Consider the following 110682-nt stretch of genomic DNA (forward strand, 5'->3'; position numbering starts at 1 on the left):
CAACGTCGGTTCGAGATGGCGCTCGATGACGCCAACTACCTCTGATAGTTGAGTCGATACTTCGGCGATCACCACTTCCCTCATGATGTTTAACATTTTATTAGTAAGCATGCTCGTTTTGTCACCCGCTGATGCTTACCGTTAATTAATATAATCACTTGTATTAAATAGACTTTCTTTAAAAATATAAGACACTCTGTTATTACAAATCGTGCATGCCGTCTATCCTGCTTGCACGATGCACATTATCTCACCCAAAGAACTCATAACATTTTAATTTATTTAGCATTAAATTAAAACTCTACCGGTAAACAAGCATCTCTAGGCGTAAAAAACAGGCACTTTTTTAAATCCCAGCTAGAATAGGCTGTATAGGCAGACAGTTGCAAGACAAGGAGCGTTTTATGTCTAACAGTCCATTTTTAAATTCTATACGCACGGATATGCGACAAAAAGGTTATGCGCTGAAAACTGAAAAAACTTACCTGCACTGGATTAAGCGTTTTATTCTGTTTCACAAAAAACGTCATCCTCAGACCATGGGCAGTGAAGAGGTCAGGCTGTTTTTATCCAGCTTAGCAAACAGCAGACATGTAGCCATAAACACGCAGAAAATCGCTTTAAATGCCCTAGCTTTTTTGTACAACAGGTTTTTACAACAGCCGTTGGGCGATATTGATTATATCCCTGCAAGCAAGCCTAGACGGCTACCCTCTGTTATCTCTGCAAATGAAGTGCAACGCATTTTGCAGGTTATGGATACTCGCAACCAAGTTATTTTTACGCTGCTGTATGGTGCAGGTTTGCGCATTAATGAATGCTTGCGTTTGCGGGTTAAAGATTTTGATTTTGATAATGGCTGCATCACTGTGCATGACGGTAAGGGTGGGAAAAGCAGAAACAGCCTACTGCCCACGCGCCTAATCCCAGCAATAAAATAACTCATTGAGCAAGCGCGGCTTATTCAGCAAGACGACAACTTACAAGGCGTAGGGCCATCGCTGCCTTTTGCTTTAGATCACAAATACCCTTCTGCTTATCGACAAGCGGCGTGGATGTTTGTCTTTCCCTCCAGCACGCTCTGCAACCACCCGTATAACGGCAAATTATGCCGCCATCATCTGCATGACTCCGTTGCGCGAAAGGCATTGAAGGCAGCCGTACAAAAAGCAGGCATCGTTAGCAAGCGTGTCACTTGTCATACATTTCGTCACTCGTTTGCTACGCATCTATTACAAGCGGGGCGTGATATTCGCACTGTGCAAGAACTCTTAGGGCATACCGATGTTAAGACCACGCAAATCTATACGCATGTGTTGGGTCAGCATTTTGCCGGCACCACCAGTCCTGCGGATGGACTGATGCTACTTATCAATCAGTAAAAGTAGATAAATATCTTTATGTAGCCTGAGTAGCCCCTGATACTTTTTATGGTGAAAAAGATAAACAATCATAGAGGGGATAAATATGAGCCAGTTCTACCATTGTTCAGATAAGTTTAAGCAAGATACTGTTAATCACAGTGACCATTCATGGTCATTACACTTCCTCCAGCTGCCAGACAATGCCTAACATAAAAACGCAAAAGCCCAAAAGTCAGAGCTTAGGTGTTCTAGGCGTTTTCTAAGCGCTGAAGAAATACGTCTTACCGTAGATTGCGTGCGTTTCTGAAGCACATTTTCCTCATACATGGCTTTATCCTAGGCAGCTTCATCAAGCTCTTGGAGTAACAAGCCAGTAATAATGCGACACTTTCGGGTTTGTAGCGAGCCGCTGGTGAGATCGGAGTTATAGCGGAAAGGGGTCATTTGTAATTATTTGTGGGTGGAGGATAGTTAACTTATTATTGTAGTTGGAAGAGGCTGCTTTCCAAACATTAGCACATCGTAATGCTTGTTACTGTATATTAATTTATGCTCTTAGCGCATGTTAATGGGCTATTACAATGCATAATGTCTACATCAAGATAACTGTGGCTTAACACCTGTACAAGCGAAAAAAATCAATCACCTGTCCGGAAATACGGGATCACTGTAAAGTGTTGGTGAGGCAGTCTAGGAGGGGAATTTAATTTGGGATACTGATGAAAGGATTATGATCAGTTGGATATAGGATCGTACTAAGCTGAGCGGCAGGTCAGCTAGAGTAGTTAACCAGATAAGTGAAATCTAGTTCCAAACTACTTTGTCATTTTTAATTTTCGCATTAGCTTACGACGCTACATCCAGTTCCCATCTATTTTGTCACTTTCCCCTAAATAATCCTTAAAAACCCCATTTCCACCCCTCCCAGTTCCCAACTATTTTGTCCGTTCACAACTTGGCTAATGCTAGGCACGGCAGCTCTTTGAGGTTCCACATACAAACTTCAGATTGCTTCAAAAATCGCCATGATTTAATCGTCGGAGTAAAGGGTGCATTGATTTTCTTTTTCAGGAAACTCCGCTTTAAAGTACTGCGGTTTGCTTGGTGGTTTATTTGTCCACTTCCCCCGGCTTTAGCCTATCCTGCATTTAGTCTCTATCGCTCATTTTTTATTGAAGTATCGAACTTATGCGTAAACCCTTAAATCCTCTCGAACAGATAGCGAATCTATACGAATTTCATCGGATTCTTTAGAATAAATATAGATTATCAAGAATGAGGTGCAGATGACTAAGGTAACGCTTGAACAGTTTAGGCAGCAGGTGAAACCCGCAGGGCGCTCTAAATTGGATCCCTTTTGTGATGAGATTGTAGCTCTCCATCGAGATGGCTACTCTTTGGATCAGATCTTGGAGTTTTTGGTTTTAAATGAGGTGCAGGTTGCTAAGTCAACACTGCATGGTTTCATCAAAAGAAGGGTGGGAGAACAGTCTTTGTTGTCGCGGAAAAAGGTATTTTCTGGCTCTATAACTAAGTCGCAGGGAGGGTTTGTTGGTTTTAACCCTCCAGTATGGGCTGATCCTAAAACCAATGTGGATGATTTGATTTAGGGGGGATTTAAGCTTCTAGGAAATGTCGCTCGAATTGTTGCTGATGATTCGATCCCATGGCGATCACAGCTTTGGCAGCAGTTTCGTTTCCAATGAGTACTACATCTTCTTCATGAAAACCATTGATGCTGTTTTCGCATTCAGCAATGCCTATGAGCCATTTTGGTGCTGAGATTTGGTCGCGCTGTTTATAACTGCGGTATCGGTTTTCAAATTCTTTGGCAACAAATGGCCATTCACTTTCTGTCTTATTCCCCAAGGCTATCCAGCCGCCCATGTTTTGCAGTACAAGATGAATAATAGGGTCATCAAAAGCAACGCTACGGTATGTGCCGACGTGTCGTAAGGCTTTATCGACTTTGGACCAAGCAAGTAGAGCACTATCACGGCTAGAGCCTTCGAGCAGTTTTACAATATCAGCAGGCATAGGGCAGAACTGCCCGTTGTCAGGGTTAACGCAGTGCCTGTTGATAGCGTGTTTGACAGCTTCAAAATCGTAAGGGCGCATGGCATTCCACCAGATTTGAATGGCGTATTCACTGATGTCTCGGCGATAAAAAGCATAGACGGCAGTAATCAGTTCGGAGAAAGCACGCATTTGATTTGAGTTCATTGTAGATCCTCCTGCATTTTCTTAATCCATTCCATGGCGACTTGATAGTTCTGCTCCTCAAGGGCTTCTTGGCGATTTAATGGCACTACAGAAACTATAGGGGGATGTTTATCGCTAATTGGACTTCTAGGTGCAAAGAGTCCGGTCCAGCCTCGCTCAATGCTTTGCTTGATGCAAGCAGTTGGGTCGTGGCCGCTTTCAACTAGCTGTTGCAAGCTTTCGATTGATAGTTGTTTGGCATCAGTTGTCCATGCTTTTCCACTAACTCGCTTTCTAAAGCGATCCCAAAGTTGCCATGATTCTTTTGGTAACCAATTGGGGATAACCAGTTTTGCGCTTATTGGTGATTCCTTTATGGTTCTATGATGGTTATTGATGGTTCTGGGTGCACCAAATGCCTCCCCCTCGGTATTTGCTGCCGGGGTGGGGTGCACCAGATGCCGGGGTGGGTGTTCTGAAGTGCAGGGGTGCACCTGCTGCCGGGGTGCATAAGATGCCGGGGTGATGGTATAGATATTTGATCGACCATTGCGCTCTGTTTTTTGTAAAAGTTGGTTTTCTTCTAGCCATTTAATGGCATTACGCACAGCGCGTACAGATAGGCAGGTGCGTTGAGCGATTTTTTCTATAGAGGGCCAGCAAACGCCATTATCATTGGCATTATCGGCTAAAGAAATAAGGACGGCCTTTTGCGTTACAGTCATTCCTTGCAATGGCCAGCAAGAATTCATAATAATAGTGCTCATAGCGTGTTTACTTTACTGACCTCACGGCAGACTTCGTGAGCCGGATAGGTGTGGAAAATGTGGGGGTACTGTAAGTAGACATGCGCAGGTATACCGCGTTTTTTCCAGTTTGAAACGCGTGCTACACCTGTTGGGTAAATACCTAATCGCTTGGCGACTTGTGCAGGGCCGCCTAGTTCATTGATAAGAGCTTCTGCTTTTTTCATGATCGTAAAGAAGTGATTAGTTATGCGATTATTAAACACCGTGTTTATGTTTTTGTCAACATTTTGTTTAACACCTTGTTGTGTTTTGATGGAAGAATAGAGCATGAAAAAAATGGATGAAAGAATGCAGCGTCTTTATAGGGCTGCGTATAGTCTTGGTAAGCTTAGCTCTGATCACGATCAAGTTGGATTGGCGCGTCTTCTCAACTTGTCTCAGCAAATTGTCCATAATTGGGAAAATCGTGGGCCTTCCAAAGACGGGTTGCTCAAGGCGCAAATGGAGCTAGGAATTAACGCAACTTGGGTTATGGAGAGCCAAGGACCTATGTTTATTTCTGAACATGCTTCTTTAATAGATCAAGCAAAATTTGATGTGTTGGATGCTGCCGCTGAGTGTGGCAAGGGTTGTGTAAATCAAGAACATCCAGAAGTTGTATCGAGCTTAACAATGCCTCTAGAGGTGGCTAATCGTATGATTGGCTCATCCAATCGAGGGGATAACATTAAAATTATTGTGGCAGTTAATGATTCGATGATGCCCACCATTAATCCTGGTGATTTACTGTTCGTGGATGTAACGGTAAGGGAGTATGGAGGAGAATCCATTTATTTATTGTTACATGGTGGTGAAGTGCTGTGCAAGCGTTTGTCGTTGGCTGGTGCTGAGCTGATGGTGAGCTCTGATAATAGAGCATACCCGTCTTGGCAGTGGTCAGATAGGCTTGAGAGCACTCGTATTTTGGGCAAGGTGATTCGAGCTTTACCTATGGACTTTAAACGCTTTAACGCTATTTAATTTTTTACGTTTCATCCGTTTTTTTCAGCCACCTGATCGGTGGCTTTTTTATTGTGGGTACACATCGCGAGAAAAATTTTAATATATTGTTGTTTATTTTTGCCTAAAAATATACATATTGTTGATTTTTTATTAAACTTAATGTTTAATTGGCGTATGGCGCTTGATCAGGTTTGGATCGAGTGTTTAGCTCTTTAAACAATGTGTAGATATAACTAGTAGACGTGCTGGTGAAGCAGACCCTCTACAGTGAAAGTGTAGAGCGATATGCAATGGCATCCATCGGGCAGCCATAACCAAATAGCCGAAGACGTGAAGTCTTGCTCCGAATTCTTTCCGAGTCGATACCTAACTATGACGATAGTTAGCCTTTGATCACTGTAGCCGTGAGGAATAACGGTGGCTGAAATAGGCGAAAAATAAGACAGACGTCGAAACAGCGTAAGCAGTGTGCCAGCAGGAATGAGACTGCGATAAGCTCCTTGGTCTTAGGGCCAAGGCCGCTTTGGTTAGAGAGTTCAGGTCTTGGGAGCTTCATAACCAAAACGTGTGTATCTAAATCCAAGTTGCATTGTTTAACCAGAGGAGAGACGAAATGAGTCCACATGAGTTAATTGTGCTTGCTTCGAGTTTTAGAGAGGCTGTGGAGAGCCAACGTGCTTTTACTTTGCCGATGATGAGTATGTGTGAGCTTGAGCTTTTTATGAGTTTTTTATAGTTGTTTAGGAAGACTTATGAGATCTGTTCATTTTGTATTGCAAGGCAAGGGTGGGGTAGGTAAATCATTTATTGCCGCCTTATTAGCCCAGTATTTGCAAAGTTTTGACCTCAGAGTGTTGTGCTTTGATACTGACCCAGTGAATCAAACTTTCAGTCGTTATCAGTTGTTAGACGTTAATCCCATCAATATCTTGACGGAGCATAAAACGATTGATGCTAGTTGTTTTGATGCTCTGATAGAAACTGTTATCACGCATGAGGGGTTGGGGGTGATAGATAATGGAGCTAGCACTTTTGTACCATTGATGTCATATATGCGTGAAAATGAGGTTGTACCTCTCTTGCAAGAGGCGGGAGTTCAGGTGGTGATTCATGTGCCACTCCAAGCCGGTCAAGGATTACCTGATACGTTAACTGGGTTAAATACGGTTTTAACTGATTTTCCATGCGAGGTCGTGGTATGGCTAAATCATTATTGGGGTCGAGTCGAAACCCAAGGTAAGACCTTTGATCAGTGGAATATTGCTAAAAATAATGCAGAGCAAATTGCAGGTGTGATTGAGTTGCCTAATTACAATCCAGATACCTATGGCCGCGATATTTTAAAGATGACATCCAACCATTTAACCTTTCAGGAGGTATTGCAGAGTACCGAATTTACTTTAATGCCCAAGCAACGTTTGAAAAAAGTACAACGCGATGTGTTTGAGCAATTAGCGGTACAGCGGGTTTTTGCTGCATTTGAGGAAAGGAATCATGCCTAACAAAAAATATAGTAAGTGGCTGCTGCTGCCGTTGGCAGCTTTTTTTATGCTCAACTCTTCTCAAGCGGAGTTATTAACGGGTGAAACACGTTTGGCTTGTGAGGCGATTTTATGTTTGTCCTCTTCGGTACGTCCTAATGAGTGTAACCCTGCCTTGAAGCATTATTTTGGGATAAAGCGCTACAGTAAAGGGGTTTTAGACTGGGGTAAAACAATTAGTGCCCGTAAGTCTTTTCTTGGTTTATGTCCAGCATCGAGTAGCGTGGATACGGGAAATATGCCAGCGTTAATTAATGATATTGCACAAGGTGCTGGACGCTGTGACGCTGACTATTTAAATAAACGCTTACGTATACGTAAAACCCGACGTGAGTGCACTTTGGGTGATGGCTCAGACAGGGATAGCTGTTATCAAGTCAGTTATTACGTTATTAGTGATAAAAAGCCTGCGTATTGCCAAGCCTATGAGGATAACGGTTTAATCGCTTTAGATAAGACTCAGTATGTAGGTAGCCCAGAGGCAGGTGGTAAGTGGGTAACGGTGAGTCGTTATGAGTAAAAGTGCCGAGGAAATTATTAACGCGGTATTTAGCCAGAGTGGGTTAAAACTGGAGCCTGATGACCCTTTAGTGGCATTATTGCTTTTTATTGATCGGCAGTATGAGCAACAGCGTACTTTATTAGAGGATCATGAAAATGCTTTTTTACTTAACTTAGATCAACGATTGCAACAAGTTCATGAGGTCTATGAGGCGCTAGAGCAGCAGAAGCAGCATATCCGGTTAGATCTGATTACACATACTCAGCGCTTGGTGCGCAAGGAGGTTGCAGAGCAAGGGCGTGAGCTCTATAAGCATAGCCTGCGTTGGGTTGCGTTCGGTTTTGTGCTGATGTTCTTGCTGCAAGTGTTTATTTTAGCGAGGACATTATGAGAAGACGAGCTGTTGCGTTGATACTGAGCTTATGTTTTTGTACTGGAGCACAAGCTAGTGAAGGCGTGGAGGTATTAACGCCTTTACAGTTTGATCGATTAGCGCAGCAATGTGCTCCACAAGTGCATCGGGAAACATTACAGGCTCTCGCTAGAGTGGAAAGTGGTTTTAATCCGTATGCGATTGGAGTGGTAGGTGATGTGGTAGCACAGCCGAAAAATTTAATAGAAGCTATTGCAACGGCTAAACAGCTAGAGGTAGAAGGGAAAAATTTTAGTTTAGGACTAGTCCAGATTAATAAGAATAACTTAGCTCGTTTGGGACTCAGCTATGACACGGTTTTTGAGCCATGTGCGAATTTAAAAGCAGGTGCTGAAATATTAACAGAGTGCTACTCACGAGCGGGTGGATCAGCTCAAGAGGCTTTGCAAAAAGCATTGAGTTGTTATTATTCGGGTAATTTTAAAACGGGTTTTACCGAAGATATTCCGGGATTGCCTCCGTATGTAGAACGTGTCAAAGCTGCTGCAATAAAAAATAAGAAGGAGCGAAACAATGCGATGAGTGTGCCAGCTATTGAAGTGGATTCAACATTGGTTGCCAAAGCGGTAGCAGTAAGTAATACAGACTCCTCAAGACAGCGGTTTAACTGGGATGTCTTTGGGGAGTGGTAAGCCTTTTTATTATTTAGAGCCACTTATTCAAGTGGCTTTTTATTTTTTAAAGGAAGAACGATGAAGTTAGTAAGCAAACTAAAAATGGCATGGATGGTTTTCATGGGGCAGTTGTTTATGGCTCAGGTAGCGTTAGCTCAGGTAGGAGGCTTTGCGAATCAAGCCAAAAATATGATGGAAAATATCCGTGATGGCATTGTGATTATTGTGGGTGTGGTGGCAACTATCGCATTGCTTTGGCAGCTGGCAGAAGGTTTCATGGGGCGTAAAACGTGGGGGGATGTGCTTAATGCAGGGTTATGGATTTTTGGTGCGGGAGCTGCTGTAGCTGCTGCCACATGGGTATTTACAGCAGGTCAAGGGATTAGCTTCTGATGAAGGGGAAAGAGCAACAGCCGGAGTTTCCCACGTATAACGCTTTGGGGCGCACAGCCTTGGTGTTTGGTGTGCCTCTAATGCCGTTTGCTGTATTGGTGGGGGGCTTTTTAGCACTAACCATGTTTCTATTTACGTTCATGGGAGACCAAGCGTTGTTTTTAATGTTGCTGCCTGTGCCACTAGTCTTATTAATGAAAACTATTTCTAAAACGGATGATCAGGCTTTATTTATTTTAGGTTATGAGTTGTATTGCTTTTTCTACAGGCGGAATGCACGGTTTTTTAACCGAACGAACACCATTTTAGCTATTCATTATGGGAAGAAGCTCAATGATTATCAGCGATTTTTTGAGCAAAGCACTCAGACGACAAGCTGCTCAGTCAGATTTTCTACCAAAAATCTCCCAACACGTCACACCTAATATTTTTCATTATCGGGATGGTTATTTGGGTTTTGTGATTCGGTGTGAGGGGATTCCTTTTGAGTCAGAGAGTGAGTCGCAGATTTATGCACGATTTCATCAGTTAGCTTTGCTTCTAGCTGGCCTTGGTAAGACGCTAGGCAACCGTTTAGGTTTATGGACGACTTTGCAGCGTAAGAAAAGGCGCTTCGATCGCCACTACCAGTTTGAGAATCTGTTTTGCCAACAGTTTGCGCAAAAGTATTTGCAGCGCTTTGAGAGTGGACAGTTCTTTGACACGTTTTTTTATCTTAGTTGTGTCTTGAAGTACGAGGAGTTTGAGGACGGTATTAAAGAGGCTGAGGAGCTGATTGATACGCTACGGTCAGGCTTACAAGCCTATGATCCTTATGTGTTGAGCGCGTATCAGAATGAGGTAGGAGTGGTGTTCTCGGAAGCGTTTGAGTTCATAGGTAGTTTAGTGAATTATGAGTACAGCCCAGTACCGTTAAGCGCTATCGACATAGCGGAAACCTTAGGCCAAGCGGATTTGCACTTTGGGTCTGACATGCTTGAAATCCGAGCGCCGAACGTGACTAAATATGCGACTGCTTTTGATTTAAAAGATTTTGGAATATCCAGACCTAAGGTGCTAGTTGGCATTTTAGAGTTGCCATTTGAGTTCACGTTGACACAAAGTTTTGTCTATATACAAAACTATGAAATTCAGCAGTTAATTAATAAGCAACTCAATAACTTGCAGTCGGTCGGGGATCAGGCGCATCAACAGCATAGTGAGCTAATGGAGGGTAAAGGGGCTATTACAGCAGGAGAGCTTATGTTTGGAGACTATCATGCTGCATTGGTGGTGTATGGCGATACACCTAAAGAAGCATCTAATTACGGTGCAATGGCGTATACCCGATTTTTAGATACGGGTGGTTTTGGTTTTAAGAAAGCTGGTTTTTCTGCGCCTATTACGTACTTTAGCCAAGTTCCTGGAGCGAAAAAGAAGCCTAGAAATGTACCTAAAACCACAGTGAATTTGGCTACAACCTTTGGGATGCATACCTATAGTCATGGCAAAACACAGGGTAATCCTATAGGGGATGGTAGCGCAGTCATCCCATTACAAACGGTCTCTAATGGAATTTATGATTTTAATTTTCACTTTAGTAACCCAAAAGAGGATAACTTAGGGGAGAGCTTAGCGGGGCATACGTTGATTTTGGGTGCTACCGGAACAGGTAAAACAACACTAGAGACAACGCTATTAAGCTTTGCGCAGCGCTTTGATCCGTATTTGTTTGCGATGGATTTAGATGCAGGTCTGCAAATTTTTATTCAAGCCATTGGGGGTAGTTATTTTGCTTTACAAGCAGGTACACCTACTGGGCTAAACCCTTTTCAGCTTCCCGATACGGTTGAAACACGAGAATTGCTGTATCAGTTAGTCGGTGTTTGTGGTCAAAATGAGTACGGTCGTTTAACGGATGAGGAAGAAAAGCAGATCAAGGTAGCGGTAGACACTTTATTGACAAGTATCGATTTTGAACACCGCAACTTTAGTACCTTACTGGAGAGTATCCCGTTTTCTGTGGGAGATAACTCCTTGCGCATTCGCTTGGCTAAATGGTGTCGTAGTGAAAACGGACGGTACGCTTGGTGTTTGGATAATCCGGTAAATCAATTTAACCCCACAGAGTTTTACAAAATTGGTTTTGACCTAACGGATATTCTAAAAGAAGGGTATGCGCCTACCGAGCCAATTTTGCTGTATTTATTCTATTTGCGTAGTTTAATGCTAAAAAATGTGGCTAAATCGGGTGGCATTATGGTGACGGTGGTAGAAGAGTTCTGGTGGCCAATTCGTTTTAATGCGACTAAAGAGTTGATCTTAAAAATACTTAAAACAGATCGTAAGCTAGGTGGGTGGATTATCTTGACTAGTCAAAGTCCAGAGGATGCGATCGCAAGCGATATTTTTTCTGCTATTGTGCAGCAAACTCCTACCAAAATCTTTTTACCTAACCCCGATGCTAAGTACGAGGAAGGCTATGAGTTGTGTGGCTTAACGCAGAAAGAGTATGAGGAGCTGGTGAAGCTTTCTTTGGATAGTCGTCAGTTTTTAATTAAGCAGTCAAAGCAATCTGCTTTTGCCAAACTGGATTTGCGTGGTTTTACTGAGGAAATGGCAGTATTGTCAGGTGACTCTGCTAATAGTGCATTGTTAGAGGAGCTACTAGCGCAAAATCCGAGTGCTACGCCCAATGAGTGGTACCCCTTGTTTAGAGAGCAGATCCGAGCAAAACAGCAGTCTAAGTTATTACACTAATCTTTTTTTTGGTACTATTTTATGGTACTGTTTATGAAAAGAAAACATAGAGCTACGTTAGAACTTATTTTTTCTAGACCAGTAAACGGATCAATTAAATGGTCTGACATAGAAGCCTTATTTCTTAGTTTAGGTGCTGAAGTTACTGAGCGAGAAGGCTCCAGAGTAGGTGTGGTTTTGTTTGGTGAGGTACGTGTTTTTCATCGGCCCCATCCAACGCCAGATACGGATAAAGGAGCAGTAGCTAGCATTAAGAAATGGCTGTTATCACATGGAGTTAAGCCATGAACAATGTATTAGTGATCGATGATGAAAAGGCGGTAGTGTCCTATGACTCTGAATTGGGCATGTTTCGAGGTGAATTTCTCGGTTTAAATGGTGGAGCCGATTTCTATTCGGACAGTGTGGACGGCTTAATCGAGGAAGGGCGCAAGTCGCTGGCTGTTTTCATGCAGCTGTGTAAAGAAAAAGGCATTGAGCCACGTAAAAACTTTTCTGGTCGTTTCAATGTTCGTTTGAGTCCCAAAGTTCATGAAGCTGCTGTACTAGCAGCAGCGGCGGCCAATAAAAGTTTAAATGAATGGGTTGCAGAGACGATTAATCAGGCGGTGCATTCCTAGTTGTATTCTTTGTTTTGACAATACAAGCCATCCGTTTTGGATGGCTTTTTTTGTGGAGAAAGAGAATGCTAAGGGCGGTTAACTGGGCTTTAGTGGGGCTATTGATGGTTAGCGGTAGTTTATGGGCGCAAGGGATTCCGACTATAGATAAAGCAGCGATAACTCAATTTGTACAGCAAGTGGCGCATATGAAAGAGCAAATAGATAACCAAATCGCACAAATTAATGAGCTTAAAGCACAGGTTGAAGCTGTGACGGGTCAGAGAGCTAAAGGTAGTTTGTATCGCACTAACGTACCGGATCGTATTCCATCTGAGTGGAGCGAGATTTATCAATTAGCTGGAGTGAGCATTGATCATTTAAAGGATCCAAAGGCTGCTGTAGATGAGGCTGAATTAAAAGGTTTAGCCGTGATTTATGAGCAAAGTGAGGTAGCATTAACAGATACACAATTGCGTTTAGACAACATTAATGCCTTGATGGATCAAATCAATGTAACAACTGATATAAAGGATTCAGCTGATTTACAGAGCCGTATTGCGGCAGAGCAGGCAATTATCGCTAATAATCAAATTAAACTAGACCAAATGGCTCGTATGTATGAGTTACAAAAAGATGTGATTTACCAGCAAACTACCGCTAGAGATGCTTGTATCCTAGAGCATTGGTCCAGTGATAATACGGACGTTTGCTATTAAAACGTGTTTATTTGTCTTTGGAGATTTCTGTGAAAAAAACTCTTGTGAGCATATTAAGCGTTTTATTTGTATTGGCTGGATGTAGTGAAAAGGAGGAGACTGCTGCAGTTGATCCTATGATTGCTATGTCAGAGAAAATTGATATGCAAGATGGCATTATGACTTGCAAGGTGGATGCGGTCACTTTTGGTGTAGAGCATGAAAGCTCAGCTAGGGCATGTGTTAAGAATACGTCAGTAGAAATATGTAAAAAATACTTTGCAGAGGCTGTATGTCTACCTGAGTAGGAGGGGCCATGCAGGAAATTCTGATAGATATATCAGAATATATGACCCAAAACCTTGGTGCAGACTTACTAGTTAAAAGCGGTGCTTTGATTGAAAAAATCGCACCGCTTTTTTCTATGGGGTTTGGGATTTATGTTCTGTTATTGGTGTTTTATTACTATGGGCGTGGTTTAGATGAATCAGTGCTGGATTTAAGCAAGCGTTTATTGGGCTGGTTTGTTGTGATCGCTTGTGCTTTTAATGCCAGCATGTACACCAATTTAGCAGTGGTTCTATATGGTTTGCCAGAGGAGTTGATTGGCTGGTTTAACGAAACGGAACTTAATGTGGATTTACTAAGCAGTGGCGTTAAATCCATTCAAGACATGGTTGCAGCTTTAGATGATTTAGTAGGGGGTAGGGCTTGGTATTACGTGCAGTTACAGGGCACGGTTTTCGCTGCTAAGGTAGTAGTTAGCTTGTGCGGCTTAATTTTGGTGGTATTTGCCTATTTCTTTTACCTTATCGCTAAGTTGTCTTTGGCTTTGACGTTGATGGTTGGGCCGTTGTTCTTAGGGGCTTTATTATTTCCTAGTACACGTCAATATGGAATGAACTGGATCGGCCAAGTGTTGAACTACTCGTTAGCTTGCTTGCTTTATGCGGTGATTAGTGTGCTGCAATTGAATTTTGTCCAAAGCAAAATGGCAGGGTGGGCCAATAAAAACTATATCGACAGCGTAGCCAAAGCGTGGGAGGTTTCTTATGTGATGGTGATCATGACGATTTTATTTTTAATTGTGGTACTGAGCATACCCAACATTGCTTCTGCACTGACAGGTGGTGCGGCCATAGATGGGCAGGGTAGAACTATGGGACGTTTAGGTTCCTTAGCAACGCGTACTTTGTCCAAAGTGCCAGTGATCGGAGCGGCAAATAAAATTATTGGGAAGTAAGTAGGAGCGTTAAGCATGGCAGCCGTCTGATGAGACGGCTTTTTTTATGTCTGGAGATAGGACTGTGAGAGCTTTGTTAATTGTAGTGTTTAGCAGTGTCTTGGCTGCTTGTGCAGCTCCCAAAGCGCCAGAGCCCGAAGGCGATCCCTTTCCGATTAATCCAGTTTATGAGGTAGAGCATGTTCAAATCTCATAAGAAAAATGATGCGAGACAAATGGCGATTGAGTTTGTGCAGCAGGCCAATCAGTTTGAGAAGTCGCAAATTGAAGCAATTAAAAGGAATAATCGGTTAGCGTGGCGTATTGCGGCTGTTAGCTTGTTGTTAGCATTTTTGGCAATAGGGGCAGTCATACTTTTAACCCCGTTGAAAACGGTGACACCTTATGTGATACGAGTGGATAACAACACTGGGGCAACGGATATTGTGACGGTGATGAAGCAGCGTGAAACCTCTTATGGTGAGGTCACGGATCGTTATTGGTTGAGTCAATACATAAAGATGCGTGAAAGCTATGATTGGTGGACGGTTCAGTCCACTTATGATGCCAGTATGCTGCTGAGTAGCCCGACCATACAAAATGAGATCGCTGCTTTTTTTGCGAGTGAGGCTGCACCGCATAAGGTTTTTAAAGATAAATACCGAGTTGATATAAAAGTTTTATCTATATCTTGGATAGGTAATACAGCTCAAGTTCGTTTTGAAAAGCAGGTAAAGCCATTGTTTCAGGGGCAGCAAACACCTGCAGCGCAACGTTATATTGCGACGGTTGCTTACCGCTATGTCAACACAGCTCAAGCAGAGAAAGATCGTCTTATTAATCCTTTGGGACTACAAGTGCTGAGTTACCGGGTTGATCCAGAGGGCTAAATGATGGGAAAAACATATAAAAAGCTGCTTTTAGCAGCTCTTTTTTTGGGTGCAGGTCAAGCGCAAGCGTTGGTGGTGCCAGAGCGCTCACCGCTTGATGGACGTATTCAAACTGTAACTTATAGTACAGACAATGTGGTCAAAGTTACCGCTAAAGTCGGACATGCAGTCTTGATTCAGTTAGAGGAGGATGAGCGTTTAGAGGGAGATAGTGCTGCGTTAGGGATGGGGGATGCAGAAGGCTGGAGTTTAGCGGTAAAAGGTAACAACATTATTTTTAAACCTATAGTTGAACGCTCGGACACAAACTTAATTATTACAACGAATAAGCGTACTTATGTGTTCCAGCTTTCAGTGAATGACAAGGCCAAATATCCCACGTATGTATTGCGTTTTCATTATCCCGATACAGTGCTAAAGCAGAAAAACAAGATAAAAAAAGAACGGGAACAAGCTATGAATTTGGTTTTAGGTCGTACCGAGTCTGTGGTGCATAAAGCCAATCAAAACTATTGGGGTTATGGGGATCGAGCCTTAGCGCCTACTGCTTTATTTGATGACGGGCGTTTTACCTACTTTGATTTTAATAATGGTAGAGAGCTACCTGCTATTTACAAGAAAATGCCGGATGGCACAGAAAGCTTAGTCAATAGTCATGTAGAAGGGAGCAAAGTGGTGGTGCATGAAACAGCACGGCATTTTGTATTGCGTTTAGGGCAATCAGTATTAGGCATAGAGAATCGTGGTTTTGACGAGCAAGGTAGTTTTAACCGTTTGGGGACGAGTACACCGGGGACAGTACGCATCGTGAAATAAGGATACAGCATGAGTATTTTTAAACGAAATACGGATGAAGACGCTTTACCTAATGAAATTGCACCAACGTTGTCTGAATCATTGCAAGCCCCAGAGCTAGAGCGAGGTTTGCCTCAGAGTCTACATAACCATAAGCAAAGCAATGTTAAAAAGGCAGCATTAGCAGGCGTAGGGGTACTTGGTTTGGGGTTATTGCTTTCTGGCTTAGTCTTAAATAGGGAAACACCCCAACTGGAGCAGGAGGAGGTCTTTAGTGAGTCAGTAGCTAATCAGCGACCCCGTGATTTCTCAGCAGAACAGCAAAAGATATTAGAGCAATTACAGGAGATTGAATCGCAGCGTAGAGCGCTTGAGGAGTCCCAATCAGAGATCAAATCAGAGCCACAGATAGCATCAGCTTCAACGGTGGTAGTTACTGAGCCTGACGCACCACGTCGAGAGCTACAGGGAAGTGTATTAGTTGCTTTTTCTGAGGAGGCCTCAGTTCCTCGCAGTATGGAGGCAACCTATGCAGCACCGGCTCGAGAGACGGCTTTTAGTGAACAGTTAAGACCAAGTCTGATGTTACCAGGCAGAGCCATTAAACGAGCGGATTTGACGTATTTGCTCGGTAAAGGAACCACAATTTCGTGTACTTTAAATACTAAGATTGTGACGACACAACCCGGTATTACACGTTGTATTGTGAATCAGGATGTGTACTCAAAAAATGGCAAGGTGTTATTGATTGAGCGCGGTTCAGAAGTAATAGGGGAGCAAATGAGTGCTTTACTTCATGGGCAGGCAAGGGTATTTGTTTTGTGGAACACCATCGAAACTCCATCTGGTGTTTCTGTGGAAATTAATTCACCGACTGCTGATAGCTTGGGAGCTGCTGGACAAGAGGCTTATGTGGAAACGCATTTCTGGCAGCGCTTTAGTGGAGCGATTATGTTATCCATGATTGATGATGTAATTTCAATTGCGGCTAACTCTAACCGAAGTCGTGATCGCCATTATCAGTTTGATCATACTCGTGACTCCACCCGAGATATGGCTGCTATTGCATTAGAGAATACGATTAATATTCCGCCTACAGGCTACGTAAATCAAGGCACTTTAGTGAATATTATGGTTGCTAGAGACGTAGATTTTTCTGATATTTACCAGTTGGTCAATATTGAGACGAGCGGTTTGGTTAGGGGTGAAATGTGACAGATTTTGCAAGAGATACCAGCGCCAGAAATGTCTTACAACGCTTAGGTATTACGGATTATTTGAATCGCTCTGGGGTGACAGAGGTTATGATCAACAGGCCTAAAGAGGTATTTTTAGAAGGTGATTTTGGTGTACAGCGCATCGAGGATGAGCGCTTAACCTTGAGTCATTTATCTCAGTTGGCCAATGTGTTGAGTATTCTAAATAATAAGCATTTGACCATTAAAGAACCAATGCACTCGGTGACGTTACCTGATGGTGAGCGTGGTCATATGATTATGCCTCCTGCATGTGAGGATGACACGTTGGTGTTTGCTTTTAGAAAACCCTCTACGCATCGTTTTTCCTTAGAGGATTACTTAGTCACTCAGCGTTTACCAGCTACAACCCTACCCGTGAAAGTGGATTCTTCTCAGTTAGCTCCTTACGAGAAGGAAATGTTGGCGCATAAAGAAACTCATAATTGGCTTGAGTTTTTTCAGTTGGCTGTACAGCATCGCTTGAACATTTGTATGGTTGGTGGGACTGGGTCGGGTAAGACGACTTTTACTAAAGCAATAGCGGATCTCATTCCAGCTAGCACTCGCATTATTACTATTGAGGATACGCATGAGTTGGATTTGCCTCATCATGCAAATCGGGTTCATCTTTTTTATAAGGAGCACATTACGGCAAAAGCAGTGATTGCTTCGTGCTTACGCTTAAAACCAGATCGCATTTTTCTGACTGAGCTACGTGGTGATGAGGCATGGGATTATTTATCCGCTCTGAATACGGGTCATCCCGGTGGTTTAACGTCGGTGCATGCTAATGATGCGGAGTCGGCTTTTTACCGTATTGCGCAGTTAGCTAAAGAGTCAGAAACGGGGCAAACCATGGAGTATGAGTATTTGTTAAATATGGTTCGAGCGACTATTGATATTGTGTGTTTCTTTGAAAAAACGCATATGACAGAACTGTATTTTGATCCAGTGGCAAAACGAAAGGCCATGAGAGGGAGAGCTTAACGGGTACTTGTGGAGATGGTGTAAATGGGAAAGAAAACACTGATAGCACTAGGAGTAGCGATTATGCTGCTCCTTTTTTTTGGTCTGATGGGGCAGTGGGTCGGAGCTTATGTCTTTGTTAGCTATGGCCCAGTCGCCAATGAAAGTGTGGGGGTAGATACGCTTTATAACTATTACAACTTGAGTGATGGCTCAATATGGGGTTATAGCCTAGCGTATAAGGTAGCAGTAGGTGTCAGTGTGTTAATTGCCTTAGCTCCTATTTTTGTAGTGTTAACAGCTGTTTTTGTGAAACCTAAGCGTGAGTTGCATGGTTCGGCACGCTTTGCGACCAAAGCGGAAATTGTTAGAGCGGGATTGCTAAAGAAAAAGTATGAGGAGCCGGATATATTAATTGGGCAGTACAGGGGAAGTTACTTACGTTGGTCTGGAAAGCAGTTTGCTTTTTTAGCAGCACCGACTCGTAGTGGTAAAGGAGTAGGCATCGTTATTCCTAACTGTTTGCATTATCGGGATAGTTTGGTAGTGTTCGATCCAAAGCTAGAAAATTTTAATATTACTGCTGGGTTTAGAGCGGCTCATGGTCAGGAGGTGTTTTTATTCAATCCATCCACTAAGGATTTTAAAAGCCATTGTTGGAACCCTATTTCTTATGTTTCACGAGATCCGTTGTTCTCTACGGGTGGGGCATTTAATATAGCCAACATTTTATATTCTACGAGTCCGAACGATAGCGGCAATAGCCGCTTTTTTAATGAAATGGCACAAAAGCTGTTCGTAGGTTTATGTCTTTACCTAATTGAAACGGAGCATATCACTGGGGTGACACCGTCGCTAGCCGCTATGATAGCGCTTTCTACCCCTGAGAGTGGGGAGTCATTAGCTGATTGGATTAAAGAGCAAGCCCTACGTGATGATCTAAGTAATGAGTGCAAAAAGAATCTTTTGAGCTATGCAGGGAACTCTAGTAACACGGCTTCAGGTATTTTATCGAGTTTTCTGGCTCCGCTTTCAGTGTTTTCTGATCCCTTAGTTGCCGCGATAACGAGTAAAGATGACTTTGATCTGCGTGATGTTCGCAAGAAGAAAATGTCGATTTACATAGGTATTCTGCCTAATGATATTGCGAAGTTTTCCCGTTTAATCAATTTGTTTTTTAGTCAATTGATTTCAGAGAATACAGCTGAGCTGCCTGAGGACAATCCTGCTTTGAAGTACCAGTGCTTACTGTTAATCGACGAGTTTGCTGCGTTAGGCAAGGTCGATATTATTGAAAGTGGAGTGGCTTACATTGCTGGCTATAACATCCGTATTTTGAGCATTTTTCAAAATATGAGTCAGCTAAATCGGTTGTATACAGTAGATGGTGCTAGAAGCTTATCGACTAATTTTGAATGCCAGATTATTTTTCCGCCACGCGATAACAAGGATGCACAGGAGTACTCGGAAATTATTGGCTATGAAACGTATAAGAGTACATCCTTTAATCGAACTAAGGGTTCTATAGGGGATAAGAGCATTTCTATTAGTGATCAAAAACGGCCAGTGATGTTACCGCAGGAGGTGAAGACAATGCCGACTACCGATTGCATTATTAGTTTGACAGGAATTCAGCCTATTTATGCTCAAAAAATTCGGTATTACGAGGATCCCGTTTTTCAGGAAAGGCTAGGTTATCCAGCCCCTTTAGTTCCTACGTTAGAGCTAGCTAATAAGAGTAAGGTTGCCTCTCGGAAAGAGAGAGGGGCTGCGGCTGCACATAAGTTAGAGAATCACGATGAAGTCGTACAAGCGCTAGTACAAAGCATGTGCGATGCTCACTCAACGCCGGCTTATATTCGAGATGTAAAGCAGGCGGTTGAAAGAGCAGTGGAGGAGTACGGCTTAGAGTATTTTCAGCATGCTGTGACCAAGTAGGAAAATATAATGATGGAAACCAATGAAATTGAGCGAGCCCTCTCTTTTGTTGATAGCCATGATCGCGATACGTGGGTTCGGATGGGTGCAGCGATAAAAACGGAGCTGGGCGAGGCGGGGTATGACATTTGGGATCGGTGGTCACAAAGTGCGGAAAACTATAACTCGCAGGCAAGTAAGTCTGTTTGGCGAAGCCTTCGACCGAGTTTTATTAGCATAGGGACGTTGTTTTATGAGGCAAAGCAAGGTGGTTATAAGGCAGAAGCTCCTTTTGTACCTATTGATCCAGAGACCCTGAAAGTACGTGAGGTTCAACGTAAAGCCTTAGAGGAAGAAGCGCAGGCTGAACGGATACGTGCAGCACAAAGAGCCAGAGATAGGGCAAAACGGTTATGGGATAGATCAGGCCCAGCTAATCCAAGTCATCCTTATTTAGTCAGTAAGGGGATTACAGATCCAGCGGTGATTCGTTTACTGCGCCAAGACCGTTATCAAAATATATTGGTGCCAGTTAAGCAAGACAAAGAGCTAGTCGCTGTACAGCGCATTAGTGCTAAGGGCGCTAAGTTTTTTGGTAAGGGCTCAGTGATTAGTGGTAGTGCTTTTTTAATTGGTGATACAAGCCAAGTCAAAGAAACAGGTTTGGTTTTAACGGAAGGGTTTGCGACAGGCGCTTCGATTTACCAAGCGACCAAACAGCCTGTATTAGTGGTGTTTTCAGCGAATAATTTAGTGAAAGTAGCAGAAAAGCTGAAGGCGTTGGATACATCTATTACTTTGGCTGCAGATAATGATATGAATGAAACAGGGTTCAGGTTTGCAGAAAAAGCCCGTGCTGTGCTTGGTGATAAAGCTCGTGTCGTAATGCCAAAGTTTGATGAGAAAAGCATTAAAGACTATCAAAAGCGGCACGGCAAGAGTCGCTATCCATCGGATTTTAATGATTTACACGAGTTACAGGGCCTCAATACATTGAGGCCTTTTTTTCAGCCTGAAATAGTAAAAGAGAATTCTCAGGAGAAAAAGCGAATGGATAAACCCATTGTGAATAGTATTGAAGTGGATTTGGAGCGCCAGCGGTCAGCAGAGTCACTTAGTAACGTGAGCAGAAAAGACCAGCAGGAGCAGGCACAATCTATTGGCTCAGTTTCATTGCAACAGAGCTCTGAGCATAAGGAGCTAAAACAAACTGAGGTTACGGGGCCAGTGTCAGAGCAAGAGGCAATAACTGATTTACGTTATAAGGCTCCGCCTAAATCGTTGGAATCTAAATATGTGTATGCAGAGGGAAAGTATTATGATCGAACGGGCTCTACAGTACTGTTTGATGATAAAGGTAAAGCCTTAGTGACTTCTCGTTTAGATCGTCAAACTGTATACGATATGATCGAGGTGGCTAAGGAAAAGCAGTGGAATGCAGTTGTTTTAAAAGGGAGTCCCGACTTTAGACGTTTTGCCTACTTGGAGGCAGAGAGCCAAGGCATCCAAACTCGAGGTTATTCTCCGACACCTGCTGATTTAAAGTTAGTAGAGCAGTTACGAGAAGAGCGATCATTAAACAAAATTGAAAAAGATTCTGAGCGTGAGCCTATCAAGAAAGAAAGTGCTGCTGCGGTAGCAGTGGCTGAAAAAGTGCAAAGCCAAAATCAAATGCCGACCTCAGCTCAAATTGAAACATCAGAAAAGGCGGATATTGATAATGATGTGCCGTTGAAGGAAATTACTGCCAGTGCTTCTATCCCAAGCGAGGTAAAAATAGCGGCGGATAAGCTGAAACAAGCAGAAACAACGTGGAACCCTACTCAGTTTTCAGTTATGCAATACTATAAAGGCTTGGCTAAGCAGGCTGTACATTACATGAGAGCGGAACATCGATCGCAAGCACAGCGTAATTTTGATACGAATATGGATAGGGCATTGAATGGCACTGAATTCACTTTACCTTTGCCTATACAAGTAGGCCACACACCATCACAGGAAACCCCAGTACGTACCCCAAATTATGAATTGGAGATAGAGCGATGAGTCAAGACAAGGATGATGAGAAGTACATGACGGAAGAAGAGGCTCGGGCAATCGGTGCTTTAGAGCCCGTTGAGGAAGAAATTACAGATCCCGAGTTAATTAAATTTTATCAGGAGAATGCTGAGTTTTTTCAGAATGACGGCGATTTAGACGATCATTTTTGATTGATTATTGAGACAGTAACGATAGAGATAGCACCCTGCTTGGGGTGCTTTTTTTATGGGTTTCAGTATGAATAAAGCAAAACGTAAGCCATTTCATGAAGAGATTGCTGAGCAATTGATAGCACAACTGAAAGAAGGTGCTGCTCCGTGGCAAGTTCCTTGGGAGACTGGGTATGTCAAAGAGCGCCCGTATAACGTGGTAACAGGTAAACCCTATCAAGGGCGTAACTCCATTGCGCTTATGCTTACTGGGTACGCAGATCCTCGTTGGATGACTTTTAATCAAGCTAAAGAGGCTGGGTACTCGATTAAAAAAGGGTCGAAAGGAACACGGCTCCAGATGACGATTTGGCAAGAAGAGCGCCTTAAACGTGATGAGACTGGTCAAGTTATAGAAAATAGCGAAGGGGAGCAGGAGAAGGAGATTGTTGAGCGTGAAAAACCTATTGTTAAGTCATTTACCGTTTTTAATGCGGAGCAGATTAATGGTATTCCGCCTTTAGAGCGTCCTGTTGTACACGCATGGCAGGCTATAGAACGAGCAGAAAATATCTTAGAGGCTTCAGGTGCAGTGATTGAGCACAAACGAGGTAATAAGGCTTATTACAGTCCGGTACACGACAAAATTGTTTTGCCATTGAAAGACCAGTTTCCTTCACCGGATCGGTATTACGCTACTGCGCTTCATGAGTTAGGGCATTGGACGGGCCATGAAAGTCGATTACATCGTTTTGAGGCAGGTGTAAGAGAATCCAAAGAGGAGTACGCTAAAGAGGAGTTAAGAGCCGAGATTGCTTCCATGATGATTGGTCAAACCCTTGGTATAGGACATGACCCCGGACAGCATGCTGCCTATGTGGAGTCTTGGATCAAAGTCTTACAGGACGACCCGATGGAAATCATTCATGCGGCTAAAGACGCAGAGAAAATCCATAGTTTTGTCTTAGAGTTTGAAAGACAACGAGAGCAAGACTCTACCCGTGACTTGAGTGTGGATGAGCTCAAGCAGGCTTTTGAAAAAGCGCTTGATAATGCAGAGCCAGAGTTGGTAAAGCAGTTACGTTTTTTGGAAACGAGTATGAGCATGATTGTTCAGAACATGCCGGAAGCAGCGAGGTCTCAGGCTCAGCAAAATTTTTATAGTGCGCAGTTGGAAAAATTGTCGGAGCGTGAGAGTGAGGTGGAAATAGCGTTGTGAGTGGCTAGGTAACTGTAAACTATTTGAGTTAAATGAATTTAATGCTAAGTGAGAGATGAGTACCCCGATAATACCCCCTTTTTTAGCAGTACTTCTTAGTAGAATGAGTGAGTAGATGCTGATGTTATTTTTGTTTAGGGGTGATCCCACCCAATGCCATCTTGGTTAGTTATTGATCCGACAATGCGAGAGAAAGCACCCTAATCTAGGGTGCTTTTTTTATGGCTTTTTGATCTAGAGGAATTTGTATTGGAGTTTGATGTGTAAAGAGGGTGTGAACAGTTCAGTAGAAATAGATTTTGATTCTAAAGGTGATGCAATGATAGGAAAAGAAAAAGCATTGACACTGAAAGAGGCCGCTGAAATCTTAGATGTATCCTACTTCACGCTTTTTAGAAGGCGGCATCAAATTGCTTTTCAGGTTCCTGGTACAAACCGTTGGCGCATTTGGCCATCAGAGCTTGCTGCAGCAACGAGAGCAGGCAATAATTTGAAGCGATTATCGTTGCGAGTCGATCAGGAGAAGTCATGGCGATCCGCAAAAATAAAGAGTCAGGGATATGGTGGGTTGATATCACCCCACCCGGTGGCCAAAGAGTTAGACGCTCTACTGGCACAAAAAACAAAAAAGAAGCGCAAGAGTACCACGATCAATTAAAAGCCGAGTTGTGGCGCATTGAAAAGTTAGGTGCAAAGCCTAAGCGCTCATTTGAAGAAGGATGTGTTCGTTTTTTGCAAGTCAGTGCTGGGCAAGCGGACTATCAAACTAAAGTGCGTCATGTAAGGTATTGGCTTGAGGTTTTTGCAGGGCGATCTCTTTGTTCTATTACGGCTGATGATATTTATGCAGGGTTACCTGTCTATCGAGAGTTTGACGATGGTCGTGAGCCAAGAAAAATATCTGAAGCCACAAAAAACCGGTATTTAGCGAGTATCCGTCGTATTTTTTCATTGGCGCATAAAGCTGACTGGATAGATAAAGTACCTAACTTAACTAACTATCGCGAGCCTGATGTAAGGGTTCGATGGATTACTAAGGAATTAGCGAAGCGATTGATAGACAACATTCATTTACCTTGGATGCGCGATGTGTGTGAGTTTGCTTTGCATACAGGTGCACGTGCTAATGAAATACTTACCTTAGAGTGGGAAAACGTAGACTTGGATGCAGGCGTTGCTTGGGTTATTAGCAGTAAAGCCAAGTCAGGTCGAGCTAGGTCCTTACCTTTAAATGCAGAAGCATTAGGTTTATTGCGTAGGCGTAAACAAAAGGGAGGGCGGTGGGTGTTTACTCGCTCAACAGGTAAACCTATTTCAGAGATAGATAGGCGTGTGTTTAATAAGGCATGTAAAAAAGTAGGAATTGTAGACTTCCGTTTTCATGACTTACGACACACATGGGCAAGTTGGCATGTACAAGCAGGTACTCCTTTATTTATCTTGAAAGAGTTAGGAGGATGGGAAACATTAGAAATGGTGCGTAAGTATGCTCACTTAGATGCGAGCCATCTGGCTGAGTATGCAGATCACGTCACGTTTAGGTCATAGTAACGCTAGAAAACAAAAAAGCCACCTAGATGGTGGCTTTTAAGTCCTTGATTTGCAAGGAGAATTCTGGCTCCCCGAACAGGGCTCGAACCTGTGACCTGCGGATTAACAGTCCGTCGCTCTACCGACTGAGCTATCGGGGAATTGCTTAAAAATTTAGTATAGCATGGTTTGAAATAAATTTGCAACTATTTTTTTCAAAACCGTTTCAAGTAACTAAATTTTTACTTGTCTTTGGGGTGGCTTCGTAGCCGTGTCCGCCAAAGAAATATAACTATAACAAGACTTTTTTAAAAGTGCAAGCCCCTAGAGCAAAAGTTAAAAGCGGTTTAAAGGGATTTTTAAGTAGCGGTGGCCATCGTCTTCGGGTTGGGGCAGTTTGCCTGCCTGAATATTGACTTGGAGCGAAGGCAAGATCAAGCGTGGCATGCCTAATGTTGCGTCTCGCTCGGTGCGCATTTTGACGAATTCGGCTTTGCTAATGCCATCGCGCAAGTGAATGTTATGCTGTTTTTGCTCAGCTACCGTACAAGCATGTTGAGGCTCGCGGTTAGCAGGAGGGTAGTCGTGGCACATAAACAGCACCGTATCGTCGGGAAAGCTCAACAATTTTTGTACAGAGTCATACAGCTGTTCCGCATCGCCCCCTGGGAAATCGCAACGAGCTGAGCCAACATCAGGTAAAAATAGGGTGTCACCGACAAAAATACCCAAATCATGAACGTGATAGGCCATATCTGCAGGGGTGTGGCCAGGGACATGTAAGACGTCCACGGTCATATCACCGATTTTGAACTGATCGCCTGCTTTAAACAGCACGTCGAATGGCTCGCCATTGGTTTTGACGTGATCCCCCAGATGATAAATGGTTTTAAAGGTGTTTTGTACCGTAGTAATGGGGCTACCAATAGCGATTTGACCGCCAAGCTGAGATTGCAACCAGGCACCAGCAGAAAGATGGTCAGCGTGTGCATGGGTTTCGATGATCCATTGCAACTCAAGCTGGTTTGCCTTAATGTAGTCCACAAGTTTTTGTGCGGATTCGGTGCTGGTTTTAGCGGCATGCGGTTCGTAATCAAGAACGGGGTCAATGATGGCGCATTGCGCATTACCAGGAGCATGTACCACATAAGAGAATGTGGAGGTTTGCGGATCAAAAAAAGCTTCTGCGTGCGGAGTCTTCATATTTAGGTCTTCTAATATATAAAATAATAATATATAATTAAGTATAATGTCTGTAGAAACTTTTGCAACTATGTCTGTTAATACTGATCAAATCGCGCAACTCAACGAGGTCGCGACCGAGGCGGCGACACTACTTAGTCGTCTTGCTAATCCTGATCGCCTGCTTATTCTTTGCTTATTAGTAGAGGGGGAAAAAAATGTCTCTCAGATCGGCGAGGAAAGCGGCATTCAGCAGCCCACCTTATCACAACAACTTACTGTGTTGCGTAAAGATGGGTTGGTACAAACGCGCCGTAGTGGCAAATATGTGTATTACCGCCTCGAAAATTCGGATGTGTTAACGATTATGCAAACCCTTTATCAGGTGTTTTGTGCACCTCAGGAGTCAAACAAATGACCATTGATTGGGCGAATTTCACCCCATGGCAGTCGCTATTAGGCGGGGCCTTAATCGGGTTAGCCGCTGTTGTTCTTTTAGTGATAAATGGCCGCGTTTTTGGTGTTAGTGGCATTTTAAGTACGTCCGTTTTTGGGGGCGGTCAGCGCGGTTGGCGTATTGCAGCGCTTATTGGTGTGTTTGCCGCACCGTGGTTATATCTTGCGCTGGGGGGGCAGCTGCCGCAGGCAAACCCCCGCTCGATCCCTGTTTTGATTATTGCAGGGCTTATTGTTGGCTTTGGTAGTAGCCTTGGCTCGGGCTGTACTAGTGGGCATGGCGTATGCGGGATCTCACGCTTATCTGTGCGTTCCATAGTCGCAACATTAAGCTTTATGGCTACAGGGTTTTTAACGGTGTATATCTTTCGCCATCTACTCGGCTTAGTTTAAGGAATACGTTCATGATGATGATTGTAGGTGGTGCGCTAGCCGGATTACTGTTTGGCTTAGGCTTGCTGATTTCTGGCTTAGCCCATCCAGATAAAGTTCAAAGCTTTTTGGATTTGGCTGGAAACTGGGATCCTTCTTTGGCTTTTGTGATGGGGGGCGCGATTGCGGTCGCTATTGTTCCCTTTACATTAGCAAAAAAAGACAAAATTCAACCCATAAGTGGTGTGCAACTGGCGCTTCCTAAGCGCACGGATATTGATAAAAAGCTGCTGATTGGCAGTGCTTTATTTGGCGTGGGTTGGGGGTTGGCAGGATATTGCCCTGGCCCTGTGTTGGTGTCTTTTGGCGCAGGCATTGGTATGGCGTGGTGGTTTTTGCCCGCCATGGTGGTCGGGATTTGGATTCAGCGCCAGTTTTTTAATAAATAAGTATTTTTTGGTTTATCTGTGTGTAGTACCTTTGGCACCTTTCGGGGTGCCTTTTTTTATCCTAAATGTGTCTCATTTTCAGGTAGGGGGGCCATATTGCTAATTTGCTCCAAAATACCACAGTCATCGGTGGTGCCTTCGTGGGCGCAGGCGTGTTGGAGCTGCTGTAACTGTTGTCGTAACTGTTGTAATTCTTGGATGCGTATATCCACATGACGCAAGTGTTCGGTGATGATTTCGGTAACGGGGTGGCAGGCGGCTTGCGGAGCATCCATAAAGGCTAGTAAGTCCCGAATTTCATCATGTGTCATGTCTAAGCTACGACAATTACGTATAAAACGTAGACGTTCTAGGTGTTGAGTGTGATATTGGCGGTAATTGCTGTGGTCACGGCGTGGTGGTGGCAGTAAGCCGATTTTTTCATAGTAGCGAATGGTTTCGGTACCACAGTTGGCGAGTTGAGCGAGTTCTCCGATTTTCATGGCTTGACCTTGTAGTGACTTTAAGGTGTTTACTTAAAGCATACAGGAAAATGAAGAGGTGTTTTATGAGTGCTTGGCCTAAATCATCATGTTGTTCCCACGACGAGGCGCATCAGCCCGAAAGGGAGTCACCTGCTGCGGCAAGCTGTTGTGCGGCTCCAACGTATACGCCATCCTCCGTTGCCCCGTTAGCGGTGCAAGCGGGACAGGAGCTGACACGGCTGCGTATTGAGCAAATGGATTGCCCAGTAGAGGAGCAACTCATCCGTAAAAAACTTGAGGGTGATGCTCAGGTAATTGCGTTGCAGTTTCATTTGATGCAGCGTCAATTAGATGTATTACATACGGCTGGTTATGGTTCCCAAGTGGTATCTGCTATCCAACGTTTAGGCATGGATCCTGTGTTGATCCAAGCTGGGGATCAGCCTAAAACGCTTAAGCCGTCTCATGGGAAAAAAACACTTGTGATGGTGATAAGTGCCGTGTTTTTGGCATTGTTGGCAGAGCTGGGCGCCTGGCTCGTATGGCCTTCTTGGATGGTGATTGTCCTGTCGGTGATAGCCATCGCATTAACGGGGGGCACGGTTTATAAAAAGGGTCTTATTGCCTTAACTAATCGTAATTTAAATATCAATGCGTTGATGAGCATCGCGGTGACTGGGGCGGTATTACTGGGAGAGTGGCCTGAAGCAGCGATGGTGATGTCACTTTTTGCGCTGGCAGAATATATCGAAGCTCGCTCTTTAGATCGAGCGCGCCGCGCTGTCGATGGCCTATTGGCTTTGGCACCTGACGAGGTTGAGGTTTTTGATGAGCAGGGGCATTGGCATTTACAACCAGCCCAAACGGTAACCGCTGGCAGCCTGGTAAAGGTTAAGCCAGGCGCTCGTATTGGTTTAGATGGAGTGGTGCAAGCGGGTTCGTCAACAGTAAACCAAGCACCGATCACTGGCGAAAGTTTACCTGTACTTAAGCAGAGCGGAGATAGGCTGTATGCGGGTTCGATTAACGGCATGGGCGAGCTGCAATACCGCACACAAGGTACTTATGATGAGAGTTTGCTAGCTCGTATTGCCATTTCAGTGCAGCAAGCACAACAAAGCAAAGCGCCTGTACAGCGTTTTGTGGATCGTTTTTCTCAGGTGTATACGCCTATCGTGACGTTTGGAGCTTTAGCGCTTGCCCTATTAGGTCCATGGTTATTTGGTGGTACGTGGTTGGATTGGGTTTATAAAGCACTGGTTTTGTTAGTGATTGCTTGCCCATGCGCATTAGTGATTTCCACACCGGTAGCAGTAGTAAGCGCTTTAGCTACTGCCGCCAAGGCAGGTCTATTGGTAAAAGGGGGATTACATTTAGAGCGCGCTCGACGATTGGACTATTTAGCGGTAGATAAAACGGGCACGATTACAGCAGGGATGCCGGTTTTACAGGACCAATGGGTGGCGCCAGCGTACCCATTAGAAACGGTGGAGCAGATGGCTTATGCTTTGGCGAGCCGTTCTGATCATCCGGCTTCGCAAGCGCTAGCACGCTCACTGGAGGGGGCTGTGTCCGCATTGCCGGTAAAGGATTTTCAAGCGGTTGCGGGAGCGGGTGTGATGGCCACACAAAACGGTGTGAGCTGGCAGCTTGGGCGTTTAAGCTGGCTGAGCCATGCACCGCTTAGTGCAGACTTAATATCTTGGCAGAAAACATGGCAACAAGCGGGAGCCAGTTTTGTTTACTTAGCCAAAGCACAGCAGGTGGTTGCCGCGTTTGCGATTGCAGATCAAATAAAATCCGGGGTCCAGGCCGTAATGGCTGATTTATCTCGGCTAGGAGTAAAGGTGGAAGTGTTATCGGGAGATAACAGCGCGGCTGTGCAGCATGTAGCAAACCAGGCAGGGATTCCTCTAGCCCAAGGGGATTTACTACCAGAAGATAAGTTACGCATTATCACAGAGCGTACACAAACTGAAGGGTTTAGTGCCATGGTAGGAGATGGAATTAATGATGCTCCCGCTTTGGCAAAAGCAGACCTAAGTTTTGCTATGGGGGCGTTAGGGTCGGACATGGCCATTGAAACGGCAGATATTGCGATTATGAATGACGACCTTGCTAACATCCCGTATACGATTCGTTTGTCTCAGCGGTTACATCGTGTTTTGGTGCAGAATATTAGTGCCGCAATTGGAATTAAATTGGTGTTTTTAGCGCTTGCTATAGCTGGGGTAGCAACGATGTGGATGGCCGTTTTTGCCGACGTAGGAGCAAGCCTATTAGTGGTTTTGAATAGCTTGCGGTTGCTAAAATCGACGCCAAGCGCTTAAATAAATAGATACAGTTAATCAATTATTTATTTAGGATAGTCTTCAATGATCGCTTTACTCGAGGCCAAGCGCGCCGGCTTGTTGGCGCGTAAACATTGGGTTTCAAATTGTATCGCGGGCATTATCGTCGGGGTTGTGGCGCTGCCCTTGGCCATGGCCTTTGCTATTGCGTCGGGCGTTAAACCAGAACAGGGGATTTACACCGCGATTGTAGCCGGCCTGGCCGTCTCGATTTTAGGTGGTAGCCGCGTTCAGATTGCAGGGCCTACCGGGGCGTTTATCGTGATTCTGTCTGCCATCGTGGCGCAACATGGCGTGGATGGCTTACAGATAGCTACGTTGATGGCGGGGGTTATTCTTTTGCTGCTGGGCGCTGCGCGCTTGGGAGCAATTATTAAGTTTATCCCCGCTCCTGTTATTGTGGGGTTTACGGCGGGGATTGGTGTCATTATCTGGGTAGGGCAGTGGAAAGATTTTTTTGGCTTGCCCGCCGTAACAGGGCAGCATTTTCATGAAAAGTTCTGGCAGCTGATCACCTCTTTCCCTCAAATGGATTTGATGACGACTTTTGTTGCTGTTTTGTCGTTATTGATTGTGATTTATACGCCGCGTATCCCTCGTATGCAGCGTATTCCTGGTCCTTTGGTCGCGCTGGTGGTGTTGACCTTGGTGCAGTCGATTTTTCAGTTCTCTAGTGTGGCAACCATTGGGAGTGCTTTTGGGGAAATCCCTCGGGGGCTGCCCAGTTTTCAGCTACCTGAAATCAGTCTTAACCGCTTGGTTGAGCTCATTGGTCCGGCTTTTGCTATTGCCATGCTGGGGGCAATTGAGTCGTTATTATCAGCGGTGGTGGCAGACAGCATGAGCAATACGCGCCACAACTCGAATCAGGAGCTCATCGGGCAGGGGGTAGCTAATATTCTAGCACCGCTTTTTGGGGGGATTGCGGCCACAGGCGCGATTGCGCGTACAGCTACCAACGTTCGTAATGGGGGAAATAGTCCCATTGCTGGTATTGTGCATGCCATTGTACTGATGCTGGTGCTAATTGTTTTAGCTCCATTAGCCGTACACATTCCTTTGGCTACCTTAGCGGCGATTTTATTTATGGTTGCATGGAATATGAGCCAGCCTCGGCTTGTGTGGCATACAATTCGAAGCGCGCCTAAAGCGGATGTGCTGATTTTGCTCGTCACCCTGGGGTTGACGGTTTTTGCTGATTTGGTTGTCGCCGTCAATATCGGGGTTGTGCTAGCCATGCTGCATTTTTTAAAGCGTATGGCCGATAGTGTACGTGTTGAACCCCAGTCAGCGCGTGCTTTAAAGCGAGAATTTGCTGCGGATGCCATCCAAGTGCCGGCTCATGTGGCGGTCTTTAGCGTAGAGGGGCCTTTTTTCTTTGCTGCGGTGGACCCTTTTGAGCGCGCATTGGAGCAGGTGGATAGCAATGTGCATACTGTGGTGTTACGTTTGCATCATGTGCCGTTTGCCGATGGTACAGCTTTATCGGCTCTAGACAAGGCCGTGGATAGCTGCAAGCGTAAACAGATCCGTTTATTATTATCCGAGGCCAACCCAGCGATTCGTCGTAAACTCAATCGTATGGGGATTACGAAAAAATTGGGAGCGAGTGCTATTCATGATTCGATTCCGAGTGTGATGACAATGCTTGGTCATGAGGCACAGCTTGCTGACGCAAATGGTATTGCAACCGAGACAGCCACTGCTCAGAGCTAATGTTTAGGGTATTAAGGCTAACAATACGTTGGGCCTGGTAGCGTTGTGTGCGCTCTAGTGTTTGTTCAACAAGATTAGCGTAGTGAGTGACAAGCTCGTGATCGACGTGGATGAGCACCAGTGCATGGCACAGTACAACATGCCAATCAGACGGGTCGCCTGCTTGGCGAGTGGGTGAGGGAACAGTCAGAGGGGGCGCGCAGCGGCGCCACACCTGTGCCGTACCCACGATTTTTTTGGCTTGGTGCTGGTGCCAAATGGCAAGATTATAACGGCCATCACAAAATGACCCCTCCACCGCTTGGGTATTGGCTTTTATTCCTACATCGGCGAATGCTTTTTGCAGTGGCCGGCATAATAATGCATAAGCCGGGCCGGCTAAATCCAAAGGGCGTCCGTATTGTCGCCACGCTAAGCTAATGTTCCAGATGCCGTGCCCTTGGGGGACCACACCACCCCCTGATTGACGTACTGTCAGGGGCCAGCCCAGGGCTTGTAGTTGTTGCAGACTGTATTTAAAGCGAGGGTGCTGAGCATAAGTACGAGGCACCACTAGCCCCTGTTGCCCTTGCCAAATAATCGCTTGCGGGCCATGGTGTAGTGTGGACTGAAGCAAGTGCTCATCAAAATCGTTAGGGCTGGCCTGTTGTAGATAAGTACGTACGTGAAAAAAATCCATGTTTATAACCGGAGTGCAAAGTCTTCATCGCTCATTAATACATAGCGTAGCGCGTCAATCCAGCTAATCAGTACAATAAGTGGGGCAAAGAGATAAAAGATAACGATGTAAACTAGCCCCCAACCGATTTGCCCTAAATAAAAGCGATGTATGCCAAGCCAACCTAAAAACACGGCAAGAAAAATGGCTATTTTACGTTTTTTGTGAATACGGTCACTGGGGTCGCCTTGTTGACTTTGTCGGCTAATCCATAGGCTAATGGGGACAGTTAACGCGAGTGCGATCAGCACTTTACCCCAGTTAGCTTGAACATAGCGCTGCATGACTAAAGTAAGATCCTGAAGCTGATGCATAGCAATCCCTGTGATATGAGACAGCCAGATAAAAAGCTCGCTAGTGATTTTCTCCCCAAAGCTTAGTGCCACCAACACTACAATAAAAACGCCAATGGCTAAGGCTAAGTTACGCATAGAAGATCCTTAAATAGAGGGAAAGCCGTTTAGGCGCAGGTTTGTCGAATAGCGTGATTCCACTTATGCATGAGTTCTTGGGCTTGCTCGCGCGAAATCGAGGGCTCAAAGACGCGATCAATTTGCCATAAGTGTTGTAGTTCATCAACATGAGCATAAACACCAGCACTAAGTCCCGCTAAATAGGCTGCGCCAAGTGCCGTCGTTTCGATAAGCGTGGGGCGCACGACTGGGATACCTAATAAGTCAGCCTGAAACTGCATCAATAAATTGTTTTGACTTGCCCCCCCCATCTACACGCAGCTCGGTGAGCGGGGCAGAGCCGGTTTGACAGGCATCGCGACTCATGGCTTCAAGTAAGGCGGTGCTTTGATAAGCGATGCTTTCTAAAGCGGCACGGGCAATATGGGCCATAGTACTACCACGGCTGAGTCCGGTAATCGTGCCGCGTGCTTCAGCCTGCCAATAAGGCGCTCCGAGCCCAGTAAAGGCAGGAACAAACATCACACCACCCGAATCCGGCACACTGAGTGCTAAGGCTTCGATTTGATGACTGTGATCAAAGGCGGCCAGACCATCACGTAACCATTGCACCACCGCCCCCCCGACAAACACGCTTCCCTCTAAGGCATAAGCCGCGTTACTATCATGTTGCGCCGCACAGGTGCTGATGAGTCCATTTTGTGAGGGTTGCGCTTGGTGCCCCGTATGCATGAGCATGAAGCATCCTGTACCATAAGTGTTTTTAGCCATGCCCGCCTGAAAGCAGGCTTGACCAAACAGCGCACTTTGTTGGTCACCCGCTACACCATGAATAGGGATGGAGTGGCCAAAATGACGGGCATCGGTAGTAGCAAAGTAGCTGCTAGACGCTTGTACAGAGGGCAATATCGATTCAGGTATGCCAAATAATTGTAGCAGCTCAGCATCCCACTGTTGGGTGTGGATATTAAAAAGTAGGGTACGTGACGCATTGGTGGTGTCGGTGACATGGGTGCTGGCACCTGATAATTGCCAAATTAACCAGCTATCCACCGTCCCAAAAGCCAGATGCCCTTGTTCTGCCAAATCTCGTGCGTTAGGATGCTGTTCCAGCAGCCACGCGATTTTGGTTGCGGAAAAATACGCATCCAAGCGTAGGCCGGTTTTTTCAAAAATGCGATTTTCGTGACCTTGTTCGCGAAGTTTTGCACACAGGGGTTCAGAGCGCCGGTCTTGCCACACAATAGCGGGGGCAAGCGGTTTTCCAGTGCGTTTATCCCAGAGCAGGGTAGTTTCTCGTTGGTTCGTAATGCCAATGGCTTGTATGTCTTTAGCCTTTAGGTTGGCTTGTTTTAGGACCTGCTGTGCCGTGTGGAGCTGACTATGCCAGATCTCCATGGGATCATGCTCTACCCAACCCGATTGAGGGTAGTGTTGGTTAAACTCTTGTTGTGCCACACTGATGCTATTACCGTAGCGATCAAATACAATGGCACGCGAACTGGATGTGCCTTGGTCTAGCGCAAGTAAATATGTCATATCACCATCATTTCCATGTAATCCTTAAAGTTTACCCCTAGCTTGAATTAAACTATAGGCTGCGTTTGTTTTTTTGGTTTATCCTTCATGACTTCAAGAATCTCTCCCTTACCAGCAGATCGATCTCAAATCATGGCCGCTTTAGCGCGCATCAACGAGGTTGATCTTATCGTAATCGGTGGTGGAGCAACAGGTTTAGGTATAGCGGTCGATGCCTCGGCGCGTGGTTTATCTGTTGTATTGTTAGAATCACATGACTTTGCTAAAGGCACTTCATCTCGGGCGACGAAACTCGTCCATGGTGGGGTGCGTTATTTGGCACAGGGCAATATTGCGCTTGTGCGCGAAGCCTTACACGAGCGCACAACGTTGCTGCGTAATGCCCCCCATTTGGCCTCGCCCTTGGGCTTTGTGATGCCTTCTTATAAATGCTGGGAAACCCCTTTTTATGGCATCGGGCTTAAAGCGTATGACGCGCTCGCAGGTCAAGATGGTTTAGGAAGCACACGTTTTTTAGGGCGGCGTCAAGCTTTGGCCGCATTGCCTGGTGTAAAAGAGAACGGGCTAAAAGGCGGGGTCATGTATTGGGATGGACAGTTTGATGATGCACGGTTGGCGCTGGCTTTGGCACGTACGGCGGCGGCTAACTCAGCGTTGGTGGTGAACTATTGCCCAGTAGTGGACTTGCTGTATGACAATCAACAAGTTGCTGGGGTGATCTGTGAGGACGCAGAAACCGAAGAGCGCTATACCATTCATTCACGCTGTGTCATTAATGCGACGGGCGTATGGGTGGATGATTTACGGCGTACGGATGCTCAGCATACGCAGCAACCTGTACAGAGCTTGGTGAGCCCAAGTCAAGGAGTACATTTGGTGGTGGATCGGGAGTTTTTGCCCAGTGAGCATGCCTTGCTGGTACCGAAAACCGCAGATGGACGCGTGCTTTTTGCAGTGCCTTGGCTAGGAAAAGTGATTTTAGGAACCACGGACACCCCACGTCATGATTTGGCACGTGAGCCAGCAGCGTTCGAGGAGGAAATCACATTTATTTTATCCGAGGCCGCTAATTACTTAGCCAAAGCTCCCACCCGTGCCGATGTACGCAGCGTATGGGTGGGGCTGCGTCCTTTAGTGAAAGCAGATTCGGTTGGTAGCACAAAACAATTAAGTCGTGAACATACTATCTTAAGTAGCTCCTCGGGTTTGGTTACGGTGACAGGGGGGAAATGGACGACTTACCGTGCCATGGCCGAAGATGTCTTAAAACACTGTACGCAGCAGGGGGTGTTAGGGCATTTGGCCCCATCGACGACAAAATCTTTGGTCTTGGTAGGAGCTCCGGTAGATAGGCAAAATCGTAGTTTACAAAGCCAGCCAGATGCGCGTGTTTATGGTAGCGAAGCTGCCTGGGTACAGAGCCTAGACGGAGCGGATCAGGAAATCCTACCCGGGTTGAGCCAAGCAATGGTACGCTTTGCCGTGCGTTATGAGTACGCGCGTACGGTTGAGGATGTTTTGGCACGTCGCAGCCGTTGGTTATTTTTAGATGCAAGGCAATCTGCTCAGGCCGCGCCCCATGTGGCTGAAATTCTTGAGCAGGAAGGGATAGAGACGCCACGGCTGGCCGAGTTTCTTGCTTTATGTAATCAGTATCAGTTACATGAGTAATTTGAGCACTGAGCTTAACCCTGAGTTTTGTGTGGTAGAGCAAAATTTAGGGTGGTTTGGCTAGCTCTTTATGCTGCTCGTAAAGAGCCAGTATCAATTTGATAAATTTTATACGTATGCAAACATTAAAATCCGTTTTTGCTCGTAATAACTTGTCCAAGCAATGTATTGATATAAGTACATTACGCCAAACAGTAAGCTTGGTTGATGAGATGGCATTTGGTTCGGCCGCTTTTGACCTGTGGTCCGAAGCAAAGAACAAGCGTTTAACCATGGCTTTATCCGAGCAGGCGGTGCAGTATCAGCAAGAGGCTGTGCAGAAAGCGGCTTTATTAGCTTCAGATCAGCCGATTTTAATTCACCATGTTAAACAGCGGTTAAGGGCTATTCAGTCCCAAATGTATGCGAGTGTGATTGGGGCAGGGAGCGGAGAGCTATTGGCTGCCCCTTTGCTGCAATTGAGCGACACAGAAAGATGGGATAACGGTGTGACTCTACAACGAAGCCCAAAAAATAAATCAGCTCGTTTTGAGCTGGAATTTGCGATGGACTGGAATGAAAAATGTAGTTTAGATGTGCCTGTAGTTCATTGGGTCGAAGAGCACACGAATCAACTATGGCAGACGTGGCAAAAAAGTGGGCGTAATGTGTTTGCTGTGGTTTCTCCTTCTACGAAATGCTGGAGTAGTGCTAATGAATATACAACACCATCAGCGGTCGCAGAAAAATTAGAGTTTTATGCGGTTAACTATGCCAAGATGCCGTTGCCCTATCAGCAGATTTTTGGGGAGCAGCTAAGCGGAAATAGTTTTTGGTATGCTGAGGCTCCAGTCGTATTACGCAGTCGCGGGGGTAAAGAGATTAAGCTTTTGCTCTACGTTTTTAAAATTGTAGATACCAGAACAATGCAAGAGCTCAGAACACTTTATGTGTTTTGTTCAACTAATCCTGGTTTGGTGTTGACCCCAGAAAAAGTAGCGGTGTGGTTGTTGCAGCATACTGAGAGTAAAAGTTTTTTACGCTATACAGGGCGAGCTTATCACCATCGACCCTTAAGAAATTTTGTAAAACGATTGGGGTTGGATCAAAGATACTTATTAGAGCTAGCTGTAAGGTTTGGAGGGACGGTTTGGGAGTTAAACCAATATCGTCGTTTGCGACCAGTTAATCAACTGTTGTTGGTTACTTTAGGAGAAAAGTCTCTAGATGATACACAGTTTAGCTCATCTTTATTGAAATTATTTAGGCTTAAAGCGCAATTGGGCGAGCAAAAAACACCGTGTTAAAGGTGTTGGGTTCGCTTTTTGTAGTAGTAGGATTTTTAAAGGTTGGGGATGGAGATGGATGCCTCTTTGTCAGCTGAGCTGGTCGCCGTTTTAGTCGCGGTTACGCAAGGTCAGCCGCGTGTACTGACCACGCAGTGTGCACGGGCTTTGCCGGCAGGGCCGTTACAACATTCCCACCGCTCTTTGCAAAATGGGTTGCGACAGTGGGTAGAGGAGCAAACGCAGCACGAGCTGGGTTATGTGGAGCAGCTATATACTTTTGCAGACAAAGGGCGTTTTTATGCTTCGGGCGAGCGCGTGATTTCCGTGAGTTATTTGGCCTTAACCGTAGAAAGCGCGAATGCGGATGTTGCCGAGGTAGGCTGGCAGGACTGGTATCGCTATTTTCCGTGGGAAGACTGGCGTGCTGGCATGCCCGACTTGTTAAGTCAGCATTTGATTCCGGCATTAACACGGTGGGCGCAGATGGATCGTACTCAAGCCCCTTTGCGTTGGCCACGTGTGGCCTATGCATTTGGTTTGGATGGCTCTCCTTGGAACGAGGACATGGTGCTGCAGCGCTACGAGTTATTATTTGAAGCGGGGTTAGTGGCAGAAGCTACACGTGATAGTAACGAGCTTGGAGAAGAGGGGGCGCTAGGATTGCCGATGCGTTATGATCATCGGCGCATTTTGGCCACAGGTATGGCGCGCTTGCGTGCAAAAATTAAATATCGTCCGGTGATGTTCGAGCTCATGCCCGAAGCATTTACTTTATTGCAATTACAGCAAACCGTAGAAGCGATTGCGGGGCGGGTGTTGCATAAACAAAACTTCCGACGTTTGGTTGAGCAGCAAAATTTAGTAGAAGAAACGGGCGCGATGACAGCGGGCACGGCTGGCCGTCCAGCTAAGCTGTTTCGGTTTAAGGGGGATGTGATTCAGGAGCGAGCGATTGCGGGAACAAAATTACCACTAGCTAAACAAGCGCGTTAGCCTAAAGCGGGCAGAGTGATTTGCCCGTTTTGAAAAATAAGGCATAAAAAAACCCCGCTAAAATTTAGCGGGGTTTTTGGAATTTTGGTGGCTCATCCCTGATTCGAACAGGGGACCTGCGGATTATGATTCCGTCGCTCTAACCTGCTGAGCTAATGAGCCAAGACCTGTAATATAGCATGGTTTTTTAATTTTGTGCAAGTGTTTTTTGCAGAAAAATTAAAAAGGATGAATTTAGTTGATTTGTAAGCCAGCACGTTGTGTAAGTGCGGCAAAGCGATCAATATCCGCATGAATAATGCGTGTAAATTCATCTGCTGTACTACGAGTCGTAGTATAACCTAAATTTTGCAGTTCGTGTTGAATTTTTTCTTGCTGCATAATTTGGCTTAGCTCTTGATTAAGTTGCGTGATGATCGCGGATGGGGTGCCGGCTGGTGCGAGCAGCCCATGCCATTGATTTAGCTCATAGTCTTTTATACCAAGCTCAGCCATGGTGGGGACATCAGGCATAACAGGGCTGCGCGTGGGAGAGGTAACAGCCAAAGGCTTGAGTTTGCCGTGCTGTACAAAGCCCATCGCGCTGGCAATGGTCACGAAGCCCATGGGAACTTGGCCAGCCATAATATCAGAAACAGCAGGGCCACAGCCCCGATAGGGGATATGAAGTAGTGGTTGTTGGGTGCGTTCGGCTAACATTTCTCCGGCTAGGTGTTGAGGGGTGCCATTGCCACATGAGGCATAGGCGACCGAGCCGGCTTGTGTTTGTGCGAGGGCTTGCTCTAAGGTATTAACCGAGCTGCGTTCGCCGACAATCAATACCGAAGGGATCCATGCCACATTAATGATTGGGGCAAAATCCTTTTTTGGATTAAAGCCAAGTTGTCGGTAAACCCCGGGGTTGATGGCAAACGAACTATTAACCATAAGTAGGGTGTGGCCATCGGCGTGGCTGTCGGCCACATAGCGCGCTCCGATATTGCCACTGGCACCTGGGCGGTTTTCTACGATCACGGGCTGGCGCCAGCGCTGCTCCAAGGCCTCGCCCAGCTTACGCGCTAGCAGGTCGGTACCCCCGCCGGGGGGGAAAGTAACCACAATGGTGACAGGCTTGCTGGGGTAGATGTCTTGGGTTGTGGCGGCGGCCTCGACCTGTGGGCGCCAGGTTAGTGCAGCCACGGCGCTAAGAGCTATGGCGGCCAGGCCAGCCCATAGAGCTTTTACTTTCATAATGTTTACCTATGCGGGGTTGAGCGCATCTAAACCGATATCTAAAATGGGGGCGCTGTGGGTGATCCAGCCGATGGCAAGGCGGTTAACACCTGTGGCAGCAATGGCTGCCGCCGTATCTGGAGTGATTCCTCCGCTCGCTTCACTGATAGCTCGTCCATTAATACGACGTACGGCCTCTTTGAGGGTGGGGATATCCATGTTATCCAATAGAATCACGTCAACACCGAGTGCGAGCGCTTGATCCAACTGTTCTAGAGTATCGACTTCGACTTCGATTTTGACCAGATGACCGATTGCAGCACGCGCGCGTTCTACGGCGGTTTGGATGCTGCCGGCAATAGCAATATGGTTGTCTTTGATGAGGATGGCATCGTCTAAACCAAAGCGATGATTGCTGCCGCCCCCTACACGCACGGCGTATTTTTCGAGATGACGTAACATGGGCGTTGTTTTGCGCGTGCAGGTGACCTTGCAGCCCAAAGGGGCAATGCGATCTGCAATTGTAGCTGTGATGCTGGCAATCCCGCTAAGATGGCACAGAAAATTAAGAGCAGTACGCTCCGCGGTGAGCAAAGCTCGTGCTGGCCCAGCGATACGCGCAATGCGGCTACCTGGTTCTAGGCGTGCTCCATCTTGGAGTAAGCTTTCAAAATCGATGCTGGGATCTACCAGCATAAAAGCAAGCCGCGCTAGGTCTAGACCAGCGAGTACACCGGCTTGGCGCGCGACCAAATACAATTCTGACTGAGTGGTAGCGGGGATAATGGCATCGCTAGTGATATCGCCTGCGCGCCCTAAGTCTTCGGCTAGGGTCGCTCGTACTACAGGCTCGATCAGCACCGTAGCTAAAGGCGGTACCGTAGATTGCACGTGATTCATATTATGCTCAAATCGAGTATTAAAAGGTTAAAAAAACACAGCGCGTTATTTTCAACGTGGCAGACTTATACTTTATTTGAGTATAAGTAAAAGGTCAAGGGTCTTATATAAGACTAATTAAGACTGCTCGACGTTTAACTTGTAGAGAAATTAAGCAAAAATTGAATGAATTGTTGGGCAGCTAAGGACGGACTTTGGTTTTCGCGTTGTAAAACAACAAGTTGTCGTTTTAAAGAGGGAGCGGCGATGGGTGTGGAGCGTAGGTGCGTCATGCAGACAGCTTGACTGGCAGAGGTGGGCAAGATCGCAAGCCCTAAGCCGGATTGCACTAGAGCCGCAGCGGTAGAAAGGTAATGGGCTTCTACTGCGATTTCCATTTTGAGTGATAAGGCATGCAAAGCCGCATCGACGATTTGGCGCACGCTGGTATTGAGGGTAGTCACGACTTGTGGGTATTGAATAATATCTGTCAGGCAGGGAGCGCTGATTTGCTCTATAGGATGGCCAATAGGATAAAAAACACTCATTGTGTCCTCTTTCCATGGGGTGTAGCGGATATTTTTTTCTGTGCTTAAATGCGCACCTAATGCAAATTCGATTTCATGGCTTTTAAGCATTTTTATTAGGTTTAGATCTACGGCATCGTGAATTTCGATATGGATGTGGGGATAGGTTTTTTTAAATGGGGGCAGTACCTGTGGCAAAACGGCTGCAGCGATAGATGGCAGAACACCGAGGCGTAGGTGTACAGGCGTTGGCAAATGATTGCTGTTGGCCTGAAATAACCGTTGAGTCGCTTCGTAGAGTTTTTCAATCTCAGGAAAAAGGCGCTGACCATCAGGACTTAAGCGAACGTGTCGTCGATCTCGTTCAAAAAGCTGGACGTTCAAATGTTGTTCCAATTGCTGGATTTGTACGCTGAGCGTGGGTTGCGATACATGTAAGTCTCTGGCCGCTAGTGTAAAGCTTTTGAGTTTGGCTACCGCTAAAAAAGCGCGAAGATGTTTGGCACCATGAATCATAGGAAAACCTAATAACTATTATAAGATTATTTCAATTTACTAATAAATCAAGCTATTTACAATACGTTAAATAATCCATAAAAGTAAAGGAGACATAGACATGTTGGCACTCTTAGGGTTGTTGACGATTGTTATTTTGCTTGCGAGTATCATGACAAATCGTCTCTCAGCGCTGGTGGCACTGATTATTGTGCCTATTGTGGCTGCCTTGCTTGGTGGCTTTGGTACAGAAACGGGCGCATTTATCGTTAGTGGTATCAAGTCCATTGCGCCGATGGCGAGCATGTTCATTTTTGCCATTTTATTTTTTGGCATATTGAATGACGCGGGCACACTGGAGCCGATTATTCGGCGTATTTTGCGGCTAGTGGGCAATCATCCCGCTCGTATTACTTTAGGCACGGCAGTGTTAGCAACATTGGCACATTTAGATGGATCTGGGGCATCAACCTTTTTAGTTGTGGTGCCTGCTATGCTGCCCTTGTTTGAGCGTTTACAGCTAGATAAGCGCGTATTGGCTTGCGTGGTAGCAATGAGCGCTGGGGTGGCGAATATGCTGCCTTGGGGTGGGCCAACGCTACGAGCTATTAGTTCCTTAGATAGCTCTATTACTGAACTTTATACCCCTATGCTACCAGTACAAATAGCGGGCTTACTGTTTGTCTATGTGACGGCATGGTGGTTAGGTAAAAAGGAAGAAGGGCGTTTGCAGCGTGCTGGGGTGAGCCTGGGCATGGGTACAACCGAGGCCCAAGAATCCGCGTCACGCTCTGATTTGCATCGTCCTCATTTGTTCTGGGTCAATATCACGTTAGTGGTTGTGGTGCTGTATGCCATGATAGCTAACTGGGCTCCACCGGTTGTGTGTTTTATGGTGGGGACCGTATTGGCGTTATTGCTGAATTACCCTAAAGCGCAAGCACAGCGCGAGCGTATTGATGCGCATGCGAAAGCAGCACTGATGATGGCTAGTGTGTTATTTGCGGCAGGGGTATTTATTGGCATTATGAAAGAGAGCAAAATGCTCAGCGAAATGGCGTTGTTTGCCGCTGCGCATGTGCCGGCCGATCAAGCGCAGTATTTGCCTTTGGTCACCGCTATTTTTTCTATGCCGTTGAGTCTATTGTTTGATCCTGATAGTTTTTACTTTGGCGTTTTACCCGTTATGGCAGAGGCTGGACAGCTATTGGGCGTAGATCCCATTAGTATGGGACAAGCAGCGATTATGGGACAAATGACCACCGGGTTTCCGATTAGCCCTCTGACCCCAGCTACCTTTTTATTGGTTGGTTTATGTGGGATTGAACTGGGCGCGCATCAACGCTTTAGCTTCTTATATTTATGGGCGGCCTCTTTAGTGATGACGTTTGTGGCGATCTTGGTTGGTGTTATCCCTATTTAAAAGCAAAGGTGATCACAATGAAAACGATTCGTTTAGGAGCTGGGGCGGGGTTTGCTGGGGATCGTATTGAGCCGGCTCAGGCTTTAGCTCAGCAAGCGCAGTTAGACTATTTGATTTTCGAGGCATTAGCCGAGCGTACGATAGCTCTGGCGCAGCAGCGTAAGCAAGCGGATGCGCAAACGGGTTATGACTTGTTGCTCGAGGCACGTTTTCGCGCGGTGTTGCCGGCGTGTGTAGCCAACCGCACTAAAATTATCACGAATATGGGAGCCGCAAATCCGTTAGCAGCAGCTCAACGAGTACGAAAATTAGCGGATAGCATGGGCTTGACGCAGCTTAAAATAGCCTCCGTCACAGGGGATAATGTGACGGATTACATTAAAGCCCATGACTTGCCTTTGTTGGAAACAGGACAGTCCTCACAAACATTAAAATCCATGCTTTCGGCAAATGCCTATTTGGGCGTAACGGGAATTGTGCAGGCGCTTGAGCTAGGAGCAGATGTCGTCATCACTGGCCGTGTCGCGGACCCTGCTTTATATTTAGCACCGTGCGTGTACGAGTTTGGTTGGGAGCTAACGGATTGGGAGCGATTAGGTAAAGGCACTGCCGTTGGTCATTTACTCGAGTGTGCAGGACAGCTTACGGGGGGGTATTATGCCGATCCGGTTAAAAAATCCGTGGCTGGTCTGGCGAATCTTGGTTTTCCTTATGCTGATGTCGATGCTTTAGGGAATGCGGTTTTTTCGAAGCTAGCGCAAAGTGGGGGGGAGCTCTCTATTGCTAATTGCACGGAACAGCTCCTTTATGAGATTCATGATCCCCATTGCTATCTGACGCCTGATGTACAAGCGGATTTTAGTCAGGTGCAATTTACGCAAGTCGGACCATCACAAATTGCTATACAGGGTGCGTCGGGTCGAGAAAAAAGTGGTTTGCTTAAGGTATCTATTGGCTATCAAGATGGTTATGTAGGCACTGGAGAAATCGCTTACGCGGGGCCAAGTGCTAAAGAGCGAGCGGAGCTTGCGTATCAAGTGGTGCAGGAGCGACTACAGCAGTTAGGGGTAGACTATAGTGAGTTGCGTGGCGATCTAATAGGAGTGAGCGCTTTGCATGGTGACGCAATTAGCACGAGTTATCAACGTATTGCTCCGTATGAGGTCTTGTTGCGTGTCTCAGGACGGACACAAACACGAGAGGCAGCACAAACCATAGGCAATGAGGTTGAAGCGCTTTATACCAATGGGCCAGCCGGCGGCGGGGGCGCAAAGAAATGGGTCAAAGAGATCGTGGCGGTGGCATCGGTGCTTATCCCTGAACAGGTAGTGCAGCCTATTGTAAAAATCTGGGAGACTTCGGATGCATCTTTATGATTTTGCTCATGCCAGAACTGGTGATAAAGGCAATACTTCCACTTTATCCGTGATCACTTATCAGGCGTCGGATTTTATATGGTTAAAACGATTTTTAACTGCGGAGCGAGTGCAGCAGTTTTTAGGAGAAAAAGTTAAAGGCTCTGTGATCCGTTACGAGCTCCCCCAGCTCCATGCTTTGCATTTTGTGTTAGAGGGAGCTTTGGGGGGAGGGGTTACGCGCTCGCTGGCCGTAGATGCGCATGGTAAAAGCCTTAGCTATGCGTTATTAGCCATGCCTATTCCTGAGCAAGTCCTAAAAAGTGAAAAGGCTCACTGCGCTGAAAAGCATGGCTAACCTCGCCAGCATAAATATTGGCCTGATTAGGTCCAAGGGTGAGCTTTTTAACCTGTCCTGTTTTTTCCGAGAAGTCTATTTGTTTTAGGTCGACCCAAAAAACGTTCGGTGCTAGAGCAGACTCAAAAAAATACAGCTGGTTTTTGTGGTCAGCGAGAGTACGCCAACGCGTGGAGGAAATATTAGGCTGATCGGGGGTGCTGACCCCATAGGGCACGGATACGTTACGAATGATGCTTAAGGCGCTGGCAAGAGCATCTACTGGATTATCAGTTTTGGGAATCGCATTGACGTAAAAAGAAGCTCTTGCAAAACGATCTGCAGCTCGGTTAGTGCCGGGCAGCATATTGAGCCCACCAATTTGTGCCCAATAGGTATTGAGAGCAAGCTGTTGTTCAAAAGTAGGGGAGTTGGTCATTACCTGATAGCTACGGTCATGATGAATGACTTGTTTGCCATCAATATATTCAATGATTGCGCTGTCGCCACTGGCGTCGGATAAAGAGAGGTGTAGTGTGGCGAGCCGGTCTTCGCCAGGAAGTTTATCAGTAACGAGAGTAAAAGGTTGTTGTGCTAGGGCTTCAACAGCTTCTTGTACCGTAGCATAATTATCCAGCACATATTGCGCCCACGCTGAAATAGATAGGCCAGGCGTACTGCCATCATAAATAGGATAAGAAGACTCTACTAGCCAAAGTACATTGGCGACGAGCCCTTTTTCATTCATGCCGTCTGTAGTGGCAATATCATAACCAGAAGCGATAATGCTGCCGTATTTGGACTGCCATTGAATAGAGTTTGGACCTGCCTCACCTGAGCGTTTCATGCCCCGAGGGAATATCCATAAATTCGTGCCTATATCCGATTTCCAGTCCATGGAGCGAGCGGTAATGACATGTTGCTGTTCTCCTAGATAGACCACACGAGTGCAGGCATAAGTCGGGAGGAGGTGGGCAACAAAAAGTACACTAGCGACTGAAAGTCGAAACCAGCGATTCAGTTTGCAGAGGGATGACATGGATAAATTCCCTAATAAAGAAAAACTTTTTACTTGCTTATTGTAAAGTCTTTTGCAAAATAAGGCAGGCGCCATTTGCTACTATAGGGTGTTTGTTTTTATTGTATGGAGAAAGAACATGACCACAGATCGTTATCAAAAAGGTTTAGACAAACTGAAAGAGCTGACGGTGCCTACCCCTGACTGTGCCACTGGGCACATGGATATTGGTGCCGGTTTTAAAGACGTGGCACCGGATTTGCAGCGTTGGGTGGTGGAGTTTGCGTTTGGTGATGTGTATGCACGGCCAGGCTTAGATAATAAACAAAAAGTACTGACCACCATTTCCGCTTTAGTCGCCCAAGGCACGCCTCAGATTGGGATGCATGTGGTGACAGGATTAAATGTAGGGCTGACCCCCGATGAAATTGTTGGTTGTATTATGCATTTGGTGCCATATGTGGGGTTTCCGCGCGCACTAAATGCATTACGCGTCGCGCAAGACGTGTTTGCTGAGCAGGGCGTGAAAATCAGTCAAGCGCAAGACTTGGCTTAAAGCTGAAATTGTCCAGGCGTTACGCCTACGATTTGCTTAAAAAGCGCAATCAATGCACTGGGGGATTCATAACCAAGATCGCTCGCAATGCGTTTGACGGCATGGCCTTCCCCCAGTTTTTGTAAAGCTAATAAAATCAAGAGTTGTTGGCGCCATCGACGAAAACTCATACCGGTTTGTTTTTGAATATGGCGCGCTAGTGTTCGCTCACTGCAGGCAAAGCGTTGTGCCCATGTGCTGAGTCGAATCCGTTGTTGAGGATGCTGCAAAATCGATTGTGCCATTTGTTGCAAGCGTGGCTCTGTGGGCAATGGCGCATATAAATCTAAGGTTTTAACTTGTTGTAGTCCCATGATCAGTACTTCTTGCATGGCACAAGTCAACGCGTTGTTTTCATACGGGTAGGGTTCGTGAGCCAACTGCTGGATAAGGGCTTGAATCCAAGCGGGTATGGCAAGTAATTGAGCGGTGGCTGGCAGCTGACCAATACAGCGATCAATAAACACATAAGACACCTTTGCATTGGCTGAGCTATGGTTGCTATGGATATGTTCAGCTGGGATCCACATGGCACTGTTTGGGGGCACCAGCCAATAGCCGTTTTCTACCTTACAGGTGACGAGGCCTTGATGCACAAGAATTAATTGGCCATTTTGATGTTGATGCAATGGCAGCTCTGCCGCTGTTTTCCCAATTTGTGTCTGTAATACGAATAAAGCCCCCGTTAATTGGTCTGGGTTAATAGGGCTCATGCCGTAGGCGTGCCACGGGTTTGTCTGATTTGAGCTATTGATTGTCATATTAACGCCTTTATGACGGGGAAGGGATGACGTAAAGTCATCCTATTACTTTGTTACTGTTATAGCTTTAGGATAACTATGAAATTATTACGACGCCCTGAATGGTTGATTTTGGGCATTGTGTGTATTGCTGCTAACCTGCGCGCGCCGATTACGAGCTTGCCGACTGTGGTGGATTTAATCCAGATTGATACGGGGTTAAGTTCAGCAGCTCTGGGTTTGTTGACTTCTTTGCCGTTATTTGTATTTGCCTTGGTGTCATTGTGTAGTGCTAGCGTTGCTCAGCGCTTTGGGTTGGAGCGTAGTCTTTATTATGCCATTTGGTTCATGTTAATTGGAGTAGGGCTACGTTCTTTACCGCATTTAGCCGCTCTTTATATGGGTAACAATATCATTGCGGTGGGCATCGCATTGGGTAATGTGCTTTTGCCAGGTTTAATTAAGCGCGATTTCCCCCAGCGTATTGCGTTGATTACCTCCTTGTATGCTTTGAGCATGGGAATTATTGCTGCTCTGGTATCAGCGGTGACCGTGCCTATTGCGCATGTTTGGGGTTGGCGTATAGCCCTTTTGGCCATGAGTCTAATGATTCTTATTACGTTAGTGGTGTGGTGGCCACAACGTCACAAAGGCCGTCCTCAAGCAGAGCAGCGTCGCCGTAGTGCATCAATATCTTTATGGCGTCATCCTTTAGCGTGGCAGGTATCGCTATTTCTGGGTTTGAATTCTTTGATGTATTACATTGTTGTTAGCTGGTTGCCGGCTATGTTGCAGGCGTCGGGTTTTAGCGCCGATGAGGCAGCAAGCATGCAGGGGGTTTTGCAGTTAGCAACAGCCATACCGGGTTTGGTTATTGTGCCATTGATTGCTCGTTTTAAAGATCAACGTATAGTGGTGGTACTCATGATGCTGCCAGTGTTTGTGGGGCTGCTGGGGCTGTGGTTGTATCCGGATGCCGCCTGGTGGTGGAGTGTTATTTTAGGTTTTGGTTCGGGGGCGGTTTTTGTGCTGGCACTATCTTTTGTGGGAATGCGAGTCGCGACCGCGCCTTTGGCCGCGGCGTTGTCGGGGATGGCGCAGTTTATCGGTTACTTATTAGCGGCAGGAGGACCCGCATTAACGGGTAAGATGCATGATATTAGCCAATCCTGGGCGAGTACTTTGATTTTTTGTCTTGTGATTGCCGTGATGATGCTAATCAGTGGTTTATATGCTGGGCGAGATCAGCAGATTCAAGCCTAAAACTGAAACAGCCTGTCTTTTTTACTCAGGTAGGCCAAGGGTGCGGTATGCTAGCTCTAATGCGATAAGGAGAAAACCATGCGAAAGTGGCTCATAGTAGTAGGCGTCATATTTTTGAGCGCTTGCTCGAAGGCGCACATGTTACCGACCCAACCAGATGTCAACTTACAGCGTTATGCAGGGACGTGGTATGAACAGGCTCGACTGCCAAATCGCTTTCAAAAGCAGTGTGCAAAAGACGTCCAAGCTCACTATATATTTCAAGTAAACTCCTTACTGGTAAAAAATCAGTGTGTGCAGGCAAATGGTGAGGGAGTAGAAGCGCAGGGCGAAGGTCGGTTATCTGATGCGGTGACACCATTAAACCCAGCCGTACTGGAGGTACGCTTTGCGCCCAAGTGGTTATCTTGGCTACCGTTGGTGTGGGGGGACTATTGGATTCTAAAAATAGAAGGCGACTACCAAGCCGCTTTGGTAGGCTCGCCAAACCGGAAGTATTTATGGGTGTTGTCACGATCCCCCCAAGAGGACCCGCACGTGGTTACCCAGCTTATTAATTATGCCCAGAGCCTAGGCTTTGATACTCAGCAGATGATTACGCATAATAACTAATATCAGCTATTCTCAGGAAACACCATGGTGAACTTATTGGTCGCTTTGGCCGTGACAGCCGTCGCTGCTTGGCATTTTAATTGGCGTGCTTTTATTAAAGATACAGCTTTGCAACAGCTCAGTCTGATTTGCATGTTAATTCTGGTCTCTTTGTGGATGGTGCGCACGGGTATTCAACCAGGCTTACATTTACATTTTTTGGGGTTAACCACTTTGGCGTTAATGCTGGGGTGGCGCTTAAGCCTTTTGGTTGCTAGTGTGGCGTTACTGGTAAGTACACTCATGGGGGTTGATCAATGGGCGCTGTTTGGCATGAATTGGTTGTATGGCGTCGTGTGGCCGATTAGTTTGAGCTATTTTATTTTTTTATTGAGCTACAGCTACATGCCACGCCACTTGTTTGTTTATATTTTTATTGCGGGCTTTGCTAATGCGGCGCTTACCATTACGGCGCAAATGGGCGCATTTGCTTTGTATTATGCTTGGCAGGATCTCTACAGTTGGCGTGTATTGGTCGAAGACTATTTAAAAATCATCCCTTTAATGTTATTTCCCGAGGGATTGATCAATGGGATGTCGATTGCTACGCTAGTGGTATATAAACCCGAGTGGGTGTGTACATTTTTGGATAAGGACTATTTGCATAAAAAGTCTTAATGCAAAAGGAAAAAGCGATGCGTAAAGGTTTGCGGATGAGTGGGTTAGTTGGCTTGGTTTGCTTATTAACCGCTTGTGGTAGCCCCTCTGGGCCCACAGCACCACCGGCAGCTGGGGTAACCAGTTCGGCGGCTTGTCGTTGGGATCCACAAAGCTGCATGTACGAGGGCTCGTATGAGCCCGGAGAAAAAGAGTTTGCCGAACAGCGTGCTAAAGATTTGAATCGAGCTGCTGCACGTAAGTTACGGCGAGCTAGTTGGTGGTAATGGGGTATTTGGCCCCAATTCGTGCCCCTAGTAGAATACCAAGACAAGCGATAAGCGAACTCAGCGATAGCGTAGATAAGCCACCAAGACCTTGTCCTATAGAGCAGCCCAAGGCCAGCACCCCGCCTATGCCCATGAACACAGCACCTAGCGCGTAGCGAGCCATTTGTGTGCTAGTGCTAAAACCCTGTAGTTGCCATTGGCCGCGTACGAGGGCACTGATTAAGGCACCCAGAATCACCCCTAAGACCACGGTGATACCAAAGCGTAGCTCCATACCCGTAGCTAGCATGCTGTATTGAATGGTGTCTCCAATAGGAAGAATAAAGCTCAGTGACATCACAGGGATCGGGTCAAACGGGTCAGCACCCAGCCAGCCGGTGACAAACCAAGCCGCGACCATGAGCAGGCCTATCATAATCCCACCAGCTAAGGCTTTAGTTTTATGAGCGGAGCCGGGGGTTCTAATGGCAAATAACAAAAGACCTAGCACAAGTACAGCGACGCTTAAGTGGCGCATTAGCCCTTGTTGCCAAGGCAACGCCGGCATGTTGAGGCTGGTAGCCTGTGCGAGCATCAAGCGCAATGGGGCTAAGACGCCGGTTAACGTCAGATAAGCGCTGATACCAAGCACCAAAAGTACGAATAATGAGCGTAGATTGCCTTGTCCAAAAAGGACTAAGGCCCGGCCACCGCAGCTATTGGCGAGCATCATGCCATAGCCAAAAAGAAAGCCGCCTAGTGGCAACAATAACCAAGATATGGTGGGTTGTAGGTAGACGGATTGGGTAATATCCACCCATTGCCCTATGTAGACAAGATGTGTACCCAGCAAAGCTACAGCTAGCGCGATGGCAAAGGCCGCGAGCTGGTCATTGGGTTGAAGCGACCAGCGTTGGCGTAAGCCACGCACCAAACAGAAACCTGAGATTTGGCTAGTGGCACCAAATAGGCCACCAATGAGCAGTCCACTGCTCAAAACAACGGTGGAGGTTGGCATGGATGCTCCTGATGTTAAGCGTGTGGTTCTGTACCCCAAATATCCAATGAGATAGCTTCGTACCAAGCCGCCCCATATTGCGCTTCGCGTCGACGGAAATCCGCATCCGCATCACGCGGGCTAACGCCACCAGAAGCCTCGACCAGTTGGTTGTTATTGACTGCATACAGGTGACCAACAGAGATACCGTAATCTGGGGCGATAAGACTGTAGCACGTGTTAGTAAAGGATGGCTCTGCAGGGGCCTGCCCAGAAAGGGCATTCACAATGGCTGCTGCAGCGACCTTGGCTTGAGTATTCGCCGCAAAACCTGATTTGGGCATGGGTGACGCAATGGTGGCATCACCGACAACATACACATCAGGTACATGTTGCGAGGCAAAAGTGGTCGGGTCAATGGGCACCCACAGGCTTTGGTCGGCCACCCCAGACTGGTGAGCGATCTGTGCTGCCTGCTGGGGTGGAATCACATTCAAAACATCGGCTTGATGTTGATCCCCAAACTCGGTTTCGACAAGCCCTTGTTTAGCATCCACCCGTATTACCCGCCCCCCTTGTGACATGGGCACCCATTCGATCATATCCCCATAAATGTGTTGCCAAGCATCTTGGAATAAAGCTTGTTTAGAAAACGCATCCTTGGCATCAAGAATAAGGATTTTGGATTTGGGTTTATGCTGACTGAAGTAGTGCGCAACCATGCTCACGCGTTCGTAGGGACCAGGAGGGCAACGAAAAGGGTTTTCAGGAGCCACTAGGATAAAAGTCCCCCCATCGGGCATGGCATCAAGCTGTTTTTTGAGTAGCTGCGTTTGCGCTCCGGCCTTCCAAGCATGTGGGGCAAGCTCTGCTGCCTCCTCGTCATAGCCTTCGAGCGCATGCCAACGCATATCCACCCCGGGAGATAACAGAAGCTTGTCATAAGCTAAGGAGGCGCCTTGGGCAAGCTGCACGGTTTTTTTATCGGGGTCCACGGCTGTGGCGATATCGTGGATGATTTCAATGCCTTGGGCACGTAAGTCATCATATGAGTGAGCTTGTTGCTCAAAACGTCGTAACCCGCCTAAATATAGGTTGCTAAATGGGCAGGTATAAAAAGTTTTGGCGGGCTCGATAAGACGGACATGGATAGATGGGTCTCGGCGCTTAATATAACGAGCGGCTGTCGCTCCACCAAAACCACCCCCTACGACGACGACTTGTGCTGAGGCGGGGCGTGCATAACTGGGGACCGATAATAAAACAGCGCTAGCAGCGGTGGTTTGCCCGACGTGTTTTAACCACTGACGGCGGGAGTAGCCTTGATTCTTTTTCATCTTTGAGACGCCTTATCTGAAACCGGCTCAATCGGTGCTTGTTGTGAAAAATACTGGGCAAGCGCGCGTAGTTGCGACTCTTCATAGCCCGCGACTAAGCGATGCATAATTGTAGAAGGAGCGCGATCAGCTTTAAAAGCCAGAAGTTGCTCGCGTAGCACAGATTCGGGCTGCCCAACAATAGTAGGGATGGCGCTGGTGTGGGTTTGATGGCAGTTCACACAGACACTGGCTTGTAAACGAACATCAAAGGGGCGAGTATCCGCTGTGACTTGGCTGCCCCATAGACCCAATAAGATACTCGCGCCTAGAGTGAATAGGCGCTTATTGTTGATGCGTTTCATCGGTTTACCTCTAGCTCTACGGCACCCGAGATGGTTTGGTTGGCATCATCAACCCACTGCATAGATAGGGTGCCTGATTCACGCGCAACAAAGGTAAACTCAATATAAGGGTTTTGAGAGATCGCCGTTTCGGGTTGCCAAGTAAACAGAAGCTGATCATTGAGCTTGGCTGTAAAGGTATGCACAATATGGCGGGGTATTACATTGCCGTCATTATCTAAACGCATACCACTTTCCATGCGATGTTCGATTAAAGCCCGCACGCGCACAATTTCGCCTGCCATAGGCTTGGCATTACTGATCCAAATACGAGGTTTTGTCATAGAGTCCCTTTTTACATGCCGCAGCCACCAGCGGTGACCGTGATGTGACGCTGTGCCATCAAAATACGACCATCATTCATACGTGCTAAGGCACGGATGTTCTGGCTTTCTATGAGACGCAACCGCACGGCAACTTCGGTGGTGCCTGCTAAAGCCGTGAACTGGAATCGGCAAGCGAGTGGTTTAGGGTTGCTTTCTGCCAATATAATTAATTCTTCGCAAAAGTTTTCGGGGGTGATGCTTTCATCGAAAACAACTTTGACCGGAACCGCGGCAGGGTTATCGCCTAAAACCGGCATATCCAGTTTCAGCCCCGTGGTAATGGGGCTTTGCCCTTGCGTAAAATCATCCAAAATGGCTTTAACTTCAGCGGCAGTGGCTGGACGCAGCAGCTCATTGATTGCAGATTGGGCTCGTAAAGTGGGTGGTAGGAAAGTGGTGCCTAGGCCCAATGCTGTTGCGATTAAAAGCTGACGACGTTTTACAAGATGAGCTGGTGCGATGAGAAGGTTAGAGGAAGTCATTGAAGCGGCTCTTAATCCAGTCGAAGTCTTCTTGAACTAAATCAGTGGAGCGAACGTCCATATCGATTTGGGTTTGTAGTACTTTGCCGGTGGCATCGACTTCGTATTCAAATTTAACCGAGATTTCTTCTTGCGGGTCGCCATTGACCATCATATAGCATAAGTTATCGGGCAGAACCGGTACGATTTCTTTGCCTGTTATGCGCTCATAGAGGTTTTGAGAGACAATTTTGGCAATGGCATGAGCCACGTGACCGCTTTTAGGGTAGTGGCCAAACTGATCCGAGATCATCCCCATGCAGTCTCCAACAAAGTACACATTGTCATCGCTGTTAGCGGTAAACAGGCGCGGATGCATATCTGCCCAGCCGGTGGGTTTACCGTTTTCGTCTTTACCGATGAGATCAGCATACCAAACCATATCGGAGGCTTGGTGTGGGGGCATGAGGACCGCATCATCAAAGGTGAAATCTCCAGCAGCGGTTTTGATTTTTTTGTTAAACGGGTCGACCTCTTTGACGACAGCATTGGGCACATGCGTAATGATGTCGGGGTATAGCTCTTCGAAAGCGGCCTTATAGCCTTCGCCAATGGGGGCAATTTTAGGTTTGGGATCTAAAATAATAATTTTGCCTGGGATCTTATTTTTTTTGATATGCCACGCCATCAGACAGGCTCGCTCATAAGGAGAAGGAGGGCAGCGATGGGGTGGGGGCGGCAACGTCATGACAATCGTACCGCCTTTAAAGGCTTTGAGCTTATTTTTGAGTGCGAACATTTCCGCGTTGGGGATATACGCATTAGGAAAATGTTTGCGTGTGTATTCGGCCGCGTACAGGTCATTACCAAACCACGCGTCATACGCATTTCGGATACCACCAGAAAGAATTAAGTAGTCGTAGTCAATCAGCCCATGCGCAGTACGCACTTGTTTTTTATCGCGCTCAAAAGCCGTGACTTCTGTATTGATTAAGGTGTAGCCATATTTGTTGGCGGGCTCGAGCATATCGTGATTGACAAAGTCTGTGTTGACGATATCAACCAACCATTTATTGCTCATTGGGCCAGACCAAAAGGTGGGGTTTTTTTCTAATAACACCACGTCTGCGTCGGGGATAAGCTCGGGTAAAAAGCGAGCCGCAGTCATCCCCCCCCAGCCTCCACCACAGATTACGATGCGTGGGCCTTTGCCCCGCCGTGGTAGAAGTTGGGTATTGCTATGAATGGCTAAGGGAGCGGTTAAACCGGTTTTGGGTAGTACCAATGCGCCGAGCGCCAAAGCGGGTGGCGTCAGCATGAAGTGTCTTCTGTTCATTTTTATCCTCGTAGTCATACCATGACACACGTAACGATGGATCCATACTGATCACATCTGGCGTGGCGCCAGTATAACTGATTTTTATCGAATAAGGAAAAGTAGGGGGAGAAGCGAAAGATAGGGAGTTTTTATCCGTTGTTGGTTTTGCGAATAGTGCAAAGCTTTTGCTTTTTGCATACTGATGTGACTGGAATTAACACAGGAGGAAGCGATGCAAAAGCCTTTACAGGAATCCCAGAAACAACAGCTTGGCCAAGGGATGGTGGAATACATCATTATTGTAGCCCTCGTTGCCGTAGCCGCCATTGCGGTTTTTCAGCTATTTGGACAAGTGGTGCGCTCCCAGACAGCAGCCATGGCTAAGGAATTAGCCGGTGAGGATGGGACGGCAGAATCTCAACAAGCACAAAGTGCCGCAAACTTAAGCTCAGGGCAAACCGAAAGCAAAAGTCTACAAAGCTTTACGGGTAATGCTGCACAGGCAGGTGGTCAGTAATATGCGTGCTTCACAGCAAGGTCAGGTCTTAGTGCTGGGGCTGTTGTTTGCACTCTTGCTAGGCTTGGTACTGCAGCGATTTTTTTATGTAGGGCAAGTTAATCAGCAGGTGGTGCGTCAACGACATGCATTAGATGCTGCGACTTATAGCGGAGCATTATTGCAAGCACAGGTGTTGAACTATACCGCGTATATGCAGCGCGCTTATATAGGGCACCAATTAGCGATGGCACATTTAATCACCATGGCCTCATGGGCACATTTTGCTGGTACGGAAGCGGTACGGGTTGGGTTACGTAACCCACCCGTCAGTGTGATTGGGATGATGTTTGGACCAGAGCACGCCATAGCCTACCAATCCTCGACATTAGCTGCTGGTTCGACTCAGGAAGCGGGTTTTTATAGAGCTTTAGGGCGTGCTTTTGCTCAGCATGATCATTTCGCACAGCAGGTAATGAGCCCATCATTATTGCAAATTCGTCAGCAGCTGCCCTTGTGGCGTGAGCAAGTCATGTGGCAGGTACTCCAAGATAATTATCCGGAGTTTGATCCTAACCAATTAAAACAGCAGATGCAGTTGCATATTTATGATGAAAGCTGGGATGGGTATACCGTCTGGGAGCCAGGGTTGAGCTTACGTCCTTGGTTGCAGGAGCTCATGAAACATTATGCGTTTTTGCAGCCACGTAATCATACGATAAAAAATACGTGGGTCGTGGACCCACGTTGTCCTCACAAGCGTCATGAATTACGGCGGCGTGGGCAAACACAGTTGGATGAAAAAGGCTTGTGGCATGCAGAGGATACGCAGTCTTACCATGCTTTACGCTCTAATCGTTGGATTGGCTGCTATCACAGAGAATACCCAATGGGGTGGGCTTGGTTACCGAGCCACGCTCAAAAAACCTCAGCAACAGAAGTGATCGACGATCCACCAGAAGACTTCTCTCAGCAGGACTTTTGGCGTTGGGTAGAGCAAAACACGAACTGGAATATTTTTTCAGGAAATAGTAATCCATTAGCGGCATCGTGGGCGAAAAAAGATCAAAAAACGTGGCAAGGAAGAGGGCTGGCTGCGTGGTTACGCGTACAAGAAAAGCCTTCCTCACTGGCATTTAGCACAGAGTTAATTTGGCAGAGTCCCTATGGTGTAACAATGAGTAGCCGCAGTGGTGCAGAAAGCTATTTTGTACGCCCTCATCCTCGTCAAGACAGAAAAAAAGAGAAATCGAATTTGCTCCATGCCTTTTGGCAGGCGCGTTTGCAGCATCGCCATTGGTTAACGCCATTAGGAATAGGAGGAAAAGATGAATAAACAGCGAGGGCAAGCCATGGTGGAAATGCTGGTGGTTGTGGTCATGGTGTGGTTGCTGATTGCGGCAGTGATGTGGTTACAACGCTGGCAGCAAATTAAATTACAAACACAGCATCATGCCGCATTGAGTGCGTTTCGCTTTAGTCAGGGGTGGGAGTTGGGGGCGAATCAACCGGTATGGCAACCCACATATCACGAGGGTTTATTAAGTCCAATTGCACATGAATGGCATGCCAATGCACAGCCTCTAGGTGTGATGTCAATCTTACCCAGCTTTATGCAGCAAGCACAAAGAGAAGGTCTGTTTGCTCAGTCACAGCGTTGGCGCTTTTCTACGGTGGTATCGGATAGTGGCTGGTTGCCAGCGGCTTGGGCACAGAAAAAACCGTATTTTCTCAGCGAGCTAAAACTAAGTAGTCAGACAAGTATTTGGGTGGGGGCGGGGCATGCTTTATCGGATGAGGATATGGTGCAGCGTATTGAAAAAAGTGATTCTTTATGGGGGACAGCAGCGCAGTCGCAACGTTTAGTAAGAGGATGGGAGACACGTTTACAAGCAGTGGATCGCCCTTGGGCGCGTGCATCGCCTCAAGTCGACTGGTTACGTCCTTGGCAGCATGATTTACCGATGTTTGAGTATGAATAAGGGCAAGTTATGTGGCGATGGTTAGGGATAGGGCTGCTATGGCTGCTAGCTCCATTAGCACAGGCTCAGTTATTGCCCGCTTTGGCACACATGCCTTGGCAGTGGTCTGAAGTTGAGTCATGGCTATGGCAAGGGCAACGTATTCAAAGTCAACAGTTTAGAGCGCAAGCAACAGCAGATCAGGTAGTGCATATATTGCAAGAGCAGTTGCAAGAGAGCTTTTATTTACAACGCACACAAGCAGCATGGTTAATCTCATTTCAAAAGCAACAAGCGCACTATATGGTCATGCTCACCCAGCAAGAAGAGCAAACAGAAGGTTGGGTTTCTGTCTGGAACTGGGAGCTAACGACTCCCTTAGTGACACCTTTTATATTGCAAGGCTTAGTAACACAGATATGGCAAATGCAGTGGGAGCAGTCCTGGCCTCAGTATGTTATGGCGAAGCCGAAAAGCGCTTATAGCTGGAGTCACTTTGTTAAACGCTTATATCAGACCGTGTCTTTAGGACGAGTTCGCTGTGCTACCGACAGGTGGTGTGAGTGGCAACAAGACCAGTATCAGTATGTTATTTGGAACGAGGGTGAGTTTTGGCATTTGGTTTGGTGGCCGCTGACTAAAAAGGAGTGATCAATGAGACTTTTTCGTTTGGGTGCTCACCATAAGTTTTTCTTATGGGCAGGAGTGGTGTTCTTAGGAGCTGGGGTAGCCGTTTGGGCTGGGTATCGGCATTTAGAGCAACAGCGTTTGCTGTTAGAGCAAAAAAATCGTCCTGTTTTGATTGAGCGGGTTGTCGCTGCACAGGATTTACCAGCAGGAACGGTTTTACATGAAATGCATTTAGCTGTTCGTGCTTTTCCTCAACAGTCTATACCTGCTGATAGTGTGACGCCGGAGCAGTATACACGGCTTCTGGGAATGGTATTACGCGGTCCTATTAAAGCGGGCGATATGGTTTTGGGGGTTCACACTGTAGCGGCGACAACAGAGCATTTTTCAGCACGCTTAGCAAATGGAAGAAGAGCTGTGACAATGCCAGTGGATCAAATTAATGCGCTGGCCGGATTGTTACGAGCAGGTGATCTGGTTGATTTGTATGTCAGTTTCGATCATCAGCGTCGTAAAGTGACAGCCCCGTTGTTGCAAGGGGTATTGGTACTAGCCACTGATGATAATACGGATCAACAAGGAGGTACAGGAAGCTATGCGACGGTGACTTTAGATTTGAGTCCAGAAGATGGGGCTAAGTTGGTGGCTGCTCGCCAAGTAGGCATGATCACCGCGATGTTACGTAACCCACATGATATGCATCTATCGGATAAGGCGGTACGTGGAGATTTAGCGACTTTATTAGGCTTGTCTACGAGCGCTACAGAATTTAAGTCCGTGCCTGTCATTTATGGAAATAAAGTACCGCGACAGATACGTGCTACAGATGCTAAGCCAGCAGCAGTGCGTGAGGCGGTTGTAACCATTCCCACAGCTGAGCAGCTGAGTTATCTACAGGAGTGATGCGATGAAGCCATTTCGTCTCTTGTTTTTTCTGTTGCTTGGGGTGTATTGGAGTGCTAGCTCAGGAGCGCAGTCAGCCACACATTGGTTGTTACATATAGGGGAAATGCGCATTATGGAGATCCCTGATGTGGCGCGTGTGGCTGTGGGAGATGGTCATGTTATTAATGCTGTGACCTCCGACGATAAAGAGGTATTAGTGTTTGCTCGTAATCCTGGAGCGAGTACATTGACGGTTTGGACTCAATCAGGGGGGCACCGGACTTTTTATGTAGAGGTTAAAGAGCCGATGCAAACCCAAGCTGTGCATGAGTTAAAAGAACTATTGCAACGTATACCTCAATTGCAGGTGAGTGTTGTTGGAGATCAAGTAGTAGTAGAGGGTGCACAGTTAACAGCCACGCACCGACAGCAGCTCGAGGAGCTGAAAAAGCGATATCCCCAAATCTTAGATCTAAGCCATACCATGTCTTGGGAGCCGATGGTGTTACTCGACGTTAAGGTCTTAGAGATTCCTAGAAATCTGATGCAAGAGTTAGGCGTACGATGGGCTGATCAAAGCGAGGGTGGTTTGCATGCAGGACTGGCTTGGGATGGAGGTAGCGCTAAGCTGCTCGATAGACCGGGCGAGGTAGTCATGCCTTTACCGTATCAGCCTGGAGCGATGGCAGGATATTTTGGCTTGAATGCCTTGTTAGCGGCTCGTCTTCAAGCGTTAAGCCAGACAGGACAGGCAGTTGTGCTTGCTCAACCTCAGCTATTAGCACGTAGCGGGGCTACCGCTGAGTTTTTAGCGGGTGGCGAAGTGCCTTACTCCACTACGGATCAAAATGGAAATGCGAATACGTCGTTCAAACCGTATGGGGTTTCATTAAAAATAACGCCTTTTTTGGAAAGCTCAGGAGCGGTGCGTTCCCATGTGGATGTAGAGGTCAGCTCTATTGATCCGAGCTTATCTATTCCTACGGGCCCTTCATTAAAAACGCGTCGTGCTAGTACAGAGTTTAATGTGCAGTCGGGGCAGACTTTAGTATTAGCAGGATTTATTTCGCGGGATATGGCTGAGAATGCGTATCGAGTCCCTGGTCTGCATCATATTCCTATTTTGGGGCAGCTTTTCCAATCTAAACGTTATCAACGCAATGAGACTGAGCTTGCTATTTTTGTCACGCCGTACTTGGTGGACGCTCAGCATCAATCCTTACAGCAACGAGTTAATAGTGCTCAACAGATGATCAATGAGCACTTTATTGCCCCAGTTTTAAATCATCCTATCGAAAACCCAGTTTCCAAGGTCGCGACGATCGGGTGGAATCCTTGGTTGGGAGCGGGTTCACAATGGCAAGTAGCAGAGGAGCAATATGCAGTTACACCTTGATTTGTGCTTTCAAAATGGCCATCAAGAACAGCGTCAGCTGTCCGTGCCAATAACAATAGGAAAAAGCAGTGATAACGACGTGGTAATTGGGGGTTGGCGGGTGATGAAAGAGCACGCCCAGATTTTTCTAGAAGGGCAGGCGCTCTATATTGAGGATTTTGGCACATTGGGTGGAACGGTAGTAAATCAAAAGCGAATTAGTCGCTATGGTCCTCTCAAAGTAGGTGACGAGATTATTATCGGGGCGTGTTTAATTACTGTTCTACGTATTGTGGAGACAGAAGTATTAACTTCAGTGAGTAATACACCTTCTGTCATGCCGCATAGGGAAGTCCCAGATCGTCATGCTCAGCAAAAGCTACGGCAGCTACAGTCATTTTTACATCAGCAGTTAGTTCAAGAATTGGATCTGCGACGTAAAGATATTGAGGCGCTGTCAGATACACAATTACGAGAGCAGGCGCGTGTGCATTTGTTGCGCATTTTAACTGAGCAGTCAGAACAAAGCTGGCCGTGTTCACAAGAACAGCTGATCAATTTGGTTTTAAATGAGGCCATAGGTCTAGGGCCATTAGAGCCTTTACTTGCCGAGGAGGATATCACGGAGATTATGGTGAATGGCTTCGATCAGATTTATGTGGAACGAGGGGGTAAATGTGAGTGGGTGTCTGCGTCGTTCAGTAGCGAAGCCGCTCTATTAGCCATTATCGAACGCATTGTGAGTCCTTTAGGTCGGCGTATTGATGACTCCTCACCCATGGTGGATGCGCGTTTAAAAGACGGCTCTAGGGTAAATGCAGTGATTGCACCGGTTGCTATTCACGGCCCGTGCTTAACTATTCGTAAGTTCAGTCGGCACCGCTTGGACTTAGTGCAGCTTCAGCAAAAAGGGGCATTGAGTGCAGTGATGGCGCAGTTTTTACAATATTGCGTTCAACATAAAAAAAATATGGTTGTTGCTGGCGGTACAGGTAGCGGTAAAACCACTTTATTGAATAGTTTGTCGAATTACATTCCAGATCATGAGCGCATTATTACCATTGAGGATGCAGCAGAACTACAGCTAAAGCAGGGCAACGTAGTTAGTTTAGAGGCTCGCCCTGCAAACAGTGAGGGTAAAGGATTAATTACGATCCGTGATTTGGTACGTAATGCACTACGAATGCGTCCTGATCGTATTGTGGTGGGCGAGTGTCGTGGGGCTGAAGCCTTTGATATGTTGAGTGCAATGAACACCGGGCATGAAGGTTCATTAACAACGCTTCATGCCAATAGCCCACGAGATGCTTTAGCTCGTTTAGAGACGCTTATTTTAATGGCTGGTATGGATTTACCTTTGCATGCTGTTCGGGAGCATATTGCAAGTGCGCTGCATTTAATCATACAGCAAAGTCGTTTACAAGACGGGAGACGGGTCATTAGCCGGATTAGTGAGATTACAGGCATGGAAAGTGGGCGTATTCAGATGCAAGACTTATTTGTATTTGATCCAGCACGACACACTTTTTATGCCACTGGGGTGATGCCTTTGTGTTTTGGCGATATGTTGAATTCAGTGCCAGCGGAGTGGTTCATGCCTACATCAGGAGAGTGTTATGTGGCTAGTGCTTAGTTTAATGGCTTGGGGGACCGTGGCGGTCTTAGGGTTGGTTTACCTACCGCAATTGTGGCGTTATGGGCAAACTTTAAAGCAGTATTTTTTACAGCGCTCAGAGCAAGATCTTGCAGCCCGGTTTGTTTTTATTCAAGGGCATGCACTGGCACCATTGTTTTGGGTATCTTTAGTGGTGGGGGCAGGGCTGTTTGGTTGGGCTACCGGCTCTTGGTGGTGGATGCTTATTGGGGCGATGTTGAGTGTAATGGTCTGGCCGTTAGCGCTACGGTGGTGGAAAAAGCGGCGCTTACAACATTATGAAAAACAGCTGCCTGATTATTTGTTGGCGTTGGCTGGAGCGTTACGCGCTGGTAGTAGCTTGGCTGTGGCTATGCAACGCATGACACCATTGTGTCATGCCCCTTTGGTGCAGGAACTAAGCCTAGTTTTACGTGAACAAAGAATGGGAGTAGCGCGAGATGAAGCGTTTGCTAGGCTGTATGCGCGTATGCCCTGCGAAGGAAACAGCCTACTGCGATCGGCGCTGGCAGTGGCAGGACAAAGCGGTGGGGGGTTAGCTGACTTGCTTGAATCCATGGCGCATACGATTAATCAACGGCTGTATATAGAGGGCAGGATTCGAGCGCTTACAGCCCAAGGGCGAATTCAGGCTTGGGTGATGGTGGCATTGCCTTTCCTGGTAGGAGCCGCTTTATATGTGTTAGACAGTGCTTTGATCGCGCCTTTGTGGCAAGAAGCTTCGGGGCGCTGGGTGCTATTAACCATTATTGTGTTAGAAGCACTTGGGTTGTGGTTAATTTATCGTATCGTAAATATCCGTTTATAGAGGGGCAGGATGTGGTTGGGAATTAGTTTGGCTTGTGCTTTTATAAGCTGTGGGGTGTTGTTGTGGGGGCTATTTAGACCTTTGTGGGCTAGACCTAGGCAGGATGCGGTTTTGCCAAAAACTTGGTGGTCGCCGTGGTGGCAAGCTTGGGTTGAGATTTGTCGTCCTTTTTTTAGTTGGCGCTATCGGTTGCGTTTGCAGCGGCTTCTTCGTTTAGATGAAATACAAATAGAGGTGTTTTTTGCTAGACAGTGTGCTGGAGCCATGCTGGGGGCGTTAGTGGGGGTGCTAGTTGGGGGGATTTGGATGGGGGTTATAGGTCTAGGGTTAGGTTTTTACCTGCCTATATTAGGATGGCAGCGACGTTTGCGTTTACAACAACAGCAAATGCAGTATGACTTTCCTTTTATGCTGGACTTATTAACTTTGAGTTTAGAGGCTGGTATGGGGGCGTGGATGGCATTACAACTCTGCGTACAGCATTTGCCTGACCAGGCTTTACGCGCTCATCTACAAAAGGTGTTAGATGAGTTGCGCACAGGGGTACCAAGGGATGAGGTTTTAACACGGCTAGCTAATCAAGTGGATTTAGATGAAATGCAGGCTTTTGTTGCGGCCTGGCAGCAGTCGTTAGATATGGGGGTTAGTTTAGGGCCGTTATTGCGACAGCAAGCACAGCAACGGCGCCAAGAGCGTTTTCTGCGAGCTGAAAAAAAAGCCATGGAAGCCCCGGTGAAAATGCTTTTTCCTTTAGTCACTTGTATTTTTCCATGTACGTTTTTAGTCATTGGTTATCCTTTGGTATTTCAATTATGGCAAGCTTTTTAGCATCTGATCCGTTATGGATACAGACAGGGGTGCGTCTTTATCAAGCTCAAGGTATGTGGGCACGTTTGTATGGTTGGCATGTGTTTACTTATCCACAGCACGCTTTGTATTTTGCTCATTGTCGTGCTGTCCAAGGGATTGGGCTAAAACAGCCCTTATGGGTCGTATTTGTGGATAGGGAGGGCCGACCACTGCGGACCTGGCAGCGTTTACAGTTCGTATGTAGTTGCTGGGATAAACGGGTGCATGGTGTAATAGAAACGGCAATTTCTAATACAAAAAAGCGCCATCAATTGTGGATGGCGCTAGCACAACATGGAATAGCTCAGACTATACCTTGGCGGGTAAATTGTTTTGGCCAAAGACGCTGCGATAAATAGGATAAAAGCTACTGTATAGAAGGGCCATCACAATGAGATTAACAGGGGTGATCAGAAAATGGGCTAGGCTTGCGTCGGTGATATGTAGCAAAAGCGATGCGAGCCATTGCATTGCCATATAAATCAAAAACCAGCAAAAACCAAATATCAGCAAAGCCCCTTTATTACGCCAACATGCCACCATGGAATAAAACAGGGCTTTTTTCAACGGAATATGATGCCAACCCATAAGCGCCGGGGCATGCCAGAATAAAATTGAGATACCTGCATAGAGGATCCCAAAGAGCATAAAGGGTGCTTTAACGACTTGCATTAGCGCGTCAGGGTCGATGCTGTCTTGTTCTAACACGGGCAGAATATTGTTAGTAAAAGGTAGCACTGCAATAAACCCAGCTAGCGTACAGCAAATTAAATAAGCAATACCCAAGCGTATCATTGCTTGTTTAACCGGCGTGGTGCGTAGAGGCTCTAGCCATAGACCTAAAGGGGTGGGTTGGTTGCGCTCAATACGTACACAGGCGTTAAGGGCAACAAAACCCAATGTTGGGGTCAGTGCAATTAATGTCAGTTGGCCTAAGATAGGGATTAAATAGCTTAGGTTAATCAGTAAGCTAGTCATTAAACTCCAGAAAAGCATGGTCATAGGTTGGCGCTTAAACAACGCCCAACCTTGTAATAACCACGCCCAACCGTAACTAGCGGGAAGACGTGCAGCCTGCATGAATTATCCTATGAGTTCATCCAAAGAGATTTGTGGTTGACGACGTGCTTGAAGTACACGCTCGAAATGGGTGGGGTCATGGGGTTTTAAAGTCTGCGCAGGGCGAGGCAGATAAAAATCATATAAACGTGACACCCAAAAACGCAGGGCTGCGGCTTGTAAAACCAGTGGCCATGCTTGCTTTTCTGCCTCGGTAAAGGGGCGGATTGCGTGATAAGCGCCTAACCAAGCTCGAAGCGGTTCGAGTAAAAAGGTACCAGTGTCGCGCTCGATACACCAATCATTGACGCTGACAGCAATATCAAAAATCCAGGTATCACAGCCCGCAAAATAAAAGTCAATAAAACCACCCATTACGGGTTGTTCAGCTGTACCGGCAAAGAGTACGTTATCTCTGAATAGATCACAGTGTGCCGGACCAGAGGGGAGCTGAGCATACAGCTCGCTGGCAAAAAAAGCTTGTTGTTCTGTTAGTACTGTGGTGATGAGCTGGTGTTGCTCGGCGTTTAAAAAAGGCAAGATAGCAGGAATAGTTTGTTCCCACCAAGGTAGACTACGTAGATTGGGTTGTGTCAGGGGATAGTCTTGAGCTGCTAAGTGGGTTTGAGCCAGTGTTTGTGCTGCTAGGGCACAATGTTTTAGGTTCGGTTCGGGCACATAGCTGCCATCTAAACGTGTTACGATCGCGCAGGGTTTATCATGCATACGCGTCAAACGCTGTCCGTTTTTTAGCGTTTGAGGAGAGGGCACAGGAATACCTTTTTCTGCCAGGTGGTGCATGAGCTCAATATAGAAGGGCAGCTGTTCAAAGGTCAGTACCTCGAACAAGGTCAATACATATTCCCCGGTGGTGGTGGTAAGAAAATAGTTGGTGTTTTCAATACCGGCGCTGATACCTCGTAAAGAAACCAGTTCACCCAGATTATAATGTTGCAATAGCGCGCGCGCATCGGCGTCGGTAACAGGAGTAAAAACAGCCATGTTGTTAAAATGATCAATAAAATAAGAGCATTGAGTACGACAGCATGGATTCTGTCGCCGTGATGAATAAAAGTCCAGTATAAAGCCTATTTAGGCCGGTGGCTTTTTGATTGATTAAATAGGTTAGTTGTGAGTCTACATGCAAACATGGCTTTGAGCCAAATAGATCCGTTACCTGCACCAAGCCCGTGGGCGCTTTGTGTGGCCCCAATGATTGATGTTACCGACCGCTATTGTCGGTATTTTCACCGGCTTTTAGCACCACATGCGCGTCTTTATACCGAAATGATTACTACTGGTGCGTTAGAGTATGGTGATGTGGCGCGGCATTTGCGTTTTGATCCTTCTGAGCACCCCGTGGCTTTGCAGTTGGGCGGGAGCGATCGGCAGGCCTTAGTAAAAAGCGCGAAGCTGGGCGAGCAGTGGGGGTATGATGAAATCAATTTAAACTGTGGCTGTCCTTCGGACCGGGTGCTCAAAGGCTCGTTTGGGGCAATATTAATGAGTCAACCGCTTTTGGTCGCCGATTGTCTTAAAGCGATGCAAGATGCGGTTTCGATACCTGTTACAGTAAAACATCGCTTAGGCTTGGATTACGAAGACTCATACAGCTTTGTGCGTGATTTTGTAGGTATCCAGTACGAGGTGGGGGTACGGGTTTTTATTGTGCATGCGCGTAATGCTGTGCTTAAGGGCTTATCGCCTAAAGAAAATCGTGATATTCCGCCGTTGCGTTATGATTATGCGGCGCAGCTAAAAACGGATTTTCCAGAGGCTACCTTTGTTTTAAATGGGGGCATCAGTACCGTGGCACAATGCCAAACGCATCTTCAAACTTTTGATGGTGTGATGATTGGCCGTGCGGCTTGGCATACTCCTGCTGTGCTTGGACAAATGCACGATGTGATATGGCCTCAAGTCACTCGTCTAGACGAAGAGGCCGTCTTAGCGCGGATGTATCAGTATTTAGCACAAGAACTCCAAGCTGGTACACGCCCACGTCAGATTACTAAAGCCATGCTGGGTTGGGCGCATGGCAAACCGGGCGCACGCCAGTGGCGGCGTCATTTGTCTGACCCAGCGCAAATGGCCCGAGCCGATGCCAAGGTGTTGCTCGAGGCCTGGGATTTATTACGGTCGACTACTGGGGCTGACTAGCTTCTACACAGAGCAGTTGGACGAGGTCAGCGGCAGCGATAGCTCGACTTAAGGGAGCACCCTGACCCGCCCAGTAAGCGGCAAAATCGGTATTGTTGTGTTGCAGGGCGGCAGTGTGCAGTGCTTTGCCGGCGCTATAAGCAATAGGGTAATCAGGCACAAAATCTGCAAAGGTGGCAATTTCAGTATGCATACGGTTTTTTAGACCACGAGCAGGGCGCCCTGAAATAACCGAGGTAACGTCTGTGTTTAGGCTGTGCGCACTGAGTAGCTGTGCGCGATAATGGGAGTCAGCCGCTGACTCGGGGCAGCTGATAAAAGCAGTGCCCAGTTGTACGGCGTGAGCACCGAGCTTTAAAACGGCGGCAATTTGTTGTCCCGTCATCAAGCCCCCAGCAGCGATAATAGGTAGCTCGATATGGCGCGTTAATAAGCTTATTAATGGTAATAGGCCCAGTTGTAAATCCTCGTTGGGGTCAAAGACGCCGCGATGCCCACCCGCTTCGAAGCCCTGCGCAATGATGCCGTCTACCCCACTATGGGCTAAGACTAAGGCCTCAGAGAGTTGAGTGGCACAGCCCCACACCACGATGCCAGCGCGTTGGAGCTGTTGGATGACATGGGGTTCAGGGATCCCAAAATGAAAGCTCACAATAGCAGGACGTTCCTCGCATAACATGGCGATGAGCTCGGGGTTGTGTTGAGCAGTCACATAAGGGATAGAGAGGCTTGAGGGGGGAGCTACCCCGAACTCGGCGAAATAGGGCTCAAGAATTTCTAACCATTTTTGCTCTGCGGCTGGAAAGGGCGCTACGGGTTGATGACAGAAAAAATTGACATTAAAAGGGCGAGGAGTGAGCGCTTTAAGGGCGTGAATCTGTTGGCGCGCCTGCGCGATAGAGAGATGGCCTAAGCCCAGTGAGCCTATACCGCCAGCATTACAGACGGCTGCTGCTAAGGCAGGAGTGCTGACTCCGGCCATTGGCGCTTGAATTAAAGGGATTGGTAATTCAAAAAAATCACACCATGTTGCCACGTTTCGCTCCTTATGCAGTAAAAAGCCCCAAAGTAACTTGGGGCGTTGAGTTATTCAGCAAGCGTGTCGGTTGGCCAGTCTCGGATGTAGGCTTTAAGCATATTGTTTTCAAACTGCTGTGCCTCGACTAAGGCTTTGGCTAAGTCATAAAAAGAAATCACCCCTAGCAAAACAGGACCATCCATGACGGGGAGATAGCGAGCATGTTTGGCTAACATAAGGCGCTGGACCTCTTCAGCGCTGGTGTTTGGGGTGACGCTGATGGGGGCATCATCCATAATGCTGCGGATGGTGAACTCATGGCCGGCAACGCCTTGTTGATGTAGATGGCGAATAATTTCACGAAAGGTCAGCATGCCGACAAGCTCACCGTGCTCCATAATGACAAGAGAGCCGACGTCTTGGGCGCTCATGGTTTCAATAGCCTTAGTGAGTGGGGTGTCAGGCGTAGCGGTATAAAGAATATCCCCTTTTACACGTAAAATTTCACTGACTTTGAGCATAGTTAACTCCTTGGTGTTGTGTGGGCAACAGCATGTTTTTTTGTATTTGTTGACTCAATTGATGAAATAAGTCGGGTTGTTCAAATAACGTTGAAAGAGTGATTGACGGGTTAGCTAAGGTAGCGTCAATCAGCTTCACCATACATGTGGATGCAGGTGTATCGGCTTGATGACGATCAAGGAGAAAGGCATCCACTAAAGGCGCCAAGGGGGTGATGGCTGGATCACAGGCTAAAACCCATTTCTCATCTTCGTTTTCCATGGTGTTTACTACAAAGCCCATTTTTTTTAGGGATTTTAGCAAAGAGGATAGACTTGCTGGGTCACGCTTTAAGTAGTTGCTGATCTCATCGACATTCATGCCGTTAGGCAAAGGCGTGCGCTGTTGCCAAAGCAGCTGCAAAAGAGAAAGCGCATTGACAAAGCTTGCACCAGCATGTTTTGTGCTTACCCAGTTTCGTCGGCGTAAGTTTGGCATAATGGCAACGAGGCTAGCCCCAAGTAGGACCACCATCCACGATAAGTACATCCACATTAAAAAAATAGGTAATGTAGCAAAAGCACCATAAATCAAAGTATACGTGGGAAATTGAGTTAAATAAAAGGCAAAACCTTGTTTTAGTACTTCTAGTGCAAAGGTGGTGGCGATACCACCGATGATAGCGTCACGCCACAGGACTTTACGGTTAGGCACATACACAAAAAGCGCACTAAAGGCGAGTGCAGTTAAGGCAAGAGGAATAGCGGAGAGGGCAAATGAGGCCAACACAGATAAATTGCCAATATAACCAAGGGACTCTCTAGCCAAAACGGTACTTGCCCAGATGCTTGCTCCGGCCACAATAGGCCCTAAGGAAATGATTGCCCAATACACAAGAATCCGTTGCGCCAAAGGGCGTTGTTCAGAAACGAGCCAGATCGCATTGAAGGTTTCATCAATGGTCGATATCAGCATAATGGATGTGACAATTAAAAATAAACTCCCGACTGCGGTTAAACTGGACGCTTTGGCCGCAAATTGATTCAGGTAGTCCATGACATTTTCTGATACGGCCTCGGGCATCAGGTTCGAAGTTAAAAAACCTTGTAATGCTTCGCGAAAATCATCAAACAAAGGAAAAGCCGTAAATAGCGCCAAAATAACGGCCAGTAACGGCACGATAGCTAAAATCGTGGTAAAGGTAAGGCTGGATGCTACCTGAGTAAGATTACGTTGCAGTAAGCGCTTTAAAATAAAAGCAGCACTGTCTTTAGCATTGTCCCACCACGATGTTTGTGTTGGTGCTGTGGTATCGACGCGGGGCGCTGGTGTAGGCATATGTCTAAACTCCAGACAAAAATGGATGCGATTAAACCGTTAAGTTAAATCATCATAACAATATGAAACCTCAATTAAACCCTATTTTGTATCGAGTTGCTGCCGTTGCTCTCGTTGGCTTAATCATTCTTTGCCTTGTTTGGGAGCTTTTTGTGGCGCCAGTGCGCCCGGGTGGATCTTACTTAGTATTAAAAGTGATTCCTTTATTGTTTCCTTTGCGTGGGGTGTTAAAAGGAAATATTTACACCTTGCAGTGGTCCTCTATGCTGGTGTTGCTTTATTTTATGGAGGGAGTGACGCGAGTATGGTCGGATCCAAACCCTATGTCTGTCATGATGGCAGGCATAGAAATTATTTTGTCTTTTATCTTTTACCTTTGTGCGTTGTTTTATTTATGGCCTGCAAAAAAAGCGGCAAAACAGCGTAAAAAAGTCACTCATCAACGGGATGCATAATGGGATTATTTGACGGACTGCGAACGCAGAACCATTTTGCGAGCTTAGGCTCTGCTTTTTATACACGGTTAGCGCCGCAAGGGCTAACAAACCCAACGTTACTGCATGTGAACCCAGCGGTTGCTAAAAAGCTAGGCTTGCAGGCGACGCAGATCCAGTCGGAGTCATTTTTACGCATTATGTCAGGCAATGAGCCATTGCCTGGCGGGGATACCTTAGCGGCGGTCTACAGTGGCCACCAGTTTGGACATTGGGCGGGGCAGTTAGGTGATGGGCGCGCGCATTTGTTGGGGGCGATTCAAACCGAGCACGAGGTGTTAGAACTACAGCTAAAAGGCTCTGGATTAACCCCTTATTCTCGGATGGGTGATGGGCGTGCGGTATTGCGCTCTTCATTGCGGGAATATTTAGCTAGCCATGCTATGCAGAATTTAGGGATACCCACCACAGAAGCATTGGCGATTGTCATGTCAGAGGATCCGGTATACAGGGAAACTAAGGAGACCGCGACCATTGTGTGTAGAGTGGCCCCCAGCTTTGTTCGTTTTGGTTCTTTTGAGCATTGGTTTAATCACCCTAAGCAGCTACGTCAATTATTGCATTATGTAGTGGATTATTTTTATCCTGAGTGCGGTACGCCGGGCTTGACGCCAGATGCAGAGTTGGCTTTGGCTCTATTACGTGAAATTGTACGGCGTAGCGCACAAATGGTTGCGCATTGGCAAACGGTGGGGTTTTGTCATGGGGTTATGAATACGGACAATATGTCGGTATTAGGGTTGACCATGGATTATGGGCCTTATGCTTTTATGGATGCCTTTGCCATTGACTATATTTGCAATACAACTGATAGCGGTGGGCGTTATGCTTGGTATAAACAACCCAGCATTGTGCATTGGAATTTAGCACGCTTAGCAAGCTGCTTTTTGGATTTGTGTACAGAGTCTCAATTGCAAGAAGTACTGGGGCACTTTGAAAGCGATTATGTGGCGCAGTATACGCATAATATGCAGCAAAAGTTGGGGTGGGATCAGTGGCAAGCGCAGGATCATCATTTAACCAATGATTGGTGGCAGTTGTTACACGACCATCAGGCTGATTTTAGTTTAAGTTTTAGGGCATTAAGCTTGGTTTTTGAACAGCCCGACTCATGGTTGGCTTTATTTGGACACAGCGAAGCCGCGCAACAGTGGTTAGCGCGTTATCAGCAACGCTCAGCGCTTAATCAGCACAGCCCGCAGCAGCGCCAAGAACAAATGGATCAGCACAACCCATTATATGTATTGCGTAATCATTTGGCACAGCAGGTGATTCAAGCGGTGCAACAAGGGGATATTGAGCCCCTAGCGCGTTTGTTTTTTGTATTAGAAAATCCTTATGATTGGCATGAAGGCTACGATGATTTGGCATTGCCGCCCACTCCGGATCAAAGCGTGCCCGCGCTAAGCTGCTCTTCATAGTGTGAGATTGGCATTATTTGGTTATGATTAGCAGCAATCATAAAACCTTTATTTGGGATAAAACGTTGTTATGGCAGCCAATACTTTAGGTAAATTATTCCGTGTTACTAACTATGGTGAATCACACGGACCAGCCATTGGTGCTGTGATTGATGGTTGTCCACCAGGATTGGCGCTTAGCGAAGCCGATATTCAGGTGGAGCTAGATCGTCGTCGTCCGGGTACATCGCGTCATGTCACCCAGCGCCAAGAGCCAGATCAAGTGGAAATTCTGTCAGGTGTGTATCAGGGTAAAACTACAGGAACGCCTATTAGCCTATTGATTCGTAATACCGATGCTCGCAGTAAGGATTATGGCAATATCGTGGATACGTTTAGGCCAGGGCATGCAGATTATGCATATTGGCGCAAATATGGTATCCGTGATCCACGAGGGGGTGGGCGATCCTCAGCGCGCTTAACGGCGCCAACAGTGGCTGCCGGTGCGATTGCTAAAAAATGGTTAGCGGAAAAATATGGGGTAAAAATTCGTGGGTATATGAGCCAGCTTGGCCCGATTGTGATTCCCTTTCAATCGTGGGAGCACGTTTCTAACAATCCCTTTTATGCTCCGAATGCGGATGTGGTACCTGAACTCGAAGCCTATATGGATGCTTTGCGCAAAGAGGGCGACTCGATTGGAGCACGGATCGAGGTGGTGGCCGAGAACGTTCCCGCTGGTTTGGGCGAACCTATTTATGCACGTATGGATGCCGAGATTGCCTATGCGATGATGGGGCTTAATGCGGTCAAGGGGGTGGAAATCGGTGCGGGGTTTGAGTCGGTTTCGCAGCGAGGCTCTGAACATGGTGATGCGATTACACCAACCGGCTTTGAATCGAATCATGCTGGGGGGATTTTGGGCGGCATCACCACTGGTCAACATATCGAAGTGTCTTTAGCCATTAAACCGACTTCCAGTATTCGCATCAAGCGCCCCTCCATTAATACAGAGGGCGAGCCGGTCGAGGTGCAGACCCTAGGACGTCATGACCCGTGCGTAGGGATTCGTGCAACTCCCATTGCAGAAAGTTTATTAGCGATTGTGATTATGGATCAGTTGCTGCGCCAGCGTGCACAGTGTGCCGATCATTGGTTAAGACCAGGAGAAAACTAATGCGAACCTTACTTAAAAAAGCAAAATGGATGGTAGCGCTAGGCACAACCAGCTTATTGGTCGCCTGCACGGCGATGGATACAACAAGCTCTGGCATGGTGGGTATTGAGCGTAAGCAGTATATGTCGAGCCTAGTCTCGGAAGCTGATCTGAATCAAACCGCCGCGCAGCAATATAACCAAATGATCAGCCAAGCACGAGCGCAATCAGCTCTTGATGTGAACCAGGCACAAACCCAGCGAGTACGTACCATTGCTCAGCGTTTAATCCAACAGGTGGGGGTGTTTAGACCCGATGCACAACAATGGAACTGGGAAATCCATGTGATTAATAGCGACGAAGTAAATGCGTGGTGTATGCCTGGTGGGAAGATGGCGGTTTATTCTGGCTTGATCAACAAAACCAAAGCCACCGATGATGAGCTGGCTGCGGTAATTGGACATGAAATGGCCCATGCCTTGCGTGAGCATGCTCGTGAGCAGATGTCTCAGCAAATGGCAACCAATATTGGGCTGTCCGTATTATCGGCGGTGACCGGAAGTTCGCTGGTAGGAGACCTAGGCAGCACATTAACGGATGTAATGTTTAATTTACCCAACAGTCGCACTCATGAAACCGAGGCTGATCGTTTAGGGGTGGAGCTGGCAGCTCGTGCCGGTTATGACCCTAGAGCTGCGGTAACACTATGGCAAAAAATGCAAGCCCTAAGCGGTAATGGTACGCCCGAGTTTTTGTCTACCCACCCATCACCGGCATCGCGGATTAATGATTTACAGGTAGCTGCTGAGCGCGTTATGCCGATTTACCAGCAGAATAAACGTTAAGTCCACTTAGCGACTCATACAAAAAAGCTGTGTTATTTAGACACAGCTTTTTTTATCCTATTATTTTTTATACTAGGATATGTATTGGTCTTGTACCGGTGTAAAACCTTGGCATAATAAAATCATCTTGAAAACTTTTTATGGGCGAGACTCAGATGGCAAAAACCTTATACGACAAGTTATTTGATTCGCATGTGGTGCATCGCGAAGACGATGGAACCTGTTTGCTTTATATTGATCGTCAGCTTTTACACGAAGTGACGAGTCCACAGGCATTCGAGGGTCTGGAGCTTGCTGGGCGCAAGCCATGGCGTATTAGCGCTAACTTGGCCGTGGCAGATCATAACGTGCCTACTACATCCCGTGCCGAGGGTATCGAAGATCCAATTTCTAAATTGCAAGTAGATACTTTGGTGAAAAATTGCGAAAAACATGGCATTACTCTGTTCGATATGAACGATCGCCGTCAAGGGATTGTGCATATTATTGGACCAGAGCAGGGCGCCACCTTGCCTGGCATGACAGTGGTTTGTGGGGACTCCCATACCAGCACGCACGGAGCAGTGGGGGCCTTGGCCTTTGGTATAGGGACCTCTGAGGTCGAGCATGTTTTAGCTACCCAAACCCTATACATGAAAAAAAGCAAAAGCATGCTGATTAAGGTAAATGGTAAGCTGCCTTTTGGGTGTACGGCCAAAGACTTGATTTTGTATGTTATTGGACAGATTGGTACAGCTGGCGGCACGGGGTATGCGATTGAGTTTGCAGGCTCAGCCATTAGTGATTTAAGTATGGAAGGACGCATGACGGTCTGTAATATGGCGATCGAGGCCGGCGCGCGTTCTGGTTTGGTTGCTGTGGATCAAAAAACCATCGATTATTTCCGTGGCCGTCCTTATGCGCCAACAGGGGTGTTGTGGGATCAGGCCGTGCAGTATTGGCAAACGTTGCACTCTGACGAGGGAGCGCAGTTCGATAAAGTCATTGAGCTGAATGCCGCCGACATTGCACCGCAGGTCACATGGGGTACATCCCCTGAAATGGTGATTGATATCACTCAAGCGGTACCAGACCCAGATAAAGAAAAAGATAGCGTAAAACGGGATGGCATGATTCGCGCCTTAGAGTACATGGGCTTGAATCCCATGCAGCCTATTACGGATGTTCGCATTGATAAAGTCTTTATCGGCTCCTGTACGAATGCGCGCATCGAGGACTTGCGTGATGCCGCAAAGGTGGCTCGGGGGCGTAAAGTGGCTTCGAATGTTAAGCAAGCCATGATTGTGCCGGGCTCTGGCTTAGTTAAATTACAAGCAGAACAAGAGGGCTTAGATAAAATCTTTATTGAGGCCGGTTTTGAGTGGCGAGAGCCGGGTTGCTCGATGTGTTTAGCTATGAATGCAGACCGTCTTGAGCCTGGTGAGCGCTGTGCGGCTACATCTAATCGTAACTTTGAAGGGCGTCAAGGGATGGGCGGGCGTACCCACTTAGTCAGCCCAGCCATGGCCGCGGCAGCAGCGATCGCGGGTCATTTTGTGGATGTTCGTAACTACAACTAATTCAAGGAACCAAAATGCAAGCATTTACTACCCATAAAGGACTGGTGGCTCCCTTAGATCGCGAAAACGTCGATACGGATTTAATTATTCCTAAGCAGTTTTTAAAATCCATTAAGCGTACAGGCTTTGGGCCAAACTTATTTGATGAGCTCCGCTATTTGGATCATGGCGAACCCGGGATGGACAATGATAAACGTCCTAAAAACCCAGATTTTGTGTTAAATCAAGACCGCTATCAGGGTGCGTCAATATTATTAGCACGTAAAAACTTTGGTTGTGGATCCAGTCGAGAACATGCGCCTTGGGCGTTGTTGCAATATGGTTTTCGTGCCATTATTGCCCCCTCTTTTGCGGATATTTTCTTTAACAATAGCTTTAAAAACGGCTTGTTGCCTATCGTGCTCTCCGAGTCACAGGTAGCCCGTCTTTTTGACGAGGTAAAAGCGTTCCCTGGCTATGAGCTAACGGTGGATTTAGCGCGTCAGGTTGTAGTAACCCCCGCTGGCGAGGAGCTGTCTTTTGCTATTGATGCCTCACGTAAAAACTCATTATTAAACGGTTTAGACGAAATTGGTCAGACTCTACAAAAAGCCGATTTGATTAAACAGTTTGAAGCCGAGCGGCTAGCACGTCACCCATGGTTAGTGGCGGATGCTTTAGCGTAAATGTTGCTTAGATAGATAAAAGGATTTTTCATGACACAAATTGCAGTATTAGCTGGAGACGGCATTGGGCAGGAAATCACGACTCAAGCCGCTCGTGTGCTTCAGGCTGTTGCTCCTGATTTAACATTGGTCGAAGCTCCAGTAGGTGGGGCAGCATATGATCTTCACGGTCATCCTTTACCCCAAGAGACTTTAGACCTCGCACAGCAGTCCGCCGCTATTTTATTTGGTGCCGTAGGGGATTGGAAGTACGATAATTTGCCTCGCGAGTTACGCCCAGAACAAGCGATTTTAGGTTTACGCAAAGCCATGGGCTTGTTTGCTAACTTCCGCCCAGCTATTTTATATCCTCAGCTTGCCCAAGCGTCTAGTCTAAAACCTGAAATTGTTTCTGGCTTGGATATTTTAATTATTCGCGAATTAACTGGGGATATTTATTTTGGTCAGCCACGTGGGGTACGTGTAGTCGAAGAGGGGCCTTTTGCAGGGGATAAGCAGGGCTTTGATACGATGCTTTATGCGGAAACAGAAATTCGTCGTATTGCAAAAGTGGCGTTTGAAGCGGCGCAAAAGCGTAATAAAAAACTATGCAGCGTAGATAAAGCCAACGTACTAGAAACCTCACAGTTGTGGCGTGACATCATGATAGAGGTCGCAAAGGACTATCCTGATGTAGAATTAAGCCATATGTATGTAGATAATGCCGCTATGCAGCTGGTACGCGCGCCTAAAGCGTTTGATGTGATTGTGACAGGAAATATCTTTGGTGATATTTTGTCTGACGAGGCAGCGATGTTGACAGGCTCGATTGGTATGCTTCCTTCGGCCTCGCTCAATGCTTCAAATCAGGGGCTTTACGAGCCAAGTCATGGTTCAGCTCCAGATATTGCAGGGCAAAATAAAGCTAATCCTTTGGCAACCATCCTATCGGCAGCGATGCTATTGCGCTACTCTTTAGGACGTGAGGCCCAAGCGTTGCAAGTAGAGCAGGCTGTCGCTACGGTCCTTGAACAAGGCTTACGTACCGCTGATATTTATAGCGAGGGCACGCAGTTGGTCGGCACCTCAGAAATGGGTGATGCTGTTCTTAACGCACTTGGTTAAAACGCCATTTTTATTTATTTAGGTGATTTTTCATGAAAAAAGCAGTAGGTTTAGTCGGTTGGCGCGGTATGGTGGGCTCTGTGCTCATGCAGCGTATGCGCGATGAAAACGATTTTGCTCTTTTTGAGCCCGTTTTCTTTTCAACAAGTAACGCAGGCGGTGCCGCTCCCAGCTGGGCTGATGGCGCGGGTCCTCTACAGGATGCCTACGATATTGATGCCTTGAAAAAATTACCGATTATTCTTACTGCTCAGGGCGGGGATTACACGTCGGCGGTTTACACAAAACTACGTGATGCAGGCTGGGATGGCCTATGGATTGATGCGGCGAGTACATTACGCATGGATGATGACTCTATCATTGTGTTGGATCCAATTAACCGCGATGTAATCGATCAAGGCTTAAAAAACGGTATTAAACAGTTTATTGGTGGGAACTGTACCGTTAGCTGTATGTTGATGGGGTTAGGGGGGCTCTTTAAAAACAACCTCGTAGAGTGGATGACCTCCATGACTTATCAAGCGGCCTCCGGTGGTGGGGCACAACATATGCGCGAGCTTTTGACACAGTTTGGCGAGATCAATGCCGCAGTAAAACCATTATTGGATGACCCCGCTAGTGCTATTTTAGAAATAGATCGTCAGGTATTGGCCAAACAAAAAGCGGATGACTTGGATCATCAGCACTTTGGTGTACCGCTTGGTGGAAACCTTATCCCCTGGATTGATTCTGACTTAGGCAATGGTATGTCACGCGAAGAGTGGAAAGGTGGGGTGGAAACCAATAAGGTTCTTGGTCATACTGCAGAAAACTATGTTCCCATCGATGGTTTATGTGTACGTATTGGGGCGATGCGCTCACATAGTCAAGCCTTAACCATTAAGCTACGCCAAGACCTACCCCTGGATGAGATCAATGATATTATTGCTCAGGGTTCGCAATGGGCTAAAGTCATACCTAACGAGCGTGAGCGTACCATGCATGAGCTAACGCCTGTAGCGGTGACAGGTACCTTGGATATCCCTGTGGGTCGTATGCGTAAGTTGGCTATGGGTGGTGACTACCTCAGCGCCTTTACCGTAGGTGATCAGTTATTGTGGGGGGCCGCCGAGCCACTACGTCGTATGTTACGTATTGCTCTAGGGGAACTCTAAATCATGCGCAGACACTGTCGCCGTGGAACGGCGCTATTTTTGCTCAGTGCTGGTGCAGCGGCAGTGTTCACTACACTGAGCGTTCAGGCGGCTGTGTTGGGGCATAGTCGGGTTACTTCTTTACCCGACCAGCCCTTACGCATTGTGGTTCAGCTCAAAGACTTAAGTACAGCAGAACTACAACGTGTTTCGGTACAGATAGCCCCGCTTTCGGCTTGGCAAGAGGCTGGGCTAACGCCACCGGTGGCCTTGGATTCGCTCAGTGCGCATTTAATTCCTGCTGTGCAGCCGAATGCTATGCAGATTGTGCTGCAGTCTCCACATGCTGTCGCTCAACCGGTGCTAGATGTACTGATAGATGTGAAAACGCCGGTTTCTACGCAGCGCCATCAAGTCAGTGTTTTAGCCAGTCAGGCGCCTACGCCGATGACGGTAGCGGTGGCGACTCCGGTTAGCCCAACGGTATCGGCGACCGAGCCTCGAGCTGCTACGGCCATCTCTGCACCCTCAACGCTAACGGTGCGCCAAGGGCAAACGCTTTATCGTATTGCACGCCAATGGCGACAAGAGGGGTATAGCGATCAGCAAATGATGGCTGCTCTTGTTCAGGCGAATCCGGATGCTTTTAGTCACGGCAATATGAATTTATTGCGTGCAGGGGCTCGCTTACAAAAACCTGATGCGGCCACTTTAGCTGCCATGACTCCAGAACAAGCGAAGCAGTTATATCAACGTCATTTACAGTGGTTTGATGAATATCGCCAGCGATTAGCTACGGGACAAAGCCTTGTGCCGATGCCCGAGACAGAAACAACCAGTACAAAAACATCAGTAGCGTTGGATATAGCAACTGATCGCCTTCAGTTAAGTCGAGCCGATGATGATTCGATGCAGGCAGACCAAGCAGCGGCTGTGGCGCAAGAAATCACGCATACGGCGCAACGCTTGGCACAGTTGGAAAGCACCTCAGCCGAGCGCGCTGATACTGTCAAAGAGAGCAATGGATCCCCCAAGGATGCAAGCCCCTCTTTAGACTCGTCTGCTATACAATCATCAGAATCAAAAAATACGACGTTAGCCCCGGCTGTGGATGCCTTGGAACCCACGGCAGCAGTTGCGTCTCCATTGGCAGCATCCAGTCGTGGTGCGAGTGCAGATACGGATCCTGCTTCTAGCACTGAAGCGGTCGCTTCCCGTTCTTGGTTTGGCTGGTGGGCAGGCTTTTTGGTTTTAGCAGTGATCCTTGTAGCATGGGTATTGCGACGTAATCCGGTATCACCGGACGAGGTTGAGCTGAGGGAAATAAAAGAGTGAAACAACGCATCGCTTTAGGTTTGTGCTATGACGGCACAAACTGGCAGGGCTGGCAAACTCAGCCTTCAGGGCGCACGATTCAAGATCAATTGGAAAAAGCGCTGGCCCAGTTTTTGGCCGAACCGGTACAAACGCTTTGTGCAGGGCGCACAGATGCAGGGGTGCACGCGCTTAATCAAGTAGTGCATTTGGATACCGGCGCACAACGGTCGGCTGAATCTTGGATTCGTGGCTTAAACACCTTATTGCCATCGAGCATTTCAGTACAATGGGCACAGCCGGTTGACACCTCATTTCATGCCCGGTTTTCGGCGCAGCGACGACGATATATTTATTTATTGCGCAACGCTCGGGTACGCTCTCCATTGTTGCAAGGTAAAGTAGGCTGGGTTTTCCAGCCTTTATCTTTGGATGCGATGCGTAAAGCCGCTGCATTATTATTAGGAGAGCATGACTTTAGTGCTTTTCGAGCAGCAGAGTGTCAGGCAGCGAGTCCAGTGCGCGAGCTAACCCAATTAACCATTCATCAAGATCACGAATTATTTGTGTTTGAGTTCGAGGCTAATGCGTTTTTGCATCATATGATTCGTAATTTGATGGGGGCATTAGTGTATGTGGGGATGGGGCGTCAAGCACCAGAGTGGGTCACCGAATTATTGCAACACAAAGATCGTCGCCTAGCAGCACCGACTTTTGCTGCTGATGGGTTGTATTTAACAGGGGTGGATTATCCTGCCGAGTATGGTTTGCCCACCACGAGCAGTATGCAGCTATGCCAACGTTTTTTAGGGATTCAGTGGGGTAAATCATAACTGTGGTTTTCCCTAGCCTTTTGGATTTTTTCTTAGTTGTGGTTCGGCGATCGTATAAAATTGTGGGGTTCACTTTTTGCAATTTTATGCACCCGCTTTTTGTAGTATGAAATTATGTCATTTTTACTTAAATTCTCATCGCTTATAGACCGTTTAAATCAAACGGTAGGGCGGGCTGTGGCATGGCTAACACTGCTTGTTGTGGTCGTTAGTGCAACCAATGCTATTATCCGCAAAATTTTTAGTGTTAGCTCGAATGCTTGGCTAGAGTTACAGTGGTATTTATTTGGTGCCATTTTCTTATTGGCGGCGGGATATACGTTTTTGCGTAATGAACACGTGCGCGTAGATGTGGTGGCGCAGCGCTTTACACGTAAAACGCAAATTTATATCGAAATCATCGGTGTGGTTTTCTTTTTACTGCCGGCGTGCCTTTTGGTTTTTTGGTTATCAATTCCTTATTTTTATAAATCGTATGTGCTCTTAGAGCAGTCTTCGAATACCGGTGGGCTGATTCGTTGGCCGGTTAAATTACTGATACCTGTTGGTTTTGGCTTATTGATTTTATCAGGGGTGTCGCATTTGATTAAATGCATAGGGTTTTTACAAGGGCGTTGTCCGGATCCATTAGCACAAGCGGAAGCCATGCAAAAAGCCGAGGTGAATGCGGCGGATGTCATTCGTCAGCATGCAGAGGAAAAACTCGAGCAGCAGCGTCAACACATTGAAAAAGGTGCCGTATGATGGAGTTTATTATTGCTAACTTGGCACCCATAATGTTCATTAACCTCATCGCTTTTTTGCTTTTGGGGTTTCCGGTTGCATTTACTTTGGCAGCGACAGGGATTCTTTATGGTTTGGTTGCGATTGAGTTCAATTTGATGCAACCGGCCTTGTTTCAGGCATTACCGCAGCGTATTTTTGGCATTATTTCAAACGACACCTTGCTAGCGGTTCCTTTTTTCACCTTGATGGGTTTGGTTTTAGAGCGATCAGGTATGGCCGAAGACCTGCTTGATACCATTGGGCAGCTGTTTGGGCCAGTACGCGGCGGGTTAGCAATAGCCGTTGTTTTTGTGGGGGCCATGCTTGCTGCAACGACAGGGGTGATTTCGGCGTCGGTCATTTCGATGGGGTTAATTTCGCTACCGATTATGCTGCGTTATGGCTATGACCGTCGCTTAGCGACGGGGGTCATCGCGGCGTCAGGAACCTTATCGCAGATCATTCCCCCTTCTATTGTCTTAATTATTTTAGCGGATCAGCTTGGGCGTTCGATTGGTGATATGTACCGGGGTGCAATGCTGCCTGGTTTGTTGCTGACGCTAACTTATATTTTATATATCGTGGTGTTGGCAATTCTTCGACCCAAGAGCGCGCCGGCTTTGCCGCCCGAAGCACGTATTTATGTAGAGCCTGACGGCAGTCGTGGCTTGCGTTCGTTATTCGTGTTAACGGTTATTGCTGCTGTCGTATCCTTTTTTGGTACCGAGTACTACTTTGCCACCCATGAAAATGCACCCATTGATGAGCTGGTGGTCATTGCGTTGCTGATTTGGGGCATGGTCGCTTTATTGATTGCTTTAGTCAATAAAACCTTTAAGCTCGGTTTGCTTTCGCAGATTGCTGAGCGCGTCACCTTTGTGATGATTCCGCCTTTGTTTTTAATTTTCCTTGTGTTGGGCACAATTTTTATTGGCGTGGCTACGCCCACAGAGGGGGGAGCGATGGGGGCGGTCGGGGCGATCATCATGGCTGTATCCAGAGGGCGTTTATCCTTTAAGTTATTAGCCCAAGCCATGGGAACCACCACGCGCTTATCATGTTTTGTGGTGTTCATTCTTGTGGGCTCCACCATATTTAGCTTAAGCTTCCGTGGTATTAATGGCGACTTATGGGTAGAGAGTTTACTTATAGACTTGCCAGGTGGAGAAATGGGCTTTTTGATTGCTGTGAGCCTATTAACCTTTTTCTTGGCTTTCTTCTTGGATTTTTTCGAGCTGGCCTTTATTATTGTGCCGTTACTGGGCCCAGTCGCGGATAAAATGGGCATTGACTTGATATGGTTTGGGGTATTGCTAGCGGTCAATATGCAGACCTCCTTTATGCATCCACCCTTTGGCTTTGCCTTATTTTTCCTACGTTCCGTAGCCCCTCGTGAGGACTATGTAGATAGTATTACGGGTAAAACGGTACGCCGTGTTACTACGGGTGATATTTACTGGGGGTCCGTGCCTTTTATTATGATTCAAATCTTGATGGTGGTCGCGGTATTAGCCTTCCCAGGTTTAGTTACGCATTACAAAGCCGGTGAAATCCAAATCGACCCGTCGGAGATCCAGTTTGGTATAGAAAGCTCCTACGGTGATGACGATTACGGCTATGGTGCTAACCCCTTTCAGTAAATAAGTGGTAATAGTTATGATCAACAGGCTGGGTATCCAGCCTGTTTTGTTGTTGAGGAAAAAATGCGTACTCGAGTCAAAATGTGTGGTTTTACACGTATAGAGGATATTGATGCAGCGGTGCAGGCCGGTGCAGATGCCCTGGGCTTTGTTTTTTACCCTAAAAGTCAGCGTTATCTGCGCCCAGAGCAAGCCCGACTTTTAGCGCAACATGTTCCCGCTTTTGTGCAAACCGTGGCCTTATTTGTTAATCCTACGCCCGCTTTTGTACAAACGGTTATACAGCAAATGCAGCCAGATTTGTTGCAGTTTCATGGCGAGGAATCCGTAGCGTTTTGTGAGTCATTTGCTTATCCATATATTCGGGCTTTTCGGGTGGGGGCTCCTGATTTAGATACGCCTACAAAAATTGTACAACATTGTCGTCGCTATGCTTCGGCTAAAGGGTGGTTGTTCGATAGTTATACATCGGCATATGGCGGGAGCGGTGTGCGCTTTGATGATGACTTATTAGAGGCCTTGCATGCCCAGCACCGTCCTCAGGACCCGCCGTTAATTTTGGCAGGGGGGATTCGCCATCATAATGTATTGGCACAAATACAGCGTCATCACCCTTTTGCGGTAGATGTAAGTAGTGCGATTGAAGATGCCCCAGGTATAAAAAATGCAGAAAAAATACAGCAGTTTATGCGAATAATGAACCAATCGCCATTCCAGCAGTCTGATGAGTAAGATCGACTTTTAGGACAGACGTATGCAGGTTATCACCTTGGGCCCACTTTCCATGAATGCGAGCTTGCTGTTTGCGTTGCTGGCTTTGATGTTGATGTTTTTTGTGGCTGGCTACCTAGGGAAAAAACAACAACAAAACATAGAATCAACGCTGTGGTGGATTACTTTAGGGGCGGTACTCGTTGGGCGTTTGAGTTTTGTTGCACGGTTCTGGACGGATTATCGTGGGGACTGGGTGGCAATCATTAACTTGCGTGATGGGGGATTTATGTGGCAGGCCGCCTTGGTTTTTGCGGTCGTGCTGATGATGGCGTTGGTATGGCGGCGTCCACCATTACGTCATGGAGTGTTCTGTAGTGTTGGTGCGGCGGCGGTTACGTTTGGACTGCTGTGGGGTGGTTTTAGCTTATGGGCGCCTTCACCCGCGCAACAGATGCCTAAAATTCAATTGGTAGACTTAGAAAATAAAGCTGTGTCTTTGGTCGAGTACGAAGGAAAACCAGTGGTACTGAACTTATGGGCAAGCTGGTGTCCACCATGTCGACGTGAAATGCCGGTTTTAGAGGCGGCGCAACAATCCCATCCGGACTTACATTTTGTTTTTGCTAACCAGGCGGAAACCGCACAGATTGTGCAACAGTATCTAGATACAGAGTCGCTAAAATTAGAAAACGTATTACTTGATAAAAATACGCAGCTCGCTGAGCTAATTCAAAGTCGTGGGCTGCCGACGACACTTTTTATTGATGCACAGGGCCGCATACAAAGTTATCGTATGGGCGAGCTTTCTCAGGCAACGCTTAACGCTTACCTATCTACACTTAAATAGCGTCTATTTGTGCAAAACAGTCTTTATTTTGTTTTAATTTGTTACGGATTTGTCTTTTTATAACTTTTTGGGGTGGTAAAGTCATAACAGATTGTTAGAATAAAAAACCTTATTCATCAATAGGTTTAGGTTATGAATGAAAAGACCTCAACAAGCACAATAAGCAAGCCGGTTTTTTTCAGCTCGGCCGGTATTTTGCTTTTGCTGGCTTTTGTGGTGACCGTATTCCACGAAGGCTCACTCAAAGTATTTGATCAAGTGCAGAGCTGGATTGTAAATGATGTCGGCTGGTTTTATATTTTGGTGGTGGCAGTAATTTTACTGCTCACCGTTTTTTGTATGTTCAGCCGTTTTGGCGATATTAAGCTCGGGCCAGATCACAGTACCCCAGACTACAACACCATTACTTGGTTTTCCATGCTGTTTTCGGCAGGGATGGGTATCGGCTTGATGTTCTTTGGTGTGGCCGAGCCGTTAATGCATACTCTGGCACCACCAGTGGGCGAACCTAATACCCCTGAAGCTGCTCGTGAAGCCATTCGTATTACGTTCTTCCATTGGGGATTCCATGCCTGGGCGATTTATGGAATAGTAGCTTTAGCCTTAGCATTTTTTGCTTATCGCTATCGACTGCCCTTGACCTTGCGCTCTGCCTTGTATCCTTTGATCGGTGAGCGTATCCACGGCCCGATTGGGAATGCGGTGGATATTTTTGCGGTCGTCAGTACGGTACTTGGGGTGGCGACTTCTCTAGGGTTTGGAGTGCTGCAGATCAACAGTGGTTTGAACCATTTGTTTGATATTCCCGTTAACTCTACCGTACAGGTTTTATTGATTATTGGCGCTACATTATTAGCCTCTTTGTCGGTGTCGTTAGGGCTGGATAAAGGAGTGCGCCGTCTATCTGAACTCAATATTATTTTGGCAGTGGCATTACTGCTATTTGTATTGATTTTGGGGCCGACCGTCTTTTTGATTAAGGCTTATGTAGAAAATACGGGGGGCTATTTATCTGAAATTGTAGGCAAAACTTTTAATTTATATGCTTACGAGAAAACGGATTGGCTTGGTGGTTGGACTTTGCTGTACTGGGGCTGGTGGCTATCTTGGTCGCCTTTTGTGGGCATGTTTATTGCGCGTGTTTCCCGTGGTCGTACCATCCGTGAGTTTATTGCTGGTGTGATTTTATTACCCACCGCTTTTACGTTCCTTTGGATGACCGTATTCGGGGACAGTGCTATTGACTTGGTGATGAACCAAGGCGTGCAGGCAATTGCTGATGCAACTTTAAAAGATAGCTCCTTAGCACTGTATGTGTTTTTAGAGAATTTCCCTTTCTCTTCCTTCTTGAGTCTGGTTGCTGTGGTCATGGTGCTGGTGTTCTTTGTCACCTCGGCTGACTCAGGAGCTTTAGTGGTCGACATGTTAGCCTCGGGTGGCAATGCCGAAACACCCGTATGGCAACGGTTATTTTGGGCCTTAGCAATGGGGGGGATGGCGATAGCTTTACTCTTAGCTGATGGTCTTCAAGCATTGAGTACCGCTACACTGGCTTCTGCTTTGCCTTTTGCTTGCGTATTGCTTGTGGTGATGTGGGGGTTAGTCAAAGCGTTGCGTGAGGATGTGACCAAGCGTGATACGCACACACAGTTACACTTGGCCCCACGCCATGGTGGGCCTACTACGTTAGATTGGCAACGTCGTTTACGTAATTTAACCACTTATCCACGTCGTCGTCATATTCAGCGCTTTATGGAAGAGGTGGTGACGCCAGCACTAGAAGAGGTAGCTGCGGCGCTAACCAAGCAGGGGGCCAATACTACGGTAGAGCAAACCCCAAAACAGGTGGCGTTGCATGTGGAGCACGATAGCGAGTTAGACTTTGTGTATAAAGTGCGCCCAGAAGCTTATCCTTTGCCTGCTTTTGTGGAAAATGACGAGGAGGAAGACGATGATAATAACTCGGAACGTAAGTATTTCCGTGCCGAAGTGCATTTACGTGAGGGCGGTCAGAATTACGACGTGATGGGCTGGAGTCGAGCCGAAGTGATTGATGATATTTTAGATCAATACGAACGTCACTTACATTATCTACATCTGATTCGTTAATCGATATAGCTAATGCAAAAGCCACTTGGGCGTAATCCCGAGTGGCTTTTTTTCTGTGGCTTATACGTGTTCAGAGTCGGCGGAGCTTTGCTTTGCATATTGGCTAGCAAGCATCGAGCAAGCCATGAGTTGTATTTGATGAAAAATCATGATTGGCAATAGCACAGGGCCAAGCATAGCGCTACTAAATAATACCTGGGCCATGGGTACCCCGGTTGCTAAGCTCTTTTTAGAGGCGCAAAAAACAATGGTAATTTCGTCTTCACGATTAAACCCAAAGCGACGTGCTAGGAAAGTGGTTAACCATAATACAAAAACCAAAAGCACCATGCATACGATAAATAAGGCGGCTAATGCGGGTAGGGGAACAGTTTGCCATAAGCCGCTAACCACAGAGGCACTAAAAGCAGTATAAACCACGAGCAAAATGGAACTTTGATCGACGTTTTTGAGCCAGCGAGCGTTTTTGACCATGAAGTGGGCAGTCAAAGGGCGTGATAAATGTCCTACTAAAAAGGGTAGGAGTAACTGTAAACTAATATCGATAATGGCTTTACCCATACCGGTTGTGCCAGCATTAGTATCAAGCATTAGGTTCAGGACCACGGGGGTCGCTACAATACCAATTAGACTAGAAGCCGAGGCACTACACACCGCAGCAGGAATATTGCCTTTAGCGATAGAGGTAAACGCAATAGCTGATTGTACGGTGCCAGGTAGAGCGCATAAATACAAGACACCTATGGTTAAAGGCACCCCTAATAAAGGCGTTAGAATGGGTTTGCTTAGCCAACCAATGATAGGAAAGGCAATAAAGGTAAAGCTAAATACTAATAGGTGTAAGCGCCAGTGCATCATGCCAGCAATAATGGCTTCGCGTGAGAGCTTGGCACCATGCATAAAAAATAATAAAGCAATAGCAAACCGAGTGAGCCACTCGAAGAATATGGCAGCATCCCCTTTGGCTGGCAAGAGCGTAGCTGTAATCACTACGGTAATGAGAATAAGTGTGAAATTATCAAAAATTAGACGTAATCGAGCAAGCATACGTTATCAACCTATGAACTTAGCGTTTTAATAAGAAACCAGCCAAGGTAAAAGCACAAAAAAGATCCTAATAAATGTAGTAATAGGTGTAAAAACAAATAGAAAAAATATTGTTGTTGGAGCAAAGTAAAGCCTTCGGCAGTAAAGGTGGAAAAGGTAGTAAGCCCACCTAAAAAACCGGTAGCTAAAAAAAGCTGCCAATAAGCGTTTAGGGAGAAAGCAAATTGAACCGCACCAAAAAGTAGCCCCATAAAAAAAGCACCAAGCCAGTTGGCGCCGAGAGTGCCAAGAGCGATAAAGGGGAACAGTTGGTTCAAAGATACGCCAATAAGCCAACGTGTGACTGCACCTAAGCCTCCGCCTAGGCCTACGATGAGCGTCTGTTTAAGTAGCAAAATGTCTCCTTAGGACGACAATGTTTTATCTTATAGAGAGAGTCTACATGATTAATGATGAGTTAATGAATACCATAGGGCAAGCTCGCCGTATTTTAATCTTCAGTGGCGCCGGTATGTCAGCAGAAAGTGGGGTACCGACCTTTAGGGATGAGCTAACAGGATTATGGGAGCAATATGACCCAATGGATTTGGCGACCCCAGAAGCATTTGAGAGAGACCCTGCTTTGGTTTGGGGGTGGTATATGTGGCGCCGACAACAAGTGGCAGCGGTTGAGCCAAATGCGGGTCATCGTGCGATTGCGGCATGGCAACGTATTTATCCACTGCGTATCGTGACACAAAATGTGGATGATTTACATGAGCGAGCTGGAAGCTATGGGGTGGTGCATGTGCATGGGGAGCTGTTTGCATCACATTGTTATCGTTGCCGAGCCCCCCATAAGCCTACAGCGCTCGAAGAGACCTCAGAGCAGATCGGTCAGCCAATTGATCCGCCCCATTGCAAGTTATGTGGTGGCTTGGTGCGACCTAGCGTAGTATGGTTTGGCGAGGCCCTAGATGAGGCCAGTTTACGCGCTGCCATTTATGAGGCTGAAAACTCCGATTTAGTGCTTGCGATTGGCACATCAGGGTTAGTGCAGCCAGCAGCGCTTGTTCCTCAATGGGCAAAAGATCAAGGGGCACAGGTGATTCAGATTAATCCGAACCCTACAGCATTAGATGAGCTCTGTGACATTAATATTCGGTCGACGGCGGCTCATGTTCTACCACAAATAGTAGAAAAACTCGGTATACATAACTAAAGATCACAGGATGATGGATTCTATTTTAGATACAGAGCAAATGTATGCGGCTGATAGGGCGGCGATAGCGCGGGGGATCAGTGCCTATAGCTTAATAGATCGAGCTGGGGTAGCGGCGGCAGAGCAAATCCATGTTCGTTGGCCAACAGGAAAAATCTTGGTTTTGTGTGGGCCGGGTAATAATGGGGGCGATGGGTATCGCCTCGCCTCGCAGTTACATTGCTGGGGGCGTGCAGTACGCGTGATGGAGTATGCGCCGCAGCGAGCGCGTTCTGCTGAAGCGCAGGCTCATCGAGAGCAGTGTCTAGTCGCGCTCGAGCCTTTAGATGAGACGGCTTTTGAGGCAGCGGATATTGTGGTGGATGCGCTACTTGGTATGGGGTTGCAGCGCCCACTGTCTGCTGCGCTTCAGACAGTATTACAGAGCTTGCAGGCCAGCTCCGCCTCTATTTGTGCGATCGATGTACCCACTGGTATTGATGGTAATGGCCGGTGTTGGGCAGAGGCCCCATTACAAGCAGCGTTAACAATTACATTTTTTAGAAAAAAATTAGCGCATGTGCTTGCTCCTAGTCGATTTTTGTGTGGTGAGATTAAGGTCGTGGATATTGGCTTATGCGAAGAGGATGTGACACCTCCCTCGTACCTATATGAAAACCAACCGGCGTTGTGGCAGTCAGCGATCCCGTGGCCACAACCTTTGCAGCATAAGTATCAGCGCGGTGCAGCTTTGGTGTATGGGGGCAGTGAAATGACGGGGGCAGCGCGTTTGAGTGCTTTAGCGTGTGCGCGGGCAGGTGCAGGAGCCACGACAATTGCTTGCGCGTCAGATGTATGGGCTATTTATGCACAAAGCATGCAATCGGTGATGGTAAAACGTTGGCACAGCCTAAGCCAAGCGGCGGCTCTGAGTCATAGCTCTACCTATCAAGCGGTACTGATAGGGCCCGGTTTGGCGCCAGAGCCCAGCACACAAGAGCTTGTTATGCGTAGTTTGTTGCAAACTCAGGTTTCAAGTTGGGTGGTGGACGCGGGAGCATTGACCGCTTTTGCTTCGCAGCCAGAATCTTTATTTGAGGGCATACATACTAGTGCAGCGCAAGTGATTCTGACCCCACATGAGGGGGAGTTCGCACGACTATTTCCCGATTTGGCTTTACATTCAAATCAGAAAAATAAAGTTGAACGGGCACGTCAGGCTGCCGCACGCAGCGGTGCGATCGTGCTTCTAAAAGGTAGTGACACTGTGGTTGCAAGCCCCGATGGACGGGCGGCGGTGCAAACGCAATCCTCACCGTATTTGGCATCAGCCGGTAGCGGTGATGTATTAGCTGGTATGATGACGGGCCTTTTAGCACAAGGGATGTCACCTTGGTTGGCGGCCAATATGGCGGTATGGATGCATAGTCAGGCTGGCTTGATCTTGGGGGCTGGTTTAATCGCAGAAGATCTCGTGCAGTCTATTCCGACAATTTGGCAGCAAATAGGGCGTATGAATTAACCCATGAATGTAGATGTGAGAGAAAAATTTAGTCAAAGTGATGAGCAGACCATGCAATTAGCGCTACAATTGGCGCAGCGAGCGTGGCAGGCAGGGGAAGTACCGGTAGGGGCGGTCTTGGTCGATGCCCAAGGTGAAATCATTGGGCAGGGCTACAATCAGGTTATTACGCAAGCTGATCCGACTTGGCATGCCGAAATTGAGGCACTGCGCCAAGCCGCGCAACAACAGCAAAATTACCGCTTACCGGGTGCGCAGCTTTTTGTGACCCTAGAGCCGTGCATGATGTGTTTAGGTGCGTTGCTGCATGCACGCGTTGCGCGGATTGTGTATGCCACAGCCGATCCTAAAACCGGTGTGTGTGGCAGCCAGCTTTGCTTGCATGAGCATACTGCTCTGAATCATCACACTCAGGTACAAGCTGGGCTTTATCAAGATCAAGCGGCGCAGTTATTGCGAGACTTTTTTAAAGAGCGCCGGCAGTTGGCTAAACAACGTAAACAGACTTTATGAAAACCGAATCAATCACGCAAAAGGGTGAGCAGGCTTCATGCCATGCCGCCACGCCCGAGGGCATTTATATTATTTCTTCTTCTAGTGCGGTAGAAGATGCCAGTCAATTACATTGGGCTCAGCAGCATTTACGCGCTTTAGGTTGGCAAGTGCAACTGGATGGGGATGCACTAGCCGTGCACCAGCGTTTTGCAGGCAGTGACGCTCAACGCTTAGCAGCCATAGAGCGGGCGTTAAACCAGCCTCATGATGTGGTGTTGTCGAGCCGAGGCGGCTATGGGCTAAGCCGGCTGTTACCCTTTATTGATTGGAAAGCCGTGGCGCAAAGCGGTAAGCGTTTTGTAGGGCATAGTGATTTTACGGCGTTTAATTTGGCTTTGTTAGCACAAACGGGGGCCATAAGCTACGCAGGGCCGTGCGCGGCTTTTGATTTTGGGGTGGAGCAGCCCGACGATCTAACATTGGATTTATTCCATGAGGCCATGACCAATCAGCTCGAGGTGCTGAGCTTTGAGGCAGAAGGCTCCGATGCCGTTGATACACGGGGTGTGCTTTGGGGGGGGAACCTCGCCATGCTTTGCTCTTTATTAGGAACGCCTTATTTCCCTCAGGTGCCCTATGGCATTTTGTTTTTAGAGGATGTGGGCGAGCATCCTTATCGTATTGAACGCTATTTAAATCAGCTCTGGCAGGCGGGGGTGCTGGCCCAGCAGCAAGCCATTATTTTGGGACAGTTCACAGGTTACCATTTGGCTGAGCATGACCGAGGCTACGATATGCAAGCCGTTATACAGTGGTTACGCCAAACGGTCAAAAAACCGGTGGTTTTAAATTTGCCATATGGGCATGTGCCTTTGAAAGCCACCTTACCCATCGGCAAAAAAATTGGTGTGGCTACCGAGGATGATATGGCGTATTTGCTGATCGAAGAACATCATCACGAATAAGCCCCTTTATTGATTATTTTTTAAGATATTTTGTTGTGATTACGACTTCAAACCTAACTATCCAATTTGGACCCAAACCCTTATTCGAAAATGTAAATGCCAAATTTGGAGGGGGCAATCGTTACGGCCTTATCGGAGCAAATGGCTCGGGAAAATCCACTCTCATGAAAATCATTGGTGGCGATTTGGAGCCCACAGCCGGTAGTGTGACGTTAGATCCAGGCATGCGCTTAGGTAAGCTGCGCCAAGATCAGTTTGCCTTTGAGACGCATACTGTATTAGATGTGGTGATGATGGGACATACGGAAATGTGGCAGGCCATGACGGAGCGCGATGCCATTTATGCGGATATGGAGGCCACCGAAGACGATTATATGCGGGCGGCAGAACTAGAAAGCTTATTCGCGGAATACGATGGTTACACCGCACAGGCACGAGCTGGAGAATTACTTTTAGGTCTGGAGATCCCCACCGAGCAGCATCATTTATTGATGAGTGAATTAGCCCCGGGCTGGAAGTTGCGGGTATTGTTAGCGCAAGCATTGTTTTCTAATCCTGATGTACTGCTGCTTGATGAGCCCACTAACAACTTGGATATTAATACGATTCGTTGGCTCGAAGAAACCTTAAATAGTTATGACAGTACGATGATTATTATTAGTCATGACCGTCACTTTTTAAACCAAGTGTGTACACATATGGCTGACTTGGATTATGGTGAGCTGCGTATCTATCCGGGTAACTATGATGATTATATGTTGGCCTCGGCGCAAGCACGGGAACGTTTGTTACATGCAAATGCCAAAGCCAAAGAACGCATTAGTGAACTGCAAGATTTTGTACGACGTTTTTCAGCCAACAAATCTAAGGCGCGTCAGGCAACCTCGCGCATTAAACAAATTGATCGTATTAAGTCAGAAACGGTTGAGGTCAAACCCTCTTCTCGCCAAAACCCCTATATTCGGTTTGAACAAGCTAAGCCGTTGCATCGGTTAGCTGTGAGCACAGAAGCCCTGAGCAAAGCTTATGACCGTCCTATTATTGATCAGCTGAATCTTACGATAGAGGCAGGCGAGCGTATTGCTATTGTTGGTGCGAATGGCGTAGGTAAAACAACATTATTACGCTTATTGTATGGGGATCTTGCTCCGGATGCGGGGAAAGTAACATGGGCTGAGAACGCTGACATTGGTTATATGGCGCAAGACGTCTCCGATGCTTTTACCCAGGACAGTAACCTTTTTGATTGGCTACTTGATTATCGCCAGCCTGGGGATGATGATCAGGCCTTACGTTCGGTACTAGGGCGTTTGTTATTTTCTAGCGATGATATTAAAAAATCCGTAAAAGTATTATCTGGCGGAGAAAAAAACCGTTTAAGTTTTGGTCGGTTAATGCTATCTCGGCATAATGTGCTCATGCTAGATGAGCCCACTAACCATTTAGATATGGAGTCTATCGAGTCCTTACAAATGGCGTTAGAAAAATATGCGGGCACTTTAATTTTTGTATCGCATGACCGTGAGTTTGTCTCTGGTGTTGCTACACGAATTATTGAAATTTTCCCCAATGGTAAACTGGTGGATTATGTCGGTGCTTATGACGACTACTTAGCTTATCGGGATAGCCAAACAACAGTGTAACCATGCTTTATCAATTAGACGATATTTACCACTACGAAGAAGACATTAAAAAAAGCCGGTTTTTAGCGATCGCTGCGCCAGTACAGAGCGCAAGCGACGCCATGGCTTTTTTAGAGCAGCACAGTGTGCCTGATGCGACCCATAACTGCTGGGCATATAAAATCGGTGATGAGTATCGTTTTAATGATGATGGCGAGCCAGGGGGGACGGCAGGGCGTCCTATGCTCCAGGCCATAGAGGGACAAAGCTGCGATCGAGTAGTGGTACTGGTGATTCGTTGGTTTGGCGGTGTTAAGCTGGGTACGGGTGGATTGGTACGTGCTTATGGGGGCGTGGCCGCGTCGTGTTTGCGTTTAGCACCTAAAAGCCCTATTGTGCCGCTGCAAACGGTGCTGTGTTCATGTGAATACAGCGATAGTGATCTGGTGCGCTCCCGCTTTGCTCAGTATCAAGCCCAAGTGCTAGCCGAGCAGTTTGGAGCAACGGGGGTTGAGTGGCATTTGGCTTTACCCTTGGATCAGGTCGAGGCTTTTGAACAAGCGTTTACTAATCTGACACGAGGCCAAGGCTTTTGGTCTAAACAAGAGCAGACGGATAGTCAGTCTTTAGAGTAAAAAATACCCCGCTGTACAAGCGGGGTATGTATGCGGGAAAATTAGGCCTGGTTATTTTGTTGGGCCGCGATTTCCGCGTGGACTTCTTCCATATTGACCGCTTTGACCTGGGTAATGAGCTCTTCAAGCTGCGATTCTGCCAAAGCACCGGAGTGTTGGAACAACAGGACTTTTTCGCGGAATACCATGATAGTAGGGATAGAGCGGATGCGCATGGCGGCGGCTAGGTCTTGCTCTTCTTCCGTGTTGACTTTAGCAAAAGTCATATCAGGGTGCTTAGCGGCGACGGCTTCGTAAGTAGGGCCAAACTGCTGACATGGACCACACCAAGGGGCCCAAAAATCAATGATTAAAGGTTTGTCGCTATCAATGGCCGCTTGGAAGGTGTCTTGAGTAAGATCTACGGTGCTCATAATTCTTCCTTAAATGAAAAAGCGGCTATTAATATAGCCGCTTTATAATTGGTAGTTATAACTATGTTATATCTGTAGTGTAACGCGTTTTCAAAATAAAAAAACCCCTTAATCCGGAAAAAATGCGTATTTCACAATAAATAACCCTGCCACAATTGCCGTTGCGGGATGAATATCGCGGATTTTTCCTGTGCTTAGTTTAATCACTACATAGCTAATAAAACCAAAAGCCAGTCCGTTGGCAATGGAGTAGGTAAATGGCATGGTCAGAGCCGCTAGCGCAGCGGGGGCGGCTTCCGTCATGTCATTCCAGTTGATTTCAGCCACTTCGCGCAGCATTAGCCCAGCCACATAAAGTAATGCCGGCGCGGTTGCGTAGGCGGGAACCATTTTTGCTAAGGGTGAAAAAAACAACGCTAATAAGAAACAAGCGGCAACCGTTAGCGCAGTCAGCCCTGTGCGGCCACCGGCTTGTACGCCAGAGGCGCTTTCTACATAGGCGGTGGTGCTACTGGTGCCGATTAGAGAGCCCGCAACGATGGCTGTACTGTCTGCAAACAAGGCTCGGCCTAAGCGGCCGGGATTGTCGTCGGTAATGAGGTTGGCCCGTTTAGCAACGCCGAGCATGGTGCCAGTGGCATCGAATACCTCGACCAATACTAAGACTAAAATCACATGAGCAAGCCCCATGTGCAACGCACCGATAATATCTAGCTGCATAAACGTGGGCGCAATGCTTGGGGGCATAGAGAAAATGCCCTGATAATCATTATGGCCTGTTAGTGTGGCAAGAGCGGTAACGGTTAAAATACCAATTAAGATCGCCCCCCGTATTTTAAGGGCATCCAGTGCGGTGATGATAAAAAACCCCAAGATAGCAAACAGGGCGCTTGGTTGGGTTAGATCTCCAATACCGATTTTTGTGGCAGGGTGGTCGACAACGATGCCTGCATTCATCATGGCAATAATGCCTAGGAATAGGCCAATACCTGCCGCAATCGCTGCGCGTAAGGAGCGAGGGATCCCCTCAATAATCCAAGAGCGTATACCGGTGGCAGTCAGTAATAGAAAAATCACCCCAGAGATAAAAACAGCCCCTAGTGCTTGTTGCCAGCTATAACCGAGTGCAGCAACCACAGTAAAAGCAAAAAAAGCGTTCAACCCCATGCCTGGCGCCATGCCAATGGGCCAGTTTGCTACAAAGGCCATAATCAGTGTACCGACTACGGCGGCTAAACACGTCGCAACAAACACCGCCCCATGGTCCATACCGGTGCTCGATAAAATACTTGGGTTCACGATAATAATATAAGACATGGTCAGGAAGGTGGTGATTCCTGCCATGATCTCCGTTTTGGTAGTGGTACCATGTTCGCTTAGCTTAAATAGGCGCTCAAACATAAGGTTTCCTGTGGATAAAAGTCGTAAAATAGATAATTATGCGATTTTATGCTGATTTGCGCGAAGGCGCTATGGCAACAACTAGAAATAAATTATGAAAATACTTGGATACGAGAGTTCTTGCGACGAAACCGGTGTCGCGATAGTGTGTACAGAAAAAGGCTTGATCGCGCATGGCTTACATAGTCAAATTGCCATGCATCGCGCCTACGGTGGTGTTGTGCCAGAGCTGGCCTCACGGGATCATATTCGGCGCGTTTTACCTTTAACCAAAGAAGTACTCGCACAGGCAGGGATGACTCTAGAGGACATTGATGCCATTGCGTATACGGCAGGTCCTGGGCTAAATGGGGCTCTGTTGGTGGGGGCGAGCTTTGCTTGTGCTTTAGCGTGGTCCAGAGGTATTCCTACATTACCCATTCATCATCTCGAGGGCCATTTGCTTTCTCCATTATTGGCCGATCCGGCGCCTGATTTTCCCTTTGTTGCGTTATTGGTGTCAGGTGGCCATACCCAAATCATGCAAGTGGACGGGGTTGGGCAGTATCAGCTATTGGGCGAGACCTTGGATGATGCGGCGGGCGAAGCCTTTGATAAAAGTGCGAAATTACTGGGTTTACCATATCCTGGTGGGCCAGCCTTATCGGCTCTAGCTGAAAAAGGCAATGTGGAGCGTTTTCAGCTGCCACGCCCTATGCTGCACAGCGGGGATTTAGACTTTAGTTTTAGTGGGCTTAAAACGGCTGTTTTAACGACTTTACGTAAATTAGAAGCGGAATCATCCGTAATAACGGAGCAAGATAGAGCGGACTTAGCTGCTGCTACACAGGCCGCGATTGTCGATGTATTGGCGATCAAGTCACTTCGAGCCCTAAAGCAAAGCGGGTTAAAACGCTTAGTGGTTGCTGGGGGAGTAGGAGCGAATCGTTTATTGCGTCGTCAGTTAGAAATCGAATCTGAAAAAATGGGTGCTCAGGTGTATTTCCCACCAGTGAGCCTATGTACGGATAATGGGGCAATGATTGCTTTTGCTGCGGCAATGCGTGTTAAGTCTGGCGTACAGCAGCCGGACATATCCTCCAGTTTTAAGGTGAAGCCGCGTTGGGATCTAGAGGATGTAACACATTAACGGAATGCTTGGCTTGTTTTATTTGGTTTTTTGGCCAATACGGCTTTCTGTACCTAGTAATAGGCGGCTGATATTGGCTTGATGGCGCCAAAGCAGCAACAAACTAAGCACCCCTACACAAAGGGCAAGATTTTTATCCATGGGCCACAAGCTACCTGCACCTAAGAAATAATAAGCGGGGGCTAATATGGCTGCGATAATAGCAGATAGGGATGAGTAACGTGTGGCATAGGCGACCAAGAGCCAGGTTAAAGCGCAAGCAAGCGCTAAGGCTGGTTGGATAGCAATTAAAATACCGATTGCCGTAGCGACGCCTTTACCGCCTTTAAACCCTAGGGTAAATGGGAAAACATGCCCTAAAAATGCAGCGATAGCACTGGCGGCGACGACAAGGGTGTTGAGTTCAAAACTGTGGCTGACCCATTGCGCTAACCACACTGCAGCGCTGCCTTTTAATAAATCACCTATAAGCGTTAGGGCAGCAGCAAGTTTATTCCCTGAGCGTAATACATTGGTCGCCCCTGGGTTATTTGAACCAAATGTACGGGGGTCGGCTAAACTCATTAAGCGGCTTACAATCACTGCAAAAGGTAAAGAGCCCAATCCATAGGCAGCCACAACAGTAGCCAAAGCAATAATCCAAAGCATGAAGCATCCCTGTATAAGAAAGTGGGGCAATTCTACTTGATGCCCTCAATTCTACAAAGCAAAACAGGTACAATGGTGACGTTTTGCAATCTTAATGAGCAATTATATGAAAATTCTTATCGCTAATGATGATGGTTATACAGCAAAAGGGATTCAAGCCCTTTATGATGCATTGGTTGGCTTAGGGGAACTAACGGTGATTGCTCCAGAAAGCAATTGCAGTGGTTCATCCAACTCGCTCACACTGAACCGTCCTCTTTCTGTACAGCAGGCGCATAATGGTTTTTATTATGTCAATGGTACGCCCTCTGATTGTATTCATATCGCCTTAACTGGACTATTGGATTTTAAGCCGGATCTGATTGTGTCAGGCATCAATAATGGTGCCAATATGGGGGACGATACTTTATATTCAGGAACAGTGGCCGCAGCAATGGAGGGGCATTTGTTTGGAATACCAGCCATTGCTTTTTCATTAGTAGAAAAAGGGTGGCCGCACTTAGATACCGCAGCGCGGGTCGCCAAAGAGGTAGTGCAGCGGGCTATTCAACAGCCCTTAGGTACAGGAACACTGCTAAATGTGAATATTCCTGCTGTTCCCTATGATGCATTAAAAGGCTATCAAGTAACTCGTCTTGGTAAGCGCCATCCATCCGAACCCGTGATTAAAAGTAGCACTCCCTATGGGGAGCCTATCTATTGGATTGGTCCAGCGGGTCAAGCTTTAGATGCAGCCAAAGATACGGATTTTGGTGCAACACAAAATCTACAAGTTTCTATTAGCCCATTGCGTTTTGATCTTACCCATCACGAGCAATTAAACCAAATAGAAAATTGGGTTAATGCCTAATGCCTTCTTATCGTGGTTATGACCTATTCTGGAACAAAGAATCGTTTCGGCCAGTCTCGATTGGATGATGGAAAAAGTATTGTGTGTAGCAATACGCGGCTTGATTTACCCCAATCAAAGCAAAGTCAGGCTGTGAAGGCATTGCAACTGCTAACAAGCGTTAATTTAGGTTTGAATTCAGAGCGGGCTCGTGGCATGATGATCGAGCGCTTGCGCGCGCAAGGTATTGAATATGAGCCGGTCTTAGCGGCGATGCAGCAAGTTCCTCGCCATATTTTTGTAGATCAGGGTTTAGCGAGTCGAGCATATGAAAACAATGCGCTACCCATTGGTTATGGTCAAACTATTTCACAGCCGTTCATTGTTGCGCGAATGATCGCCTTGGCCTGCTATCCCTCTAAACCGCAACGGGTGTTAGAAATAGGAGCAGGCTGTGGTTATCAGGCAGCGGTATTGGCTCAAATGATTGAAACGGTTCATACCATTGAGCGCATTTATCCGCTTTATCAAATGGCACAGCGCTATTTAGAAGCATTAGGCTTAAAGGATCGAGTTCGTTTAAAATTTGGTGATGGTCAGTTAGGTTGGGAGCAGGCCGCACCTTTTGATGCCATTATTATTGCAGCTGCCGGCAAAACAATACCACAAAACTTATTACATCAGTTGGCTATTGGTGGGCGTCTGATCGCTCCTATTGGTACAACAGAACAACGCTTAGCTTATATTCAGCGCACGGCTCCAAATCATTGGCAAAAGCATGAGCTTGAAGCGGTGCGTTTTGTTCCTCTAAAATCTGGAATACAAATTTAACTCAGGAGAGCAATATGCAGCAAACCGGCACGATCCTGTCATCCGTTGCCATGTCGTCGGTTATTCAACGTCCTTTTCATTGGGTATTGACAGGCTCGTTGGTGATGTCGATGGTGCTGGCCGGTTGTAGTACGAATACACCGGCACCGATTACCGATATTCATAGTTCAACGCCCAGTGCCCCTGTGCCTACTGTGAGTGGACAAAGCTATACCGTGCAACCGGGGGACACGCTTTTTAAAATTGCTCAGCAGCATGGCACAACCGTTCAAGCCGTTGCGAATGCGAATGGTATTACAGACCCTTCTCAATTACGAGTAGGGCAGGTTTTGCAAATTAACGGGGGCTCTTCTGCTGTGGCGGTAGCACCTGCTCCTGTTACAAGCCCAACTACGACTCCTGTAGAAACACCAGCGACGCCGCCCAAAACCGAAACCACACCGGCGTCTTCCGTTAATACAAGTAGTCCGCGAGCCAGCGATGCGAATGTCATCAACTGGGGTTGGCCAGCTAATGGACCGATTATTCAAGGGTTTACAGCGAACACCAAAGGTATTGACATCGAGGGTGCAATTGGGGATCCAGTGGTCGCCGCAGCAGATGGTAAGGTCATGTATGCAGGCAATGGTGTACGTGGCTTAGGTAATTTGATCTTATTGGGACACACTAACGGTTTTATTACTGCTTATGCCCACAATGACACGTTGTTGGTGAAAACAGGACAAGAAATTAAAAAAGGGGAAAAAATCGCTACTTTAGGTCAAAGCGATACCACCTCGCCGCGTTTACACTTTGAGATTCGCCGACGTGGAACACCCATCAACCCTCTTTCCTATTTACCCTCACGTTAATTTTTTGTAGCGCGTAACATGAGCTATTTATTAGAAATTGAATCGTTAGACTTAGAAGGCCGCGGTGTAGCTCACCATAATGGCAAAGTTGTGTTTGTAGATGGCGCGTTGCCCGGCGAATTAGTCAGAGCTCAGGTAACGCGCCAAAAAACCAATTATGACCGGGCTAAGCTCTTGGAGGTCATACGACCCTCCTCGCAGCGGGTTGAGCCCCCGTGTCCTTCTTTTGGTATTTGTGGTGGCTGTGTGATGCAGCATCTAGAGCCTGCTGCCCAGGTAGCTATTAAACAACGTGCTCTTGAGGACGCTTTTACGCATATCGGCAAGGTCAAGCCCAAACAAATGCTCGCTGCTATGCATGGCCCATACTTTGGTTATCGCTATCGCGCCCGTTTTTCTGCTCGGTTTGTACAGAAAAAAGGGGGGATGCTGGTTGGCTTTAGGGAACGCAATAGCAGCTATGTCATGGACATGGATCAGTGCTTGGTCGTGCCTGCCGCCGTTTCTGATCTGTTGCGTCCTTTACGCGATATGTTGGGAACGCTATCGCGTCCAGATCGTATCCCACAAATTGAGTTGGCTGTGGGGGATGCCTGTATGGTGCTTACGCTGCGCCATTTAGAACCCTTAACCGATACGGATATTCAAACGTTATTACAGTTTGGGCAAACTTATCAGGTGAGCTGGTGGCTGCAGCCCAAAGGGCCAGATTCAGTACATCCATTAGTGCCAGAAGACGTGGACAGGCTTTATTATGATTTGCCTGACTATGACTTGCGCATGCCTTTTAAGCCCACGGATTTCACACAAGTAAACCACCAAATTAACCGCGAGCTAATTCGTCGTGCTTTACGCCTGTTAGCCATAGAGCCTACAGACCGTGTTGCGGATTTGTTCTGTGGTTTAGGGAACTTTAGTTTACCCATGGCACGTTTTGCTAAAGAGGTGGTGGGCATCGAGGGCAGTACGGCACTTACAGAGCGAGCCACAGAAGCGGCTGCACGTCATGACCTAGACCATAAAACCCAATTTAGTACGCTGAACTTATTCGAGGTGGATCAGAGCTGGTTGCGTGAATTAGGTTATTTTGACCGGGTGTTGATAGATCCCCCTCGTGATGGCGCGTTGGCAGTTGCTAAGGCTTATTCTGCTTTATCGTTGCAAGAGCGTCCTAAACGTATTGTGTATGTTTCCTGTAACCCAGCCACGTTGGCACGAGATGCAGGCATATTGGTGCATGTGGGTGGGTATGAGCTACAAGCAGCTGGTGTGATTAATATGTTTCCTCATACTGGTCATATTGAGTCAATCGCTGTGTTTGAAGCAGGGCAGACAGGGCCTTTAAAAACCACAATTGAAGACGATACCACTCTTATGAACGATTAATTTTTATTAATTCAGGAGACGGCTTGTGAGCGCGACACGCTCTGTTTTGGATGCTCGCGCTATGGGGGGCATGGCGTTAATTTGCTTTATTTGGGCGCTGGCACAAATAGCGATTAAATATAATGCCACCGCTATGTCCCCCATTTTGCAGATTGGGATTCGCTCTGGGGGCGCCGCTGTGTTGACAGTTTTACTGGTGCTCCTTCAGGGCAAGCCATTACTGACGGTACGCAAAGGGTGGCTGCCGGGCCTAGTGATTGGCTTGTTATTTAGTGGCGAGTTTTTCTTAATGGGAGAGGCATTGCGTTATACCTCTGCTTCTCATGTGTCTATTTTTCTTTATACTGCTCCGATTTTTGCTGCATTAGGTTTGCATCTGACTTCTGCTCAGGAACGCTTACAAGGCGTTCAGTGGGTGGGGGTTTTTTTAGCCTTTTTAGGTATAGCAATTAGCTTTTTAGGTAGGGACGGTAGCCAAAATACCGCTTTGAATCCCAATATGTTGTTTGGTGATATGTTAGCCATTTTGGGTGGGGCCGTGTGGGGGGCTACGACGGTAGTGGTGCGTAGCTCTCGACTAAATGACGCACCAGCGACAGAGACCTTGTTTTATCAGCTTGTGGTTGCTGCCGTGGTATTAACAGGGGCGGCGTATGTTTTTGAGCAAGATACCGTGCATTGGGATAGCCTATTAGTAGTGAATTTAGGCTTTCAGATTTTTGTGGTGTCTTTTTTAAGCCTGCTATTATGGTTTTGGCTGTTACGTCATTATTTGGCATCGCGCTTAGGAGTATTGTCTTTTTTAACCCCTTTGTTTGCTGTAATACTAGGTGTGGTTTTACTGGGAGAGCGTGTGGATGCCTTTTTTGCTATTGGTGCGGTGTGTGTGGTGTTGGGTATTGTGTTAGTTAACCGCACCGTTAAATCCGCCGATCGTTAAGTGTTTTGTATTTCCTTATCAGACACCAAGCGCGGCCGCTGCGGAGCTAAAGGGGGCAGGCCCAAGGATAAACGCAGCTTTTGACAAGCTTCTCCGGCAAGCTCTCCGCTATAAAATGAAACTCGATAATGGGCGCAACATGCCCCACAGCTTAAACAAGGATTAAAGCTGGTCATTGTCGTCGTGTCATTATGAAGTTAAAAAACTAGAATGAGGTTTGCATACTCAGATAAATTACGTTACGCTTTATGCGGGTATTTGTCTAGCATGGGGTTAGGAAAATAGATAACGCATAAGTCGGGCCGCTTATGCACTTGTATTCTAAAGAGATGATGAAAAAACACACCTCTTCTATTCCTCTTGGCCATCGCATCAGTCAGTCCGTTTCGGAACAAGTCTCCCGTTTAGTTCATATCGAAGCCTTTGGTGGCGTTGTCTTAATTTTGGCTGCTATAGTGGCTTTGATTTGGGCAAACTCGCCTTATGCACAGTCTTATCATGACTTTTGGACTCAAACGGTAGGTTTTCAGCTGGGCGATTGGGCCATGTCCAACAGTCTGCATTTTTGGGTTAATGATGCCCTGATGACGATTTTCTTCTTAGCCGTCGGTATGGAAATTCGTCGGGAAATTCATCAGGGGGCGCTATCTGACTTACGACAAGCCGCGCTTCCTTTAGCGGCCGCAGCTGGTGGGGTGATTGTGCCGGCGCTTGTGTATGTGGCGCTAAACTCTGACCCTACGCTACGTGCAGGCTGGGCTGTACCCACAGCAACCGATATTGCGTTTGCGGTGGGGGTATTAGCCTTATTGGGCAAATCGATTCCTTCGAATGTACGTATTTTGCTGCTCGCCATTGCTATCATTGATGACATTGTGGCGGTGCTAATCATTGCTTTTTTCTACTCTGGCGGTTTGGACTATACGGGTTTTTGGTATGTGTTGCTGGGCGTGGTGTTAGTGATCGCTTGGCAGCGTTTAGGTATTGCTTCTGCTTATGCTTATATTTTACCCGGGGCCATTTTATGGTTTGGGGTATTAAAAACGGGAGCGCACCCTACATTAGCTGGGGTGATTTTGGGGCTTATGACCCCCGTTTATGCGCGTCCTTTACCCGCTGATCCGTTAGAGCTTGTAGAAAAAAATCTACAGCAGTTGCGTCAACAAAGCCAAAAACCGGACACGGATGAAACCGTGCTATTGCAATCCATTGCGAATATTCGTCAGGCACAACGAGAACTGTTGCCTCCCGTAGCGCGTGTGCAAATGCAGCTTCATCCTTGGGTATCTTTTTTAGTGATGCCGATTTTTGCTTTGGCAAATGCTGGGGTTAGCTTTCAGGGCATTGATATTTCCAGTGGGGGCGCGCAGACCGTTATGTTCGGTGTGGTCTTTGCTTTAGTATTAGGCAAACCGCTCGGGATTTTTATGGCATGCCGATTGGCAGTGTGGCTAAAAATTTGCCAATTACCAGAAGGGGTGAGCTGGTCTGGCGTTAGCCTCATTGGGGTATTGGCTGGTATTGGCTTTACGATGTCAATATTTATTGGCACGCTGGCCTTTAGTGATGAGGTCTTACTCGGTGCTGCTAAGCTGGGTGTGTTAACCGCTTCGTTGGTGGCTGCTGTACTCGGTTTGGTCTGGGGCGTGGTGTATACTCGACGTTTGCGTCAAATTTAACCGAGTTGGATTATGCCCTTCGTTGTAACAGAAGCTTGTATTCAGTGTAAGTATACGGATTGCGTCACCGTATGCCCCATGGACTGTTTTTTCGAAGGGCCAAATTTTCTTGTGATTCACCCAGACGAGTGCATCGACTGTTCTATCTGCGTGGCAGAGTGTCCAGTCGGTGCTATCGTGAATGCAGCAGAGATTACACCAGATCAAGCGGAGTTTATTGAAATCAATGCCCGCTTAGCCAATGATCCTAATTGGAAACGTATTCGTCGTGCTCAAGCCCCTTTGCCGGATCATGAGCAATGGGCGGGTGTTTTACCTAAAAAGCATTTATTGCGACACACCTAGGCGCTCTTGAATCCTTTGTCTGTTAATTTTTAAAGCTGCGGCTGTCGGTACCCAATCATTCCACATATAAGCGGGAATATCCGCATACGTCTCAAATAAGGAATCCGTGAACTGGGGTTGATAGCCGCGCTTTTGCATTTCGTGTACAAGCTGTGCTTGGCGTTTAGCTAAATAGCTCAAGCGCGTATAAAAAAATAAAACATGTCCTTTGCCTAGGGTGTAGTCTTTTGGTCCGTCTTTGGCCTGAAAGCCCCGTTGGGCCGCTTTGCGTGCGAGCTTAAATACGCGTGGAAGCTCACGATATTCGGCTATGAGATGTGCACGAGTGAGCTCGTTTACAGGAATGCAGTTAATTCGGGTCATGTTTTTAATAAACGTATTACAATCAGGACTTGTTTGCGTATTTTAGGTTGTTATTTATGTTGTGGATAGTGATTGTCATCGCCTTGTCTTCTATTTGGTTGATGATTAAAGGGGGTGGCTTATATTTTCGAGATAATGATAGTGCTGAATACGCGCCGATTAAGCGTAAGGGCTTTTATTACATAGCGGTAGGGGCGAGTTTGATGTTAGGCTTAGCCTTTTGGAATGAATTCGTTTATAAGCGCTCACAATCAGCACTAGATCGTGAGGAAAAACGCATTGCGGCCATTTGCACCGATGTGGTAAAGGCGTTTAATAAAACCAAAGAGCCTATCGAAGCGTCGATGACAGAAATGAAGTCTGTGCAGTTCCCGTTTTTACCTAAAGCAAGCTCTAAAGCCATTGGTCAATGTCAGTTTGTGATTCAAGCTACGGTAGAAGCTACCTATCGATCAGGTGGTACGCACAAAAAAACCTACGAGGCACAGGTTGAGTTTGATCGAACGCATGAGACTTGGCACTTACGCGATATAAAATGGCTAGATGATTAAACTTTTTCTTATATAACTTTTTTCTAACCTTATTGCGGAAAACTATTAAAATGAACACTCATAATCTATTTGATCGCAGCAAAGGTACTTGGTTTAAAGCAGAGGATTGGGAGACATTAACCACGGGTTTACCTGTGTACCGTGGGTTTTCACGTCCTCTTACCGAAGACAAAATGACGATTTATGCTCCAGTGAATCGTCAGCCCAAAAATATTCCAGTGCCCGCACACCATCGTATTGATGCCTGGTTTACACAACAGTTTGGTATCCCATTTAGATCACGTGCGGTTTATGGTACGGGTAGCCTAGACAAAGCCCAAGAGCATGCCGGCGAGGCAGGCGAGGTCGCTTTGATCCGCCCGAATGGGGATTTTTCCTTCTGCTGGAGTCCTAATTGTTATGATTTATATGGCGAATATGCGATGTTAGATTCTGATGAGCAGATTGAAGCCATGCTAGAAAAACTCGCTTTTCGTGCCGAAGCCCTTGAGCAAGCGATTATGTCCGGTTATGAAATCATGTTAGCCGCCGACTCTTTTACTGTAGAGCGGGTTTGTACGATTTAATACAATCCGAGCAAAGATAAAAAAAGCCCACGATGAAAGTGGGCTAATTTTTTATGCGGAGCAAGATAGACATTCGTCAGGAACAACAACACCGCTCTTAGAGTAGAAGTAGTATTGGCTAAGGATGTTTTCATCCAAAAAGGCCATGGTGATGAGTTCCGCAATTTGGTCTTCGGAGCCTTCTTCGGCGACAAAAAAGTTCAAGGACTGACCTTGGCACGTGTATTTCTGGCGTTGGGAAGCGTGACGCAAGATGATTTTTTGCTCAATTTCATAAGCATTCATAAAGACTTGCTTTTCTTCGGGTGTGAGCCAATCCACGTGTTGTACGCTACCGATATGGTTAATGATGTCGCGAATGGTTTCCTCGTTGTAAACCCCTTTTTCTTTCATTTTTTCGTAGAACACAGGGGGGATACGGCGTAGTTCACCCACAGCCGAAGCCATATCAAAAACCATACCTGGATCAGGTGACCAGGACTCGCTCACACCACCCATTAGTAAGGCGGTGGATTTGGTAGGCGCATAAGCGGTACGGTGGGTATTGCGTACGCCATAGCCTTTACACCACTCTGGCTCGCCAAATTTTTCTGCTAACCATTTTGAAGCACGTAAAGATTCCTCTGAAATGTGTTTTGCCATTTCGTTAGAGAGGAACTGGGCTTCTAAGCTGGCAAAAGGGATGCCCTTAGATTGGAGATAGGTATGAAAACCCATAGCACCGAGGCCAATTGCACGCCCTTTGATGGTGAATTCACGCACCTTTTCTAAGCCAGGCACCCCTTTGCTGTTGCGGATAAAGTCTTCGCACAAGCAATCAAGGAATACGGTAGCAATAAATACGGAATCCGAATCTTTAATTTTATCCCAGTTGGCTAAGTTCATCGAAGCCAAAATGCAGGAATAAGTGTACTCCTCTGAGCTATGGAGCATGATCTCGGTACATAAGTTCGTGGCTTTAATATCTAGGCCGTGATCTTTGTACATCTGAGGGCGGTGTCGGTTAGCTTTATCGATAAAGAAGAAATAACCTTTACCTGTGACCAGTTTTACATACAGAGCCCGAGTAAATTTACGGTTAGCTTCAGGGTCACCATTTTTTAGGGCTTCGATAAAGCTATCGCGTACGGTCCAACCAAAGTTTTTACCGTCTGGGTCGCGCATGAGTAAATCGACGGCTTCGTCCCAGTCAGGGTGTTCGATATCCAAATAGCCGGCGACAGCACCACGACGATTACCGCCTTGGCTGATTTTAGAGGCGCAGGTAAAAAAATCTTCCATGACGGGCACAGGGCCGCTGGCTTCGCCACCAGCGGTGATCGGTGCGCCACGTGGACGAATGGAGCTAAAGTCAGCGCTGGTACCAAAACCGTTTTTTGATAGCAGTGCCATTTCTTTTAAGCCATCATAAAAAGACACAACGCTATCGCCAACAAATTGCCCAGAGCAAGAGACGTTCATGCCCCGATCGGTACCCGTGTTCGACAGAGCTGGGGTTGCGGGTGACAAAATGCCATTCCAAAGCTCATTGAAAAAGAGCTCTTCCCATTTGGCTTCCTCGCCAACCATATATTGCGCTAGAGTTTTGGCAATGGTGCGATGGCGACCCAAAACGGCTGGCTCGTCTTTGTATTGGTATTTTTCTTTGAAAAGCTGCCAGCCTTGGGTAATGTACCAAGGGGGGAGATGGCCAATTTCTTGCAAATGTTTGCGCTCGGCACTGAGCTGCTCAAACATTTGGATTTTTTCTTCGCTAATCCCCGACTCTTTAAAGGACATTTTCTACCTCTTTTCTGAATGTAAGCTTATAACGATCCCAGTTACGGCGGTATTGAATTTGTGTGCCCGCAAAAAAGTCAGGAACCTTAACCGTGTTTAATTGGTTATAGAACCAGCCGGAAATCAGCCCAGGTTCTTGATCAAACATTTTCGGCATCTCAAGGCGCTCCAACACAATATTGATACGATCGCGCACAAATTCGAGTAGTTCGTCTTTGGTGGTAACGCGGTTGCCGGGGATTTCAAACATCAGATCAATAATGCGGCTTTCGTGCAGATAAAGGACTTCGGCCATTTTCCAGATGGCTTCGCGCAGTTTACGGTCATCTTCGTCGGTGTGATAACCCAAAGCACGACGCTCGTGCTTGCATTCTTTGTGCAAAAAGCTCGAGGCAATAGAGTGGAAATTCTCGTCTTTGGCCGAGGCGTCAATACCGGAAACAAAATGTGGGATCAGGTTAAAACCGCGGCTGTTAAACCCTTTGAAAAACCCAAAGGCGGAATAGAGGACGACCCCTTCGAGCATGGCCAAAGCGGCGGTGACTTCGAGGGGACAATCGCTATCGGCATAGCTATCAATAAAAGCAATGCGTTCAGTGAGCACGGAATCGCGCTTCCATTGGGTATAGAACTCATCGGTGGAGTTGCCCATGACGACATTACCGATGTCATAGAAGGGCGCGTGGACGTGCAGCTCAACATCCGTAAACTTGGCGCACATACGCGCGATTTCTGGGCGAGGGAACATTTTGGGGATCTTGCCGCCCCAAAGGTTCTCGCCGCCTAACATCAGCTCGTATTGGGTCAAGATGGATTGCGCAGTAATAACACCATGACGTTCCGCCTCGTTTAGGTTGATTTTGAAATCTTGTTCGTCTTCTTCTACACCTAATTCTTCGGCAGTCCAATAGATATCCTGTTGGCCAATCGCCATTTCCGTTGCCCAAGGATACCTAGCCACGTAGGAATCCGTAGGGGTCTCTATTTGACTTTTGTAGATCATAAACTCCTAATCCTTTATCTGATTCATGGGCGCGGAGTTGTTGCTAATCGGTAGCGCAAAGGCTATAGACGACAGCAGTGCGTCCAAAGGGCGATACATCGCCCTAAGTTAAGTGGGTAATTCGGGTGGTTGGGCAGAATATCGCCCTAATTTTTAATTGGTATGACTGATGTTTTACACAGTATTTTTCACCTAAAAATACATGATGCAGTGGTTTAGCTTTGTGCACCAACACAATCAATACACATTGTTGTGAGGCAGAACGATGATACCGCTGGCTATTCTAGTACAACCATGCACAGCAAAAAAGCACAAAACAAGGGGGTTGATTATTTGTAAAAACAGCTCATTAAACGCAAGGCTTTGCTAGATCGGGCTTTGCCGTCATTTAACAAGTCGAGTCGTTGTTTAATGAGACGAAAAAACACGCTGTACTGTTGTTTTTAACGCATGATCTTTATACGGGGATAAATGCGTTAACCACAACATTTAGTGTTTTGCAGTAGTAATAATACGCCTAAGTAGTGGTTGCTTGCAAGTGCGCGGTGTTTTTAAGGTACGGAAAAATAGTGATGGATTGTGAAGCTACAGTTGAAAAATTTAAGCAAAAAAACACGGTTTTTGTTGGTATATAAAGGGCTTAGCAAGATGAGCTCAGGTGAATTATACGTATTGACACGCTGTGTCAGTTCGCAACTTGTTACATGTCTGTGGGGCAAAGAGCCACATTCTACCACTTCGTTTTTATTTAGGTCGAGCTCAACCTGTTTAGAAAATGATTATGATTCTCATTTGTGGTTATAATCGGGGCCAAATAGTAGGTCGCGTATCTTGCGGCTCGTCTCGCTTGAATGGGCGATAGTTGGGGTAACGATCAAAAAGGAAATCATGAATTTACGCACATTAAAAATGAAAAAAACGGTTGGTGTGGTAGTGTTGAGTCTGGCTGGGCTTGTGGGGTGTGTGTCGACAGCACCAGTGGCAATCACAGCGCAATATGCTGGTCAATCTATGACCTTACAAGCCCCCCCACAAAAAGTAGTTGTACAGGATTTGGCACTGTTAGATATTTTTCAGTCTTTAGCGATTCCTGTGGCTGGGGTGCCTAGTGCACGCTATCCACAGTTCCTTGCACAATATGAAGCGAATAGCTACGTTAAGACGGGCTCCTTGTTTGAGCCAGATGAGCAGGTCTTACGTGAGCTCAATCCTGATCTGATTGTTGTAGGGCGGCGCTCTTCCCGCGCTTTGGAAACAGTACAACAGCTGGCACCTACTGTCGATTTAAGCTTTGATCAAGAACATTTAGTGCAAAGCGTGAAACAAACGACTTGGCAACTAGGACAATGGTATGGCAAGAAACAACAAGCTGCGCATTATATTGAGCGGTTGGATACGCAACTGGCTGCTTTGCGCCAAACAACAGCACAAGCCGGTACAGGCTTATTACTGCTCACCACCAATAACAAGCTGATTGCTCAAGGGCCGCAGTCCCGCTATGGTGTGTTATTTAATGAATTTGGGGTGCAGCCAGCGCTTACGGATTTCCCCGAAGGCAAAGGGGTAGAGTTAAGCATCGAGGATATTGAGCGTATTAATCCAGATTGGATTTATGTGATTGATCGTGATGCAGCGGTAAACAAAGCGGATGCAATACCCGCACAACAGTTACTGAAGGCAGTGGCACACACCCAAGCCGAGCGCCAACCACAGCTCATTTATCTGGATCCCGCACACTGGTATTTATTAGATGGTGCCGGATTAGAGGCTTTGCTACAAAATATGCAGCAAATTCAAGTGGCTTTGCAGCACAGCAAATAATGTGTAGCGCCCCTAGTACCGTTAGGGGCGCGAATTTTTAATGCGCGGTTTGTTCTGACTGGCTGGTTTTATCCCCTAAAATCGCCGACGCTAAATGAATGGTTTTTTCCATGCGTAGCTTCATGGTGTCTTTGGCCACCCCAGTCAGTTGATAGCGGTTAGAAACCTCATCGGCAATAGCGTGTAATAGGGCAATGGTTTCCTTAGCATCATTGGTTTTCCCAGCAAAAAGGGCAATTTGAGCAGCGATGAGAGCTTGATCAGCAAAAGCAATGCCGAGTAATACCTGCTGGTCTTGATTGGAAATCGATTCTGACATGGGTGTCCTTTATAAAAAATAAAAACGTTAGCTTAGCTGAGACTTATTCCTAAATCCCGTTTGATTTTTTCCTTTTTTAGCCGAATTAGTTCAGCTACAAACTCTTCTAGTGATTCCTCTGGGGCATATTGGCTTGGTTTGTAGCCTAATAAACGGTTAATGCTTTCAATAGGAATAAGACGACTAAAAGAATCCATTTCTTTGTAAAGGGTTTTAAGCTGATCCAGATCTTCTTTTAAGCTGATCATGCTTGGCGTCGACGCCCCAGATTTTAGGCGGCGATTGATCACCTCTTGTAAATCCTCGTGATTGGCTTCGGTGGATTCTTGGCGTTTGCGTATATAAACCACGTTGCTTTTTAGTTCAGGGTGGTCTTTACAGCAAAGATAAGGCAGCTCACTTTCGTCACAGTTCACAATAACCACCTGAAAGGATTTGCCTTTGATTTTGGCGTATTCTGAATCGATGGGATA

Annotated in this window: 117 protein-coding genes, 2 tRNA genes and 3 pseudogenes (1 of these 122 only partly in view); 83 read left to right on the top strand and 39 right to left on the bottom strand. The window is 46.8% G+C overall.

All coding sequences use genetic code 11. The features are described 5' to 3' along the window. The first annotated feature begins 404 nt into the window (after positions 1 to 404). Positions 405 to 1382 (top strand): annotated as a pseudogene (intI2, locus tag ABD980_RS09075) (class 2 integron integrase IntI2). 186 nt (positions 1383 to 1568) lie between these two features. On the opposite strand, the gene ABD980_RS09080 reads toward intI2, so the two are convergent. Beyond that, entirely contained in the window at positions 1569 to 1691 is a 123-nt protein-coding gene (locus ABD980_RS09080) for a BrxA family protein (RefSeq protein WP_345371180.1), read from the bottom strand. A gap of 959 nt (positions 1692 to 2650) precedes the next feature. Here ABD980_RS09080 and ABD980_RS09085 point away from each other — a divergent pair. Next, complete coding sequence (locus ABD980_RS09085; protein WP_345371182.1) at positions 2651 to 2974, top strand: hypothetical protein; 324 nt, start codon at positions 2651 to 2653, stop codon at positions 2972 to 2974. 7 nt (positions 2975 to 2981) lie between these two features. Here the strand turns inward: ABD980_RS09085 and ABD980_RS09090 are convergent, their stop codons facing one another. Genes ABD980_RS09090 through ABD980_RS09100 form a run of 3 tightly spaced genes read right to left on the bottom strand, consistent with a single transcriptional unit; the run spans position 2982 to position 4539 of the window. Then, the gene (locus tag ABD980_RS09090) at positions 2982 to 3587 is read right to left on the bottom strand and encodes a DUF6475 domain-containing protein (protein ID WP_345371184.1); all 606 of its coding nucleotides are present in this window, start codon (positions 3585 to 3587) and stop codon (positions 2982 to 2984) included. Beyond that, complete coding sequence (locus ABD980_RS09095; protein ID WP_345371186.1) at positions 3584 to 4333, bottom strand: helix-turn-helix domain-containing protein; 750 nt, start codon at positions 4331 to 4333, stop codon at positions 3584 to 3586. The genes ABD980_RS09090 and ABD980_RS09095 overlap by 4 nt, the downstream gene beginning before the upstream one ends. Continuing rightward, entirely contained in the window at positions 4330 to 4539 is a 210-nt protein-coding gene (locus ABD980_RS09100) for a helix-turn-helix domain-containing protein (RefSeq protein WP_345371188.1), read from the bottom strand. Before ABD980_RS09100 ends, ABD980_RS09095 begins: the two co-directional genes overlap by 4 nt. 103 nt (positions 4540 to 4642) lie before the next feature. Here ABD980_RS09100 and ABD980_RS09105 point away from each other — a divergent pair, with 103 nt between their 5' ends. The 22 genes from ABD980_RS09105 (at position 4643) to ABD980_RS09210 (ending at position 23272) form a co-directional block, all read left to right on the top strand. After that, positions 4643 to 5335 carry a S24 family peptidase gene (locus tag ABD980_RS09105; RefSeq protein ID WP_345371190.1) on the top strand — a complete coding sequence of 231 codons (693 nt, stop codon included), beginning with the start codon at positions 4643 to 4645 and terminating at the stop codon, positions 5333 to 5335. A 595-nt stretch (positions 5336 to 5930) separates the two neighbouring features. Then, positions 5931 to 6053: a hypothetical protein gene (locus tag ABD980_RS09110; RefSeq protein ID WP_345371192.1), complete on the top strand. Its 123-nt coding sequence runs from the start codon at positions 5931 to 5933 to the stop codon at positions 6051 to 6053. Positions 6054 to 6069: 16 nt separating this feature from the next. Beyond that, the gene (locus tag ABD980_RS09115) at positions 6070 to 6819 is read left to right on the top strand and encodes a nucleotide-binding protein (RefSeq protein ID WP_345371194.1); all 750 of its coding nucleotides are present in this window, start codon (positions 6070 to 6072) and stop codon (positions 6817 to 6819) included. Next, positions 6812 to 7378 carry a TrbM/KikA/MpfK family conjugal transfer protein gene (locus ABD980_RS09120; RefSeq protein WP_345371195.1) on the top strand — a complete coding sequence of 189 codons (567 nt, stop codon included), beginning with the start codon at positions 6812 to 6814 and terminating at the stop codon, positions 7376 to 7378. The genes ABD980_RS09115 and ABD980_RS09120 overlap by 8 nt, the downstream gene beginning before the upstream one ends. Then, positions 7371 to 7751, top strand: a complete 381-nt coding sequence (locus ABD980_RS09125) for a hypothetical protein (RefSeq protein ID WP_300647921.1) — start codon at positions 7371 to 7373, stop codon at positions 7749 to 7751. Before ABD980_RS09120 ends, ABD980_RS09125 begins: the two co-directional genes overlap by 8 nt. Then, positions 7748 to 8425: a lytic transglycosylase domain-containing protein gene (locus ABD980_RS09130; RefSeq protein WP_300647919.1), complete on the top strand. Its 678-nt coding sequence runs from the start codon at positions 7748 to 7750 to the stop codon at positions 8423 to 8425. The genes ABD980_RS09125 and ABD980_RS09130 overlap by 4 nt, the downstream gene beginning before the upstream one ends. A gap of 60 nt (positions 8426 to 8485) precedes the next feature. Next, positions 8486 to 8800 (top strand): TrbC/VirB2 family protein, encoded by a 315-nt coding sequence (locus tag ABD980_RS09135; protein ID WP_345371197.1) that lies wholly within the window; start codon positions 8486 to 8488, stop codon positions 8798 to 8800. After that, complete coding sequence (locus ABD980_RS09140; protein ID WP_300647915.1) at positions 8800 to 9225, top strand: VirB3 family type IV secretion system protein; 426 nt, start codon at positions 8800 to 8802, stop codon at positions 9223 to 9225. The genes ABD980_RS09135 and ABD980_RS09140 overlap by 1 nt, the downstream gene beginning before the upstream one ends. After that, positions 9152 to 11539 carry a VirB4 family type IV secretion/conjugal transfer ATPase gene (locus ABD980_RS09145; protein ID WP_345371199.1) on the top strand — a complete coding sequence of 796 codons (2388 nt, stop codon included), beginning with the start codon at positions 9152 to 9154 and terminating at the stop codon, positions 11537 to 11539. Before ABD980_RS09140 ends, ABD980_RS09145 begins: the two co-directional genes overlap by 74 nt. 33 nt (positions 11540 to 11572) lie before the next feature. Next, positions 11573 to 11827 carry a type II toxin-antitoxin system HicA family toxin gene (locus ABD980_RS09150; protein WP_345371201.1) on the top strand — a complete coding sequence of 85 codons (255 nt, stop codon included), beginning with the start codon at positions 11573 to 11575 and terminating at the stop codon, positions 11825 to 11827. Continuing rightward, on the top strand, positions 11824 to 12159 hold the full coding sequence (locus ABD980_RS09155; RefSeq protein ID WP_345371203.1) for a type II toxin-antitoxin system HicB family antitoxin: 336 nt from the start codon (positions 11824 to 11826) through the stop codon (positions 12157 to 12159). The genes ABD980_RS09150 and ABD980_RS09155 overlap by 4 nt, the downstream gene beginning before the upstream one ends. A gap of 14 nt (positions 12160 to 12173) precedes the next feature. Further along, a complete protein-coding gene (locus tag ABD980_RS09160; RefSeq protein ID WP_345371205.1) occupies positions 12174 to 12857 on the top strand; it encodes a type IV secretion system protein in 684 nt (227 codons plus the stop codon). Between the two features lie 29 nt (positions 12858 to 12886). Further along, positions 12887 to 13144 (top strand): hypothetical protein, encoded by a 258-nt coding sequence (locus ABD980_RS09165; protein WP_345371207.1) that lies wholly within the window; start codon positions 12887 to 12889, stop codon positions 13142 to 13144. Positions 13145 to 13152: 8 nt separating this feature from the next. Next, positions 13153 to 14079 carry a TrbL/VirB6 family protein gene (locus ABD980_RS09170; RefSeq protein WP_345371209.1) on the top strand — a complete coding sequence of 309 codons (927 nt, stop codon included), beginning with the start codon at positions 13153 to 13155 and terminating at the stop codon, positions 14077 to 14079. Between the two features lie 179 nt (positions 14080 to 14258). Further along, positions 14259 to 14948, top strand: a complete 690-nt coding sequence (locus tag ABD980_RS09175; RefSeq protein ID WP_300646916.1) for a VirB8 family type IV secretion system protein — start codon at positions 14259 to 14261, stop codon at positions 14946 to 14948. Next, on the top strand, positions 14949 to 15764 hold the full coding sequence (gene virB9 / locus ABD980_RS09180) for a P-type conjugative transfer protein VirB9 (protein ID WP_300646917.1): 816 nt from the start codon (positions 14949 to 14951) through the stop codon (positions 15762 to 15764). A gap of 9 nt (positions 15765 to 15773) precedes the next feature. Continuing rightward, entirely contained in the window at positions 15774 to 16958 is a 1185-nt protein-coding gene (gene virB10, locus ABD980_RS09185) for a type IV secretion system protein VirB10 (RefSeq protein WP_300646918.1), read from the top strand. Continuing rightward, entirely contained in the window at positions 16955 to 17968 is a 1014-nt protein-coding gene (gene virB11, locus ABD980_RS09190) for a P-type DNA transfer ATPase VirB11 (protein ID WP_345371212.1), read from the top strand. The genes virB10 and virB11 overlap by 4 nt, the downstream gene beginning before the upstream one ends. 63 nt (positions 17969 to 18031) lie before the next feature. Next, the gene (locus tag ABD980_RS09195; protein WP_345371214.1) at positions 18032 to 19885 is read left to right on the top strand and encodes a type IV secretory system conjugative DNA transfer family protein; all 1854 of its coding nucleotides are present in this window, start codon (positions 18032 to 18034) and stop codon (positions 19883 to 19885) included. 9 nt (positions 19886 to 19894) lie between these two features. After that, positions 19895 to 21910 (top strand): LPD7 domain-containing protein, encoded by a 2016-nt coding sequence (locus ABD980_RS09200; protein WP_345371216.1) that lies wholly within the window; start codon positions 19895 to 19897, stop codon positions 21908 to 21910. Next, positions 21907 to 22074: a hypothetical protein gene (locus ABD980_RS09205; protein ID WP_345371218.1), complete on the top strand. Its 168-nt coding sequence runs from the start codon at positions 21907 to 21909 to the stop codon at positions 22072 to 22074. Before ABD980_RS09200 ends, ABD980_RS09205 begins: the two co-directional genes overlap by 4 nt. A 67-nt stretch (positions 22075 to 22141) precedes the next feature. Further along, complete coding sequence (locus ABD980_RS09210) at positions 22142 to 23272, top strand: ArdC family protein (RefSeq protein ID WP_345371220.1); 1131 nt, start codon at positions 22142 to 22144, stop codon at positions 23270 to 23272. Positions 23273 to 23664: 392 nt separating this feature from the next. Here the strand turns inward: ABD980_RS09210 and ABD980_RS09215 are convergent, their stop codons facing one another. Continuing rightward, positions 23665 to 23802 carry a hypothetical protein gene (locus ABD980_RS09215; protein ID WP_300648298.1) on the bottom strand — a complete coding sequence of 46 codons (138 nt, stop codon included), beginning with the start codon at positions 23800 to 23802 and terminating at the stop codon, positions 23665 to 23667. On the opposite strand from ABD980_RS09215, the gene ABD980_RS09220 reads away from it, so the two are divergent. Next, positions 23801 to 24820 (top strand): tyrosine-type recombinase/integrase, encoded by a 1020-nt coding sequence (locus tag ABD980_RS09220; protein ID WP_300648296.1) that lies wholly within the window; start codon positions 23801 to 23803, stop codon positions 24818 to 24820. The two genes, ABD980_RS09215 and ABD980_RS09220, sit on opposite strands and share 2 nt — an antisense overlap. Before the next feature lie 67 nt (positions 24821 to 24887). On the opposite strand, the gene ABD980_RS09225 is transcribed toward ABD980_RS09220, so the two are convergent. Then, positions 24888 to 24963: transfer RNA gene (locus tag ABD980_RS09225), tRNA-Asn, on the bottom strand. A gap of 175 nt (positions 24964 to 25138) precedes the next feature. Further along, a complete protein-coding gene (locus ABD980_RS09230; protein WP_345371224.1) occupies positions 25139 to 26005 on the bottom strand; it encodes an MBL fold metallo-hydrolase in 867 nt (288 codons plus the stop codon). 70 nt (positions 26006 to 26075) lie between these two features. Between ABD980_RS09230 and ABD980_RS09235 the strand changes: the two genes are divergently transcribed. The 3 genes from ABD980_RS09235 to ABD980_RS09245 are packed head-to-tail and all read left to right on the top strand — an operon-like array spanning position 26076 to position 27261. Continuing rightward, positions 26076 to 26402 carry an ArsR/SmtB family transcription factor gene (locus ABD980_RS09235; RefSeq protein WP_300648292.1) on the top strand — a complete coding sequence of 109 codons (327 nt, stop codon included), beginning with the start codon at positions 26076 to 26078 and terminating at the stop codon, positions 26400 to 26402. Next, positions 26399 to 26833, top strand: coding sequence for a YeeE/YedE family protein (locus ABD980_RS09240; protein WP_300648290.1), 435 nt, complete (start codon positions 26399 to 26401; stop codon positions 26831 to 26833). Before ABD980_RS09235 ends, ABD980_RS09240 begins: the two co-directional genes overlap by 4 nt. Positions 26834 to 26844: 11 nt before the next feature. Further along, positions 26845 to 27261, top strand: coding sequence for a DUF6691 family protein (locus ABD980_RS09245; RefSeq protein WP_260648904.1), 417 nt, complete (start codon positions 26845 to 26847; stop codon positions 27259 to 27261). Between the two features lie 56 nt (positions 27262 to 27317). On the opposite strand, the gene cadR is transcribed toward ABD980_RS09245, so the two are convergent. After that, on the bottom strand, positions 27318 to 27743 hold the full coding sequence (cadR, locus tag ABD980_RS09250; RefSeq protein ID WP_345371229.1) for a Cd(II)/Pb(II)-responsive transcriptional regulator: 426 nt from the start codon (positions 27741 to 27743) through the stop codon (positions 27318 to 27320). A gap of 65 nt (positions 27744 to 27808) precedes the next feature. Between cadR and ABD980_RS09255 the strand changes: the two genes are divergently transcribed. Both ABD980_RS09255 and ABD980_RS09260 read left to right on the top strand, forming a co-directional pair. After that, a complete protein-coding gene (locus ABD980_RS09255; protein ID WP_345371231.1) occupies positions 27809 to 30055 on the top strand; it encodes a heavy metal translocating P-type ATPase in 2247 nt (748 codons plus the stop codon). 45 nt (positions 30056 to 30100) lie between these two features. Beyond that, a complete protein-coding gene (locus ABD980_RS09260) occupies positions 30101 to 31792 on the top strand; it encodes a SulP family inorganic anion transporter (RefSeq protein ID WP_345371233.1) in 1692 nt (563 codons plus the stop codon). Here ABD980_RS09260 and ABD980_RS09265 read toward each other — a convergent pair. The 3 genes and pseudogenes from ABD980_RS09265 to glpK all read right to left on the bottom strand — a co-directional run bounded on the left by ABD980_RS09265 (position 31689) and on the right by glpK (position 34462). Further along, a complete protein-coding gene (locus ABD980_RS09265; RefSeq protein WP_345371235.1) occupies positions 31689 to 32471 on the bottom strand; it encodes a lipoyl protein ligase domain-containing protein in 783 nt (260 codons plus the stop codon). The genes ABD980_RS09260 and ABD980_RS09265 overlap by 104 nt on opposite strands. A gap of 2 nt (positions 32472 to 32473) precedes the next feature. Beyond that, complete coding sequence (locus tag ABD980_RS09270) at positions 32474 to 32941, bottom strand: TM2 domain-containing protein (RefSeq protein ID WP_345371237.1); 468 nt, start codon at positions 32939 to 32941, stop codon at positions 32474 to 32476. Between the two features lie 29 nt (positions 32942 to 32970). Continuing rightward, positions 32971 to 34462, bottom strand: a pseudogene (gene glpK / locus ABD980_RS09275) (glycerol kinase GlpK). Positions 34463 to 34549: 87 nt separating this feature from the next. Here glpK and ABD980_RS09280 point away from each other — a divergent pair. From ABD980_RS09280 to ABD980_RS09290, 3 genes are all read left to right on the top strand, one after another. After that, complete coding sequence (locus tag ABD980_RS09280; RefSeq protein ID WP_345371239.1) at positions 34550 to 36133, top strand: glycerol-3-phosphate dehydrogenase/oxidase; 1584 nt, start codon at positions 34550 to 34552, stop codon at positions 36131 to 36133. A 116-nt stretch (positions 36134 to 36249) separates the two neighbouring features. Beyond that, positions 36250 to 37419, top strand: a complete 1170-nt coding sequence (locus ABD980_RS09285) for a flagellar biosynthesis protein FlhF (protein WP_345371241.1) — start codon at positions 36250 to 36252, stop codon at positions 37417 to 37419. 54 nt (positions 37420 to 37473) lie between these two features. Beyond that, positions 37474 to 38394 carry an NUDIX hydrolase gene (locus ABD980_RS09290; protein WP_300647464.1) on the top strand — a complete coding sequence of 307 codons (921 nt, stop codon included), beginning with the start codon at positions 37474 to 37476 and terminating at the stop codon, positions 38392 to 38394. An 85-nt stretch (positions 38395 to 38479) separates the two neighbouring features. Here ABD980_RS09290 and ABD980_RS09295 read toward each other — a convergent pair. The 4 genes from ABD980_RS09295 to ABD980_RS09310 all read right to left on the bottom strand — a co-directional run bounded on the left by ABD980_RS09295 (position 38480) and on the right by ABD980_RS09310 (position 41528). Beyond that, positions 38480 to 38556, bottom strand: a tRNA-Met gene (locus tag ABD980_RS09295). A gap of 72 nt (positions 38557 to 38628) precedes the next feature. Then, positions 38629 to 39624, bottom strand: a complete 996-nt coding sequence (locus tag ABD980_RS09300) for a tripartite tricarboxylate transporter substrate binding protein (RefSeq protein WP_345371244.1) — start codon at positions 39622 to 39624, stop codon at positions 38629 to 38631. Positions 39625 to 39633: 9 nt separating this feature from the next. Continuing rightward, a complete protein-coding gene (nadC, locus tag ABD980_RS09305; RefSeq protein WP_260648893.1) occupies positions 39634 to 40506 on the bottom strand; it encodes a carboxylating nicotinate-nucleotide diphosphorylase in 873 nt (290 codons plus the stop codon). A gap of 134 nt (positions 40507 to 40640) precedes the next feature. Beyond that, positions 40641 to 41528, bottom strand: coding sequence for a LysR family transcriptional regulator (locus tag ABD980_RS09310; RefSeq protein ID WP_300647467.1), 888 nt, complete (start codon positions 41526 to 41528; stop codon positions 40641 to 40643). Positions 41529 to 41628: 100 nt separating this feature from the next. On the opposite strand from ABD980_RS09310, the gene ABD980_RS09315 reads away from it, so the two are divergent. From ABD980_RS09315 to ABD980_RS09325, 3 genes are read left to right on the top strand one after another with little or no spacing between them, the layout of a single operon-like run. Continuing rightward, the gene (locus ABD980_RS09315) at positions 41629 to 42930 is read left to right on the top strand and encodes a CitMHS family transporter (protein WP_345371247.1); all 1302 of its coding nucleotides are present in this window, start codon (positions 41629 to 41631) and stop codon (positions 42928 to 42930) included. A gap of 17 nt (positions 42931 to 42947) precedes the next feature. After that, the gene (locus ABD980_RS09320; protein WP_345371249.1) at positions 42948 to 44306 is read left to right on the top strand and encodes an acyclic terpene utilization AtuA family protein; all 1359 of its coding nucleotides are present in this window, start codon (positions 42948 to 42950) and stop codon (positions 44304 to 44306) included. After that, positions 44293 to 44643, top strand: a complete 351-nt coding sequence (locus tag ABD980_RS09325) for an AtuA-related protein (protein ID WP_300647473.1) — start codon at positions 44293 to 44295, stop codon at positions 44641 to 44643. The genes ABD980_RS09320 and ABD980_RS09325 overlap by 14 nt, the downstream gene beginning before the upstream one ends. Here the strand turns inward: ABD980_RS09325 and ABD980_RS09330 are convergent. Further along, entirely contained in the window at positions 44585 to 45661 is a 1077-nt protein-coding gene (locus ABD980_RS09330; protein WP_345371251.1) for a linear amide C-N hydrolase, read from the bottom strand. The genes ABD980_RS09325 and ABD980_RS09330 overlap by 59 nt on opposite strands. 118 nt (positions 45662 to 45779) lie before the next feature. Here ABD980_RS09330 and ABD980_RS09335 point away from each other — a divergent pair, with 118 nt between their 5' ends. Beyond that, positions 45780 to 46196, top strand: a complete 417-nt coding sequence (locus tag ABD980_RS09335; RefSeq protein WP_300647475.1) for a carboxymuconolactone decarboxylase family protein — start codon at positions 45780 to 45782, stop codon at positions 46194 to 46196. On the opposite strand, the gene ABD980_RS09340 is transcribed toward ABD980_RS09335, so the two are convergent. Then, the gene (locus ABD980_RS09340) at positions 46193 to 46996 is read right to left on the bottom strand and encodes a helix-turn-helix domain-containing protein (RefSeq protein WP_345371254.1); all 804 of its coding nucleotides are present in this window, start codon (positions 46994 to 46996) and stop codon (positions 46193 to 46195) included. The two genes, ABD980_RS09335 and ABD980_RS09340, sit on opposite strands and share 4 nt — an antisense overlap. 78 nt (positions 46997 to 47074) lie before the next feature. Here ABD980_RS09340 and ABD980_RS09345 point away from each other — a divergent pair, with 78 nt between their 5' ends. From ABD980_RS09345 to ABD980_RS09360, 4 genes are all read left to right on the top strand, one after another. Further along, positions 47075 to 48238 (top strand): MFS transporter, encoded by a 1164-nt coding sequence (locus tag ABD980_RS09345; protein ID WP_300647477.1) that lies wholly within the window; start codon positions 47075 to 47077, stop codon positions 48236 to 48238. A 138-nt stretch (positions 48239 to 48376) separates the two neighbouring features. Beyond that, entirely contained in the window at positions 48377 to 48850 is a 474-nt protein-coding gene (locus ABD980_RS09350) for a lipocalin family protein (RefSeq protein ID WP_300647478.1), read from the top strand. Between the two features lie 24 nt (positions 48851 to 48874). Next, the gene (locus tag ABD980_RS09355; RefSeq protein ID WP_345371257.1) at positions 48875 to 49507 is read left to right on the top strand and encodes an energy-coupling factor ABC transporter permease; all 633 of its coding nucleotides are present in this window, start codon (positions 48875 to 48877) and stop codon (positions 49505 to 49507) included. Positions 49508 to 49524: 17 nt separating this feature from the next. Continuing rightward, positions 49525 to 49773 (top strand): hypothetical protein, encoded by a 249-nt coding sequence (locus tag ABD980_RS09360; protein WP_345371259.1) that lies wholly within the window; start codon positions 49525 to 49527, stop codon positions 49771 to 49773. On the opposite strand, the gene ABD980_RS09365 is transcribed toward ABD980_RS09360, so the two are convergent. From ABD980_RS09365 to ABD980_RS09390, 6 genes are read right to left on the bottom strand one after another with little or no spacing between them, the layout of a single operon-like run. Further along, positions 49760 to 50773 (bottom strand): YeeE/YedE thiosulfate transporter family protein, encoded by a 1014-nt coding sequence (locus ABD980_RS09365; RefSeq protein WP_345371261.1) that lies wholly within the window; start codon positions 50771 to 50773, stop codon positions 49760 to 49762. The genes ABD980_RS09360 and ABD980_RS09365 overlap by 14 nt on opposite strands. Positions 50774 to 50787: 14 nt before the next feature. Then, a complete protein-coding gene (locus ABD980_RS09370; RefSeq protein WP_345371263.1) occupies positions 50788 to 52089 on the bottom strand; it encodes an NAD(P)/FAD-dependent oxidoreductase in 1302 nt (433 codons plus the stop codon). After that, positions 52086 to 52433, bottom strand: a complete 348-nt coding sequence (locus tag ABD980_RS09375; RefSeq protein ID WP_345371265.1) for a c-type cytochrome — start codon at positions 52431 to 52433, stop codon at positions 52086 to 52088. Before ABD980_RS09375 ends, ABD980_RS09370 begins: the two co-directional genes overlap by 4 nt. Beyond that, positions 52430 to 52756, bottom strand: a complete 327-nt coding sequence (gene soxZ, locus ABD980_RS09380) for a thiosulfate oxidation carrier complex protein SoxZ (RefSeq protein ID WP_345371267.1) — start codon at positions 52754 to 52756, stop codon at positions 52430 to 52432. The genes ABD980_RS09375 and soxZ overlap by 4 nt, the downstream gene beginning before the upstream one ends. An 11-nt stretch (positions 52757 to 52767) precedes the next feature. Then, positions 52768 to 53280, bottom strand: a complete 513-nt coding sequence (locus tag ABD980_RS09385; protein WP_345371269.1) for a thiosulfate oxidation carrier protein SoxY — start codon at positions 53278 to 53280, stop codon at positions 52768 to 52770. Continuing rightward, on the bottom strand, positions 53267 to 54595 hold the full coding sequence (locus ABD980_RS09390) for an FAD-dependent oxidoreductase (RefSeq protein ID WP_260648883.1): 1329 nt from the start codon (positions 54593 to 54595) through the stop codon (positions 53267 to 53269). The genes ABD980_RS09385 and ABD980_RS09390 overlap by 14 nt, the downstream gene beginning before the upstream one ends. Positions 54596 to 54809: 214 nt before the next feature. On the opposite strand from ABD980_RS09390, the gene ABD980_RS09395 reads away from it, so the two are divergent. The 9 genes from ABD980_RS09395 to ABD980_RS09435 all read left to right on the top strand — a co-directional run bounded on the left by ABD980_RS09395 (position 54810) and on the right by ABD980_RS09435 (position 63214). Continuing rightward, a complete protein-coding gene (locus ABD980_RS09395) occupies positions 54810 to 55094 on the top strand; it encodes a hypothetical protein (protein WP_345371272.1) in 285 nt (94 codons plus the stop codon). A gap of 1 nt (position 55095) precedes the next feature. Next, positions 55096 to 56409 (top strand): hypothetical protein, encoded by a 1314-nt coding sequence (locus ABD980_RS09400; protein WP_345371274.1) that lies wholly within the window; start codon positions 55096 to 55098, stop codon positions 56407 to 56409. Then, the gene (locus tag ABD980_RS09405) at positions 56402 to 57055 is read left to right on the top strand and encodes a hypothetical protein (protein WP_260648880.1); all 654 of its coding nucleotides are present in this window, start codon (positions 56402 to 56404) and stop codon (positions 57053 to 57055) included. Before ABD980_RS09400 ends, ABD980_RS09405 begins: the two co-directional genes overlap by 8 nt. Positions 57056 to 57064: 9 nt before the next feature. Continuing rightward, positions 57065 to 57685: a hypothetical protein gene (locus ABD980_RS09410; protein ID WP_345371277.1), complete on the top strand. Its 621-nt coding sequence runs from the start codon at positions 57065 to 57067 to the stop codon at positions 57683 to 57685. A gap of 3 nt (positions 57686 to 57688) precedes the next feature. Next, positions 57689 to 58567, top strand: a complete 879-nt coding sequence (gene cpaB, locus ABD980_RS09415; RefSeq protein WP_345371279.1) for a Flp pilus assembly protein CpaB — start codon at positions 57689 to 57691, stop codon at positions 58565 to 58567. Positions 58568 to 58571: 4 nt separating this feature from the next. Next, the gene (locus ABD980_RS09420) at positions 58572 to 59945 is read left to right on the top strand and encodes a type II and III secretion system protein family protein (protein WP_345371281.1); all 1374 of its coding nucleotides are present in this window, start codon (positions 58572 to 58574) and stop codon (positions 59943 to 59945) included. Beyond that, positions 59929 to 61557 (top strand): TadA family conjugal transfer-associated ATPase, encoded by a 1629-nt coding sequence (locus ABD980_RS09425; protein ID WP_345371283.1) that lies wholly within the window; start codon positions 59929 to 59931, stop codon positions 61555 to 61557. Before ABD980_RS09420 ends, ABD980_RS09425 begins: the two co-directional genes overlap by 17 nt. After that, positions 61541 to 62386 carry a type II secretion system F family protein gene (locus ABD980_RS09430; RefSeq protein ID WP_345371285.1) on the top strand — a complete coding sequence of 282 codons (846 nt, stop codon included), beginning with the start codon at positions 61541 to 61543 and terminating at the stop codon, positions 62384 to 62386. The genes ABD980_RS09425 and ABD980_RS09430 overlap by 17 nt, the downstream gene beginning before the upstream one ends. 111 nt (positions 62387 to 62497) lie before the next feature. Next, complete coding sequence (locus ABD980_RS09435; RefSeq protein ID WP_345371287.1) at positions 62498 to 63214, top strand: type II secretion system F family protein; 717 nt, start codon at positions 62498 to 62500, stop codon at positions 63212 to 63214. A 330-nt stretch (positions 63215 to 63544) separates the two neighbouring features. Here the strand turns inward: ABD980_RS09435 and ABD980_RS09440 are convergent, their stop codons facing one another. Together ABD980_RS09440 and ABD980_RS09445 are read right to left on the bottom strand one after the other, a co-directional pair. After that, positions 63545 to 64315, bottom strand: coding sequence for a BPSS1780 family membrane protein (locus ABD980_RS09440; protein ID WP_345371289.1), 771 nt, complete (start codon positions 64313 to 64315; stop codon positions 63545 to 63547). A 3-nt stretch (positions 64316 to 64318) separates the two neighbouring features. After that, positions 64319 to 65296, bottom strand: a complete 978-nt coding sequence (locus tag ABD980_RS09445) for a homoserine kinase (protein ID WP_345371291.1) — start codon at positions 65294 to 65296, stop codon at positions 64319 to 64321. 147 nt (positions 65297 to 65443) lie between these two features. On the opposite strand from ABD980_RS09445, the gene dusA reads away from it, so the two are divergent. Then, entirely contained in the window at positions 65444 to 66454 is a 1011-nt protein-coding gene (gene dusA, locus ABD980_RS09450) for a tRNA dihydrouridine(20/20a) synthase DusA (protein WP_345371745.1), read from the top strand. Here dusA and ABD980_RS09455 read toward each other — a convergent pair. The 3 genes from ABD980_RS09455 to ABD980_RS09465 are packed head-to-tail and all read right to left on the bottom strand — an operon-like array spanning position 66438 to position 69311. Further along, positions 66438 to 67490 (bottom strand): NAD(P)H-dependent flavin oxidoreductase, encoded by a 1053-nt coding sequence (locus tag ABD980_RS09455; protein WP_345371293.1) that lies wholly within the window; start codon positions 67488 to 67490, stop codon positions 66438 to 66440. The genes dusA and ABD980_RS09455 overlap by 17 nt on opposite strands. A 50-nt stretch (positions 67491 to 67540) precedes the next feature. After that, complete coding sequence (locus ABD980_RS09460; protein WP_260648870.1) at positions 67541 to 67993, bottom strand: CBS domain-containing protein; 453 nt, start codon at positions 67991 to 67993, stop codon at positions 67541 to 67543. Then, positions 67977 to 69311: a YihY family inner membrane protein gene (locus ABD980_RS09465; RefSeq protein WP_345371297.1), complete on the bottom strand. Its 1335-nt coding sequence runs from the start codon at positions 69309 to 69311 to the stop codon at positions 67977 to 67979. Before ABD980_RS09465 ends, ABD980_RS09460 begins: the two co-directional genes overlap by 17 nt. A gap of 62 nt (positions 69312 to 69373) precedes the next feature. Between ABD980_RS09465 and ABD980_RS09470 the strand changes: the two genes are divergently transcribed. From ABD980_RS09470 to ABD980_RS09540, 15 genes are all read left to right on the top strand, one after another. Then, entirely contained in the window at positions 69374 to 69766 is a 393-nt protein-coding gene (locus ABD980_RS09470; protein ID WP_345371299.1) for a DUF2069 domain-containing protein, read from the top strand. Beyond that, positions 69766 to 71226: a protein adenylyltransferase SelO gene (locus ABD980_RS09475; protein WP_345371301.1), complete on the top strand. Its 1461-nt coding sequence runs from the start codon at positions 69766 to 69768 to the stop codon at positions 71224 to 71226. The genes ABD980_RS09470 and ABD980_RS09475 overlap by 1 nt, the downstream gene beginning before the upstream one ends. A gap of 70 nt (positions 71227 to 71296) precedes the next feature. After that, positions 71297 to 72382 carry a chorismate synthase gene (gene aroC, locus ABD980_RS09480; protein ID WP_345371303.1) on the top strand — a complete coding sequence of 362 codons (1086 nt, stop codon included), beginning with the start codon at positions 71297 to 71299 and terminating at the stop codon, positions 72380 to 72382. Next, positions 72382 to 73206 (top strand): M48 family metallopeptidase, encoded by an 825-nt coding sequence (locus ABD980_RS09485; protein ID WP_300647101.1) that lies wholly within the window; start codon positions 72382 to 72384, stop codon positions 73204 to 73206. Before aroC ends, ABD980_RS09485 begins: the two co-directional genes overlap by 1 nt. A gap of 155 nt (positions 73207 to 73361) precedes the next feature. Next, a complete protein-coding gene (leuC, locus tag ABD980_RS09490; RefSeq protein WP_260648864.1) occupies positions 73362 to 74765 on the top strand; it encodes a 3-isopropylmalate dehydratase large subunit in 1404 nt (467 codons plus the stop codon). A gap of 14 nt (positions 74766 to 74779) precedes the next feature. Beyond that, positions 74780 to 75430: a 3-isopropylmalate dehydratase small subunit gene (gene leuD, locus ABD980_RS09495; RefSeq protein ID WP_260648863.1), complete on the top strand. Its 651-nt coding sequence runs from the start codon at positions 74780 to 74782 to the stop codon at positions 75428 to 75430. A gap of 30 nt (positions 75431 to 75460) precedes the next feature. Then, a complete protein-coding gene (gene leuB / locus ABD980_RS09500) occupies positions 75461 to 76534 on the top strand; it encodes a 3-isopropylmalate dehydrogenase (RefSeq protein ID WP_260648862.1) in 1074 nt (357 codons plus the stop codon). A gap of 32 nt (positions 76535 to 76566) precedes the next feature. Continuing rightward, positions 76567 to 77688, top strand: coding sequence for an aspartate-semialdehyde dehydrogenase (gene asd / locus ABD980_RS09505; protein WP_345371307.1), 1122 nt, complete (start codon positions 76567 to 76569; stop codon positions 77686 to 77688). Between the two features lie 3 nt (positions 77689 to 77691). Beyond that, entirely contained in the window at positions 77692 to 79002 is a 1311-nt protein-coding gene (locus ABD980_RS09510) for a type IV pilus assembly protein FimV (RefSeq protein ID WP_345371309.1), read from the top strand. Then, the gene (truA, locus tag ABD980_RS09515; RefSeq protein WP_345371311.1) at positions 78999 to 79814 is read left to right on the top strand and encodes a tRNA pseudouridine(38-40) synthase TruA; all 816 of its coding nucleotides are present in this window, start codon (positions 78999 to 79001) and stop codon (positions 79812 to 79814) included. Before ABD980_RS09510 ends, truA begins: the two co-directional genes overlap by 4 nt. Before the next feature lie 114 nt (positions 79815 to 79928). Beyond that, positions 79929 to 80558, top strand: coding sequence for a TRAP transporter small permease subunit (locus ABD980_RS09520; protein WP_300647097.1), 630 nt, complete (start codon positions 79929 to 79931; stop codon positions 80556 to 80558). Then, positions 80558 to 82219 (top strand): TRAP transporter large permease, encoded by a 1662-nt coding sequence (locus tag ABD980_RS09525; RefSeq protein WP_300647109.1) that lies wholly within the window; start codon positions 80558 to 80560, stop codon positions 82217 to 82219. The genes ABD980_RS09520 and ABD980_RS09525 overlap by 1 nt, the downstream gene beginning before the upstream one ends. A gap of 63 nt (positions 82220 to 82282) precedes the next feature. Then, entirely contained in the window at positions 82283 to 82951 is a 669-nt protein-coding gene (locus ABD980_RS09530) for a phosphoribosylanthranilate isomerase (protein ID WP_345371313.1), read from the top strand. 22 nt (positions 82952 to 82973) lie between these two features. Beyond that, a complete protein-coding gene (locus ABD980_RS09535; protein WP_345371315.1) occupies positions 82974 to 83780 on the top strand; it encodes a prolipoprotein diacylglyceryl transferase family protein in 807 nt (268 codons plus the stop codon). Between the two features lie 132 nt (positions 83781 to 83912). Next, positions 83913 to 85889 carry a BCCT family transporter gene (locus ABD980_RS09540; RefSeq protein ID WP_345371317.1) on the top strand — a complete coding sequence of 659 codons (1977 nt, stop codon included), beginning with the start codon at positions 83913 to 83915 and terminating at the stop codon, positions 85887 to 85889. A gap of 60 nt (positions 85890 to 85949) precedes the next feature. Here ABD980_RS09540 and ABD980_RS09545 read toward each other — a convergent pair whose 3' ends face one another. Beyond that, positions 85950 to 86936: a bile acid:sodium symporter family protein gene (locus ABD980_RS09545; protein ID WP_300647092.1), complete on the bottom strand. Its 987-nt coding sequence runs from the start codon at positions 86934 to 86936 to the stop codon at positions 85950 to 85952. 11 nt (positions 86937 to 86947) lie between these two features. After that, positions 86948 to 87331: a fluoride efflux transporter CrcB gene (gene crcB, locus ABD980_RS09550; RefSeq protein ID WP_345371320.1), complete on the bottom strand. Its 384-nt coding sequence runs from the start codon at positions 87329 to 87331 to the stop codon at positions 86948 to 86950. Between the two features lie 47 nt (positions 87332 to 87378). On the opposite strand from crcB, the gene ABD980_RS09555 reads away from it, so the two are divergent. The 6 genes from ABD980_RS09555 to ABD980_RS09580 are packed head-to-tail and all read left to right on the top strand — an operon-like array spanning position 87379 to position 93355. Then, complete coding sequence (locus ABD980_RS09555) at positions 87379 to 88137, top strand: SIR2 family NAD-dependent protein deacylase (RefSeq protein WP_345371322.1); 759 nt, start codon at positions 87379 to 87381, stop codon at positions 88135 to 88137. Positions 88138 to 88147: 10 nt separating this feature from the next. Next, positions 88148 to 89638 carry an NAD(P)H-hydrate dehydratase gene (locus ABD980_RS09560; protein ID WP_345371324.1) on the top strand — a complete coding sequence of 497 codons (1491 nt, stop codon included), beginning with the start codon at positions 88148 to 88150 and terminating at the stop codon, positions 89636 to 89638. A 3-nt stretch (positions 89639 to 89641) separates the two neighbouring features. Beyond that, positions 89642 to 90151 carry a tRNA adenosine(34) deaminase TadA gene (gene tadA / locus ABD980_RS09565; protein WP_260648849.1) on the top strand — a complete coding sequence of 170 codons (510 nt, stop codon included), beginning with the start codon at positions 89642 to 89644 and terminating at the stop codon, positions 90149 to 90151. Next, positions 90148 to 91098 (top strand): LD-carboxypeptidase, encoded by a 951-nt coding sequence (locus ABD980_RS09570; protein ID WP_345371326.1) that lies wholly within the window; start codon positions 90148 to 90150, stop codon positions 91096 to 91098. Before tadA ends, ABD980_RS09570 begins: the two co-directional genes overlap by 4 nt. A 35-nt stretch (positions 91099 to 91133) precedes the next feature. Beyond that, on the top strand, positions 91134 to 92741 hold the full coding sequence (locus tag ABD980_RS09575; RefSeq protein WP_345371328.1) for an ABC-F family ATPase: 1608 nt from the start codon (positions 91134 to 91136) through the stop codon (positions 92739 to 92741). 2 nt (positions 92742 to 92743) lie between these two features. Beyond that, positions 92744 to 93355: an IMPACT family protein gene (locus tag ABD980_RS09580; protein WP_260648846.1), complete on the top strand. Its 612-nt coding sequence runs from the start codon at positions 92744 to 92746 to the stop codon at positions 93353 to 93355. Positions 93356 to 93396: 41 nt separating this feature from the next. Here the strand turns inward: ABD980_RS09580 and trxA are convergent, their stop codons facing one another. Beyond that, a complete protein-coding gene (gene trxA / locus ABD980_RS09585; RefSeq protein ID WP_260648845.1) occupies positions 93397 to 93768 on the bottom strand; it encodes a thioredoxin in 372 nt (123 codons plus the stop codon). Positions 93769 to 93876: 108 nt separating this feature from the next. Further along, a complete protein-coding gene (locus ABD980_RS09590) occupies positions 93877 to 95169 on the bottom strand; it encodes an NCS2 family permease (protein ID WP_300647085.1) in 1293 nt (430 codons plus the stop codon). 94 nt (positions 95170 to 95263) lie between these two features. Here ABD980_RS09590 and tsaD point away from each other — a divergent pair, with 94 nt between their 5' ends. Further along, positions 95264 to 96298 (top strand): tRNA (adenosine(37)-N6)-threonylcarbamoyltransferase complex transferase subunit TsaD, encoded by a 1035-nt coding sequence (tsaD, locus tag ABD980_RS09595; RefSeq protein WP_260648843.1) that lies wholly within the window; start codon positions 95264 to 95266, stop codon positions 96296 to 96298. Between the two features lie 18 nt (positions 96299 to 96316). Here tsaD and plsY read toward each other — a convergent pair whose 3' ends face one another. After that, on the bottom strand, positions 96317 to 96946 hold the full coding sequence (gene plsY / locus ABD980_RS09600) for a glycerol-3-phosphate 1-O-acyltransferase PlsY (protein ID WP_345371333.1): 630 nt from the start codon (positions 96944 to 96946) through the stop codon (positions 96317 to 96319). A gap of 106 nt (positions 96947 to 97052) precedes the next feature. Between plsY and surE the strand changes: the two genes are divergently transcribed. Genes surE through ABD980_RS09625 form a run of 5 tightly spaced genes read left to right on the top strand, consistent with a single transcriptional unit; the run spans position 97053 to position 101783 of the window. Further along, positions 97053 to 97796: a 5'/3'-nucleotidase SurE gene (gene surE / locus ABD980_RS09605; RefSeq protein ID WP_345371335.1), complete on the top strand. Its 744-nt coding sequence runs from the start codon at positions 97053 to 97055 to the stop codon at positions 97794 to 97796. A gap of 18 nt (positions 97797 to 97814) precedes the next feature. Further along, positions 97815 to 98606, top strand: coding sequence for a protein-L-isoaspartate(D-aspartate) O-methyltransferase (locus tag ABD980_RS09610; protein WP_377536221.1), 792 nt, complete (start codon positions 97815 to 97817; stop codon positions 98604 to 98606). Between the two features lie 14 nt (positions 98607 to 98620). Continuing rightward, a complete protein-coding gene (locus ABD980_RS09615) occupies positions 98621 to 99457 on the top strand; it encodes a peptidoglycan DD-metalloendopeptidase family protein (protein ID WP_300647080.1) in 837 nt (278 codons plus the stop codon). A gap of 18 nt (positions 99458 to 99475) precedes the next feature. Next, positions 99476 to 100843 (top strand): 23S rRNA (uracil(1939)-C(5))-methyltransferase RlmD, encoded by a 1368-nt coding sequence (gene rlmD, locus ABD980_RS09620; protein WP_300647078.1) that lies wholly within the window; start codon positions 99476 to 99478, stop codon positions 100841 to 100843. A 25-nt stretch (positions 100844 to 100868) separates the two neighbouring features. Continuing rightward, positions 100869 to 101783, top strand: coding sequence for a DMT family transporter (locus ABD980_RS09625; RefSeq protein ID WP_300647077.1), 915 nt, complete (start codon positions 100869 to 100871; stop codon positions 101781 to 101783). An 89-nt stretch (positions 101784 to 101872) separates the two neighbouring features. Here ABD980_RS09625 and ABD980_RS09630 read toward each other — a convergent pair. Further along, positions 101873 to 101959: pseudogene (locus ABD980_RS09630) on the bottom strand (YkgJ family cysteine cluster protein); the annotation flags it as partial. A gap of 156 nt (positions 101960 to 102115) precedes the next feature. Here ABD980_RS09630 and nhaA point away from each other — a divergent pair. Together nhaA and fdxA are read left to right on the top strand one after the other, a co-directional pair. Further along, complete coding sequence (gene nhaA, locus ABD980_RS09635; RefSeq protein WP_300647108.1) at positions 102116 to 103462, top strand: Na+/H+ antiporter NhaA; 1347 nt, start codon at positions 102116 to 102118, stop codon at positions 103460 to 103462. Positions 103463 to 103474: 12 nt separating this feature from the next. Continuing rightward, entirely contained in the window at positions 103475 to 103807 is a 333-nt protein-coding gene (gene fdxA, locus ABD980_RS09640; RefSeq protein ID WP_260648836.1) for a ferredoxin FdxA, read from the top strand. Here fdxA and ABD980_RS09645 read toward each other — a convergent pair. Further along, a complete protein-coding gene (locus ABD980_RS09645) occupies positions 103790 to 104170 on the bottom strand; it encodes a pyrimidine dimer DNA glycosylase/endonuclease V (protein ID WP_300647074.1) in 381 nt (126 codons plus the stop codon). The two genes, fdxA and ABD980_RS09645, sit on opposite strands and share 18 nt — an antisense overlap. Positions 104171 to 104226: 56 nt before the next feature. On the opposite strand from ABD980_RS09645, the gene ABD980_RS09650 reads away from it, so the two are divergent. Together ABD980_RS09650 and ABD980_RS09655 are read left to right on the top strand one after the other, a co-directional pair. Next, positions 104227 to 104721, top strand: coding sequence for a hypothetical protein (locus ABD980_RS09650; protein WP_345371342.1), 495 nt, complete (start codon positions 104227 to 104229; stop codon positions 104719 to 104721). Between the two features lie 50 nt (positions 104722 to 104771). After that, on the top strand, positions 104772 to 105287 hold the full coding sequence (locus ABD980_RS09655) for a hypothetical protein (protein ID WP_260648833.1): 516 nt from the start codon (positions 104772 to 104774) through the stop codon (positions 105285 to 105287). 51 nt (positions 105288 to 105338) lie between these two features. Here ABD980_RS09655 and ABD980_RS09660 read toward each other — a convergent pair whose 3' ends face one another. Then, positions 105339 to 107066 (bottom strand): ribonucleotide reductase N-terminal alpha domain-containing protein, encoded by a 1728-nt coding sequence (locus ABD980_RS09660; RefSeq protein WP_300647071.1) that lies wholly within the window; start codon positions 107064 to 107066, stop codon positions 105339 to 105341. Next, entirely contained in the window at positions 107056 to 108069 is a 1014-nt protein-coding gene (locus ABD980_RS09665) for a ribonucleotide-diphosphate reductase subunit beta (RefSeq protein WP_345371345.1), read from the bottom strand. The genes ABD980_RS09660 and ABD980_RS09665 overlap by 11 nt, the downstream gene beginning before the upstream one ends. 888 nt (positions 108070 to 108957) lie before the next feature. On the opposite strand from ABD980_RS09665, the gene ABD980_RS09670 reads away from it, so the two are divergent. Next, the gene (locus tag ABD980_RS09670; RefSeq protein WP_345371347.1) at positions 108958 to 109890 is read left to right on the top strand and encodes a siderophore ABC transporter substrate-binding protein; all 933 of its coding nucleotides are present in this window, start codon (positions 108958 to 108960) and stop codon (positions 109888 to 109890) included. Positions 109891 to 109927: 37 nt separating this feature from the next. Here the strand turns inward: ABD980_RS09670 and ABD980_RS09675 are convergent, their stop codons facing one another. Both ABD980_RS09675 and ABD980_RS09680 read right to left on the bottom strand, forming a co-directional pair. Continuing rightward, on the bottom strand, positions 109928 to 110209 hold the full coding sequence (locus ABD980_RS09675; RefSeq protein WP_300647068.1) for a hypothetical protein: 282 nt from the start codon (positions 110207 to 110209) through the stop codon (positions 109928 to 109930). A gap of 32 nt (positions 110210 to 110241) precedes the next feature. Continuing rightward, a protein-coding gene (locus tag ABD980_RS09680; RefSeq protein WP_260648828.1) for an AlbA family DNA-binding domain-containing protein crosses the window boundary here: on the bottom strand, positions 110242 to 110682 show its 3' portion. The gene runs 330 nt beyond the window's last position; only the last 441 of its 771 coding nucleotides appear in the window; its start codon lies beyond the right edge, outside the window — the gene reads right to left on this strand; it ends in the stop codon at positions 110242 to 110244.

Origin of the sequence: Paenalcaligenes hermetiae, assembly GCF_039543645.1 — a bacterium.
Taxonomy (GTDB): domain Bacteria; phylum Pseudomonadota; class Gammaproteobacteria; order Burkholderiales; family Burkholderiaceae_B; genus Paenalcaligenes; species Paenalcaligenes hermetiae.

What these genes read in the sequence shown, in the direction of transcription:
- ABD980_RS09525 (WP_300647109.1), top strand. Translation starts at nt 80,558, where the DNA reads ATGGAGTTTATTATTGCTAACTTGGCACCCATAATGTTCATTAACCTC.
- ABD980_RS09330 (WP_345371251.1), bottom strand. Translation starts at nt 45,661, where the DNA reads ATGTCATCCCTCTGCAAACTGAATCGCTGGTTTCGACTTTCAGTCGCT.
- ABD980_RS09610 (WP_377536221.1), top strand. Translation starts at nt 97,815, where the DNA reads ATGACCTATTCTGGAACAAAGAATCGTTTCGGCCAGTCTCGATTGGAT.
- ABD980_RS09175 (WP_300646916.1), top strand. Translation starts at nt 14,259, where the DNA reads ATGTTCAAATCTCATAAGAAAAATGATGCGAGACAAATGGCGATTGAG.
- ABD980_RS09540 (WP_345371317.1), top strand. Translation starts at nt 83,913, where the DNA reads ATGAATGAAAAGACCTCAACAAGCACAATAAGCAAGCCGGTTTTTTTC.
- surE (WP_345371335.1), top strand. Translation starts at nt 97,053, where the DNA reads ATGAAAATTCTTATCGCTAATGATGATGGTTATACAGCAAAAGGGATT.
- ABD980_RS09405 (WP_260648880.1), top strand. Translation starts at nt 56,402, where the DNA reads ATGAATAAACAGCGAGGGCAAGCCATGGTGGAAATGCTGGTGGTTGTG.
- ABD980_RS09430 (WP_345371285.1), top strand. Translation starts at nt 61,541, where the DNA reads ATGTGGCTAGTGCTTAGTTTAATGGCTTGGGGGACCGTGGCGGTCTTA.
- ABD980_RS09445 (WP_345371291.1), bottom strand. Translation starts at nt 65,296, where the DNA reads ATGGCTGTTTTTACTCCTGTTACCGACGCCGATGCGCGCGCGCTATTG.
- cadR (WP_345371229.1), bottom strand. Translation starts at nt 27,743, where the DNA reads ATGAAAATCGGAGAACTCGCTCAACTCGCCAACTGTGGTACCGAAACC.
- virB10 (WP_300646918.1), top strand. Translation starts at nt 15,774, where the DNA reads ATGAGTATTTTTAAACGAAATACGGATGAAGACGCTTTACCTAATGAA.
- fdxA (WP_260648836.1), top strand. Translation starts at nt 103,475, where the DNA reads ATGCCCTTCGTTGTAACAGAAGCTTGTATTCAGTGTAAGTATACGGAT.
- ABD980_RS09285 (WP_345371241.1), top strand. Translation starts at nt 36,250, where the DNA reads ATGCAAACATTAAAATCCGTTTTTGCTCGTAATAACTTGTCCAAGCAA.
- ABD980_RS09340 (WP_345371254.1), bottom strand. Translation starts at nt 46,996, where the DNA reads ATGACAATCAATAGCTCAAATCAGACAAACCCGTGGCACGCCTACGGC.
- ABD980_RS09120 (WP_345371195.1), top strand. Translation starts at nt 6,812, where the DNA reads ATGCCTAACAAAAAATATAGTAAGTGGCTGCTGCTGCCGTTGGCAGCT.
- ABD980_RS09475 (WP_345371301.1), top strand. Translation starts at nt 69,766, where the DNA reads ATGGGATTATTTGACGGACTGCGAACGCAGAACCATTTTGCGAGCTTA.
- ABD980_RS09255 (WP_345371231.1), top strand. Translation starts at nt 27,809, where the DNA reads ATGAGTGCTTGGCCTAAATCATCATGTTGTTCCCACGACGAGGCGCAT.
- trxA (WP_260648845.1), bottom strand. Translation starts at nt 93,768, where the DNA reads ATGAGCACCGTAGATCTTACTCAAGACACCTTCCAAGCGGCCATTGAT.
- ABD980_RS09350 (WP_300647478.1), top strand. Translation starts at nt 48,377, where the DNA reads ATGTTACCGACCCAACCAGATGTCAACTTACAGCGTTATGCAGGGACG.
- ABD980_RS09590 (WP_300647085.1), bottom strand. Translation starts at nt 95,169, where the DNA reads ATGTTTGAGCGCCTATTTAAGCTAAGCGAACATGGTACCACTACCAAA.
- ABD980_RS09310 (WP_300647467.1), bottom strand. Translation starts at nt 41,528, where the DNA reads ATGATTCATGGTGCCAAACATCTTCGCGCTTTTTTAGCGGTAGCCAAA.
- ABD980_RS09265 (WP_345371235.1), bottom strand. Translation starts at nt 32,471, where the DNA reads ATGGATTTTTTTCACGTACGTACTTATCTACAACAGGCCAGCCCTAAC.
- rlmD (WP_300647078.1), top strand. Translation starts at nt 99,476, where the DNA reads ATGAGCTATTTATTAGAAATTGAATCGTTAGACTTAGAAGGCCGCGGT.
- ABD980_RS09365 (WP_345371261.1), bottom strand. Translation starts at nt 50,773, where the DNA reads ATGCCAACCTCCACCGTTGTTTTGAGCAGTGGACTGCTCATTGGTGGC.
- ABD980_RS09510 (WP_345371309.1), top strand. Translation starts at nt 77,692, where the DNA reads ATGCGCAGACACTGTCGCCGTGGAACGGCGCTATTTTTGCTCAGTGCT.
- ABD980_RS09665 (WP_345371345.1), bottom strand. Translation starts at nt 108,069, where the DNA reads ATGATCTACAAAAGTCAAATAGAGACCCCTACGGATTCCTACGTGGCT.
- ABD980_RS09085 (WP_345371182.1), top strand. Translation starts at nt 2,651, where the DNA reads ATGACTAAGGTAACGCTTGAACAGTTTAGGCAGCAGGTGAAACCCGCA.
- ABD980_RS09670 (WP_345371347.1), top strand. Translation starts at nt 108,958, where the DNA reads ATGAATTTACGCACATTAAAAATGAAAAAAACGGTTGGTGTGGTAGTG.
- ABD980_RS09125 (WP_300647921.1), top strand. Translation starts at nt 7,371, where the DNA reads ATGAGTAAAAGTGCCGAGGAAATTATTAACGCGGTATTTAGCCAGAGT.
- ABD980_RS09580 (WP_260648846.1), top strand. Translation starts at nt 92,744, where the DNA reads ATGCTTTATCAATTAGACGATATTTACCACTACGAAGAAGACATTAAA.
- ABD980_RS09395 (WP_345371272.1), top strand. Translation starts at nt 54,810, where the DNA reads ATGCAAAAGCCTTTACAGGAATCCCAGAAACAACAGCTTGGCCAAGGG.
- ABD980_RS09650 (WP_345371342.1), top strand. Translation starts at nt 104,227, where the DNA reads ATGTTGTGGATAGTGATTGTCATCGCCTTGTCTTCTATTTGGTTGATG.
- ABD980_RS09335 (WP_300647475.1), top strand. Translation starts at nt 45,780, where the DNA reads ATGACCACAGATCGTTATCAAAAAGGTTTAGACAAACTGAAAGAGCTG.
- ABD980_RS09355 (WP_345371257.1), top strand. Translation starts at nt 48,875, where the DNA reads ATGGTGAACTTATTGGTCGCTTTGGCCGTGACAGCCGTCGCTGCTTGG.
- ABD980_RS09200 (WP_345371216.1), top strand. Translation starts at nt 19,895, where the DNA reads ATGATGGAAACCAATGAAATTGAGCGAGCCCTCTCTTTTGTTGATAGC.
- ABD980_RS09315 (WP_345371247.1), top strand. Translation starts at nt 41,629, where the DNA reads ATGTTGGCACTCTTAGGGTTGTTGACGATTGTTATTTTGCTTGCGAGT.
- ABD980_RS09130 (WP_300647919.1), top strand. Translation starts at nt 7,748, where the DNA reads ATGAGAAGACGAGCTGTTGCGTTGATACTGAGCTTATGTTTTTGTACT.
- ABD980_RS09115 (WP_345371194.1), top strand. Translation starts at nt 6,070, where the DNA reads ATGAGATCTGTTCATTTTGTATTGCAAGGCAAGGGTGGGGTAGGTAAA.
- ABD980_RS09215 (WP_300648298.1), bottom strand. Translation starts at nt 23,802, where the DNA reads ATGACTTCTCCTGATCGACTCGCAACGATAATCGCTTCAAATTATTGC.
- tsaD (WP_260648843.1), top strand. Translation starts at nt 95,264, where the DNA reads ATGAAAATACTTGGATACGAGAGTTCTTGCGACGAAACCGGTGTCGCG.
- leuB (WP_260648862.1), top strand. Translation starts at nt 75,461, where the DNA reads ATGACACAAATTGCAGTATTAGCTGGAGACGGCATTGGGCAGGAAATC.
- ABD980_RS09660 (WP_300647071.1), bottom strand. Translation starts at nt 107,066, where the DNA reads ATGTCCTTTAAAGAGTCGGGGATTAGCGAAGAAAAAATCCAAATGTTT.
- ABD980_RS09210 (WP_345371220.1), top strand. Translation starts at nt 22,142, where the DNA reads ATGAATAAAGCAAAACGTAAGCCATTTCATGAAGAGATTGCTGAGCAA.
- nhaA (WP_300647108.1), top strand. Translation starts at nt 102,116, where the DNA reads ATGAAAAAACACACCTCTTCTATTCCTCTTGGCCATCGCATCAGTCAG.
- ABD980_RS09230 (WP_345371224.1), bottom strand. Translation starts at nt 26,005, where the DNA reads ATGAAGACTCCGCACGCAGAAGCTTTTTTTGATCCGCAAACCTCCACA.
- plsY (WP_345371333.1), bottom strand. Translation starts at nt 96,946, where the DNA reads ATGCTTTGGATTATTGCTTTGGCTACTGTTGTGGCTGCCTATGGATTG.
- nadC (WP_260648893.1), bottom strand. Translation starts at nt 40,506, where the DNA reads ATGAATCACGTGCAATCTACGGTACCGCCTTTAGCTACGGTGCTGATC.
- ABD980_RS09655 (WP_260648833.1), top strand. Translation starts at nt 104,772, where the DNA reads ATGAACACTCATAATCTATTTGATCGCAGCAAAGGTACTTGGTTTAAA.
- ABD980_RS09150 (WP_345371201.1), top strand. Translation starts at nt 11,573, where the DNA reads ATGAAAAGAAAACATAGAGCTACGTTAGAACTTATTTTTTCTAGACCA.
- ABD980_RS09615 (WP_300647080.1), top strand. Translation starts at nt 98,621, where the DNA reads ATGCAGCAAACCGGCACGATCCTGTCATCCGTTGCCATGTCGTCGGTT.
- ABD980_RS09095 (WP_345371186.1), bottom strand. Translation starts at nt 4,333, where the DNA reads ATGAGCACTATTATTATGAATTCTTGCTGGCCATTGCAAGGAATGACT.
- ABD980_RS09420 (WP_345371281.1), top strand. Translation starts at nt 58,572, where the DNA reads ATGAAGCCATTTCGTCTCTTGTTTTTTCTGTTGCTTGGGGTGTATTGG.
- ABD980_RS09105 (WP_345371190.1), top strand. Translation starts at nt 4,643, where the DNA reads ATGAAAAAAATGGATGAAAGAATGCAGCGTCTTTATAGGGCTGCGTAT.
- ABD980_RS09570 (WP_345371326.1), top strand. Translation starts at nt 90,148, where the DNA reads ATGAAAACCGAATCAATCACGCAAAAGGGTGAGCAGGCTTCATGCCAT.
- ABD980_RS09545 (WP_300647092.1), bottom strand. Translation starts at nt 86,936, where the DNA reads ATGCTTGCTCGATTACGTCTAATTTTTGATAATTTCACACTTATTCTC.
- virB9 (WP_300646917.1), top strand. Translation starts at nt 14,949, where the DNA reads ATGATGGGAAAAACATATAAAAAGCTGCTTTTAGCAGCTCTTTTTTTG.
- ABD980_RS09300 (WP_345371244.1), bottom strand. Translation starts at nt 39,624, where the DNA reads ATGAAAGTAAAAGCTCTATGGGCTGGCCTGGCCGCCATAGCTCTTAGC.
- leuD (WP_260648863.1), top strand. Translation starts at nt 74,780, where the DNA reads ATGCAAGCATTTACTACCCATAAAGGACTGGTGGCTCCCTTAGATCGC.
- ABD980_RS09465 (WP_345371297.1), bottom strand. Translation starts at nt 69,311, where the DNA reads ATGCCTACACCAGCGCCCCGCGTCGATACCACAGCACCAACACAAACA.
- ABD980_RS09080 (WP_345371180.1), bottom strand. Translation starts at nt 1,691, where the DNA reads ATGTATGAGGAAAATGTGCTTCAGAAACGCACGCAATCTACGGTAAGA.
- ABD980_RS09220 (WP_300648296.1), top strand. Translation starts at nt 23,801, where the DNA reads ATGGCGATCCGCAAAAATAAAGAGTCAGGGATATGGTGGGTTGATATC.
- tadA (WP_260648849.1), top strand. Translation starts at nt 89,642, where the DNA reads ATGAATGTAGATGTGAGAGAAAAATTTAGTCAAAGTGATGAGCAGACC.
- ABD980_RS09245 (WP_260648904.1), top strand. Translation starts at nt 26,845, where the DNA reads ATGATGATGATTGTAGGTGGTGCGCTAGCCGGATTACTGTTTGGCTTA.
- ABD980_RS09195 (WP_345371214.1), top strand. Translation starts at nt 18,032, where the DNA reads ATGCTGCTCCTTTTTTTTGGTCTGATGGGGCAGTGGGTCGGAGCTTAT.
- ABD980_RS09375 (WP_345371265.1), bottom strand. Translation starts at nt 52,433, where the DNA reads ATGAAACGCATCAACAATAAGCGCCTATTCACTCTAGGCGCGAGTATC.
- ABD980_RS09325 (WP_300647473.1), top strand. Translation starts at nt 44,293, where the DNA reads ATGCATCTTTATGATTTTGCTCATGCCAGAACTGGTGATAAAGGCAAT.
- ABD980_RS09530 (WP_345371313.1), top strand. Translation starts at nt 82,283, where the DNA reads ATGCGTACTCGAGTCAAAATGTGTGGTTTTACACGTATAGAGGATATT.
- ABD980_RS09280 (WP_345371239.1), top strand. Translation starts at nt 34,550, where the DNA reads ATGACTTCAAGAATCTCTCCCTTACCAGCAGATCGATCTCAAATCATG.
- ABD980_RS09100 (WP_345371188.1), bottom strand. Translation starts at nt 4,539, where the DNA reads ATGAAAAAAGCAGAAGCTCTTATCAATGAACTAGGCGGCCCTGCACAA.
- ABD980_RS09155 (WP_345371203.1), top strand. Translation starts at nt 11,824, where the DNA reads ATGAACAATGTATTAGTGATCGATGATGAAAAGGCGGTAGTGTCCTAT.
- ABD980_RS09460 (WP_260648870.1), bottom strand. Translation starts at nt 67,993, where the DNA reads ATGCTCAAAGTCAGTGAAATTTTACGTGTAAAAGGGGATATTCTTTAT.
- ABD980_RS09135 (WP_345371197.1), top strand. Translation starts at nt 8,486, where the DNA reads ATGAAGTTAGTAAGCAAACTAAAAATGGCATGGATGGTTTTCATGGGG.
- dusA (WP_345371745.1), top strand. Translation starts at nt 65,444, where the DNA reads ATGGCTTTGAGCCAAATAGATCCGTTACCTGCACCAAGCCCGTGGGCG.
- ABD980_RS09260 (WP_345371233.1), top strand. Translation starts at nt 30,101, where the DNA reads ATGATCGCTTTACTCGAGGCCAAGCGCGCCGGCTTGTTGGCGCGTAAA.
- ABD980_RS09320 (WP_345371249.1), top strand. Translation starts at nt 42,948, where the DNA reads ATGAAAACGATTCGTTTAGGAGCTGGGGCGGGGTTTGCTGGGGATCGT.
- ABD980_RS09440 (WP_345371289.1), bottom strand. Translation starts at nt 64,315, where the DNA reads ATGCAGGCTGCACGTCTTCCCGCTAGTTACGGTTGGGCGTGGTTATTA.
- soxZ (WP_345371267.1), bottom strand. Translation starts at nt 52,756, where the DNA reads ATGACAAAACCTCGTATTTGGATCAGTAATGCCAAGCCTATGGCAGGC.
- ABD980_RS09205 (WP_345371218.1), top strand. Translation starts at nt 21,907, where the DNA reads ATGAGTCAAGACAAGGATGATGAGAAGTACATGACGGAAGAAGAGGCT.
- ABD980_RS09425 (WP_345371283.1), top strand. Translation starts at nt 59,929, where the DNA reads ATGCAGTTACACCTTGATTTGTGCTTTCAAAATGGCCATCAAGAACAG.
- ABD980_RS09360 (WP_345371259.1), top strand. Translation starts at nt 49,525, where the DNA reads ATGCGTAAAGGTTTGCGGATGAGTGGGTTAGTTGGCTTGGTTTGCTTA.
- ABD980_RS09170 (WP_345371209.1), top strand. Translation starts at nt 13,153, where the DNA reads ATGCAGGAAATTCTGATAGATATATCAGAATATATGACCCAAAACCTT.
- aroC (WP_345371303.1), top strand. Translation starts at nt 71,297, where the DNA reads ATGGCAGCCAATACTTTAGGTAAATTATTCCGTGTTACTAACTATGGT.
- ABD980_RS09385 (WP_345371269.1), bottom strand. Translation starts at nt 53,280, where the DNA reads ATGACTTCCTCTAACCTTCTCATCGCACCAGCTCATCTTGTAAAACGT.
- ABD980_RS09270 (WP_345371237.1), bottom strand. Translation starts at nt 32,941, where the DNA reads ATGCGTAACTTAGCCTTAGCCATTGGCGTTTTTATTGTAGTGTTGGTG.
- ABD980_RS09520 (WP_300647097.1), top strand. Translation starts at nt 79,929, where the DNA reads ATGTCATTTTTACTTAAATTCTCATCGCTTATAGACCGTTTAAATCAA.
- asd (WP_345371307.1), top strand. Translation starts at nt 76,567, where the DNA reads ATGAAAAAAGCAGTAGGTTTAGTCGGTTGGCGCGGTATGGTGGGCTCT.
- leuC (WP_260648864.1), top strand. Translation starts at nt 73,362, where the DNA reads ATGGCAAAAACCTTATACGACAAGTTATTTGATTCGCATGTGGTGCAT.
- ABD980_RS09110 (WP_345371192.1), top strand. Translation starts at nt 5,931, where the DNA reads ATGAGTCCACATGAGTTAATTGTGCTTGCTTCGAGTTTTAGAGAGGCT.
- ABD980_RS09290 (WP_300647464.1), top strand. Translation starts at nt 37,474, where the DNA reads ATGGATGCCTCTTTGTCAGCTGAGCTGGTCGCCGTTTTAGTCGCGGTT.
- cpaB (WP_345371279.1), top strand. Translation starts at nt 57,689, where the DNA reads ATGAGACTTTTTCGTTTGGGTGCTCACCATAAGTTTTTCTTATGGGCA.
- ABD980_RS09675 (WP_300647068.1), bottom strand. Translation starts at nt 110,209, where the DNA reads ATGTCAGAATCGATTTCCAATCAAGACCAGCAGGTATTACTCGGCATT.
- ABD980_RS09240 (WP_300648290.1), top strand. Translation starts at nt 26,399, where the DNA reads ATGACCATTGATTGGGCGAATTTCACCCCATGGCAGTCGCTATTAGGC.
- ABD980_RS09410 (WP_345371277.1), top strand. Translation starts at nt 57,065, where the DNA reads ATGTGGCGATGGTTAGGGATAGGGCTGCTATGGCTGCTAGCTCCATTA.
- ABD980_RS09485 (WP_300647101.1), top strand. Translation starts at nt 72,382, where the DNA reads ATGCGAACCTTACTTAAAAAAGCAAAATGGATGGTAGCGCTAGGCACA.
- ABD980_RS09645 (WP_300647074.1), bottom strand. Translation starts at nt 104,170, where the DNA reads ATGACCCGAATTAACTGCATTCCTGTAAACGAGCTCACTCGTGCACAT.
- ABD980_RS09090 (WP_345371184.1), bottom strand. Translation starts at nt 3,587, where the DNA reads ATGAACTCAAATCAAATGCGTGCTTTCTCCGAACTGATTACTGCCGTC.
- ABD980_RS09235 (WP_300648292.1), top strand. Translation starts at nt 26,076, where the DNA reads ATGTCTGTTAATACTGATCAAATCGCGCAACTCAACGAGGTCGCGACC.
- ABD980_RS09400 (WP_345371274.1), top strand. Translation starts at nt 55,096, where the DNA reads ATGCGTGCTTCACAGCAAGGTCAGGTCTTAGTGCTGGGGCTGTTGTTT.
- ABD980_RS09560 (WP_345371324.1), top strand. Translation starts at nt 88,148, where the DNA reads ATGATGGATTCTATTTTAGATACAGAGCAAATGTATGCGGCTGATAGG.
- ABD980_RS09370 (WP_345371263.1), bottom strand. Translation starts at nt 52,089, where the DNA reads ATGAAAAAGAATCAAGGCTACTCCCGCCGTCAGTGGTTAAAACACGTC.
- ABD980_RS09140 (WP_300647915.1), top strand. Translation starts at nt 8,800, where the DNA reads ATGAAGGGGAAAGAGCAACAGCCGGAGTTTCCCACGTATAACGCTTTG.
- ABD980_RS09390 (WP_260648883.1), bottom strand. Translation starts at nt 54,595, where the DNA reads ATGAACAGAAGACACTTCATGCTGACGCCACCCGCTTTGGCGCTCGGC.
- ABD980_RS09345 (WP_300647477.1), top strand. Translation starts at nt 47,075, where the DNA reads ATGAAATTATTACGACGCCCTGAATGGTTGATTTTGGGCATTGTGTGT.
- ABD980_RS09535 (WP_345371315.1), top strand. Translation starts at nt 82,974, where the DNA reads ATGCAGGTTATCACCTTGGGCCCACTTTCCATGAATGCGAGCTTGCTG.
- ABD980_RS09555 (WP_345371322.1), top strand. Translation starts at nt 87,379, where the DNA reads ATGATTAATGATGAGTTAATGAATACCATAGGGCAAGCTCGCCGTATT.
- ABD980_RS09470 (WP_345371299.1), top strand. Translation starts at nt 69,374, where the DNA reads ATGAAACCTCAATTAAACCCTATTTTGTATCGAGTTGCTGCCGTTGCT.